This window comes from Streptomyces sp. DSM 116793 (genome assembly GCF_057320905.1).
The window spans coordinates 6442924-6558266 of record NZ_CM170494.1 but is presented as its reverse complement, the minus strand read 5'-3'; the positions used below and the strand labels follow the sequence as shown (position 1 = coordinate 6558266).

Genomic DNA, 115343 nt, shown 5'->3' with positions numbered 1-115343 from the left:
CCACGGTCCACCGCGATGCCGTACACGAGGTCACGGAAGCCGGCCGGCCGCATGCCGGTGTAACCGCCGTACTGGTCGACCTGGTTGGAGGTCGCCTCCACCAGTACGTGACCACCGGTCTCCCGTGCCTGCACGACGGCCGCCTCGATGACCAGCGGATGGGCCGAACACACGGAGGTGATGCCCTGCGGTCGTCGGGCCTTCTGGCGGCGGACCACCTCGTCCAACGGGCTCTGCATCATCCAACCCCTCAAGACTTCCACTCCGGCCCCATGTGCCGTAGTGGCAAGGAGCTGACGGGAACGGTACTGGTACTAAAGGTGGACGTCAACGGTCACAAATCTGGTATTACTCTGGTATCTCTCCTTCCCCGGAACACCCCTCCCCGTCCCTCAGTGCCTGCTCGCCGACGACGCGCTGGCGCTGTACGCCCCAGGTCGCAGCGCGCCTGTGGGCGGACGTCCCGGTCGGCGGCGCGAGGCCCGGAGACCGGCTGCCGTCGGAGAGGACCCTGGCCACGCGGTACGGTGTGTCGCGCGTCACCATGCGGGCGGCGCTCACGGATCTGGCGGCCCGGGGCTGGTCGGGGGCTGGTCGAGCCAGTCACGGCCCGCCGCCGGTCCGTCGCACAGCCGACCGCGTTCCCGGTGCAGGGCGACCCGGGCGCCCCGGACGTCGCCGGGGCGGGCGCACGCACGGTCGAGGGCTTCGCCGACTACGCGGCCCAGCACGGGCTGCCACCCACTGCCACGTGCTGCGGTCCGCGGTGCGGCCCGCGAGCGTCACGGAAGCCGGGACACCGCGCGTCGGACCCGGCGCCGCCCTGTTCGAGATGCGGCGCGCTGCGTTTCCTCGACGAACTGGTGCCGGTGCGACTTCCCCGGGTCGCGGACTACTCGGTGGAGGCCCGGCAGCCGCATCCTGATCGCGCGAGAGCCCCACCTCCGCCTCGTCGTCGGCGAGTACGCGGAGCACTGCAACAAGCACCGTCCGCACCGATCCCCCGGACAACGGGCGCCCGACCGACTCACCGACCTCGATCGGCCCGTCGCCAGGCGCCCGCATCACCCTGTGCCCGCCCCCTGAACGGCCGCTTGAACGTCCTTACCTGCCGGCGCGTGCCCGGTCGCTGCCGTTCTCGGGAACCCGGTCAGCCGATGGGCTCGGCCACGATGAGCTGGAACCGCTCGAAGCTCAGCTTCACGGTGTTGTGCTGGGCATCGGCGGTTCCGAGGGAGGTGCCGGTGAACGGGTCGGTCACGCGGTACCTGCCCCGGTCCAGGCCGCGCAGCTCGACCGTCCCGTCCCATCGGGGGGCGTAGAAGGCGTAGTGCAGGGTCGCTTCCTTGGCCACGACATGCGTCTCGGGCTTGTCGAAGCCGATGTCGTACAGCTCGCCCCGGTACTCACCGGTGGACAGCATGTTCTCCTCGTACAGGTTGACCCACTTGCGCCAGAGCACTTCCTTCTCCGGGGTGAGCACGATCGAGTCGTCCGGGCCGCCCGGGTTGGTGAACTTGGTCGACAGGACGGCTCCGACGCCGTAGCTGGAGGCGAAGTCGTCGCCGTTGTCGCTCAGTTCGACATGGTCGCCGGCGTAGCTGCTGCCCTGGCCCATCAGCGCCTTCATGGTCTTGCCCTTGCTGCGGACCTGGTAGGACGACTCCGGGTCGGAGCCCGGGTACTGGTCGACGTAGGGCAGGTTGTGGAAGGCGAAGGCGGTGCCGCACGGGCAGAGCTCGACGAGCGCGTTCGGCTTCGCCTCGTTCGCGGCCTCGTGGACCGCCTTCCAGAACCGTGCCAGGCCCTCGGTCGACTCCTCGGGGCGGGCGTGCCCGTGCGCCGGGTTGTAGCAGGGCGCGACGGCGTTGAGGTGCTGGCCGTCGGTCTTGAGCCCTTCATAGCCCCAGTCGCCGATGAACTTCTTCACCAGGGCGACGAAGTAGTCCACCGTCGGCTGGTAGGCCGGGCACAGGGTCCAGGCGTCCCACCAGGTCACCTTCTGCTTGTTGCCGTCCCGGTCCAGCAGGAGCATGTCGGGGTGGTCCCTGAACAGGTTGCTGTCGGGGTCCGCCGCCAGCGGGGCCCACCACAGACGCGGCAGCATGCCTGCGTCCCGGACCTGCTGGGTGAAGGCGCGCATGTCCGCGTCGCCGTGCGGGAACTTCTGCGGGTTGAGGTCCCAGTCGCCCTCGTTGGTCTGCCAGCCGTCGTCGAGCCCGGCCCATGTGAGGCCGACCGAACGTGCCTTGGGAAGCGTTGCGACGACCTGGTCGAGGGTGAAGTCGCGCTCGTAACCCCAGGCGCACCAGATGGGGTCGAGGGCCGTCTTCGGGGCCTTGGGGGCGCCAAGGCCGATGTCGCCCATGTAGTCGCGGTAGCGCTGGAGCGGCACGAAGTGGTCGCCTGGGAGGGCCGTCAGGAACGTGGTCTGCGTGGTCAGCTTCTGGCCCGGCTTGAGGGTGAGGGGCGTGTCGCCCTGGACGGCGAGGCTCGCCCCGCCGGCCGTCCTGCGCACCGGCAGGCTCAGTATCTTCGCCACGGGTTCGACGTGCCCGACGGAAAGGCCCGCGCCCGGACGCCACACGGACGCCATCGGGGTGCCACCGCCGTAGTCGGAGGAGTCCATCCCCAGCGAGTTCTCCTGGTGGAAGCCGTCCGTCATCGGCCGCACCCAGTCACGACGGTCCGTGTAGGTGGTACCCGAGAACGTGTAGAAGCCGCCCGGGGCCTCCAGGAGTTCATGGGCTCCGTTGCGCCACCCGGTGACCTCCAGCTCGCCACCGGAGACGTTGGTGTAGGTCACCTTCATCACGATCATCCCGCTCAGGCGCCGGAAGGAGGTGAGCTCCACCGTCTTGCGCACACCGGTCGCACAGTCGCCCCAGACGGTCACCTGGACACCCGCGCCGTGCCGGGAACCCGCGATGCCGCGGGTCTCGTGTCCGCGGTAGGTGAACTCGTCGATGGTCGTACCGTCCAGCAGCAGGACCTCGCTGGCGTCGAACCGCGTCACGTTGACGCCCTTCAAGGCCACCCGGCTCCGCAGTCCCTCGTCGAACTCCAAGGTTATGGAGGTGTCACCGACCCCGACGATGTCGGGACCACGGTTCGGTGCGGCGGCTACCGGCGTGGCGCCCATGACCACGGCAGGGAAGGAGGCCAGGCCGGCGCCCCCCAGCGCCACCTTCAGTACGGTCCGCCGGTTCATCTCGGTCATGCCAACTCCTTTTCGGTCACGTCACACTGTCTTCGGGTTCGCCGTGCGTGCCTGACGACGAGGTCTCGCCTTTCCGTCCGTCGCTGTAGATCACCGGAGCCGAGCCGCCGATTGCCGGAACGATGCCGATCACGGCGCACATGGACGAATGACGCCTTGCGTAACTGCGATCGGCGTCCTGCGTGGGACGGGTTGTCAGGCAGGTGTGCTGGATGGCAGGAGGCGTGCACCGGGCTCGTCCGCTCGACGAGGTCGCAAGAGACCGCCATCTGCGCGTCACGAATCCGTCGAGCCTCGGAAGACCCCCACGTTCCGCCGCCGGCCCGCCGCCGTGGGCAGACACCCTGACGACGCTCATCGACGTGACCGACCGGCGCAGTTCCTTCACCGGATCGAGGTCATAGCGCCGGGTGTACGCGTCGTCGGAGAGGTGGACGGCCCCATGGATCGCTCCTTAAGCACCCGCGCGAAGCACCCGCGCGGTCTGCGTCGAGAACGTAAGTGGTATGTGAGTGGCATGTCAACGGCCCTCACACGGCATCATTGATCTTCAATTCCTGATGCGAGTTCCCGCCGTGACGGCCAGGCCGGGCTCGGGGCCGCAATCCGGTTGGGGGAGCTGGTGGAGGCCGGCCCGGCCAGGTCGCCGGGACTCCACGTTCGAGCGTCGGCCCCTCCTCCGGGGGACTCACTCGGCACTCGGCAGAACCGGTATGCTTCTGGTATGACCGATGCGAGGACGCCGATGCCCAGAGGCCTGTTCGCCGAGGACACCCTCCCGCTCTACGAGCGCACCGCCGCCCAACTGCTCAACGACCTGCGCGCCGCCGCTGCCCGCGCCGGCGACCGGCTGCCCTCCGAGCGGGCTCTGGTCACGCGGTACGGTGTTTCACGCGTGACACTGCGAGCCGCCCTCACTCAACTGGAGTCGCGTGGCATCGTGCGGCCGTCGTCGTCGCGCGGCTGGTTTGTCGCCGACCTGGGCGAGCTCCCGGATCCGGCGATGGCGTCCACGACGGCGGGCCCCCAGGTGCAGGGGTTCGCCGACTACGCCCACGCCAACGGCTTGACGGCGACCAGCAAGGTTCTCTCCGCCAGCGTTCGCCCGTCCACGGTGTCCGAGGCCGAACAGCTCCGTATCGCCCCGGGCGCTGACCTGTTCGACCTCCACCGACTGCGCTTCCTAGACGACCTGCTGGTCGTGCTCGAACACAACCGGCTCCCGTTGGCGGCCTGCCCGGCCCTGGCCGAGACCGACTTCAACACCGCCTCGCTGTACGCCACCCTGCGCGCGGCCGACCCGCCGCAACTACCCCGCGTTGCCGATTACTCGGTCGAAGCCCGCCACCCCACACGACGGGAGATCGAGCTGTTCGACATCGGCGGCACCATGCCGATGCTCGTCGCGACCCAGCTGACCTCCAACCAGACAGACCGCCCCATCGAACTGACCGTCCAGGTCTACCGAGGAGACCGCTACCGCTTCCGAGCCTCCATCACCAATCAGGCCTGAATGAGGGCCTTTCACGCGGCAGCAGGGAAGCGCAATGGCCGGGTCTCCTCGTCATGCCCGCCCCGGGTTCGCAGAGATCTCAGATTATGGTGCTGACCTGCGGTTCCGTGACTTCCAGGTAGCGGTTGGCCTCGTACTCGACGGGCTGGAGATGGCCTGTCCCACCGTGCAGCCGTCGGTGGTTGTACGAGTCGATGAGGACGCTCGTGGCCTCGTGCCAGCGGACCGGGCGCGCGACCGAGCGGATGAGGTCCTGCCGCACGGCGTCGGCGGTGCGCAGGGTGCGGCCCGTGCAGTTCCCGGCGAAGGGGATCCCTGGGCGGGCCATCGTCACGCCTGACAGGACGGCGGTCAGCTCGCGTTCGGGTCCCGCCATCAAAACGCAGTGCGCGGGAACGTCGACCGCGAGGTGCCGGGCCCTGGTGGCACCGTGGGCGCGGGCCAGGGCCAGGACGCGGTCGACGGCCGCGGCGAACGCGCCGATGGAGTGCCCGGCGAGATAGTCGGCGTGCGCGCGCAGGGCGTCGAGTGCGCGCCAGGAGGCGACGGCGGCGGCGAACAGGGCGAGTCGCACGGACGCGTTGGAGCGCGACCAGGTCCTGGCCACCGTGCTCCACCTGCGCGTCAACCCGGCCGCAGAACCTCTTGCCGTGCTGTTCAACAGCAGCCGCACCGCAATGCACCGCACTGCACCGCACTGCACCGCACCCTGCAGAAGATCAGGCACCTCCTCGAAGTACAAGGCATCACCATCACGCCGGCCACCCCCACCGGGCCGCCCTGGCAGCCCTTCGAGCCGGAGCGGCCGCCCAGAGCAGCAGTCCCAAAAGCAAGACCAAGACAACAGGTCAATGATCGGCAGACCCTAAGGCGCGTCTAGGACCTGTCCGACAGCAGGTCGTGCTCCTGTGCCGTCTGCGCCAGTGCCGCGCACCCCGCCACGTCGTGGACGTCGTCGGCGATCAGGACGTCGTAGCGGAGTTCGAGGGTCTCCCCCGCGGCGACCGGGTGCTCCTCGTCGTAGAACGGTGCGGGGCAGACCACCGCGTACATGCCGGAGCGCACGAACCACTTGGTGGGGAAGTTGAAGTTCGACTCGTGGTCCCGGAAGACCAGCGTCGAGCCGACCCCGGCGCCGTCGTGCCGGCCGACGAAGCCCAGCCAGGGGCCGGTGCGGCCCATCTGCTCGTCGCCGCCGAGGCCCTCCGGGGTCACCACCACGCCGGAAGAGAACGAGCGCGGGCCGCGCCAGAACAGGCCGCTGTACCCGGCGGCCTCCCGGCCCTTGGTGGTCGGGCTGCCGAAGTCCACCGTCCCGCCGCTGGTGTTGAGCATCCGTGAGGAGTACGCCAGCTGCCAGGCGCCCTGCTCGGGGTGCGGCCGGACCGCGAAGCTGCGGTGCTCGGTGAACATGGTCCGCCCGGACTGGGTGATCCAGTCCAGCGTCTCGTCCACCCGCACGCCCAGGCCGTCGTCGGCCACCTCCAGGCGCTCGAAGCCGGTGTGCCGCTGCTCGCCGTCGTTGTCGAGCTGTCGGTACGCCTGGGCCTCACGGGTGTAGGTCGGGCCGCCCCAGAAGTTCTCCGTGCCGACGTTGCACAGCGACCACGAGATGCCCTTGTGCCAGACGTGGTCGTGCGGGCGGTAGAGGCTGACGAGGTCGCCGCCGAGGGTGCGCAGCGGGTGGAAGTACGGCTTGGGGGCCTCCAGCTGCGGTTCCCAGGGCCGGTAGACGTAACGGAAGAGGTCGCTGCCGCGCCAGCGGACGATGAGCGACCTGCCCTGCTCGTGCACCAGGCCGAGACCGGTCTCGGCGGGCTCCTGACCGCCGGGCCCCGCCACCCGGCCCAGCTCCATCGATGCTGACATGGTGATGTCTTTCCTTACTGCGAAGGCCGCAAATCGCGGGCGTGCCGCGCGAGAAGCGGGTATGTGGGAGAGGGAGGGGATAGAAAGCGCTTGCTCACTGCTTGCTCAACTGCCAGGTGGAGATCGGGTGTCTCCCGGATGGGCACCCGGGATGACCCCGGGATGGCCCGGGATGACGCCCCCGGCTGGTCCCGGACGGACCTCCGGCGGTGTCGCCGCGACGGCGGGCGGCGGATCCGGTGCCCGGCGGGCCCGGTGCCCGGATCCGCCGGCCGGCCCGTCACCAGACGGGCCCGTCCCCCTGCATCAGCGCGTAGTGCGGCGACTTGGGGCCGAGGTCGCCGGCCGCCACCCGGGTGCCGCCGAACGCGGACGCGTAGATGCCGGCGACGAGGTGGAGGGTGCGGCGGGCGTCGGCCGTGGTCACCGGCGGGGCCACGCCCTCGCGCAGGGCCGCCACGATGGCCCGGAACTGCGCCAGGTGCTCGCTGCGTATGTCCGTGGGGCCGGCCGCCCAGGCCGCCTTGACCTGCTCCTCGTAGCCGGGCGCCGCGGTGACGGTCCAGTCGGTGTCGGTGTAGCCGTACAGGTGGCGCACCTCGACCGTGGCGAACTCGAAGTCGAAGCGGAGGTAGCTCTCCTCGCGGGGCGAGACGACGCTGTTGACGACGGAGGCGACCGCGCCGTTCTCGAAGGTGACGTGGGCGAGCGAGACGTCCTCGGTGTCCACCGTGCGGGCCTGCCGGCGCGCCACCGCGCTGACGGAGGTCCAGGGGCCGAGCACGGAGAGCATGGTGTCGATCTGGTGGATGCCGTGGCCCATCGTGGGACCGCCGCCCTCGGTGTCCCAGCGGCCCCGCCACTCGACGTCGAAGTAGGCCTGGTCGCGGTACCAGGTGGTGTCGCACAGGGCGAGCAGCGGGCGCCCCGCGGCGCCCGACTCCAGCAGGCCGCGCAACCGCTGCACGCCGGAGCCGAACCGGTGCTGGGAGACGGTGGCCACATACCGTCCCGTGGCGCGTTCGGCCTCGACGAGTCTGTCGAACTCGGCCAGGGTCAGCGTCGCGGGCTTCTCCAGGACCACGTGCCCGCCGGCCTCCAGCACGGCGAGCGCCACGGGCGTGTGGGCGCCGGGCGGGGTGCAGATGTGCACCAGGTCGACCTGCTCGGCGGCGAGCAGGTCCGGTGTGGCGGAGTAGCCGGCGATGGAGAACTCGGAGGCGAAGGCGGAGAGCCGGCCCGGGTCGGTGTCGGCCGCCGCGACCAACTCCACCTCGCCCGTCTCCTCGGCGATCTGCTGCAGCGATTGGGCGTGGCGGCGCGCGATGTTCCCGGTGCCGACGATGGCGGTGCGCAACGGCTTGGCGGACGTGACGGACAACGAGCACTCCCGGTCGAAAGGGGGCCGGTGCGGGTGGCGACCCGCACCGGATGGAAAACGCTTTCCACGGCAGCCTAGGGTGGTGGATTCGGGTGGGCAATACCCACGAAGTCTGGGTTGCGCCAGCGAAGGGTCCCCGGCAGGGGCGCGGGGCACTGGGCGCTCGGGCTCCACCGGCCGGTGGCCCGGCACGACAACCCCACGGGGCTCGCCGCCAACCGAATGGGGGGCGGGGAACCGCGCGACCACCCCCCACCGACCGGAGGCCCGGCAGGAGACCGCAGGGGGCTGGGCCCGGTGGCCCGCCGCAGGCGCGTCGGGGCCGGTCGCACCCACGCGGCGGAGCCGCACGATGTCACAGCCCCGCGCCCCTACCGGGGCGCACCCCACAGGGGGACCCGCCGCCCGGCGCTCAGCCGGCCCCCGGGCCACCGGGCGTGCCCCCACCCCTGGGCACCTCCGCCCCGTCGCGCGGATAGACCGCGAGGAACCCGCACATGCCGAGCGTGTCCTGCTCGGGCGCCGCGATCCGGGCCACCCGGGCCTGCCCGAGGTGGCCGACATCGCCGCGGCGCAGCGCGGCGATCTGCTCGCCGGTCGCCTCCGCCGCCGCCAGCGCCTTGGCGCGCCACGAGGCCTCCCAGGCGTCCAGACGGTCGGCGACCAGGCCCGCGGCGGCCCGGTAGAACTCCCGCAGCGCCTCGCCCGAGCCGTGCTCCACGTCCGCCACGAGCCGTTCGAAGCCGCTGACGGCGAGGTCCCGGCGGGCCCGTGCGCGGTCCTGCCGTTCGGCGGGCAGGCCGTCGCCGAGCGACGCGGCCGCGGCGTACGCGGCCGGGTCGGTGAGGTGCTCGGGCGGGAAGGTCAGCACGGCGTCCCCGGCCTCGGGCAGGCCGTCGTTCTGCATGATGACCTGGACGTCGAGCTGGTCGATGTTGACGGCGCGGTGGATGGTGCCGGGGGTGAACCAGACGGCGTCGCCGGCGGTCAGCGGCACCCGGCGCAGGCCGTCGGCGGTGAGGGTGTGCAGCTCGCCCCGGCCGCTGAGCACCGTGTAGCACTCGGTGCAGGTCAGGTGCATATGGGGGGAGCCGCCGTGCAGCTGGTCCTGGGTCTCCCAGGGGTACACGCGCAGCCGGGAGATGCCCACACCCGCGGGCAGAAGTGGTGTTTCCGACATGGACTCTGCTCTGCCTCCTCGGGCCGGCGGCGCCGGCCTGGACTCTGTGCGAGGACGGCCGCCCGGTGCCGGCCCTGCCGGCACCGGGGCCCGCCCGGTTTCCGCCCCCCGTCCCCCCGTCCCGCCGTCCCCCCGTCACCCGGCCCCGGGTGCCTGTGCGCCCGTACGCACCCGCGGCCGTGCGGTCGTCGTGGTCCCGCTCACCGCCGGGACACGATCTGCGTCGGGTTGACGAAGGCCAGTGCGAGGGCGAACACCACAAGGGACGTGCCCATGTAGCAGACCGCCATCGCGGCGACCAGCGGCGGCGCGGAGCCCGCCGGGTTGGACGCGGCGCCGAACAGCGCCACGATCAGGGACTCGCTGCCTGGCCCGGAGACGAAGAACGTCAGCTCGAAGGCGCCGAAGACCCGCACCAGCGTCAGGATGGACGCGGCGAGCACGCCCGGCAGCAGCAGCGGGCCGACGACCCGCAGGAAGATCTGGAGGGTGCCGGCGCCGAGCACCCGCGCGGCCTGCTCGACGTCCGGCCGCACCTGCTCCACGAACGGCATCATCACCAGGATGACGAACGGCAGCGCGGGTACCAGGTTGGACAGGATCACACCGGTGAGCGTGCCGCCGAGGCCGATGGTGTAGATGAGCGAGGACAGCTGCGTGGCGTAGGTCAGCGGCGGCAGCATGATCGGCAGCAGCAGGAGGAGCAGGATCAGCGACTTGCCGGGGAAGCTCCGCCGGGTCAGCGCGTAGGCCGCGGGGACGCCCGCGACCAGCGAGATGGCGACGACGGCGAGGCCGATCTCGAAGGTGGTCGCCAGGTGGCTGCGCACGCCGTAGGCCGGGTCGGCCCAGGCCTGCGAGAACCACGAGCCGGTGAGGCCGTCGGGCCACCAGCCGCCGTGCCAGGAGGTGGCGAAGGACTGCACCACCACGGAGACGAGCAGGCCGAGCAGGATCAGCACGAAGCAGAGCGCGGCGGCGTAGGTGATGACGCCGGTGGCGGTGGTGCGGCCGCGGAAGCGGGTGCGGCGGCCGGTGCCGCCGCCCTGTCCGGCGGCGTCCCGGCGGGTGGGGACGGTGGTCGTTGCCATGGCCGATCAGCCCTTTCCGCCGGCCGCCGCACCGCGGTAGAGCCGCGAGCGGACGAGGGTGAGCACGCCCAGGACGACGATCTCGACCAGCACCATGACGGTGGCGTCCGCCGAGGCCGCCGAGTAGTCGAAGCGCTGCTGGGCCGCCTGGTAGATGGGGATGGAGAGCACATGGGTGGCGCCGTTGGGCTCGCCCACCAGCACCGCCGAGGGGAAGATGGCGAACGCCTCGACGAGGCCGAGGCTGAGCGCCGTGATCAGGCCGGGCAGCACCAGCGGGAAGAGCACCCGCCAGAACCGCACCGCCCGCCCCGCGCCCAGCGTGGCGGCGGCGTCCTCCAGCACCGGGTCGATGCCGCCGAAGAACCCGATGAGCAGCAGGAGCATCAGCGGGACGACGCCGAGCACCGCGGCGACGAACGTGCCCCAGTAGCCGTACAGCACGCTCGCCGGGCCGAGCCCGACCGAGCCGAGCACCAGGTTGAACCAGCCGCCCGGCGCGAAGATCGTCGTCATGCCCTCGGAGAGCACCACGCTGCCGAGGGTGACCGGCAGCAGGAAGATCAGGGTGATGGCGCGCTTGCCGCGGAAGTCGCGCCGCAGCCGGTAGGCGAGCGGCACCGCGAGCAGCAGGCTCACCACGGCCACCGGGATGGCGAGGCGGACCGTGTACCAGATGGTCTGACGCAGGAACGGGTCGGCGAAGAAGTCGTGGTAGTTGGCGAACGCGCCGCCCTTGAGCGGGCTGAACGAGATCAGCAGCCCGTACACGAACGGGTAGACGAAGAGCAGCGCGATGATCGCGACGGCCGGCACGAGGAGCAGCAGCATCCGGTCGACACCGTGCTCGGCGAGCCGGGCCCGCCGGGTGGCGGCGCGCCCGGGTGCCCCGCCGGGCGCCGCGGCGGGGCGGGGCGCGGTGGGTGCGGCGGCGCTCATGCGACCTGCTCCGCGAGCACGTCGAGCTCGTCCGCGGTGCCGTCGTCGGTGTAGACGAGCGCGCGGTCGGCCCGGATGCGCAGGTGGACCGGTTCGCCGCGGTGCAGGGGCCGGTCGGTCTGGACGCGGAGCGCGGTGCCGTCGGCGGTGCGGGCGACGGCCTCCACGGTGCGGCCGTGGTACTCGATGACCTCCACCGACGCGGCGACGCTGCTCGCCGGGGCGCCGTCGGCCGTCTCCCCGTCCGCCTGGGGGCCGGGCACCAGGTCGTCCGGGTGGAGCGCGACGAGCACCTGCTGTCCGGGGGCCGGGGCCCCCTCGGACATGAACGTGCCGAGCACCGACTGGCCCCCGAAGTCCACCAGCACGCCGTCCGCGGCCACGCTCCGTACGGTGCCGGGGAACGTGTTGCGGTAGCCCATGAAGCGGGCCACGTACGCGGAGGCCGGTGCCCGGTACAACTCCTCGGGCGGGCCGACCTGTTCGGCGCAGCCGTCCTTCATCACGACGATCTTCGTGGCGAGCGACAGGGCCTCGCTCTGGTCGTGGGTGACGTAGACGGTGGTGAGCCCGAGTGACTCGTGCAACCGCTTGATCTCGGCGCGCAGGTCGACCCGCAGTCCCGCGTCCAGGTTGGACAGCGGCTCGTCCATCAGCACGATCTCCGGCTCGAAGGCCAGCGCGCGGGCGATGGCGACGCGCTGCTGCTGGCCGCCGGAGAGCTGTCCGGGCCGCTTGCCGCTGTGGTCCTCCAGGCGGACGGTGCGCAGCGCCTCGCGCGCCTTGGCCTGCCGCTCGGCGCGCCCCGCCTTGCGCATGGCGAGCCCGAACTCGACGTTGCGCTGCACGGTCAGGTGCGGGAAGAGCGCGTAGTTCTGGAACACCATGCCGAAGCCGCGGCGCTCCGCGGGCAGGGTGTCGATCCGCCGCTCGTCGCGCCAGATGGCCCCGGAGGTAAGCGGCTGGAGGCCGGCCAGGCAGGCCAGCGTGGTGGACTTGCCGCAGCCCGAGGGGCCGAGCAGTGCGACGAACTCGCCCCGTGCCACCTCGATGGTCAGCTCGCGCAGTGCGGGCACCCTGCCGAACCAGCGCGAGATGCCGTCCAGGCGCAGGGTGGCGAAGGACGGCGGCGCATGGGGGTCTTCGCGGAGATTCACGTGACTGCCTTTCTCTGGCGTCCTTGGCATCGGTGGGCGGTCAGTGCCCCTGGCTGCCGATCTTGCGCTGCCAGAGGTCGAAGGCCTGGGTGAGGACGAGGGGTTCCAGCGGGGTGTTGAGGCTGCCCACCGTGAACGCGTGGTCGAGATAGTCGACGCGGCCGTACTTGCGGACGGTGGCCTGCGCGGCCGGGGTCGCCTGGGAGAGCTTGACCGTGGCGTTGGCCGGGGTGACGGTGCCGGAGGCGAAGGTGCGCACCTGCTGGGCGGGCCGGAGCACCCAGCTGATGAAGGCCAGGTCCACGTACAGGGTCTCGGGGCTCACGCCGCGCGGCACGATGTGGAAGTGGCCGTCCATGATCCAGGCCTGGTCGTCGAAGATGGCGAAGCCCTGGTCCGGGCCCCAGACGTTGGTCCGGTGGTTGTTGAAGTCGGAGGCCGTGGAGGTGGGCACGAGCCAGACGCTGCCGTCGGCGAGCTGCTTGTTCATCAGGGTGGAGCTGGCCGGGTACGAGGCGGTGTACCTGCCCAGCTCCGCGAGGTAGGCCCAGGTCCTGTCCCAGCCCTTGGCCGGGTCGGAGGGGTCCTTGTCGCCCAGCTCACGACTGAGGGACATCATGAACTGCCTGCCGGGGCCGGAGTTGGGCGGCTGGGCGTAGGTCATCCTGCCCGGGTGCGCCTTGGCCCAGGCCAGCAGTTGCTGCGGATTACGGGGCAGCTCGCCGGGAGCGATGCGGTTCTTGTCGTAGGCCCAGGCCGGGCCGCTGGGGCCCCACAGGTTCATGATCCCGTAGCCGTGCGCGATGGCCTGGAGTGCGCGGCGGGGCTTGTCCTGGATGGTGGTCAGGTCGGGCAGCCAGCGCTGGTAGCGGGGCAGCAGCCGGGTCAGCAGGCGCTGTTGCTGGAGCGCGCCGACGATGTCGCTGCCGCCGAGGATGAGCGAGATGCCGACGTGGTCGCTGAGCGCCTGGGCGCGGAGCTTGCCCAGCACGTCCGGCGAGGCCGCCGTCTGGAAGTGGATGGTGCGCACCAGGTGGGGGTACGTCTTGGCGAAGTCCGAGTAGACGGCCTGGTAGACGGCGAGGTCGCCGGAGCCGTCCAGGATCGTCATGTCGATCGGCCGCTTGGGGGCGCGCGGGGTGATGTTCTCCGGGGCGGAGCTGAGCGTGGGCGGCGCGCAGGCCGCGGCGCCCGCCGCTGCCAGGGCGTACGCGCCGAGCGAGGCGAAGCGCCGCCGCGGGAGCCTGCCGCGCCCGGGGCCTCTGGTGGCACCGGCTCCGCCCCCGGCGCCGCCCCCTTCCGGGGGACCGCTGAGTCGCTGCATGCGTGACCTTCCTGCCGCGTCCTCACCGCACGAAGCGGCCGAAAACAAAGGGTGGGTAACCGCTTTCGGTGGAGGTTACGACAGGGTTTCGCAGGGTGCAATGAGTCACATTCAACTGGTTGAACTCTGCGAGGACATAGGGAACATACGACACCGAAGAAAGGGATGTAACGCACAGAAGGGACGGAAGACCGGGGAGACGGTGGGCGATTGACAGCGCGGAGAGTCGCACCCGGGCCGCCGATGCGCGCCCATCCGGTTGCTCCCTGTGTGAGCAAGCGCTTTCTAGTGGCGATCGTGGAGTTTGGAATTCCGGCTCTCGGTGGCGCGTTCACGCCGTCGCTGGCGGCGGTACGCCCCGGTGTCGGCGAGTCCGATGAGGAGCGCGGCGACGACGAAGACCACGGCCATGAGGAGACCCCGGTCGTAGGCGGCGGCCCAGCCCGCCCTGCGCAGCTCGGCGAAGAAGGCGGCGCCCACGGCGGCGATGCCGATGGCGGAGCCGACCCGCTGGCCGGTCTGGAGGGTGCCGCCCGCGCTGCCCGCGGCGGACACCGGGACCTGGGAGAGCGTCAGGGTCTGGTTGGGCGCGATGACCAGGCCGCTGCCGAGCCCCGCGACCAGCAGCGGGGGCGCCATCGCCAGGCCCGTTCCGCCGTCCGGCACCAGGTGGACGGCGAGCGCGGTGCCGCCGAGGCCCACCGCGACCACCGTCAGGCCCACCGCCACCAGGGCCCGCCCGAACCGCGCCACCAGCCGCCCCCCGACCACCGCCGTGGCCCCGGAGCCCAGCGCGAAGGGGGTGATGGAGAGCCCGGCCGCGAGCGCCGAGTAGTGCAGGCCGCTCTGCAGGAAGAGCGTGGTGATGAAGAAGATCGAGGTGAAGCCCGCGAAGTAGAGCAGGATCAGCACCGATCCGGCCGAGTAGCTGCGGATCCGGAACAGCGACAGGTACAGCACCGGGTCCCCGCCCCGGGCGCTCCAGCGGTGCTCCCAGCCGGCGAACGCCGCGATCAGCACCGCGGCGCCCACCACCAGCAGCCATTTTCCGTCGCCGGGCCACTGCTGGGACTGCACGAAGGGCAGCAGCAGGAGGAGCACGGCGAGGCCGAGCAGCAGGACGCCCACCGGGTCGAGTCGCCGCACCGTCAGCCGCCCGGCCGTGGGGGTGTCCGGGATGAGCCGGCGGGCGAGCAGCAGGCAGACGGCGCCCAGCGGCAGGTTGACGTAGAAGACCCACCGCCAGCCCTCGTCGGGGCCCGCGGCGTGGATGATCAGGCCGCCCAGGACCGGGCCCACGGCGGTGGAGATGCCGACCACCGTGCCGAACATCCCGAACGCGCGCCCTCGTTCCGCCCCCGAGAACATCTGCTGGATCAGCGCGGAGATCTGCGGCGAGATCAGCCCGCCCGCGAGTCCCTGCGCCACCCGGGCCACCACCAGCCACATGCTGGACTGGGCCGCTCCGCAGGCCGCGGAGGCGAGCGTGAAGAGCACGAGGCCGGTCATGAGGACCGCCCGCCGGCCGCGCGCGTCCCCCATCCGGCCCGCCGGGATCAGCAGGAGACCGAAGGAGAGGGCGTAGCCCGACACCACCCACTGAAGCTCGGCGACGCCGGCGTGCAGCCCCTCGCGGATGGACGGCAGCGCGACGTTGACGATGGAGATGTCGAGCAGCGTCATGAAGCCGGCCACAAGGCAGACGGTGAGCGCCTTCCAGCGGCGCGGATCCGGCGCGGCGCCGGATCCGCCGCCGTCCGGCGGGGGCGCCCCGGGCCCGGGGCGTCCGGGGTTCTCGGACGACGGTGCCACCCTGCCTCCTCGTTCGCTGCCTACGTCTGCGCACGGTGCCGCGTGCGGGTACCCGTCGGCCACGGGCGCATACGTCAAGGTCATGCTGGCCCAATCCCGCGGGGGCCACGCGCAACGGCACACCATTGCCGCCCCGCGCCTTGGCGCTCACCCGACCGGCCTCTGCGCCGTCGCCGCGGGCCGGCCCGCAACTCCCGTGCGGGCACGCCGGCTTGCGGGGCGCCGCCCGGCTCGGCGCCCCGCGGCCGTCGCCGCCGGACTCCACCCCGCGCTGCCCTACGCCTTTCAGGCGTACGACGCCGGCGACCCGTCCGGCGTCCAGACGGTCGCCGTCAGGCCGGAGGTCCGTGCAAGGTGGCGGTCTCGTTCGATGAGGATGTTCAGGTCGCCGCATCCGAGGCGGTTGCAGGCATGTTCCACGAGAGTGCTGCCCGTGCTCCCGCCTTCGATCAGAGCGCCGAGGTGGGTGGCGTCCCATTCCACCTCGTTCAGCACCCACGCGGCTTTGCCCTCCACCACCGTGCGCAGCACCGGCGCGAACTTCTCCGCGCAGGTGCGCCCGCTGCGGCCATCCGCCAGCTGAGCAATGTGATTGCCCGTCTCGATGACCGCCGTCACGGGGAGGACCAAGTCGCGGTCCCGCTCCTCACGTTCACGCCGCAGGTCATCGATCACCATTGCGGGCGACGTCCGGTGCCTGACGCCGCTGGTGCTCGCCGGTGCCCCGCGGCGGGCCGGGACACGGGCGCACGCGCCCGTCCACCGCTTCCGGCTCGGCATCCCCGCGGACGTGCTGGACGCGCTGCTGCCGGTGCTCGCACGGATGCGGGCGCTGCCCGACGAGTCCGTGCGCGACGGGTCCGGGTACCTGCTCCGGGGCCATGTGCCGGCGGCCCGCGTGCACGGCCTCCAGCAACCGCTGCCGGCCCTGACCCGGGGCGAGGGCGTCCTGGAGTACGAGTTCGCCCCTTACCGCCCGGTCCGCGACGGGACCCCGGCCCGGCCGCGCACGGACCACCATCCGCTCAACCGGAAGGAGTACCTGCTGCACGTGGTGCGGCGGGTCTGAGGGGGCCGGCGGGACGGTGCGCGGGGCGCGGGTCCGGGCGCGGTGTGGGCCCGGACGCCGTGTGGCCGGACGCCGCGTGGCCCGCGCCCGGTACCGGTGAGGGTTCCGTGAGGCGGCGCACCGGATGTGGACCGGCGCCCCTCGGATCGCGCGAATGTGTGCGCGATCCGTTGACGGGCATGCCGTTCGACCCTACGTTCCCGTTCGCAGTTACGAGCGTCATTCGGTATGTCGAACGGCATCTCTCACGGTCGGGGTGGATGTATGGGACCGCCAGCTGCGCACCGCCAGGAACCGCACCGCCGGGAACCGCACCGCCCAGGCGGTGGCGCCGAACCGCACCGCCGGCATCCGGTCCCGCGCGGCCCCAGCCGCCGGCGCGCGCTCGGCGGCCTGGGTGGGGTGGCCGTGGCCGGGCTCACGTCCCTGGCCGCGGGCGGCTGTGCCGCGCCCTCGTCCGTCGCGGCCGGCAAGGTACGGCTGCGGTACTGGCACCTCTTCGGTGGCGGCGACGGCGTCAACATGACGGAGATGACGCGGGCGTTCGCCCGGCGGCACCCGGACATCGCCCTCCAGGCGACGCAGTTGCAGTGGGGCACCCCGTACTACACCAAGCTCGCGATGGCCGGGGCGGGCGGCCGGGCGCCGGAGGTCGCCGTGCTGCACCTGGCGCGGCTGGCGGGGTTCGCGCCGGGGCGGCTCCTCGACGCGTTCGACATGGACCTGCTGGCGGCCGGCGGCATCACCCCCGGCCAGTTCCCGCACGACATCTGGCGCCGCGGGCGGATGAAGGGCAGGCAGTACGCGATCCCGCTCGACACCCACCCCATGGTGCTCTACTACCACACCGGCATCTGCCGGAAGGCCGGGCTGCTGGACGCCGCGGGAAAGCTCCGCCCCATCCACGGCGCCGACGACTTCGTGTCCGTGCTGCGCCGCATCAGGCGCACCACCGGCGCCCCGGCGGTGACCGCGGAGACGCTGGGCCCCAATGCCGTCACGCCCTGGCGGCTGTTCGCCACCTTCTACTCGCAGACGGGCGGCGCCGTCCTGACACCCGACGGCAGGCGGCTCGCGCTCGACGGCGCCAAGGCGCTGCGGGTCCTGGAGTTCATGGCCATGCTGACCCGGGAGGGGCTGATGGTGCGGCGCGCGGACTACCCGGGGGCCGTGGGCATCTTCAACGGCGGCAGGACGGGGTTCTTCCTCAACGGCGAGTGGGAGGTGACCACGTTCGAGAACAGCGGGCTGCCGTTCTCCATGACCCGGATCCCCGCGCTCTTCGGCCGCCCCACCGCCCAGGCCGACTGCCACGCGTTCGTGCTGCCGCACCAGGCGGGCCGCTCGGGACCCGGCCGCGCCGGCAACGAGGCCGCCCACACCTTCGTCGCCTGGATGCTGCGGCACTCCGTGGACTGGGCCAGGGGCGGCCACATCCCCGCGTACGGGCCGGCCCGCAGGGACCCCGCCTACCTCCGTCTGGAGCCGCAGTCGGAGTACCGCTCGGTGATAGACGACGTGGCGCTGGACGACCCCGCGTGGTTCGCCGGGTCCGCCTCCGAGGGGCAGATCGCGCTGGCGAACGTGCTCTCCGGTGTGCTCACCGGCTCCCGCACCCCCAGGGATGCCCTCACCGAGATGACGGCCCGGCTGCGGAAGCTGCTGGCGACGCCCGATCCGCTCGGCGAGGCGGGTGGTGCGGCATGACACGGCCGCTGCCGGGTGCCCTTCCCGCCGCCACGGCGACCGCCGCCGGGGCCGCCGGGGCCGGGGCCGACGGGGAGACCGGTGCCGCCGGTGCCGCCGGAGCCGCCGGTGCCGCCGGCGGCGTCCGGGCCGCAGGCCGGCCGCGCTCCGTGCACCGCGGGTGGACCGAGCACGGGCTGATGTTCGTCGGCCCCTTCCTGCTCGTCTACGCGCTCTTCCTGCTCTGGCCGCTGGTCTCCGGGGTCGTGCTCAGCCTGCGCAGCGACAACATCACCGGCTCCGGCGGCCGTTTCGTGGGCTTCGCGAACTACGCCGAGGCGCTGCGGGACCCGGCGGTCTGGTCGTCGATGTGGCACACGGTGTGGTTCACCGTGCTCTCCACCGTGCCGCTGGTGGTGCTCGGCCTGGTCCTCGCGCTGCTCGCACACCACCTGCGGGTGGTGCAGTGGCTGTGGCGGCTCTCCTGGTTCGCGCCGTTCCTGCTGCCGTCCGGGGTGGTGGGGCTGCTCTTCCTGTGGGTGATCTACCCGTCGGGCTTCGGGTTCGCGGACCAGTTGCTGGCGGAGCTCGGCCTGCACCCCGGCATCGGGTGGCTGACCGACGAGCGGTACGCGATGCTCTCCATCGTGGCGGCCACCGTCTGGTGGACGGTCGGCTTCAACTTCCTGCTGTACCTGGCCGCACTCCAGGCCATCCCGCCGCACCTGTACGAGGCGGCCGAGCTGGACGGCGCGGGGGCCCGGCACCGGCTGTGGCACGTCACGCTGCCGATGCTGCGGCGCACCACCGGCGTGGTGCTGGTGCTCCAGGTGCTGGCCTCGCTGAAGATCTTCGACCAGGTGTACATCATGACCAGCGGCGGACCCGACGGCTCGACGCGCCCGATCCTCCAGTACGTCTACGAGACCGGCTTCACCGGCTACCGGCTCGGCTACGCCTCGGCCGTCTCGTATCTCTTCTTCGCACTGATCGTGATCGTCTCCCTGGTGCAGCTGCGGCTGTCCCGGCGGAGCGGTGAGGAGGCCGGGTGAGTGCCGCCACCCCGACGGGCGCCACACCGACCGGTGCCGTCGTCCCGCCGGACGCCGCTCCGCCGTCCAGCGGGGCCGCGCCCCGCCGGGGGCCCGCGGCCGTTCGCCGCCCGCGGTCGGGCGCGCCCGGCGCCGACGGCGGACGGCGGCCCCGCTGGACGCCGGGCCGGATCGCGCTGTTGCTGCCGGCCCTGCTGCTCGCCGTCGTGTGGGTGCTGCCGCTGGCCTGGGCCGTCGCCACCTCCCTCAAGCCGGAGGGCGAGACGACGAGGACCCCGCTCGAGTGGATCGGCTCCCGGATCACCTTCCACGCGTACGCGCAGGTGTGGGAGTCGGGCGACCTGGTGCGGTGGATGCTCAACACGGCGTACGTCTCTGTGCTGACGACCCTGCTGACCGTGCTGCTCTGCGCCCTGGCCGCGTACGGCTTCGCGCGCACCGAGTTCCGCGGCCGCAGGGCGCTGTACGGGATCGTGCTGGCGGGGATCATGGTGCCGCCGCAGGTGCTGATGGCACCGCTGTTCGCGGAGATGGTGCGGTTGCGTCTGGTCGACACCTACTGGGGCGTGATCCTGCCGCAGGTCGCGGTGCCCGCGATGGTGTTCATCCTGGTGAAGTTCTTCGAGGGGGTGCCGCGGGAGCTGGAGGAGGCCGCCTTCGTCGACGGCGCGGGGCGGTGGCGGGTCTTCTTCACGGTCGTGGTGCCGCTGTCCCGGCCGGTGCTAGCCGCGGTGGCGATCTTCACGTTCATCTCGACGTGGAACAACTTCCTCTGGCCGTTCCTGGTCACCACCGACCCGGCCGGCATGACGCTGCCGGTCGGCCTGGTGAACGTCCAGTCCTCCTACGGGCTGCGCTATGCGCAGATGATGGCCTCCGTGGTGATCGCGGGGCTCCCGCTGCTGGTGGTCTTCGTGCTCTTCCAGCGGCAGATCGTGCGGGGGGTCGCCCACACGGGGCTGGCCGGCCAGTGAGGACCCGGCGCCCGGGGGCGCTCTCCCGGAGCTGACGGTGCGCCCTTCGCCACGTCCGTCCCTTCACGGGTCGCACCCTTCGCTACGCGCGTCAATTCATGGGCCGCGGCGCGAGTCACGCACGTCGCAGCGGGGTAAATCCCTTCCGCCCCACCGGATTTGGCCATGCGGACGGTCGTCATCTCTGCGCCGGTGACACGTCGCCGGGCGTCCACACGCCGTACCGACCTGCGACAGCGCGGCGCCGAACGCTGTGACCGCCCGTGCGGCCACCGCCGGGCAACGAGCCTCCCTCACAAAGGAGTCAGCCTCATATGCGTCGCAGATTCGCGGGTTCGCTGGCCACCGCCGGCGTCGCCCTGACCGCCGTCCTGCTGCCCGCCTCCACCGCCTCCGCCGCGGTCCCCGCCGACAAGCTCCAGGTCCTCAGCAGCTGGACCCAGACGAGCGTCACCAGCTACAACGCCTTCATCGCCGCCCGCAACAACCAGGCCGCCTGGGCCGCCTACGAGTTCGACTGGTCCACCGACTACTGCAGCAGCTCCCCCGACAACCCCTTCGGCTTCCCCTTCAAGGACGCCTGTTCCCGCCACGACTTCGGGTACCGCAACTACAAGGCGGTCGGGCAGTTCCCCGCCAACAAGGACCGGATCGACAGCGCCTTCTACGAGGATCTCAAGCGGGTGTGCGCCAGGTACAGCGGAGCCACCAAGTCGTCGTGTGACGGCACGGCCTGGGTCTACTACCAGGCGGCGCACAACCTCGGCTCCGTGGCGCCCACCGAGGACGCCGCCTGACCTGCCGGTTCCAGGGCCGGGTCCCGGCCACCCGGGGAGCGCGGCGGCGCTCCCCGGACGGTCCGGGCCCGGCGCGGAGTTGTCCAATACGGCGACACGGCCCCCGGGTTCATGTGATATTTGGCACCTCACACGCTGAGCGGTGTGCGGCCCCCGCACGGTGAACTGTGCCGTACTCCGTGAGAAAAGGGGCCTTGTGAACCAGCCTGGCCGCGTCCGGCGCGAACGACCACACGACCGGGCGCTGGAGGACGCCGTCGCCCGCGCTCAGGAAGGGGACGAAGCGGCGTTCGCCACCGTCTACCGCATGGTGCACCCGGGCGTGCTCGGCTATGTGCGCGGCCTCGTCGGCGACGACGCCGAGGACGTCGCCGCGGAGGCCTGGCTGGAGATCACCCGTGACCTGTGGCGGTTCCGCGGCGACGCGGGCGGCTTCCGGGGCTGGACGGCCACCATCGCCCGGCACCGCGCGCTGGACCATCTGCGCCGTCAGAGGGTCCGCCCGCGCTCGGCGTTCCTCGATCCCGCGCTGCTGGAGCTGCCCGGCCGGCAGAACACCCACGAGCAGGCCATCGAGTCCATCACCACCCGCGAGGCGCTGGACCTGATCGCGGGCCTGCCGCAGGACCAGGCCGAGGCGGTGCTGCTGCGCGTGGTGGTCGGGCTGACCGGGCCCGCCGCGGCGCGGGTGCTGGGCAAACGGCCCGGCGCGGTGCGCTCGGCGGCGCACCGCGGTCTGCGGCGCCTGGCCCGGCAACTGGCCGAGCACGGCGTGCCGGACAGCGGACCCCATACGCTGGGGAAGTCGATATGAACACCTTCAGACCACCCTCCGACGACCCCCGGGAGCAGCGGATCATCGAGTCGCTGCTCGATGCGGTGCGGCGCCCCGAGGCGATCGACCCGGAGGCCGAGGGGCGGGCGCTCGCCGCTTTCCGGCTGGCCAGGCTCGACGCCGACCGCCCGACCCGCACCCGGCGCCGGGACGACTGGCGCCCCACCCGCCTGCCGCGGCTCCGGGGCGCCTGGCGCGCGCTGCTGGCGGCGGTGGTGGCGAGCTGTGCGCTGGGGGGTGCGGCCTACGCCACGTTCGTCACCCTGCCCACGCACGGCGGCGACGGCGGCCCCGGCCCCGCGCCGCACCCCGCGCCCTCCGCGTCGGCCGGCCTGAACCACCCGTCGCCCGACCCCGCCGGGCACACCCCGCAGTCGTCGCACGGTGCCGCACCCGGGCGTCCCCCGTCCGACCCCGGCCCCGCACAGGACCGCGCCCGCTGCCGCACCCACCCGGTGCACGGCGCCGCGCACTGCGCGGGGACGGTGGACGGGGGTGGGCCGGGTAGGGCCGGGAAGATCAAGCCGGGGAAACAGAAGGAAAAGGGGAAGGCGAAGAACGCGCTCCCCCCGCCCCCCGCCGGGACCGCTCCCCGCCACGACACGTCCCCACCCCCTGGCAAACCCAAGAAGCCCCACAAGCCGAAGCCCCGGAAGCCGACGGCCCACGGAGCCCCGTAGGGGCGCGGGGAACCGCGCGCTCAGGTACCACCGACCGGTGGCCGGACACGAGACCACAAGGCGCAGCCCCACCAGGGGCGCGAGGAACTGCGCGACCAACCCCCACCGACCGGTGGCCGGACACGAGACCACAAGAGGCAGCCCCCCAGGGGCGCGAGGAACTGCGCGACCAACCCCCACCGACCGGTGGCCGGACACGAGACCGCAAGGGGCTCGACCCGCTGGCCCGCCGCAGGCGCGTTGCGGCGGTCACGCCGACTTGCGCCCCCGGGGCGCGGACTTCTTCTTGGGCGCCGCCTTCTTCGGCGCCGCCTTCTTCTTCGCGGCCGGCGCCTTCTCCGCACTCCTGGCCCGCGCAGGCGCCCCCTCCCCACGGGACTCCTGGGCGGCCCGCACAGAGCTCTCCAGCGCGGCCATCAGGTCGATGACCTTGCCGCCGGGCTCCGCCTCGGGGCGTTCCAGCGGCCGGCCCGTCACCTTGGAGGCGATCAGGTCCTCCAGGGCCTCACGGTAGTCGTCGTGCAGCGACTCCAGCTCGACCTCGCCGAGCGTGTCCATGAGGGTGTCCGCGAGGTCCAGCTCCGCGTCCCGGACCGTGGCCTCCGTCTCGGGCGCGGCCAGCTCCGGAGCCCTGATCTCGTCCGGCCAGAGCAGCCCGTGCATGGCGATCGTGTCCTCCACCACCCGCAGCATGCCGAGCCGCTCCCGGCCGCGCAGCGCGAACTTGGCGATCGCCACCCGCCCACTGCGCTTCAGCGCCTCCCTGAGCAGGGTGTACGGCTTGGCCGCCTGCACCCCGCTCGCCACCAGGTAGTACGCGGTGCCGAGCTGGAGGGGATCGATGCGCTCGGCCGGCACGAAGGCGACGATGTCGATCGTCTTGGCGGTGGGGATGGGCAGCGACGCCAGGTCGTCGTCGGTGATCGGCACGATCGAGCCGTCCGGGATCTGGTACCCGCGGCCTATCTCGTCCTGGGCCACCTCCCGGTTGTCCAGCTCGCACACCTTGCGGTAGCGGATCCGGCCGCCGTCCTCCGTGTGGATCTGCCGGAAGGACACGGAGTGGCTCTCGGTGGCGTTCACCAGCTTGATGGGGATGCTGACCAGGCCGAAGGAGATGGCGCCGTTCCAGATGGATCGCATGCCGCACCTTTGCTGTGGTTCGGGGGTCGCTCGGGGCGCCCGTCCTGCCCGTGCTGCCCGTGCTGCCCGGGGCTTCAGGGGCTCGTGTGCCGGACGCGGCGCCCGTGCCGGCGAGGCACCCGTGTCGGCGGGACGCCCGTGCCGCGCGGGCGTGGGACACTTATGGGCGTATTATTTGCATTCATGGTATTTCAGGTGCTCCCGGGAGCGCTCGTCGTATGACGCCGATCACCGAGGTGGAGGGGCGGCGCATCGCGCTGTCCAACCTGGAGAAGGTGCTCTATCCCCGCAGCGGCTTCACCAAGGCCGAGGTGCTGCACTACTACGCCACGGTGTCGGACCCCCTGCTGGCCCAGCTCAGGGACCGTCCGGTGTCGTTCCTGCGGTTCCCCGACGGCCCCGAGGGCCAGCGCTTCTTCACCAAGAACCTCCCCCCGGGCACACCCGAGTGGGTGAGCACGGCCGAGGTCCCCCATTCGGACGGCCCCACCCGCCAGGTCCTGGTGCAGGACCTGGCCACGCTGATGTGGGCGGCGAACCTGGTCACCGAGTTCCACACCCCCCAGTGGCGGGCGGAGGCGCCCGGCATCGCCGACCGGCTGGTGATCGATCTCGATCCGGGTGCGCCCGCCACCGTCGTCGACTGCTGCGAGGTGGCCCTCTGGCTGCGCGAGCGGATGGGCGAGGACGGCCTTGAGGCGTTCGCGAAGACCTCGGGCGCGAAGGGCCTGCACCTGCTCGTCCCGCTGGAGCCCGTCCCGTCGAAACAGGTCACGGCCTACGCCCGGGGCCTCGCGGTGCAGGCCGGGCGTGCGCTGTCCGGGCGCGCCACACACCTGATGAAACGCAGCCTGCGGCCGGGTAAGGTCTTCGTCGACTTCAGCCAGAACGCCGCGGCCAAGACCACCGCCACCCCCTACACGCTGCGGGCCGTCGCCGAACCCACCGTGTCCGCGCCGGTGACCTGGGACGAGGTGGCCGCGTGCCGGGATCCGGCGGAGCTGGTGGTGACGGCCGGGGAGTTGCCGGACCGGCTGGAGACGCACGGAGACCTGCTGGCGCCGCTGCTGGACCCGGAACGGGCCCGTCCGCTCCCCTGAGCGTCCCGGCACGGCATGGCCGGGGGCGCCGTACCCTGGCGCCGGATGCCGGATGCCGGATGCCGGACGTGGGACGCCTGGCGCGGGACGCCGGATGCCAGGCGGCGGACGCGGGACGTCTGGCTCCGGACGACGAGGGAACCGCCGCACCCCGGCACGGGCCGCCGACCTCGCCGCGCCCCAGGCACGGTACCGGTGGCCGCGCCCCGGGAACGGCGCCGGTGCGGGCCCGCACCCACGCACGGGGCGACACCGCGCTCAGCGGCCATGGCGCGCCCCCGTGCGCGGGTCAGAGCCGCAGCCAGGTGTGCCGGTCGCGGGCCGTCGCGTAGAGGGACTCCACGTCCGCGGGCTTCAGGACGACGCCGTGGCCGCCGAGGGCGGGCAGCTCGCTGTCCCGCACCACCCGGACGGCGGCCGCGGGCGCCGTCGTCCGCACGGACTGCGGCTCGACCAGGACGAGGACGGGCCGCACCTCGACCGCCAGGACGTGCGCGGCGCGGTCGGCGCACGAGCGGATCCGGTCCAGCAGCGGCTCGGGCCTGCCCCGCCCGGTGTCCACCAGGGGCGCCGCGATGCGTACGCGGCGGCGGTGCGCCGGCAGGGTGTGCAGCGCGAAGAGGCCGCTGGGGCCGATCAGCAGATGGTGGATGCGGTCGCCGCCGGGCAGCGGGAGGGAGTGCAGGGTGTGACAGCCCGCGCCCTCCATGCTCTCCAGCGCCTCGCCCACCGCCTCCTCCGCCGCCAGCGCCCGGCGCCGCGGGTCGGGGCGCAACCGCCTGACCGGGCCCGGCTCGCGGTCGAGGGCGACGCGCAGGGCCTCCCCGGGGCGGTTGGGGGCGAGGTCGTCGTCGGGGTGCAGGGCGAGCCTGGCCAGCTCGGAGGCGGTGGGCACCGGCGGCGGGCCGACCGTCACATCACCGCTGAGAAAGGGGTGCAGCGCCTGGAGCACCTGCTCGGTGAGGTCCTGGCGCAGCACGCTGACCCGGGCGGCCTCGCGGTCGTACCAGGCGACGTGCGCACCGTCGGGCAGGCAGACGTACACCCACTCCCGGCCGTTCCGGCGGGACGGCACCACCCGCAGGCCGCTCACGCCGCACCGCCCGGCACCGCGGCACCGCGCTCCGCGCCACCCCGCACCGCGGCACCCCCTACCGCGCCGCCCCGGGCCGCCGCCGCGAGGACCGCGCCGCCCGAGGCCGCCGTCCCCGGTACCGCCGCACGCGGGACCGCACCACCCGAAGCCACCGCACCGGGGGCCGACCTGCGCCACCGCCAAGACCGCACCGCTCGCCTCCTTGGAAGACCGCCGCCACATCCGCACCGTAACCCGGGCACGGCCGCCTCTCAGCCGCACCGCCCGGCCACACGCGGACCCTGACGACCATGGGACCAGCGTGCCGCCGCACGGACAACAACACCCGGACGCCCCGATCATGCCCGGCGGGTCCACGCCGGGGGCGCCGGCACCGGTCACGGCGGCGCGCGCGGCGTTGACGGCGGCCGGCGGCCACCGCCGGGTGGGGCCCCGCCGATGGCAGCCGTCGCACGCTTGACGGCGGCCGACCGGAAGCACGTCCGGGACCCGGGGGAGCACTCGCACCGGGGCCCCTTCCCCGATGTCCGTCCGATGACGGTCCGGCGCCGGGTGCCGCACACGTCGCACCGCCTGGCCCGCACCCCGATGGCTCAGCGCGACCTGCGGCCCCTGCAGGCACGACTCTACGGTGAGTTCAGGCAGATGAGGCAGTTGAGACAGACAAGGCACTTGAGACAGTCACGGCAGTTGAGACAGTGCAAGGCGGTTGAGGCAGTACAAGGCAGTTGAGGCAGTTGAGGCAGTTGGGGCAGACGAGCCGGACACGGCATTCAGCCCTGCGCCCCCGTTCCTCCGAGGAGGTCCCATGGTCCTGCGGTCCCCCGCACTCCGGCTCGCCACGGCCCTGGCCGGCGGCACGCTCGTCGCCCTCGCGGCCGCCGGCCCGGCCACCGCGACGGCCGTCGGCTCCGACCCCGGTGCCGAGCAGACGTACTGGGGGCGGGTCACGGCCCGCACCGGGCTGCTGCTGCGCGACGCGCCCCACCGCGGCGGCACGGTGGTGCGCAGCGAGCCGTACAACGCGGTCGTCCCCATCTACTGCAAGACGCGGGGCGAGACCGTCGACGGGAACGACCGCTGGTACCTCCTGACGGGCGGCACCTGGGCCTGGGGCGCGGCACGGTACATCGTCAACATCGGCGCCCCGCCGCCCTGGTGCTGACGTCCGTGCGCCGGCGGGGCCGTACGCCAACGGGTCCTTACGCCGACGGCGCGGGCGGCCTCGCGCGAGCCCGCTTCCCGCCTCCCCGATCTGCCCGGCACGCTCCGGCGGCCCACCGGACCGCCGGTCGGCACACCGGGCCGCCGAGCCCCGCGCCGACCGGCATTCCGGCAAAACGGGAAACAAGCGGCACCGCTTGCTAGGTTCCCCGCATGACGGGAACGACCCGGCCGGCGCGCCCGGCTGACCCCGTGGAGCCGGCCGGCCCGGCGGGACCGACCGCGCCGACCACACCACCCGGGCCGACCACAGCACCCGGGCCGACCGCGCCGACCTGGCCCCCCACACAGGCCGCGCAGGCCGCGCCGCACGCCGATCCCCTGTCGGCAACCGCCCCCGAACGCTCCTCCGGCGGCACACCCCTCCGCGGCACCCGCACCTCCACCCGCATCGGCACCCGCATCAGCACCCGCATCGGCACCCGCACCCGCACCCGCACCCCCACCCGCGGCACCGAACTGGCCCTCCTCCTGCTCGCCCTGCTGCTCTGCGGGTACGGCTACTGCGCGGTGGAGCTGGCCACCGAGGGCGCGGTGCCGGACGGCGTCGCACCGTACGGCGCCGGCCTGGCCGCGCTGGCGCTGCTGGCGCACCTCGCCGTCCGGCTCCGCGCCCCGGACGCCGACCCGCTGCTGCTGCCGATCGCCGTGCTGCTCAACGGCGTCGGCCTGGTCCTGATCCACCGGCTCGACCCGGTGGCCCCCGGACGTCCTGCGGCGCCCGCCCAGCTCGTGTGGTCGGCGCTCGGCGTGGCGCTGTTCATCGCGGTCGTGGCCGGGCTGCGCGACCACCGGACGCTGCGGCGCTCCACCTATCTGTCGGGGGCCGCCGCCCTGCTGCTGATGACCGTGCCGGTCTGCTTCCCGGCCGTCAACGGCGCCCGGATCTGGGTGCGATTCGGCGGGCTGTCGTGGCAGCCCGGGGAGTTCGCCAAGGTCCTGCTCGCGGTGTTCTTCGCCGGGCACCTCGCCACGCACGGCGCCGCGCTCGCCCACACCGGCCGCCGGGTGCGGTGCCGCCGGCCGCCCACCGGGCGCGCCCTCGGCCCGGTGCTCGCGGCCTGGCTGCTGAGCGTGCTCGTGCTGGTGCTGGAGCGGGACCTCGGCACCTCGCTGCTCTTCCTCGGCCTCTTCGTGGTCATGCTGTACGTGGCCACGGGCCGTACCGGGTGGATCGCGGTGGGCCTGCTGCTCGCCGCGCTCGGGGCGTGGGCGGTGGGCAGGTTCGAGCCGCACGTGCATGCGCGCATCCAGGTCTGGCTGCATCCGTTCGCCTCGGTCGACGCCGGTCAGGGGCCCGGCCAGCTCGCGCAGTCGCTCTTCGCGTTCGCCGCGGGCGGCCTGCTCGGCACGGGCCTGGGGCTCGGCCACTCGGCACTCATCGGCTTCGCCGTGACGTCGGACTTCATCCTCGCCACCGCCGGCGAGGAGCTGGGCTTCGCCGGCCTGGCCGCGCTCCTCCTGCTCTACGGCCTGCTGGTGGAGCGCGGCTACCGCACCGCGCTCGCGCTGCGCGACCCGTTCGGGCGGCTGCTGTCGGTCGGCCTCGCGTCGATCGTGGCGCTCCAGGTCTTCGTCATCGCGGGCGGCGTCACCGGGCTGATCCCGCTCACCGGCATGGCCCTGCCGTTCCTCGCCCAGGGCGGCTCGTCGGTCGTCACCAACTGGATCATCGTGGCCCTGCTGGTCCGCACCGGCGACGCGGCACGCCACCATGACACCGCGGACGCGGCACACGGACAGTGGCGGTCAGACGGCCGCGGAGGCGGAGGCGGGCGCGGGGTGGCGCGGCGCAAAGAGGGCGTCATGAGCCCGCGCATCCGGCGACGCGGCCGAACGGGGAGACCGTGACCCGCACATCCGACCCCGCGGCCGAACGGAGGCGCCGTGACCCCGCGCACCCGGCCCGCCGGCCGAACGGGGTCGCCATGACCCAGCACATCCGCCGGTCCGCCGCGCTCTGCGTGCTCCTGCTGCTCGCCCTGCTGGTCAACGCGGCGCGCGTCCAGCTCGTCGGCACGGGGGCGAAGGCGCACGGGGCGGCGGACCGGCGCCCCGCGATCGCCCGGCACGCCCAGCCGCGCGGCGCCATCGTCGTCGGCGGCCGCCCGGTAACCGGCTCACGGGACACCCACGAGCAGCTCCGCCACGAACGCACCTACACCGACGGGCCGCTGTACGCGCCGGTCACCGGCTTCGCCTCGCAGCTGTACGGCACCAGCCTCCTGGAGGACGCCGGGGACCCCGTGCTCTCCGGCACCGATCCGCGGCTCGCGCCGCTCCCCCTGTGGCACGACCTCACCCGCTCGCGCAGCCCCGGTGGCCGGGTCGTCACCACGGTGGTCCCGGCGGCGCAGCGCGCGGCGTACCAGGGGCTCGCGGGGCGCAGGGGCGCGGTGGCCGCCGTCGACCCCGGTACCGGCGCGATCCTGGCACTGGTGTCGTCCCCGTCGTACGACCCGGGCGAGCTGTCCGGCAACGGCCCGCGCGCCGAGCGCGCCTGGCGGCGGCTGAACCGCGATCCGGACCGGCCGATGCTCAACCGTGCGGTCAGCCGCACGTACCCGCCTGGCTCGACCTTCAAGGTGGTGACGGCCGCCGCGGCGCTCGACGCGGGCGTGGTCACCGGCCTCGACGCACCGACCCGCTCCCCCGATCCGTACCGCCTGCCGGGCACCGCGACCACGCTCTCGAACGAGGTGCCCGGCTGCGCGAACGCCTCGCTGCGGTACGCCTTCACCTGGTCCTGCAACACGGTCTTCGCCCGGCTCGGCACCCGGGTGGGGCGCTCCGGGATGGCCGCGGCGGCGCGCGGTTTCGGCTTCGGCGCACCCGGGCCCCGGGTCCCGTTCGCGACCGCCCCGAGCGCCTTCGGCACACCGGGGGACGACGCGCAGCTCGCGCTCTCGTCGATCGGGCAGCTCGACGCCCGGGCGACCCCGCTGCAGATGGCGGCGGTGGCCGCGGCGGTCGCCGACGGGGGCACCCTCCGCGCGCCGTACCTGGTGGACCGCACCACCACCGCCCGCGGGATCCTGGTGCGAATGGGCACCGGCAGCCGGCCGCCGAGGCGCGCCATGAGCCCGCTGACGGCGCTCAGGCTGCGGGAGCTGATGACCGACGTGGTGGCCCATGGCACCGGTACCCGCGCCGCGATCCACGGCGCCGTCGTCGGCGGCAAGACCGGCACCGCCGAGCACGGCTCGGGACCGCCGTACGCCTGGTGCATCGCCTGGGCGCAGGCGGCGCGCACGGCACGCCCGGCGGTCGCGGTGGCCGTACTCGTGGAAGGGGCGGCAGAGGGGTCGGCAGAAGGAGCACCCGGAGTGAGGGGTGCGGGAGGGGCAGGGGAGAAAGAAGGCACGGACGCGGCGTCCGCGAGGACCCGTCCGGAGGTCAGCGGCGGCGCCCTCGCCGCGCCGATCGCGAGGCGCGTGATGGAGGCGGTGCTGCCCGGGAGGTGAGACGGGACTGGGCTGCGCGCCACCAACCGACCTATCGTTCGGTACATGACCTCATCCGACGCGCCCACCCCCGAACTTCCCACCCCCGGCCAGGAGTTCGCGACCCGCACACCGGAATCCGCCGCGCCCGCCGCGGGGTTCCAGCTCGCCCAGGTCAACATCGCCCGGCTGCGCGCCCCGCTGGACTCGCCCCTGCTCGCCGACTTCGTCGCCGCCCTGGACCCCGTGAACGCGGTGGCCGACGACTCGGACGGCTTCGTCTGGCGGCTCCAGAGCGATTCGGGCAACGCCACCGACGTGCCCGTGTTCGGCGACTCCTGGCTGATCGTCAATCTCAGTGTCTGGCGGGACAAGCCCTCCTTGGAGGCCTTCATGTACGCGGGGCGGCACCGGGAGATGCTGCGGCGCCGCCGGGAGTGGTTCGAGCACCTGGCGGAGGCGGTGACGGCCCTGTGGTGGGTGCCCGCGGGACACCGCCCCACGGTCGCCGAGGCCGAACAGCGTCTCGTCCACCTCCGCACCCACGGTCCCACGGCGCACGCCTTCACCCTGCGCGCCGGCTTCCCGCCCGGTCACGCACCGGCGCTCCCCCTCCCGGAGGCGCCGTCGGCGGCGGTGCACGAGGCGGCGCTCGACAACTGAGGCGCAGGGGATTGACGACCTACGCCCCGAGCGATCTCATGGGGGGTGTGACCGGCGGTAACACCCCGGCGGAATGGTGCCGGCAGCCGGACGAGGAAGTGGGGAAGGCGATGGCGGTCGTGACGGACGGTGCGGTGCTGCGGGATGCGCTCGGGCTGCTGAAGGACCGGGAGGAGGTGGCCGAGCGGCTGCTGGACGCCTCGGCGAAGCACTCCTTCGACCCGGACACCGAGCTGGACTGGGACGCCCCGCCGGTTACGGGCAAGTGGTTCTGGCCGCCGGAACTGGTCTCGCTGTACGGCACCCCGCTGTGGCGCCGGATGCCGGAGGAGCAGCGGATGGACCTCGCCCGGCACGAGGCCGCCTCGCTCGCCTCGCTCGGCATCTGGTTCGAGATCATTCTGATGCAGCTGCTGGTACGGCACATCTACGACATGTCCGTGACCAGCGCGCACGTGCGCTACGCCCTCACGGAGATCGGCGACGAGACGCGGCACTCGAAGATGTTCGCGCGGCTGATACAGAAGAGCGGCACGCCCACGTATCCGGTCACCCGGCTGCACCACAACCTGGCCCGGGTGATGAAGACGGTCTCGACGACCCCGGGCTCCTTCGCGGGCACGCTGCTGGGCGAGGAGATCCTGGACTGGATGCAGCGCCTGACCTTCCCGGACGAGCGGGTGCAGCCGCTGGTGCGGGGCGTGACCCGGATCCATGTGATCGAGGAGGCGCGCCATGTGCGTTACGCCCGCGAGGAGTTGCGCCGCCAGATGGTGACCGCGCCGCGCTGGGAGCGCAGGCTCACCCGGCTCAGCTCCGGCCAGGCGGCCCGGGTCTTCTCGCTGGCCTTCGTCAACCCGCAGGTCTACACGGACGTCGGCCTCGACCGCCACGAGGCCGTGGCCCAGGTGCGGGCCAGCGGGCACCGCAGGGAGGTCATGCAGGCCGGCGCGAAGCGCCTGACGGACTTCCTGGACGACGTCGGCGTGCTGCGCGGCGTGGGCCGCAGGCTGTGGCGGTCCTCGGGGCTGCTCGCCTGAACCGGGGCGGCCCCGGCTCGCCCTGCCCGCCGCGGTGCCGGGTGACACTGGTGCCGTGCGGAGCGAAGAGACCCCCTTCGTCGGGGGACCCCTGGACGGCCGGGTGCTGCCGGTACTGCTCGGCCCCACCGGGCACCCCCCGAAGACGTACCGCGTCCCGGTGCCCGACGCCGGGGGCGGGCCCCCGGCTGTGCTCGTCTACCGCCGGGTGAGCGCCGCTCGCAGCAGGCGGCTCGGGCTGCACCTGGGGTGGCGTTACGAGTACGACGAGGTGGCCACCCGCGAGGGCGCGTCCGGCCCGAAGTGGCCTTGGTCCAGGCCACGTCGCCACACGTGACTCGGGGCTGCGCCCCGGTGCGTACACCTGCCGGTGCGACCGAGCCACGGAAGGGGCGCGGGGCTGTACTCATATGCGGCTCCGCCGCGTGGGCGCGACCGGCCTCCACCGGCCGCTGGCCGGGCACGAGACCGCAAGGGGCTCGGCCCGGCGGCCCCCCGCAGGCGCGTCGTGGCCGAGCGCGCAGTTCCCCGCGCCCCTTCAGGGCACCGGGGCACAGCCCCACCGGCGGGTGGACGTATCCGTCAGGTGCCGCCGCGGGCGGGGCGCTCCCCCACGGATGCCGCATCGTGCGCCCCCTGGACGGGTGAGATTCTTGGGCCGATCCGCCCAGCACAGGTGAGCGTCCGGCCCGCACCCCGGGACATGTACGAGCGGTGCGGACGGATCTGCCGTCCGCCGCTGCGGAGGTGACCGAAGATGACGGGCAGGCTGGCACGGGGGTTCTGTACGGCCGCGGTCGCGGCCGGCACACTCGTCGCGGCCGGAACGGCATGCGCGCTGCCCGCGCAGCCGCCCCTGTCGCCCGGTCCCGCACCCGGCCCCGCGGCCGGGAGCCAGGACCCCGCCGCGCCGGACCGCCGCCCCGCCGCCCCGCCCCGCGCCCAGGGGTCCGGCAGGGACCGGACCACGGACGTGGACGCCCTGCTGAGTGACCTTCAGCGGCTGTACCGGCAGGCCGAGCGGACCACCGACGCCTACCACGCGGCCCAGCGCAGCCTGGACAGGCAGCGCGCCACCGTCAGGGGCCTCGACAGGCGGCTGGCGCACGCCCGGCGCGCCCTGCACCACAGCAGGGTCGCCGCCGGCCGGCTGGCCCGTCTGCAGTACCAGGGCAGCTCCGACATCTCCCCCTACGTACGGCTGCTGCTCGCCCGCGACCCGCAGCACGCCCTGGACCAGGGCCACATGCTCCAGCGGATGTCTGCGGCCCACACGTCCGCGCTACGCCGGGTCGCCGGCGACGAGCGGCGCAGCCGGGGGCTCGCGCTCAGCGCGCGCCGCGCCCTGGACCGGCAGGAGCGGCTCGCCAGGCAGCAGCGCAGGGAGCGGGACACCGTGCAGGGCCGGCTCCGTGAGGTGCAGCGGCTGCTCGCCTCGCTGGGCGGCGGGCAGGGCGCCGCGGACCGGCGCCCCGAGCGGCCCGGCGGCACGGACACGGACGGCGTGGATTCGCTGATCTCGTCGGCGCTGGGCGCCGGCCGCCTGCCCTCGCGCGGCGGCAGCGTGGCGGTGCGGTACGCGATGAACCAGGTCGGCAAGCCCTATGTGTGGGGGGCGACGGGCCCCGGCGCGTTCGACTGCTCGGGCCTCACCTCGCAGGCGTGGGCGCATGCGGGCCGCACCATCCCGCGCACCAGCCAGCAGCAGTGGCGCGGGCTCGCCCGGGTGCCGATGGACCGGCTGCGCCCCGGCGACCTGGTCGTCTACTACCCGACCGCCACGCACGTGGCCCTCTACCTCGGCAACGACATGGTGGTGCAGGCCCCGCGGCCCGGCGACCACGTCAAGGTCTCACCTGTGGACGTGAACCCGGTCCTGGGAGCCGTACGACCGGACCCGGAGGCCCCGCCTCTGGGTGGCTGAGCGCCCAAGCCGCACTCGCGGGGCGAAGCCGCACCGGGCCGAGGGAGCCGCGCCGGGCCGAGGAAGCCCCCGGCCCAGCCGGCGAGACCGCACCCGCCCGCCCGGCCGGCGGGCCGCGCCCGCCGAGCCCACCAAGCAGCACCCAGCCGGCGAGACCGCGCCCCCGGCACGACCGCCGAAGCCGCAAGCACGACCGCCGAAGCCGGAAGCCCGGCCGCCGTCAGCCCGTCACCTCCGCGAGGTACTCCGCCGCCTTCTGCGGCTCGTAGAAGAAGTGCTCGAAGTCGGCGGGGTTGTCGAAGCCGTTGGCGACGCGGTCGGCGACGGCGGGGACCTGGCCGGCCGCGCCGATCAGGTTCAGGACGTGCTCCGGCGGCGGCGCGAGCATCGCGTTGGTCCACTTGGTGACGTGCCGCGCGGTGTCCCAGTAACGGTCGAAGGTCTGCTGCATCCAGACCTCGTCGAACGGCCCCTCGCCCCGCGCCACGATCGCGTCCAGGTAGGACGCCGCGCACTTGGCGGCCGAGTTGGAACCCTGCCCGGTGATGGGGTCGTTGGCCACCACGACGTCGGCCACGCCGAGCACCACGCCACCGCCCGGCAGCCGCCCGATGGGGTGGCGGACCGTGGGGGCGTACCGGCCCGCGAGGGTGCCGCCCGCGTCGGTCAGCTCCACCTTGGTGGCCCGCGCGTACTCCCAGGGCACGTACGTCTCCATCAGCTCCAGGGTCAGCGCCAGGTGCTCCGAGGGGTCCCTGACGCCCTGGAAGACGTCCAGCGGGCCGCCGGGGACACCCTCCCAGAAGAGGATGTCGGCCCGCCCGGAGGTGGTGAGCGCCGGCATGACGAACAGCTCGCCCACGCCCGGCACCAGATTGCAGCGCACCGCCTCCGTCTCCGGGTGCTCCGGGCGCGGCCCGAGGCCGTGCACGTAGGAGACCGCCAGCGCGCGCTGCGGCTCGGCGTACGGGGAGCGTGCCGCGTCCCGGCCGAACATGGACACCAGCTCGCCCTTGCCCGCGGCGACCAGCACCAGGTCGTAGGTGCGCGCGAAGTAGTCCAGGTCGGAGACGGACGCGCCATGGATGACGAGCTGCCCGCCGCGCTCCGCGAAGGTCTCCATCCAGCCGGCCATCTTCACCCGCTGGTCCACGGACTGGGCGTGGCCGTCGAGCCGGCCCAGCCAGTCGATGACGCGCGTCGGGACGCCCTCGGGGTCCGGGGGACCCGCGACCGAGACGCCGAGACCCCCGATCCGCGGCGCCTGCGGCTCCCAGAAGTTCAGCCCCAGGTCCCGCTCGTGCTGGAGCGCCGTGTGGAACATGCACTGCGTCGACATGACCCGCCCGGCGCGGATCTCGTCCGCGGTGCGGTTGGACATCACCGTGACGTCGTAGCCGTGCGCCTGGAGTCCGAGGGCGAGCTGGAGCCCGGACTGGCCGGCTCCCACGACGAGTACCTTCCGCATACGGCTCTGCTCCTGACTGCTGCTCGGGGTGCCGACGCCACGGGACGGGGCGGCGTGGCGGGGGGAAGAGTACGACAGGTCTAGACGGGGGTGACGTCCAGGGCGTGGCCGACCAGGGCCACCAGGGTGTCGATCACGGGGATCCGCAGCCGGGCGTCCATGACCAGGACGGGGATGTGATCCGGCACCGTCAGCGCCTCGCGGACGTCCTCGGCGGCGAACTTCTCCGTGCCCTCGAAGTGGTTCACGGCGACCACGTACGGCAGGCCGCAGCCGTCGAAGTAGTCCAGCACGGGGAAGCAGTCGGGCAGCCTGCGGGTGTCCGCGAGGACGACGGCGCCGATCGCGCCCCTGATCAGGTCGTCCCACATGAACCAGAACCGCTGCTGGCCCGGGGTGCCGAAGAGGTACAGCACGAGGTCGTCGTCGAGGGTGATCCGGCCGAAGTCCATGGCGACGGTCGTGGTCATCTTGCCCGGGGTCGCCGAGAGGTCGTCGGTCTCCTCACTGGCCTCGGTCATCACCGCCTCGGTGAGCAGCGGCTCGATCTCCGAGACGGTGGTGACCAGCGTGGTCTTGCCGACGCCGAAGCCGCCCGCCACCACGATCTTGGTGGCGATGGGCGCGCGGCCCCGGTCCAGCTGCCAGGGTTGCAGGGCCTCCTCGCGCCCGGCCTCCGGGCCGGCGCCGGCCGCCGCGCCCCAGAAGCCGCCGGTGCCCCCGGGACCGTTGCCGGGCGGCCGTGCGAAGTCCTCGGTCACGGCGGAGTCAGAGACGGCGGAGTCCACTCAGCACCCTTTCCAGCAGTGCCCGGTCCGGCTGTCCCGGGCCGTGACCGGTTCCGTACACGCGGATCTTTCCCTGGTCCGCCAGATCGCTCAGCAGCACGCGGACCACGCCGAGCGGCATCTTCAGCAGCGCGGCGATCTCGGCCACCGTGCGCATCCTGCGGCACAGTTCGACGATGGCCCGCATCTCGGGCAGCACCCGGGCCGCGGACCCCTGGGTCAGCTCGCGGCGCTCCTCGGGGGCCTCTATGGCGGCCACGAAGGTCTCGACGAGCAGCACGTGCCCGAAGCGGGTGCGCCCGCCGGTGAGGGAGTAGGGGCGGACGCGCGCGGGCCTGGCGTCGGCGTCGCGCCGGGGCAGCTTCGGATGGCTCACTGTGCCCTTCCCATCGGCTCGCCGGCCGTTGACGTCGGCGCGGGCGCCGGCTGCCCGTGGGCCGCCGCGCCGCCCCGCACGGACAGCCGCGGCCGCTCGCCGCCGGCGCCCTCCTGCGTCCGGTGCTCCATCGACTGCCGTAGCTCACTGCGGAGTTCGGGGGTGAGGACGTGTCCCGCGCGGCCGACGAAGAACGCCATGTGGTACGCGACGATGCTCATGTCGGTCTCGGGGGCGGCGTGCACACCGAGCAGCGAGCCGTCGCTGATCGCCATCACGCAGAGGTTGCCCTCACGCATGGTGACCACGGTCTGCTTGACCTTGCCGCCGTCCATCAGCCGGGCCGCGCCGGTGGTGAGGCTGCCGAGCCCGGAGACGATCGCGGCCAGGTCCGCCGAGGAGCCCTTGGGCCCGCCGGCCGTGCCGTCGTCGCCGTCATCCGCGCCGCCGTCGACGCCCTCGCCGTCTCTCGCCGGGTCGGAGGAGAGCAGCAGCAGACCGTCGGAGGAGACCACGGCCACCGACAGCAGTCCGGGCACCTCCTCCACGAGGTTCGCCAGCAGCCAGTGCAGATTGCGGGCCTCGGTGCTCAGTCCATGGGTGCTGGGCGCAGTCAACTGCTTGCCTCCTCGACCGTGTCCCCCTTGACTTCCGCGGGTGGTTGGGCCGCGCGTGCCGCTGTCCGGTGTCCGGTGCCTCGCTGCCCCGTGCGCGGGGCGTCCGGGCCGGCCGACATCTCCGCCTCGGCGTCCCGCAGTCCGTTCCTCGCGCCCTGCTGGAACGCGCCGAGTCGGCGCCGCAGCTCCTGGGCGTCCACCGCACCGCTGCGCGCCGCGGGCGTCCCACGCACCGGGGAGGCCTTCGGGGTCCGCTTCGGCAGGCCCTTGTCGGTCACCCGCTCCCAGCCGCCCGAGGAGCGCGACGGGCCGCCGGGGAGGGTCGCCGGCCGGGCGGCCACGGCGTCGTCGGCGCGCTCGTGCGCATCGGGGCCGATGGCGTACGGGTTCGGGGCGGGCTCCGGGGCGTGGGCGGGCTCCGATGCCTGGGGCGGCTCCAGCGCCTGGGAGGACTCCGGGACCCGGGAGGACTCCGGGACCCGGGAGGACTCCGGGACCCGGGAGGGCCGCTGGGCGGGGAGGGGGCCGGCCGCCATGGGCCGGCTGTCCGGGACGGGCTGTCCGGGCTGACCGGAGCCGCCGCCCGGGGCGGGGGCGGCGCGCAGGGCCGCCTCGGCCGCCGCTATCAGCGGGTCGGTGCCGGGGGCGGCCCCGGTGCCCCTGCCGGGCAGCACATTGGAGTTGGCCTCGGCGGCGGCCCCGGGCAGCCGGACGGCCGGCCCGCCGGTCACCACGCGGACCTCGCGCGGGGCCGCGACCACGCCGGTGCCGGCCTCCGCGAGCACCTGCACGGGCAGCACGACGACCGCCGCGATCCCACCGTGCTTCTGGTCCCGCAGCCGTACCTGCACACCGTGCCGGGCGGCGAGCCTGGCCACCACGTACAGGCCGAGACCGGTACCGTCCTCCGCGCCCTCGGGGGTGGCGTCGTCCGCGGCGGCGTCGTCCGCGGCGGCGGATGCCGGGGGCGTGCCGAAGGCCTCGGGGACGGACTCCTCGCCGGCCGCGACGCGGGCCAGCCGGGCGTTGGCCTCCTCCAGCCGCTCGGGCGACATCCCCACGCCCTCGTCCACGACGGAGAGCATCAGGTCCCCGCTCTCCAGCAGCCACCCGGAGACCTCCACGGGGGCGTCCGGCGGCGAGCAGGCCGTGGCGTTCTCCATCAGCTCGGCGAGCAGATGGCTGAGGTCGTCCGCGGCGGAGCCGACGACGTGCGCGTGCGCGGGGAGCGAGGCGATCCGAACCCGCTCGTACCGCTCCGTCTCGCTGACCGCGGCGCGCACGACGTCGATCAGCGGCACGGGACCCGGGTGCTGGTGCCCGTGGTCGGCGCCGGCGAGCACCAGGAGGTTCTCGCTGTGCCGCCGCATCACGGTGGCGAAGTGGTCCAGCTTGAAGAGGGTGGCGAGCCGGTCCGGGTCGTGCTCCTGCTCCTCCAGCTTCTCGATGACGGCGAGCTGCCGCTCGACCAGGCCGAGGGTGCGCAGGGCGAGGTGGACGGAGGTGGTCCGGCCGGCCCGGCCTGCCCGGCCTGCCTGGTCGAGACCGGCCGCGGCGGCGGCCAGTGCGTCGCGAACGGCGGCGCGCTCGGCGGCGGCGTCCGAAGCGGCGCCGCCCGCCGGGGTGCCCGCGCCGTGGGTGCCGTCCGCCCGGCTGCCGTCCGCCGGTGCGCCCCGGCCCGGCTGCCCGCTGAGGCCCGGCGCGCCGGATATGTCCTGCGCGGCGGCCGGTTCCGCGCCCGCACCGACCCGGTCGCGCAGCCGGCGGTGCAGGCCGAGCGCATGCGCGTGCAGGGCGTTGACGGACCGGACGACCTGGGCGAACTCGTCGTTGCGGCCGGTGAAGCGGATCGGCTCCTCGGCGGTGGGGTCCGAGGCGAGCCGGGCCGAGCCGAGGCGCAGCACGGCGAGCGGCCGGGTCAGGCTGCGGGCCATCGCCATCGTGACGCCGACGGCGGCCAGCAGGCAGGCACCGGCCAGCGCCGCCCGGATCTCCAGCGCGGTGACGTCGTCGTCGCGGAGCCCGGCGAGTTCCTTGGCACGGGTGGCGTTCAGGGCGGCCTCGGCGCCGCGCATCATGTCGATGCGCGAGGTCAGTACGTTCTGGAGCTTCCCGGCGTCGGTGTCGCGGTCGTCGGCGGACAGCGTGGGCTGGTCCGTGAGCACGGCGAGGTCGTGTTCCGCGGTGGTGACGTCGGGTCCGGTGACGGTGGAGTCGTAGGCGGTGCGGTAGGCGGCGGGCGCCCGGTCGTGGAAGTCGGCAAGCGAGGACTGCTCCCGCAGCCGGGCCTGCTGCGCGGCACCGCTCAGCTCGGCGCGGTGCGCGGTGTCGGCGGCCGACTCGGTGGAGACGGTCCGGGGCAGGCCGGTGACCGGGTCGGTGACGGTGGTGGTGCCGGTGCCGCCGGGCACGGCGAGCGCGGCGAGCAGCAGGCCCCGGGTGTCCTCGGCGTGCTCCACCGCACGGTCGAGGTCGGCGAGTGCCCGCGCGCCGGTACCCGCCCGGGGCGGGGTGCGGTCCGCGAGGTCCTCGGCGAGCCGATGCAGGCTGAGGATCACGGCGGCGTAGGCCTCGTGCGTGTGCAGAGCGGTGCTCTTGCCGGTGAGCGCCGATCTGCGCACCGCGGCGATCCGGTCGAGGTCGTGGCGGAGGCCGGTGGGCGCGTCGGCGCGCAGCTCGGCGACCTGCCGGTCCACGGGGGCGCGGTCCGCCGCGCCCGGCGCCTTGCCCTCGGGCCGCCCCGCGGCGACGTACGCGGTGACATCGTCGCGCTCGTCGGCCAGCGCGTGGGCCAGGCTGAGCGCCTGCCGGGTCTGCTCGGCGTCGGTGACCAGCGCCTGCGAGTCGCTCACGTCTCCGGACGCGGCGATGAGCGCGGGCGCACTGGCCCCGGCGGTCGCGGCGGCCACGACGGCCACGGCCAGGACGAGACGGCTCCGCACCCGGGCCCTGCGGCCCTTGCCGGCCGCGGGAGCCGGCTTGTCGGCGTCCGGGGCGGACTTGCCCGGCGCGGCGGCCGGCTGCGCACCCGCGGGAGCGGGCGCGGCGGGGGCGGGGGCGGGGGCGGGCTTGTCCGTGGCGGAAGTCGGTGCCCCGGCGGTGGTCATCGGCTCTCCGGAGGCGGGGGTGACGGCGGTCGGCCCGCCGGCGGCGCGACTCGGCTCGGCGGCGGCGCGGGTCGGCCCGCCGGCGGCGCGACTCGGCTCGGCGGCGGAGTGCTGCGTGCCGGGGGCGGTCCGGGGTGCCGCGGTGGCGTGTGCGGCCGTGGGCTGCGGCCGCGCGGCGGCGGACCCCTGCGGCACGGTGGGCTGGGCCGTCGCGGCGGGCCCCGCCATGTCGTCGGCGGAGTACTGCGTCCCGGGGGTGGTCCGGGGTGCCGCGGTGGTGCGTGTGGCCGCGGCCGCCACGGTGCCCTGCGCGCGTACCGCCTGGCGCGCGCCGCGCACGGCCGGGCTCGGTGTCCGGGTCGCGGTGCCGTCGGCGCCCTCCGCCGGGCGCGCGCCCGGAGCGCCCGGCGCACCGGTGCCCTCGCCGGCCCCGGCCGCGGGGCCCGCGTACGGCGCGTACCCGCCCTGCGGCCGCGGGATCATCCCGGCGGGAACGCCCGCGCCGGACGGACCCCCGGCCCCGTGAGCGGCAGCCCCGGAGCGGTCACCCGCCACGGCGGAGCCATCCCGCCCGCCGTCGAACCCGCCATCGCCGCCGGGCACACCGGACGCACCCGTCGCCACACCGCCACCGTCCGAGCCGGGCCCACCGTCCGAGCCGGGCCCACCGTCCGAGCCGGGCCCACCGGACCCCCAGGGCCGGCCGGCCGAACCGTCCGCACTGGAGAGACCCGCATCCGCAGGGCCACCGGCCCCGCCGGAGACCGCCGTGTCCGGGACGACCCGGCCGGAGGCCGCCACGCCGCGTGCCGGCCCGTCGGAGGCCCCGTCGGAGGCCGGCAGGCCGGGCGCCGGTATGCCGGAGGCCGGCACACCGGGTGCCGACAGGCCTGGCGCCGCCGCGCCGGAGGAGCCGCCGTGGGCGTCCACGCCCCGCGCCCCGTCGGCGCCGGTGCCACCCGCGGCGCGCACGCCGCCGGCACCCGCGCCGTCCACCACACCCGCGCCGCCCATGGCGTCCCTGTCCCCGCCGGCCGTGCCGGAGGGGCTGCTCGGTGCCCGGCCGCCCCTGGTCTCCTCCGAGACCGACTGCTGCCTGCCCTCGCGCCGCGGCCGCTTCTTCTGCACCGGTGCTCGCAATCTTGATCCGTCTGCCCATGGACCCGGGTGACGATCCGTCAACACGAGCGTCTCCGGGTTCGGCTCCCGACCATCCCAGTGCCCGTGAGAAGTGGACGCGCATCGCCCCACCCGCCACTCAAAGGAGTGAACATCGGCGCGGGGTCGGCGGCAAGTTCCAACGTCATAGCCGAAGGGCGTGCTCCGGGTGCCGGTTGGACGTCGCCCACGCCCTTTGGCAGGATGCCCCGCCACGCCTGACCCCCCCTTGATCAATCCATCCCAAATCCGGCGCCTGACCTGCAGGTACAGACCTCTCGCCGGCACCCCGCCCGGTGCCGCGCGGACACCTGTGGGCGTCTCGTGCAGACTGGCCGAATGCGCATCGAACTCGCCACCGCACCGGGAGACCCCGCACGCCCCAACGAGGACTACGCATCGGTTGCGCTTCCTGCCTGCGGACAGGGTGGAGCCCTCGTGCTGCTGGATGGTGTGACCCCGCCGCAGGGCGACGACGGTTGTCTGCATTCCGTCCCCTGGTTCACCGCCCGGCTCGGCGGCGCACTGGGTGAACTGTCCGTTTCACGGCGGGATATGCCCTTGCGTGATGTGCTCTCGGCGGCAATCGGGCGCACTGCGGACGCCCACCGTGCAACCTGTGACCTTTCTCACCCACGCACACCCCAGGCAACCGTCGTCCTGGTCCGCTGGGACGACGACAGCGTCGAGCATCTCGTGCTGTCCGACTCGGTGTTGCTGATGGCGGAGGCGGACGGCCGGGTGGTCCCGGTCCTGGACGACCGGCTGTCCCGGCTGCCGCGCGGCGCGCTCGCCACGGAGGCCGTCACGGACGCGACGCTGCGCAACAAGGAGGGCGGTTTCTTCACCGCCGCCGCCGACCCCGGGGTGGCCGCCCGCGCGGTGGCGGGCGTCCGGGCGCGTGCGGAGGTGCGGGCGCTGGCGGCGCTCACGGACGGGGCCGCGCGCTGGGTGGAGAAGTTCCGTGAGGGCGACTGGTCCGACTGCCTCGCACTGCTCCGCAAGGAGGGGCCGCAGGCCCTGGTCGACCGGGTGCGGGCGCTTGAACGCGCGGACACGGAGCGGGCGTTTCTGCGCCGCGGCAAGACACACGACGACGCGTCGGCGGTCTACGTCGAGCCGTGACCGCCCGGTCTCGTCGGGGCGCCCCCGCGGGGCCCGGCCACGACGCGCCTGCGGCGGGCCGCCGGACCGGACCCCGTACGGTCCCGTCCCCGACCTCCGGCCGGTGGGACCTGGGCGCGCGGCTTCCCGCGCCCCCGGCGGGATCGGGGCTCGGCCGACAGGGAGCTGGGACGGGTGTCAGTCCTCCGCGCCCGCCGCCTCGTTGAGCTGGTGCAGCAGCCGCGCCAGCTCGGCGACCTCCGAGCGGTCCCAGCCCGCGAGCTTGTCCACATAGCGGGCGCGGCGCGCGTCGCGGACAGTGCGCAGGCGGTCGCGGCCCCGTTCGGTGAGGTGGATCAGCCAGGCGCGGCCGTCCGCCGGGTCGGGCTCCCGGTCGACGAAGCCGAGCGCCTCCAGGGCCCGCAGTTGGCGGCTCATCGTGGCCTTGCCGACGCCGATGTACCCGGCGAGGTCCGTGGCCCGCTGCCCGCCCTCCTCCAGGCAGACCAGCAGGCCGTACGCCGCCGGCTCCAGGTCCGGGTGGACGGCGCGGGCCATCTCGCCCGACGAGGCCCGGGCGCGCCGCAGGAATACCGTCAGCTCCCTTTCCAGGGCGAGGAATTCCCGATCGACTCCGTTTTCCGGCACCCCGGCTGCCACGGCGCGCCCCTCGTCGTTTCCGTTCCTGTGCACGTCAGCACCCATGCCCTGCATTTTCGCGTTCTCGCTGTTCCCGCTGTCGTTCCCGGCGTCCGGCGTTTCCCGGCTGTTGAAAGTTTCTGCGGGACACGGTCTTCGCCGCAGCTCGGCCAGTATTCCGCAGGAGTAGACCAACGACAGCCTCACACCCCCCTTCCCCCTTGGGTTCTACGTGCGTAGAGTCTGCGGCGTGGCATGCCACCGACAAGACAGTCGGTGCGGCCCCGTACGCCGCGCTCCTCCCCCCACGACTCCCACCCGGCCCAGCCGGCAGTCACCGGAAGACGTCTGCGATCTTCCCGCGCACCGGGGCTCCTCGGCACGTACCGGTCGCTCACCGGAAGGGACGCGGTGATCTACACCGAGGCGGACTGGTGGACCGAGCGCACCGGCAACTCCGGTGCGTCCGGGGCCGCCAACCCGCCGGCGACCGCCCGCTACGCGAGCGACGTGGGCCGGCTCCCGGCCGGCTGGGGCTTCTGCACCATCTGGCGGTACACCTCGCCGGGCCCCACGGTCGGCGACCACGACCACTTCAACGGCGCACTGGATCGCGTCCAGGCGCTCGCCAACGGCTGAGCGGCGCACCCCTCCCCCGAACGCCCCGGTGGCCGGCTCCTGCGAGGAACCGGCCACCGGGTGCACCACACCGGGCGCAGCCTGCGCGGGCGCACCCGCGGAGGCGGCACCGGCGCCGCGACACAGGCGCCGCGGCGGGTGCCACCGCGCCGGGTGCCACCGCGCCGGGTGCCGTCAGGCCGCCAGCGGCAGCTGCTCCACGTGGTCGCTCGTCGCGGGCGACAGCGCGAGCTCCAGCACCTGGCGGACGTCCGTGACGGTGTGCACGTCGAGCTTCTCCAGCACCTCGGCGGGGACGTCGTCCAGGTCGGGCTCGTTCCGCTTCGGGATCACGACCGTCGTGATGCCCGCCCGGTGCGCCGCGAGCAGCTTCTGCTTCACGCCGCCGATGGGCAGCACCCGGCCGGTCAGCGACACCTCACCGGTCATCGCCACGTCCGTACGGACCAGGCGCCCGCTGAGGAGCGAGGCGAGGGCGGTCGTCATGGTGATGCCCGCGCTCGGGCCGTCCTTCGGCACCGCACCCGCCGGGAAGTGGATGTGCACGCCGCGCTCCTTCAGGTCGGCCACGGGCAGCTCCAGCTCCGCGCCGCGCGAGCGCAGGAACGAGAGCGCGATCTGCGCGGACTCCTTCATCACGTCGCCCAGCTGGCCGGTCAGCGTCAGCCCCGCCGCGCCCGTCTCCGGGTCGGCGAGCGACGCCTCCACGTAGAGCACGTCGCCGCCCGCGCCGGTGACCGCGAGCCCGGTGGCCACGCCCGGCACCGCGGTGCGGCGCTCGGCCGGGTCCTGGGCGGACTCGGGCACGTGGTGCGGCCGGCCGATCAGGCCGCGCAGGTCGGCGTCGGTCACGGTGAGCGGCAGCTCCTGCTCGCCCAGCTCGTGCCGGGCCGCGACCTTGCGCAGCAGCCGGCCTATGGAGCGCTCCAGGTTCCGCACGCCGGCCTCACGGGTGTACTCGCCGGCGAGCTTGCGCAGCGCGCCCTCCTCCAGCACCACCTCGTCCGCCTTCAGGCCCGCCCGCTCCAGCTGGCGCGGGAGCAGGTGGTCACGGGCGATGACGACCTTCTCGTCCTCCGTGTAGCCGTCGAGCGTGACCAGCTCCATGCGGTCGAGCAGCGCCTCGGGAATCGCCTCCAGGACGTTCGCCGTGGCGAGGAAGACCACGTCGCTGAGGTCCAGCTCGACCTCCAGGTAGTGGTCCCTGAAGGTGTGGTTCTGCGCCGGGTCCAGGACCTCCAGGAGGGCGGCCGCGGGGTCGCCCCGGAAGTCGGAGCCGACCTTGTCGACCTCGTCCAGCAGGACCACCGGGTTCATCGACCCGGCCTCCTTGATGGCACGGACGATACGGCCCGGCAGCGCGCCCACGTAGGTGCGCCGGTGGCCGCGGATCTCCGCCTCGTCCCGGACGCCGCCGAGCGCGACGCGGACGAACTTGCGGCCCATGGCGTGCGCCACGGACTCGCCCAGCGAGGTCTTGCCGACGCCGGGCGGGCCGACCAGGGCCAGCACCGCGCCCCCGCGGCGCCCGCCGACCACGCCGAGGCCCCGGTCGGCGCGCCGCTTGCGGACCGCCAGGTACTCGGTGATGCGCTCCTTCACGTCCTCAAGGCCGGCGTGCTCGGCGTCGAGCACGGCCTGGGCGCCCTGGATGTCGTAGGCGTCCTCGGTGCGCTCGTTCCACGGCAGCTCCAGGACGGTGTCGAGCCAGGTGCGGATCCAGGAGCCCTCCGGGCTCTGGTCGCTGGACCGCTCCAGCTTCTCGACCTCCTTGAGCGCGGCCTCACGGACCTTCTCGGGAAGGTCGGCGGCCTCCACGCGCGTGCGGTAGTCGTCGGACTCGTCCTCGCCGCCGTCGCCGTTCAGCTCGCGCAGCTCCTTGCGGACGGCCTCCAGCTGCCGGCGCAGCAGGAACTCCCGCTGCTGCTTGTCGACGCCCTCCTGGACGTCCTTGGCGATGGACTCGGCGACGTCCTGCTCGGCGAGGTGCTCACGGAGCTGCTCCGTGGCGAGCTTCAGCCGGGCGACCGGGTCGCCGGTCTCCAGCAGCTGCACCTTCTGCTGCGTGGACAGGAACGGTGAGTAACCGGAGTTGTCGGCGAGCTGGGACACGTCGTCGATCTGCTGGACGCGGTCCACGATCTGCCACGCGCCGCGCTTGCGCAGCCACGCGGTGGCGAGGGCCTTGTACTCCTTGATCAGTTCGGTGACGGCACCGGGCAGCGGGTCGGGGACGGTCTCCTCGACCCGGGTGCCCTCCACCCAGAGGGCCGCGCCGGGGCCGGTGGTGCCCGCGCCGATCTTCACCCGCGACCGACCGCGGATCAGCGCCCCGGGGTCGCCGTCGGCCAGCCGGCCGACCTGCTCGACGGTGCCGAGCACACCGGTGCCCGCGTACGTCCCGTCGATCCGCGGCACCAGCAGCACCTTCGGCTTGCCGGGCTGCGATCGGGCGGCGGCCTGTGCGGCTTCCACGGCGGCGCGCACGTCGTTGTCGTTGAGGTCCAGCGGGACCACCATTCCGGGCAGCACGACCTCGTCGTCGAGCGGCAGCACGGGCAGGGCCAGCAGTGTGGCAGCGCCGGTGGACTCAGCAGCCATGATCTCCCCTTCGGCAGTCAAGTTGAGCTATGTGGGCTCAATGCACATGAGCCCCCAGTTGTTCCCGAGCCTTAGGCGCGTTCGCTGTGAGCGATCAGGTGGGTCCTGTACGTATGCGTAAGGGGTGTCTTGCGCGGTACGGGTGGTTCATCTAGGCCGGCCCGGGATGGACGCATTGCGTGGCGTCGCGGCGGTCGCCCCGCACGGCGGCGCGATGGTCACCCGCGTGGCGGCGCGGTGGACGCCTTGCGTTGCGGCCGGGCGATAAGTAAGTATTTACTTATCGCCACCCTCCCTCGTCCTCTCGCCCGTCTGGAGACGTGCCATGCCGAAGACCCTGCTGATCACCGGGAGCTCGCGCGGGCTCGGCCGGGCCCTGGCGGAGGCGGCACTGGCCGCCGGCCACCGGGTGCTGGCCACCGCCCGGGATCCGGAAGCCGTGCGCGACCTCGCCGAGCGCCATCCCGGGACGGCCCGCACGGCCGCCCTGGACGTCACGGACCCGGACGCCGCCGAGCGTGCCGTCACCGCGGCCGTCGAGGCCTTCGGCCGGCTGGACGTGGTGGTGAACAACGCCGGCCAGTCCCGCCTCGGCGCCATCGAGGACGTCTCGCAGGCCGACTTCCGGGAGCAGTTGGAGACCAACCTGTGGGGCGCCGTCCACGTGTCGAAGGCGGCCCTGCCGGTGCTGCGCGCCCAGGGCGGCGGCCACCTGGTGCAGATCTCGTCCGTCAGCGGCCGGCTCGCGCCCGCCGCGGGCCTCGGCGCCTACGTCACGGCGAAGTTCGCCCTGGAGGGCTACTCGGAGGCACTCGCCCTGGAGGGCCGGCCGTTCGGCGTGAAGGTCACGATCGTGGAGCCCGGCTCCATGGCCACCACGCTCGCGTCCGCGATGACCCGGACGCCGCCCAGCGCCCCGTACGCCCGGCTCATGGCCCCCATGCTGGAGCGGTTCGCAGACCCGGAGACGGCGTACGGCGCCACGCCGGAGCAGGCGGTCGGCGTCCTGCTGAACGTCATCGACCTGCCCGAGCCGCCCCTCTGGCTGCCGCTCGGCACCGACGCGCTCGACCGCATCCGGACCGCCGAGCAGCACAGGCTGGCGGAACTGGACCGGTGGGCCGGACTCAGCCGCGAGCCGGACACGGCGGCCGCGGAGGCCGCGGAGGCCGCGGAGGCCGCGGAGACCGGCGCGGGGGGCGGCACGGCGGCGGGGCGGGGCGTGTCCGCCCCGTGAGACCCGCCCCGTGGAAGCGCACGGTGGACCGTCCCGGAAGACCGTCCCGGAAGACCGCACCGCGAGACAGCACCGCGAGACAGCACCGCGAGACAGCACCGCGAGAAAAGCGCTTGCGCCGCGCCCGCGCGTGCCGTTGCGTACCGCAGGTGACGGAAACCGATGTTCTCCTTGCGGCCTACGACGAGCAGATGCGCGGCGTCGGGCCGAACCTCCCCGTGGGCGTGCAAGCCGAGGCCGACGGGCCGCTGACCCGTGTCGTCGGGCAGTACCGCGGCTTTGTCAGCGGGCCCGCCGAGCTGGGCGTCGAGGGTGCCGTCCTCGACCGCCTGATCGCCCGGCAGCGGGACTTCTTCGCCGCGCGGGGCGAGGCGGTCGAGTGGAAGGTCCGGGGCCACGACCGACCTGCCGACCTCACCGAACGGCTGCGCGCGGCGGGCTTCGCACCCGAGGACCGGGAGACGGTGCTCATCGGCACCACCGACACGTTGGCCGCCGGCTCGATGCCGCCGGAGGGCGTCACCCTGCGGCGGGTCACGGCCGACGCCGACATGCGCCGCATCGCCGCCATGGAGAGCGCCGTCTGGGACCAGGACATGACCTGGCTCGGCGAGGACCTGATCGGCCGGGTCGCCGCGGCGCCCGACGAGATCGCCGTGCTGGTGGCCGAGGCGGGCGGGGAGGTCGTCTCGGCGGCCTGGCTGGTCTTCCGGGCGGGCACCGAGTTCGCGTGCCTGTGGGGCGGTTCGACGCTCGCCGCGTGGCGCGGCCGCGGGGTGTACCGGGCGCTGGTCGCTGCGCGGGCGGGGCTCGCCGCGGAGCGCGGGGTGCGGTACCTCCAGGTGGACGCGTCCGACGACAGTGCGCCCATTCTGCGGCGCCTCGGGTTTCACGCGGTGACCACCACCACGCCGTGGGTGTGGTCGCCGGCGGCGGGCTGAGGGGCCGCCCCGCGGCCCGCACCGCCCTGCCGTGCGGTCCCTGCCACCTGCCGGTGGCCCCGGGGGCCCACGTGCCGGTGGGGTGCCGTCTGCCGATGGATCCGGAAGTCGCCTGCCGGTGGCTCCGGAAGTCGCCTGCCGGTGGGTGCGGCGGCAGGGGCTGCCGCCCCTCTCGGGGCGCCGTTGGCCGCATGGCCTTGCCACGGAGTTCGTGGTGGCGTTGGCCGCACGCGTTCCCCCACACCGTTCGTGGTGACCGTCGGTCGGGTGGCAATGGCAAGATGGGGGCATGCACGCCCCGTACGACATGCGTGAGACGGTCTCCCAGAGAGCACGGTCCGGCGGTGACGGCGGTGCCGTGGTGGTGGATCGGCGTGACGGGCCGTACGGCGAAGTGGTGTTGCGGCGGCAGGGCGACCTGTTGCAGATCATCGCCAACGGCTGCTTCCTGATGGACACGTCGGACGGCCGCTCGGAGCGGCTGCTCGTCGACGCCGCCCTGGAAGCGCTCGACGGGCGTCCCGAACCCGCCGTGCTCATCGGCGGACTCGGCGTCGGATTCTCGCTCGCACACGCCGCGGCCGACCCCCGCTGGGGCCGGATCACGGTCGTGGAACGCGAGGAGGCCATCATCAACTGGCACGGCCTGCATGCCTCCGGAGAGACCGCCGGGACGGTCCCGTCCCCCGCGGACGGCGGCCCGCACACCGCCGGCGCCCCGCTCGCCGCGCTCTCCGGTGCGGCCCTCGCCGACCCCCGTACCGAGGTGCTGCACGCCGATCTCGTCGCCCACGTCCACGAGTCGGACGCCCGCTACGACGCGCTGTGCCTGGACATCGACAACGGCCCCGGCTGGACCGTCACCGAGAACAACGAGAGCCTCTACACCCCTGCGGGACTGGCCGCCTGCCGGGCCCGGCTCACGCCCGGCGGCGTCCTTGCTGTATGGTCCGCGCAACCCTCGCCCGACTTCGAAGCGGCCCTGCGACGTGCCGACTTCCGGCGGGTGCACACCAAAGAGGTCCCCGTTGCCCGGGGCGTTCCCGACGTGGTGCACCTCGCGGTCGGGCCTGGATAGCCGCGGCACGGTTCATTCCGTACGCTGCTGACCGGCGCATGGATCATTCAAGCGTCAACCGCACGGTTGGGATCACCCCCACGATTCCGAATAGCAACAGTCAGGGGCGGGGCGATGGAGCAGACACACACCTCCCACAACGGCACCACGGCGGCCACCGGCGCACAGCGCCGCGTCCTCGTCGTAGAGGACGACCCGACGATCGTCGAGGCCATCTCCGCCCGGCTGCGCGCCGAGGGGTTCCTGGTGCAGACGGCGGCCGACGGGCCGGCCGCCGTGGACACGGCCGAGGCATGGCAGCCCGACCTGCTGATCCTGGACATCATGCTGCCCGGGTTCGACGGCCTGGAGGTCTGCCGCCGCGTGCAGGCCCAGCGGCCGGTGCCGGTGCTGATGCTCACCGCCCGCGACGACGAGACGGACATGCTCGTCGGGCTGGGCGTCGGCGCCGACGACTACATGACCAAGCCGTTCTCGATGCGCGAGCTGGCCGCCCGGGTGCATGTGCTGCTGCGCCGCGTGGAGCGCGCCGCGCTGGCCGCCACCACCCCCCGCAGCGGCATCCTCCGGCTCGGCGAACTGGAGATCGACCACGCCCAGCGGCGGGTGCGGGTGCGCAGCGAGGACGTCCACCTCACGCCCACGGAGTTCGACCTCCTGGTGTGCCTGGCGAACACCCCGCGCGCGGTGCTCTCCCGCGAGCAGCTCCTCGCCGAGGTGTGGGACTGGGCCGACGCCTCCGGCACCCGGACCGTCGACAGCCACATCAAGGCGCTGCGCCGCAAGATCGGCGCCGAGCGCATCCGCACCGTGCACGGCGTGGGCTACGCCCTGGAGACACCCACCCCATGAGAGGTCCCGGCGGGACGGCGCGATGAGCGGGATCAGCAGGACCAGCGGCACGGACGACAGCACGGGCCCCGGCCGCGACACCCCGGGCACCGCCCGGGGCGGTGCGGCCGGCCGGGCGCGCGCGCGTATGCGGGCACTGAGCCGCGCACGCGCGCGTATGCGGGCACTGAACCGGGCACGCGCGCGCGTGCAGGCCCGTGGACGGGACCTCAGGGCCGCGGCCGCCCGGCAGGCCGGGCGGCGGCAGGCCGCGCGGGAGCGCCGCGCCGCCGAGCGGGCGCGCGAGGCGGACGAGGCGCGGGCACGCGCGCTGCGCGCGGCAGGCCTCGACGTGGCGCGCGACACCCGCAAGGTGATCCTCTGGGCGTCGGGGGTGCGCCCGTTCTCCGTGAAGACCAAGCTCGGCATGCTCGTCGTCGTCTCGGTGTTCATCACCACGGGTCTGCTGATGATCGCCGTGCGCACCGAGACCGAGTTGCGCTTCATCACGGTCTTCTCGGTGATAGCGACCCTGCTGATCACCCAGTTCGTGGCGCACTCCCTGACGTCGCCGCTCGACGAGATGAACACCGTGGCCCGCGCGATCTCGCACGGCGACTACACCCGCAGGGTGCGCGGTGACAGCCGGCGCGACGAACTGGGCGACCTGGCCTCCACGATCAACCGGATGGCCGACGACCTGGAGGCGCAGGACCAGCAGCGCAAAGAGCTGGTGGCGAATGTCTCACACGAGCTGCGCACCCCCATCGCCGCGCTCCGCGCCGTCCTGGAGAACGTCGTGGACGGCGTCTCCGCGGCCGACCCGGAGACCATGCGGACCGCCCTGAAGCAGACCGAGCGGCTGGGCCGGCTGGTCGAGACCCTGCTCGACCTGTCGCGGCTCGACAACGGTGTCGTCCCGTTGAAGGCGCGCCGCTTCGAGGTGTGGCCCTACCTGTCCGGGGTGCTGAAGGAGGCGAACATGATCGCCTCGGCCCGCGCCGGGATCGCCTCGGGGTCCGGCAGCCACACCCGTACGGACGTCCATCTGCACCTGGACGTCTCACCGCCCGAGCTGACCGCGCACGCCGACCCCGAGCGGATCCACCAGGTGGTGGCCAACCTGATCGACAACGCCGTCAAGCACAGCCCCCCGCACGGCCGGGTGACAGTCAGGGCGCGGCGCGGGGCGGGCCCCCAGTCGCTGAACCTGGAGGTGCTCGACGAGGGTCCCGGCATCCCGCGCTCCGAGTGGCACCGGGTCTTCGAGCGCTTCAACCGCGGCAGCCACCGGGGTCCCAGCGGCTCACACGGCCCCGGCAGCGACGGCGGGACAGGCCTGGGCCTGGCCATCGCGCGCTGGGCGGTGGATCTGCACGGCGGCCAGATCGGGGTGGCCGAATCGTCCCGCGGCTGCCGCATCCAGGTCACCCTTCCGGGTGAGTCGCCTACGCAAAGTTGACGTAAGGGACGAGCAAAGCCGACGTAAGGTAGGAGTGCGGGGCGCCTGCGGCGGAGAGCCCCTCGGGGCCCGATATCCAGGCGGAGCGGAACCGCAGTTTTTTCCCGGCATTATCTCCGCCGAAACACCGGCCTCGGTGTGACTTACACGACGATGACCGGCCCGGACTGCATGCCGCCCCCCAAGAGGCGTAGCCTTTATTCCCGCTGTCCATCACCTTGTGAAGCGGAAGAGGGCGGTTGCCGCCGTGTCGCCACAGTCCAGTAATTCGAGTCCCAGCCTTCGGCCGGGCGGTGCCACCAGGACCGACCAAGAGGGGCAGGGCAAGGACCCTGCGGCCGCCTTCGGTCCCAATGAGTGGCTCGTCGACGAGATCTACCAGCAGTACCTCCAGGACCCGAACTCGGTAGACCGCGCCTGGTGGGACTTCTTCGCCGACTACAAGCCCGGTGCCGCCGCCACGTCGCCGGACGGTACCGCAGCCGCGGGGGCTGCGGGCACCACCACTGCCCCGGCACCGACAGCCCCGAGCGCTCCCCGGACGACACCCCCCACGGCCCCCGAGGCCGCCGCTGCCGCCCCCGCGGCGCCCGCCGAGCCCAAGAAGGCGCCGGCCGAGCCCGCGGCCCCCGCGGCGCGGCCGGCCGCCAAGGCGCCGCGCACCGCCCCCGCGCCCGCCGCGGACGCCGCCGCGCCCGAGGGCCCCGAGCTCGTGACGCTGCGCGGCCCCGCCGCCGCCGTCGCGAAGAACATGAACGCCTCCCTGGAGCTGCCGACGGCCACCTCGGTCCGCGCGGTCCCGGTGAAGCTGCTGTTCGACAACCGCATCGTCATCAACAACCACCTCAAGCGCGCCCGCGGCGGCAAGATCTCCTTCACCCACCTGATCGGCTACGCGATGGTGCAGGCGATCAAGGCCATGCCGTCGATGAACTGGTCCTTCGCGGAGAAGGACGGCAAGCCGACCCTGGTCAAGCCGGACCACATCAACCTCGGCCTCGCCATCGACCTCACCAAGCCGAACGGCGACCGTCAGCTCGTCGTCGCCGGCATCAAGAAGGCCGAGACGCTGAACTTCTTCGAGTTCTGGCAGGCCTACGAGGACATCGTCCGCCGCGCCCGGGACAACAAGCTGACGATGGAGGACTTCTCCGGCGTCACCGTCTCGCTGACCAACCCCGGCGGCATCGGCACCGTCCACTCGGTGCCGCGGCTGATGCCCGGCCAGTCGGTGATCATGGGCGTCGGCGCGATGGAGTACCCCGCCGAGTTCCAGGGCACCTCCCAGGACACCCTCAACCGCCTGGGCATCTCCAAGGTCATGACGCTGACGTCGACCTACGACCACCGCGTCATCCAGGGCGCCCTGTCCGGCGAGTTCCTGCGCCACGTGGCCAACCTGCTGCTGGGCGAGCAGGGTTTCTACGACGAGATCTTCGAGGCGCTGCGGATCCCCTACGAGCCGGTCCGCTGGCTGAAGGACATCGACGCCTCCCACGACGACGACGTCACCAAGGCCGCACGCGTCTTCGAGCTGATCCACTCCTACCGGGTGCGCGGCCACGTCATGGCCGACACCGACCCCCTGGAGTACCGCCAGCGCAAGCACCCCGACCTGGACATCACCGAGCACGGGCTCACCCTGTGGGACCTGGAGCGCGAGTTCGCGGTCGGCGGCTTCGCCGGCAAGTCGATGATGAAGCTGCGTGACATCCTCGGCGTGCTGCGCGACTCGTACTGCCGCACCACCGGCATCGAGTTCATGCACATCCAGGACCCCAAGCAGCGCAAGTGGATCCAGGACCGGGTGGAGCGCCCGCACGCCAAGCCGGAGCGCGAGGAGCAGCTGCGCATCCTGCGCAGGCTGAATGCGGCGGAAGCGTTCGAAACGTTCCTGCAGACCAAGTACGTCGGCCAGAAGCGCTTCTCGCTGGAGGGCGGGGAGTCCGTCATCCCGTTGCTGGACGCGGTCCTCGACTCCGCGGCCGAGTCCCGGCTCGACGAGGTCGTCATCGGCATGGCGCACCGCGGCCGCCTCAACGTCCTGGCGAACATCGTCGGCAAGTCCTATGCGCAGATCTTCCGGGAGTTCGAGGGCAACCTCGACCCGAAGTCGATGCATGGCTCCGGCGACGTGAAGTACCACCTGGGCGCCGAGGGCACCTTCACCGGCCTGGACGGCGAGCAGATCAAGGTCTCGCTGGCCGCCAACCCGTCCCACCTGGAGACGGTCGACCCGGTCATCGAGGGCATCACCCGCGCCAAGCAGGACATCATCAACAAGGGCGGCACGGACTTCACCGTCCTGCCGGTCGCCCTGCACGGTGACGCGGCCTTCGCCGGCCAGGGCGTGGTCGCCGAGACGCTCAACATGTCCCAGCTCCGCGGCTACCGCACCGGCGGCACCGTGCACATCGTCATCAACAACCAGGTCGGCTTCACCGCCGCCCCGGAGTCGGCCCGCTCCTCGATGTACGCCACGGATGTCGCGCGGATGATCGAGGCGCCGATCTTCCACGTGAACGGCGACGACCCGGAGGCCGTGGTCCGTGTCGCACGGCTCGCCTTCGAGTTCCGGCAGGCGTTCAACAAGGACGTCGTCATCGACCTGATCTGCTACCGCCGCCGCGGCCACAACGAGTCCGACAACCCGGGCTTCACCCAGCCGCTGATGTACGACCTGATCGACAAGAAGCGCTCGGTGCGCAAGCTCTACACCGAATCGCTGATCGGCCGGGGCGACATCACCCTGGAGGAGGCCGAGCAGGCGCTGCAGGACTACCAGGGCCAGCTGGAGAAGGTCTTCACGGAGGTCCGCGAGGCCACCCAGCAGCCGGCGGGAGCCGAGGTCCCCGACGCGCAGCCGGAGTTCCCCGTCGCGGTGCAGACGGCGATCTCCCAGGAGGTCGTGAAGCGGATCGCCGAGTCCCAGGTGAACATCCCCGACCGGGTGACCGTCCACCCGCGCCTGCTGCCGCAGTTGCAGCGCAGGGCCGCCATGGTCGAGGACGGCACCATCGACTGGGGCATGGGCGAGACCCTGGCCATCGGCTCGCTGCTGCTGGAGGGAACCCCGGTCCGGCTCTCCGGGCAGGACTCGCGGCGCGGCACCTTCGGCCAGCGGCACGCCGTCCTCGTCGACCGCGTCACGGGTGAGGACTACACGCCGCTGCAGTACCTCTCCGAGGACCAGGCGCGGTACAACGTCTACGACTCACTGCTCTCCGAGTACGCGGCGATGGGCTTCGAGTACGGCTACTCGCTCGCCCGCCCGGACGCGCTGGTGATGTGGGAGGCGCAGTTCGGCGACTTCGCCAACGGCGCGCAGACGGTCGTCGACGAGTACATCTCGGCGGCCGAGCAGAAGTGGGGCCAGACCTCCGGCGTCACCCTGCTGCTGCCGCACGGCTACGAGGGCCAGGGCCCGGACCACTCCTCGGCGCGTCCCGAGCGGTTCCTCCAGCTCTGCGCGCAGAACAACATGACCGTGGCAATGCCCACGCTGCCGTCGAACTACTTCCACCTGCTGCGCTGGCAGGTGCACAACCCGCACCACAAGCCGCTGGTCGTCTTCACGCCGAAGTCGATGCTGCGCCTGAAGGCGGCGGCGTCGAAGACGGAGGAGTTCACCACGGGCGGCTTCCGTCCGGTCATCGGCGACGACTCGGTGGACGCGGGCGCGGTGCGCAGGGTGGTCTTCTGCACCGGCAAGTTCTACTACGACCTGGCCGCCGAGCGGCAGAAGCGCGGGGTCACGGACCTGGCGATCATCCGTCTTGAGCGGCTGTACCCGCTGCCGGGGACGGAGCTGCAGGCGGAAATCGCCAAGTACCCGAACGCCGAGAAGTACCTGTGGGCGCAGGAGGAGCCGGCGAACCAGGGAGCGTGGCCGTTCATCGCGCTCAACCTGATCGATCACCTCGACCTGGCGGTCGGCGCGGACGTTCCGCACGGGGAGCGGCTGCGGCGGATCTCGCGGCCGCACAGCTCGTCCCCCGCGGTGGGCTCCGCGAAGCGCCACCAGGCCGAGCAGGAGCAGCTGGTCCGCGAGGTCTTCGAGGCATAGGCCTCACCCTCCTTGTAAGGGCCCGGCCCCTCCGGTTCTGCTCCGGGGGGCCGGGCCCTTGGCCCTTCGGGCCAGATTGCCCCTTGGGGACGGTGGCGGTACGCGGCCTTCGTCGTGGCTTGGCGCGCGGTTCCCCGCTCCCCCTCGGTGGGCCGGGCCAGCCCCGACGTGCGGGTTCACCCCCGGAAGCCGGCGGAACGCGCCCCCACAAGCGGCTAGATGGGCTGGGGCTCGAAGTCCCAGGAGGGGCGGTGGCGTTCGGCGACGAAGCGGGTGGTGGGGTGCGTCGCGCCCAGGAGGTGGGTGAGGCGGGCCACCGCCTCCCCGTACAAGCGGTCCGCCTCGTCGCGCCGCCCCAGAGCCGCCAGGTCCAGCGCCAGGCCGGCCCGGAGGGAGAGGGTCAGGACGTGGGACTCCCCCACCACCCGAGCCGCCCGCTCCGCCGCATCCGCCCCGAGCGCCGCCGCGGCCTCCGCGTCGCCCGCCGCCGCCAGCAACGCGGCACGGTTGAGAGCGCAGCCGACGGCCCACGGGTGCTCGCGCCCCACCGCCTGTTCCATGCCCCGCAGGGTGTGCTCCGAGAGCTGCAGCGCGCCGTCCCTCTCCCCCATGTCCGCCATCAGCACCGCGACGTTGTCCCGGGCGCCGACGCTGTACGGGTGGCGGGGGCCGAGGAGCGCGGCGTAGCGGTCGGCGGAGGACTCGGCCAGCTCGCGCGCGTCCTGGACGCGGCCGAGATCGCGCTGGAGCATGGCGAAGTCGCAGGAGACCATCAGCGTCTGGGGATCGGAGGCACCGCGCCGGGTCAGCAGCTTCTCGCGCACCGACCGCATCAGGGCGTGCGCGAACTGCAGGTCCCCCATACGGCGTGCGCACTGCGCGAGATTGTGCTCGGCGGCGAGCGTCTCCCCGTGCTGGCGGTCCAGGACCTGCCCGAACAGCCGGGAATTGTGCTCCTGCTCGGCCAGCGCCTCCCGGTACCGGCCGAGCAGCCGCAGCATCCTGGCCGTGCACAGGGCGGAGTTCAGGGTGAGGGCGTTCTTGCCGCCCAGCAGGTCGACGCGGGCTTCCAGGATCCGCCGGTGCAGGGCGAGCGACTCGGCGTACCGGCCCTGGAGGCCGATGGCGGTGGCGAGGTTGCTCCGGATCGACAGCGTGCGGGGGACGTTCTCACCGCCGAGGGTCTCGGTGGCGCGGGCGGCGGCGCGCTCGAAGAGGGCGCGCGCCTCGTCGAAGCGGCCGAGCGCCATCAGCGTGCCGGCGAGACTGTCCTCCGCCCGGATGAGCTCGATGGGGCGCACTCCGTGCGTGTCCACGGTGCCGTGCGCCCCGCCGACCGTGCCGGGCACGGGGGTGCCGTGCGGCGGGGTGCCGTCGGTGAGGACCAGGCGTGTGCCGTCCGGCTGGGGCCTGCCCGGCCGCTCGTCCCCGGGGCCGGCCTGGGCGGCCTCCTGGAGGCGGCCCAGGGTGTCCCGGCCCAGCTCCTCGGCCTCCGTGTAGCGGCCGACCCTGCGCAGCATCCCGGCGAGCTGGTGGACGGCGACCAGGACGGCGCGGTCGGTGTGCCCGGAGGCCGCACGCCAGTTGTCGACGGCCTGGCGGCTGAGCCAGAGGCCGTCCTCGTGCTCGCCCCGCATCCGCTGGTACTCGATGCAGGTCAGCACGAGGTCGCGGACGGCGGGTTCGTCGGAGGTGAGCGCGCCGGAGGGCTCCAGGTGCGGGATCAGCTCGGCGTACCTGGCCCAGTTGGCGGGCGAGGCGGGGTCGCGGGGGTCCGCGGAGACCAGCACCTTGCGGGCTATCACGGAGTAGGTCCGGGCGTCCGCCGGCGACTGCACGGAGCGCACGTACTCGTGGAAGAGCCGGTGCATACGGAGCGTGCCCACGGTCTGGATGTCCATCCGCGGGCCCTGCTCGTACTCCACGCGCATGGAGGTGACCTGGGAGAGCCGGCGCAGGGCGGTGTTCCAGCTGCTGGGCTCGGAGACCAGCTCCTGGAGGTCGGGCGGCAGGTCGCCGGGGCGCGCGGTGGCCAGCAGCCGGACGGGGACCAGGTCGGGCGAGAAGTGGGCGAGGAGATTGAGCAGCCGCCAGGCCGTGACCGAGTTCTCCCGCAGGGTGTTGAGCAGCTTCGCCCACGCCACCTGGAAGCTCTGCGGGTAGTTGGGCGACGCCACCACCTCGAACTGCCCCGGGTCGCCGTACCGGATGTCGCCGATGTAGGCGTTCACGGACGCGGTGGGGTTGAGGTCGAGCCAGGCGGAGGTCTGGTCCAGCAGCAGTGGCATGTCCTCGACGGCCGCGGCGAGCCGGTCGGCCTGGTCGTCCGTCAGCCGCCGGGTACGGCGGGAGACGAACGCCACGGACTCCTCGCGGCGGAACGCCGGCACGGCGATGGGCTCCGCGTGCGTCGCCCACTCGGTGTTCTGGGTGGTGACCAGGACGTGGCCCCGGTCGCCGGGGATGAGGTCCTGCAGGCGCTCGGGACTGCCGGCGCCGTCGAAGACCAGCAGCCAGGGTCTCGCGGTCCGGTTCAGCTCCTGCTTGACGGCCTTGATGGTGGTCTCCAGGCGGCCGTGCTCGTCCAGGCCGAGGGCCGGGGCCATGCGCGCGAAGTGCTCGCGCGCGGCGGCCACCCGGCCGGCCGCCGCCACCCACCAGACGATGTCGTACTCGCCCGCGAACCGGTGCACGTACTCCAGGGCGAGCTGGGTCTTGCCCATGCCTCCCGGCCCGTACAGGGCGACGGCGTCGCCGGGCGCCGACAGCTTGCCGTAGACCTCCTCCAGGATCTCGGTGCGGCCGACGAAGTGGCGGTTGCGGCGGGGCGCCTGCCACACGTCGAGCGGGTCGTCGGGGAAGCGGGGGCCGCGGGCGAGGGAGACCAGGGTGTCGGGTGCCGGGATGCCCGCGCACTCCAGGACGCGGGCCCGGGCGGCGTCCGGGCCGAGCCCGCGCAGGCCGACCGGGGCGAGGGCGATCACCTCGTCGGGCATGGGGCGGGTGGTGACGCTGACCGCGGCGATGCGGTCGCGGTACCGCGGCAGCACCTCGCGCAGGATCCGCGCCCACGCCTGGAACCTGGGGCTGGACAGCTGGTCGTACCAGTCGTCGATCACCAGCAGGAGGCGGCCGGGCGCGGTGAGCAGGTCGGTCAGGCCGTCCGGGGCGGCCGGCCGGCGCAGCGGGTTCCAGCGCACCAGGGTGCTGGGGCGGCCGGCGCGGCGCACCTGGTGGTCGATCCACTTGGCCCAGGACTCGCTCTGGCCGGCGAAGACCACCGTGACGTGCGCGGAGTCAGCCAGTTCTGACGTCATGTCACCAGTCTCCTTGCCCGGCGGGCCACCGCCGGTCACCCGGGGATGCCGGGTGGGTGTGCGTGCCGTGAGCGGCAGCGGGTCCGTGCGCCGGCGCGCCGCCGTCCGTTGGACGTGCTTCGTCGAGCGTGTTCCTCGAGTGTGCCAATTGTGCGTCAGATTTCCCTCAAGAGGGGGGTGTTGGGACGGATGTGGGGGGCTTCACGGCGCGTTGCGGGGGCGTGCCGGTGCGGCTCAGGCGGTGCGCCACATGCCGTATCAGCCGCTCCAGGTCCGCGCAGTAGACGCTGGGGTGCAGGAAGCCGGTGCCGGATGCGTACCGGTGGACGTAGTTCCCGCCGCCGCACACCCGGTGCACGGGGCAGCCGCGGCAGGCAGCCGCGAGCGCGCGCTCACCGAGTTGCCTGGCCGCTATGCCGGGGTGGCGCAGGGCGTCGTCGAAGGGGTGCCGGAAGACGTCGAGCCCGGTGGCGGGGGCGCCAGGGTAGGCGGACTTGAGCGAGTCGACCTGCTCGATGGCGCCGTCGGTGTCGACGACGACGGCCGCCAGCGGGGAGAGCCCCACCGCCTCGGCGGTGCTGGGGGCGCCCAGCAGCAGCGCGGCGATCTCGTGGAAGAGCCGTATCCGGGTGGGCGTCCGCGGGCTGTGCCACCAGGTGTCGAAGAGCGCGACGAGCCAGTCGCCGTACGGGGTGGTCCTGGGCCGGTGCCGGCCCGGGCCGCCCGCGGCGCTCAGCCCGGGCGGCGGCGCGGCCCAGTTGCCGTGCGGCAGCAGGAAGTCGATGCCGGGCGGGCGCAGGGCGGCCAGCGACTCGTACGCCTCCCCCGGGTCGGTGCGCAGGTCGATGGTGCACAGGATGCCCGCGTACGTTCCCGGGCGGTCGGCGAGCAGCCGTGCCGCGCGGTGGGCGGCGGGCCAGGCGGGGCGGTGTGCGTGGTCCCTGCGGCGGGCGTTGTGGGCGGCGAGGCCGCCGTCCAGGCTCAGGCCGACCCGCACCCCGGCTGCGGCGAGCTCGTCCAGGGCGCGCTCGGTGAGCAGCGTGCCGTTGGTCTGCACGGTGGCGGTGATCCGGCAGTCGGCGGGGACGGCGGCGCGTACCGCGCGCGCGTACGCGACGACGGGGCCCGTGCCGGACAGCAGCGGCTCGCCGCCGTGCAGTTCGATGCGGATCCGGCGCAGTCGGTGCGTGGCCACGTGCTCGCCGATCCGGGCGGCGGCGGCCCGCATGGTCTCCTCGGCGACCCGTGCCGGCCGGCTCCGCCAGCTGCTGTCGGCGCCCTCGTAGACGTAGCAGTACTCGCAGGCGAGGTTGCACCGGCTGTGCACCTTGAGCACGAACTGCCGCAGCGGCACGGGCCGGTGCCCCCGGGTGTCCAGCGTGGCGTGCGGCCAGCGGGGGTGCGGGGACGGCGCCTCGGCGAAGGCGCCCGGAGCTCCCCGGCCCCTGGGGGCCGGCGCGGGGGCGGGGGCCGGGGAGGACGGCGGGGCCGCGGCTCCCGAGGACGTCGGCGGGGATAAGGGTGCCAGGGCGGACGATGGCGGGGAGGCGGGGTCCGGGGGCGACGGCGGGAGCCGGGGGCGGTCGTTCGGTGCGGGGGTCACGGGGCGTCTTCGTACTGCGCGACGACGGGCTCGCCCCCGTGCGGCTCCGCCGGGGCCGCGCGCTCGCGGAGGTCCGCGAGGATCGCCGCGAGCACGGGGTGGTCGGTCCGCGCCGGGAGGTCTATCCCGGGCAGGGGCATGTCGCTGTCCTCCACGGGAGCGGTCACGCCCGGCCCACCTCGGACTCCAGCCGCGCCACGGCCTCACGGAGCTCCCCGGTGAGGCCCGCCTCGGCGGTGGCGGCCAGGGCCTCGCCGTACTGGCGCAGGGCGCGGTCGGGTGCGCCCTGCCGCTCCAGGAGCATGCCGCGGAGCTGGAGGGCGCGCGCGACCCATGTGCCGTTCCCGGCCTCCCGGGCGATCTCCACGGCGTGCCGCACATGGTCGTCGGCCCGCTGGAGCAGCCCCGGGTTGCCCGCCCGGTCGGCGAGCTCCATGACGACGGCGCCGCGCTGCAGCCAGCAGTCGTGGGCGAGTTCCGGGTTGTCCTTGGCGCCGCGGGCGGCCTCGCCGAGTATCCAGTCGGCCTCGAAGAGGTCGGCGAGGACTTCCTGCGACCGGAACCTCAGATAGTGGGCGATGCCCAGGGTGCGCCTGCGGTCGGGCAGCTCGGGGTTGTCGTCGGAGGTCCAGTCGACGGCCGCGCGCAGCAGGCGGACGGCCTGGTCGATGTCGTCGGCGGAGTCCCGCTGCTCGCCGCGGCGCACCAGGGTGGCGCCGTACTCGCCGAGGATGCCGGGCCGTCTCGGGTCGTCCATGGCGAGCAGTGCCGTGCTCTCCTCCCAGGCGGCGACGGCCTGGTCCAGGTCGGCGACGCGGCCGGTGGTGTCGTAGCGGTCGCGGTGCAGCCTGGCCGCCAGGACGTGGCAGTCGAAGCGGAGGTCCTCGTCGTCGCCGGCGGCGGCCAGGGCCTGCGCCACGGCGTCCATGATCCGCGGCTGCTCCTCGTCCCGGTCGCCGGCGCCCTCGCCGGTGGTGCGGAACGTCTCGATGGCGGAGGCCATGTCCAGCCAGGCGCGGCAGCGCTCGGGAGCCGGCAGGGCGTCGGGCGTGCTCAGGGCGGCCATCAGGTGCTCGCCCGCGCTGCGTCCCGCGTCCGCGGCGGCCGCCTCGTCGAGGTCCGCGTCCCGCTCGATCGGGCCGCGGCCGAGGTACTGGCGGGCCAGGTCGAGCATGATGCGCCCGCGGACCAGGTGACCGCGCTCCGGCTCGGGGTACTCCAGGCGGACCGCGGCGGCCTCCGCGGCCCGCGTCAGGTGGGTGAGGTACCAGTCCTCGGGGCCCGCGGCGCGCAGCGGCCCCTCGGGCCGGGCGAGCGGAGCGCCTGCGTCGGCCAGGGCGCTGCGCACGGTGGGGAGGGTCTCGGCGGCGAGCCTGCGCCGGTCGGCGTCCTCGGGGGACAGACCGGCGGGAGCGAGTAAGGCGCGCGGGCCGGAGGAGTACGGGGGCAGGCTGAGGGTCGGGGAGCTCTGTGACGTCCCCTGGTCGCCCGCCGCGGGCGCCTCGGGCCGCTGCGGCTCGGTCTCGGCCGGGCCGTGCGGGAGCTGGGGCGGCGTCTGCGGACGCGGCGCGGAGCGCCCTGGACGCAAGCCGGAGCGCGCTCGCGCCGCCGCGCCGGTGCGGGTCGCGTCGGGCGCCCCTTCGCCGAACACCACCCGGGTCAGCTCGTCGTCCGCCCTGCGCAGCAGTGCGCAGAACGCCCACACGGTGGCCGGATGCTCCGCCCCCGCGTGGTCCCGGGCCCAGCGGCGCACGTCGTCGGGCAGGTCGTCGACGCCGAGCCAGGAGCTGTGCAGCTCGCCGGCGAGCATCCAGTGGATGGTGCCCCTGAGGAGGCTGCCGCGCACCGAGGTGACGTGCTCGGCCGCGAGCACGTCCAGCGCCTCGCGCAGGTCGTCGCCGACCCGGCGGACCCGCCAGCGGGCCAGCAGGGCGTTCGCCAGTTCCTCGGCGGCCGAGCCGCGTTCGGCGGGCGGGCCCGCGACGGCGCCCGCCTGTTTGAAGAGGGCGACCGCCTCGTCGAGCTCCCTGACCAGGCCCTCGGCCTCGTAGCGGCGCAGGGCGACGCGGCCGCGGGCCAGCAGTTCGTCGGCGCCGAGTCGCGGGTCGGGCGGCCGGGGCAGCGGCCAGGGGGTGCGGCGGCCCAGGTCGCGCAGGAGGTCGGAGGAGACCTCGGCGAAGGCGCGCAGCCCGGCGTGCTCCTCGGGCCCGGGCGGCGGCTGGTCGATGGGCTCGGCGCGCGCCGCCTGAGGGTCGACGGCGCCGCGCAGGAAGGCCGCCGCCAGCGCCGGGAAGTTCCTGGCGGTGCGCCCGAAGCTCCGCTCGATGTACTCCGAGCAGTGCTTGAGCAGCAGCTTCGCCTCGTCGGCCGTGAGCCTCTTGCGCAGCTCCGCGGCCACGCCGGGCAGGAAGTCGTAGCGCACCGCGCGCGGGTCCGCGGCGTCCTCCAGGCGCTTGAGGAGCCCGCCGAGCAGCACCTCGGACAGCACGTCGGGTCCGGTGCCGGCGAGCATCGCACGCTGCACGAGCTGCATCACCGGCAGGAACAGCGGCACCGCGGACAGGTAGCAGGCCAGGCGGCGGGCCTCAGGCGAGGCCTGCCGCACGAAGGCCCGCACGCGGTCCTCGCCGGACAGCTCCTCGGCGGCCCGCACCGGCGAGGTGGCCGGGGCGTGCGCCGCGTGCACCCAGCCGGCGGCGGCCGTCAGGCTCTGCCCGGTGGCGCCCGCCACGAGCCGCGCCCAGCCCTCCACCGAGGACCGGCGCAGCGCGAGCACCGGCACCGGCAGCGCGCCCGGCTCGACGCGCCCGCGCTCAGGAGTGAAGACCAGGCGTCCGGCGGGCCCTTCGCGCCGGTGGAGGTGCCCGCGCCGGGCCGGCAGGTGGGTGCGCAGCCACAGCCGCTGCGGCAGGGGCTGCACGACGGCGACGGGCGCGGTGGTGGCCCAGCGGTACAGCAGCCGGTGGATGCGGCCGCTGCGCCACATGGGCCCGGCGCAGTCGCTGAGGACGAGCGTGAGGCGGCGCCCGGTGGGGTCGCTGAGCTGCTCGGGGGCGTGCAGCGGGCCGGTCCGCTCGGGGGTGGCCGCATAGCCCGGCAGGCCGTCGTCGGTGGCGTGCAGGTACTGCACCTGCACCTCGCGGAACGCGCCGGCGCGCTCGCAGACCTGGCGCAGCTCGTCGAGCGCCTGCTGCCAGACCACGGTCGAGGTGGAGACGTCCATGACGAGCAGCAGCCGGGCCTCGCGGCGCCGCTCGGCGCGCAGCACGGGCTGGACGAGCCCGGACTCGGCGGCCCGGTCGGCGGTGCGGTCCTCGTCCAGGGTGTGGCCCGACGCGGGGCGCACGGGAGCGCGGTAGCGCTGGAGCACGCGCAGGCCACGCTGGAGCGCGAGGGGTTCCGGCAGGGCGGGCGCCGCGGGCACCTGCACCTGCCGCAGTTCGGCGGCGGCCTCGGGGCCCGGTCCGCGGACGAACAGTTCGGCCCTGTCGACCTGGGAGCGGTCCTCCTGGGAGGAGGTCGAGGACTTCTGCAGGTGGCGGTAGCCGCGGCCGTTGGTGTCGGTGGGCCTCGGCGGCGGGGTGCGCTCCTCGGACGGCTGGTCGTCCGCGGCGGACTGGCCGGGTGCCGGCAGCCAGCGGGCGAGCCAGAGCGCGTCGGCCATCTCCTCGACGCTCGGCGGGATCTCCGCCTCGCGCATCCGCGCGATCAGCGCCGTGAGCGCCTGGCCCGCGAGCGCCTGGCCCGCCGCGTCGGCGCGCGCGCTGTCCGGGCCCTCGGGCGTGCCCGGGGCGGGGGTCGGCTCGGCGCTGCTCATGGGGTCACCTGGGTCCGGGGTCCAGGGGCTGCATCAGCAACTGGGCGATGTCCGCGCGCTGCGCGGCGACGTCGCGGGAGGCGTCCCGCGCCGCGTGCTGGGCGAGGAAGATCGCGTTCAGCAGCTGGTCGGTGGGGCGCAGCGCACCGTCGGACTCGGCCTGTCGGAACTGGTCGACGATGTCGTGGTTGTCGTCGTACGAGCCCGTGCCGAAGTGCGCCTGCACGAGCGCGGCGAGGCGCTGGTCGCGGGGCGCTTCCAGGGTCAGCGGGATACAGCGGCGCATCAGCGGCGCGGGGAACTCCCGCTCGCGGTTGCTGGTCATCACCACGAACGGGAACGCACGGCACCGCACCTGGCCGTTGGTGACCGGCACCCGCCGCCCGTCGTCGGTGAGGATCTCGACCGTCTCCATGCCGGGCCGGTCGGCGATCCGCTCCAGCTCGGGAATGCCGAATCTGCCCTCCTCGAGCACGTTCAGCAGGTCGTTGGGGAGGTCTATGTCGCTCTTGTCCAGCTCGTCGATGAGCAGCACGCGGGGCCGCTCGGCGGCCACCAGGGCGGTGCCGAGCGGGCCGAGCTTCAGATAGCGGCCGATGTCGGAGGAACGGCTGCCGCCTCCCGCTGCCTCTGCCTCGCCGGCCACGTGGGCGCGGTCCAGCTGCGCGTCCTGGAGGCGTCCTATGGCGTCGTAGGTGTAGAGGCCGTCCTTGAGCTCGCTGCGGCTGACGATCGGCCACTCCAGGACGCGTCCGAGGCCGAGTTCGTACGCGATGGAGTGCGCGAGCGTGGATTTCCCGGCGCCCGGCGGTCCCGTGACGAGGAGCGGGCGACGCAAGTAGAGGGCGGCATTGATCAGTTCGAGGGTGTCGTCGTCCTGGACGGGCAGCGGGACGCTCCGCGCGCCGAGCCTGCGCGCCGTCGACGAGTCGAGCGGCGGCACCTCGTAGGGCACCACCGGGGCGTCGAAGCGCCGCCAGGGCGGGGGCTCGGGCAGCTCCCTGATCTTGTCCGGATCCGGCCCCCCGGTACCCCGGTAGATGAACCAATCGCTCATGGGGTGCTCCTCGTCAACGGTCGGTGGTAGACCACGTCCTGGCCGACCGGGGCGATGGGCGCCCACAACGGGCCCCTGAAAATGTACCCAGGCCAGGCATTCCATACGGGCGATTCAGGCCAGTCCTCTCCCGGGACCAGGGCGCGACCGCCGAGGCGCCCTCCCGCGCGCGGGAGGGCGGTTGGCCGGGCGGCCTCGCGGACGCCGTCTCGGAAGCCCTCCGCGCGCGGGAGGGCGGCCGGTGCGCACCGCGGGCGGGGCCGGCCGGGCGCGCCGGCCGGCCCGCGAGGCGCGGCGGGGCGGGGCGGGGCGGTGGCCGCAGAGGTCCGGCTCGGGTTCACAGCGGCGCGTCCAGGGGTGTGGTGTCCTCGGCCGGCAGCGGGCGCCGGGGGTCGTCGTACAGCAGTGCCAGGGGCTCGGCCCAGCGCCGGTCGGCGTGCCGCTCGCTGATCTCCTGCCTCAGCTGGCGCAGCCGGTCGGGCAGTTCGGTGATGGACTCCAACGGCTCGAAGAGCCACTTGGTCCTGGTGTGCAGGTCCTCGCAGGAGTCCGAGCAGCCGCCCCCTCCGTGCCCGTCGACGCGCCACAGCGCCACACCGTGACCGCTCTCCAGGGCGAGCCTGAGGGCCGTGCGCCCCAGGCCCTGTCCCACGGAGCGGCAGATGACGGGGACGGCGCTGCCCGGGGCGTCGCGGAACTGGGCGACACTGGGGCTCACCCCGGGCTCCGGCACACGCCAGCCGCTGAGCTGCCGCTGAGCGCAGATGGCTCCCCAGCGGGCGAGCCATTTTTTGTCCGGTTCTCCCCGGCGCTCAAGGGCGCGCAGGACGACACGGCGTTGCGCCCCCAGGTGGTAGTTGTCGTCCAGGGCCGCGATGTCGTTGAGGCGCCAGCGGTGCACGGCGGTGTCGAAGTACTCCGCCGGCAGGGCGACTTCGAGCGGAACCGGCCGCCCCGCGCGGTCCCGGCGCTGGAACACGTCGGTCAGCGGCCGGCGCAGGGCCTGGACCAGGTCACCGGGCCGGTGGCCGTGCGTCGAGCGGTCCTCCGCCTGCAGCTCGGGCTCGCCCACGCCGTCGTCGACCCAGACCTGCCAGAAGAAGTGCGCCGGGTCGGAGCCGATCACCGGGTCGAGCAGGACGGCGACGGTGGGGCCCTCGCCCGGGCCCGGGTACGGGATGACGATCCGGTCGGAGTCCTCCTGGGCCGGCTCCAGCGACTCGGGCAGCCGGGCGTCGGTCACGAAGGCGGCCATGTGCGGCCAGGTGTGCCGGTGCAGACGCTCCTGGATCCAGTCGGTGAGGGAGTCCACGTCACCGCCGCGGCGGTGCACGTAGAGGGCGACGAGCTGGAGGTAGCGCAGCAGGATCATGGAGTCCATCGGCCGGCCGCCCTCGTAGAGGAGGCCGTGCCCGTCCCGCCAGGTGTGCAGCTCGGGGCCCTCGTGGGGCCAGCGGTTCCCGCTGATGGCCTGGCGGGCGAGGATCGCCACGGTGGGGCCGTCCGGCGGCGCGGGCAGCGCGGCGAGCCTGCGCAGCGCGGCCCGGCGGTCGTGCGGCGTCCACTCCTCGCCGCCGGTGGGGCGGTTGCCGGTGACGACGGCCTGCTGGGCGTCGACCCAGGTGGTGCCGCCGAACCCGGCGGACCGGCCGTGCCAGGTGTCGTGCGCCCGCATCACCTCGCCGTAGAGGGCGCCGAAGCGGCGCAGCGCGGCGATCGAGACGGCGAGGCCGCCGTCCCGCTGCCTGCGGCGCGACTTGATCAGGGCCACCACTGCGCCGGTGTCCGGGTCGAGCAGCGGCCCGCCGGAGACGCCGGCGGGGAAGTCGACGTCGGGCTTGAAGCGCAGTCCGTACGAGCCGTCGCGGACGTTGATCTCGGCGTCGCCGCTCCAGGACACCGCCCGGGCGTGCTCGCCCTCCCCCGGCCGGTAGCCGTACGCCACCACGCTGCCGACGTGCTGGACGGCCCGGTCGGCGAGCCAGACGCACTCGTGCTCCACGGCGTCGTCGACCAGCCGCACCAGGGCGAGGTCGTCGCCGGGCGGCACCTCGGTGGCCCGCGGGTCGCCGATCAGCCACTGCGCCAGCCGGGCGCGGACGGGGATGGCGTCGTTGGCCTGCGTCTCGCCGCGCACCGCGAACGTGAGGTTCCGGTCGCGGGCCAGGTGGGGGCGGAGCACATGGGCGGCGGTGACCACCCACCCGGGTGCCACGAAGAAGCCGCTGCCCCACATCGTGGCGTCCTGCCCGTCGGCCGGCAGCAGGTGGACGGTGGCGGCGCGGGCATGCGCATCGAGCCAGAGGTTCAGCTCAGGCATGGGCGCTCGCGCTCCCTGGAGTGCGGTCGTCGGGCGTTGCGGACAGCGCGCCGTCGGCCGGGGCGCGAGGGGTGGGGGTCACCAAGGGCGCGTCGTCGGCCGCGGCGGCACCAGAAGCATTGTCAGCCCGGTCCGGGCTCCTTCGCGACCGGGCGTCCATGTGCCAGGTGAGGGTCACCTGGACGGCTGCCTTGGCCTCACCCTCGGCGAGTACGGCGAGGGCCTTGCCCGACTTCGCGGTGAGCTCCACGCCGAAGGTGACGGCGGCCTCGTCGGGCCGGGCCGAGCGGGCCGCGGCCAGCACGCTGGAGCCGACCGCGGTGATCAGCTCGCCCAGTTGCTCCACCTTGGCCACGGCCGTGTCGAACACACCGACGTCCTGGTCGTCGGACCCGTAGACGTCGGGGGTGGTGAGCCTGGCCAGGACGACGGTGCCGTCCGGCAGCTCGATCTCCTGAATGTGACTCATCCCGATCACCCGCTCCCCCGTCGATGACGCCCCGGATCAACTGTTCCGCTCCGGAGCCCACTTGAACCGCGACGAGGCTAGTGGCCCCGCCGGTTGCAGACGAGACGGCGTCGTCGGGAAACCGGTACATCCGCGACCGCCTACCCTGAAGGCATAGGCACCGGGGCGTGCCCCATCCGCATCAGGAGCAACTGTTGTACTTCACCGACCGCGGCATCGAGGAACTGGAGAAACGGCGCGGCGAGGAGGAGATCACTTTCGAGTGGCTCGCCGAACAACTGCGTACGTTCGTGGACCTCAACCCCGACTTCGAGATCCCCGTCGAACGGCTGGCCACGTGGCTGGCCCGCCTGGACGACGAGGACGAGGACGAGGAGTAGGCGGCTCCCGGTCATCAGGAGTGGAGGGCTCCCGGTCCTCTCCGGTACCGGGCCCCCGGGCCCGGCGCCGGGGCGCGCGGCCACCTCGGCGGCGGGCGCGGCGACGGTCACCTCGGCGGCGGGCGCGGCACCCCGCCAGGGCGCCGAAGGCGCACCAGGGGGGCGCGGGGAACTGCGCGACCAGCCCCCCCCACCGGGCGACAGCCACAGACGGAACCGCAGGCGGCCAGGCCCAAGGACGCGCCACGCGCGCGTATGGCGGCCGCTCTCGCCCTCGCCGTACCCGGCACCGGAGAAGCACCACGCCTCTGAGCTCCGCGACCGGGGGCGCCCGGACCAGCCGGTCGCCCGGGACCGACCGGGGACACCTGCGACCGACCGGGGGTCACCCGGGACCAGCCGGGATCGCCCGGGACCGACCGGAGTCACCCGGGACCAGCCGGAGCCACCCGGGACCGACCGGGGTCACCCGGTACCAGCCGGAGCCGTCCGGGACCGGCCGGACGCCGGAGGCGGAGGTTCACGCTCCGGCCGCGTACCGCCAGAACTCCCGCATCACCGCAGGTGAAGCGGGCCCCCTCAGCTCCACCTGGGTGAGCAGCACGGCAACCGTACCGCTGGCCGGAATGATGTGCGCGGACGTCCCCGTCCCGCCGATCCAGCCGTACCGGCCGGGCACACTCCACGGATGCACGCGCGCGACATCCACCGCTCCGCCGTACCCCCACCCCTGTCCCTCCAGGAACAGCGCACTCGCCTCACGCTGGGCCGCCGGAAGCCGGTTGGTGATCATCTGCTGCACCGATCCGGGCGACAGCACCCTGCGGTCACCGGCCGCGCCACCGGCGAGCAGCATCCGCCCGAAGGCCAGCAGGTCGTCCGCGGTGGACACCAGGCCGCCGGCCCCGGACGGGAAGGGGGGAAGGCTGCTCCACTGCCCGTCCGGCGCGTCGACCAGCTCAAGTCCGCCCTCTTCGGCGGCCCGGTACAGACTGGTGAACCGGTCGCGTTTCCCGGCCGGCACCGCGAACCCGGTGTCGGCCATGCCCAGCGGCTCGAAGATCCGCTCCTGGAGGAACTCGGGCAGTTCTTGACCCGAGGCCCTGGCGATCAGCACGCCCTGGATGTCCGAGCAGGTGTTGTACAGCCAGGCCTCGCCCGGCTGGTGGATCATCGGCACCCTCGCCAGTTCCCGGATCCAGGTGTCCGGCTCGGGCGGGAGCTGCGGCCGCGGCGGCGCCTGCCGGAGGACGTTGAAGAGGGGCGCGAGCGCGGGCAGCGAGAAGTCGGACGGAAATCCGTACCCGGCGCGGAACTCCAGCAGGTCCCGCACGGTGATCGGCCGCTCGGCCGGGACGGTGTCGTCGAGCGGGCTGCCCGGGGTGCGGACGACGGACGGGGCGGCCAGCTCCGGCAGCCAGGTGTCGATCGGGTCGTCCAGGGCGATCCGTCCCTCCTCGACGAGGATCATGACCGCGGCGGCGACGACGGGCTTGGTGACCGAGGCGAGACGGAAGATCGACTCTCTGGTCACGGACGAGCGGCCGGCGGTGTCGGCGGAGCCGGCCGCCCGCACGTCGACCCGGTCGCCGCGGGCGACCAGCAGCACCGCGCCCGGCACGGTGCCGCCGCCGTCATGCCCGCCGCCGTCATGCCCGCCGCCCTCACGCCCGCCGCCGTTGCGCCCGCCGCCGTCATGCCCGCCGCCGTTGCGCCCGCCGCCGACGTGCGCCGCAAGGATGTCGTCCAGCTCTGCCATCGGTTCCGCCTTCGTCCGTGCCGAGCCCCGCCGGGCCCGGACCTCGAAGGCAGTCTGCCGCCCCGCTCTGACATGGGCACGGAGCTGTGCCCCGGGACCCACGTCCTTAAGGCATGGGGGAGGCTCCGCCGCGTGGGCACGCCCCCCGCAAGGCACCCGCATCGAGCCTTCGACCGCGCCCCGGACGCGGCGTGCGGGCCACTGCGAGCCGCGACTCCCGAAGCAACCGCAGCGCGACCCGGCCCTCCGCCCGGCCGGGGGCGCACACGTGCGGAACGGCGCACACGCGCGTCTTGTGCGCCGGGCGCACATCCCACCCCCGCACCCACTCCCCCATACACCCGAAGGCGTGTCTTGACTTTCCGTCACCGCGATATATCGTGTTTCCCAGAGACGCGATATGGCGCGTCGGCCCGGCCGAGGGAGGTCAGCAACCATGCCCGTGTGGTCCGTCGCAGAGCCGAAGAAGCTCACGTTCGACACCCCGGTGACGACGCTGCACGTACGCATCGCCAACGGCACGGTCAACGTCGTGGGCACGGACGATGGTTCCCCCCGCCTCCAGGTCTCGGAGATAGACGGCCCGCCCCTGATCGTCAGCCAGCACGGCGGTACTCTCACGGTCGCCTACGAGGACCTCCCCTGGAAGGGCTTCCTCAAGTGGCTGGACCCCAAGGGCTGGCAGCGCTCCGCCGTGGTCTCCCTCGCCGTGCCGACCAGTACCCGGGTCGAGGTGGGCGTCGTGGGCGCGGGCGCCGTGATCTCGGGCATCGAGGGGCGGACGGAGGTCAAGGGCGTCTCCGGCGACACCACCCTGGTGGGCCTGGCCGGCCCGGTGCGCACGAGCACGGTCTCGGGCAGTGTCGAGGCCCAGTGCGTGACCGGCGACCTCCGCTTCCACTCCGTCTCGGGCGACCTGACGGTCGTGGACGGCGCGGGCTCGTCCGTGCGGGCCGAGTCGGTGAGCGGCTCCGTGATCGTGGACCTCACCTCGGCCAGCACCAGCCCCGACGGCCGGGCCACCAATGTGCAGGTCTCCAATGTCTCGGGTGAGATCGCCATCCGGCTCCCCCACCCGGCCGATGCCCGCGTGGAGGCCAACACGGCCAGCGGCACCGTCTCCAGCGCCTTCGAGGATTTGCGCGTGAGCGGCCAGTGGGGCGCGAAGAAGATCACCGGCCGGCTCGGCGCGGGCAACGGCACCCTGAAGGCCACCACGGTCTCCGGTTCCATCGCCCTGCTCCGCAGGCCACCCACCGAGGAGCCGCTCGACGGTCCCACGCCCGAGCCGCCCGCCGCCGGTGCCCCGCAGCCCGGCCCCGAGGATGCCGGCCCCGGCGGTTCCGGCCCGCAGGACAGTGGACCCGGGCCACGGAGCCCCGGCCCACAGGACCCCGCCCGGGGAGCCACGTCCCCGCGCGAGGCTCCGCAGGACGAGCCTCCGCGGGAGCCCGCCCCACCCGCGCCGGCCGGGCACCCCGAGGACACTCCCGTGGCCCAGGCCTCGGAGGACACCCCCCGCCCGGCTCCCGCGGACGCCCCCGACACCCCCGACACCCCAGCCACCCCGGACGCCGCCCCGACCGACAAGAAGGTGCTGTGACATGGCCCCCGTCTTCGCGCACGGCCGGCTGCGCCTCTACCTGCTCAAGCTCCTGGACGAGGCACCGCGCCACGGCTACGAGGTGATCCGCCTCCTGGAGGAGCGCTTCCAGGGCCTCTACGCCCCGTCGGCGGGCACGGTCTACCCCCGCCTGGCCAAGCTGGAGGCCGAGGGCCTGGTCACGCACACCACAGAGGGCGGGCGCAAGGTCTACTCGATCACGGACGCGGGCCGTGCCGAGCTGGCCGACCGCAGCGGCGAGCTTGCGGACCTGGAGCTGGAGATCCGCGAGTCCGTGGCCGAGCTGGCCGCGGAGATCCGCGACGACGTCCGGGGCGCGGCGGGCGACCTGCGCCGCGAGATGCGCGCCGCGGCCTCGGAGGCGCGGCGCACCTCGGACCACAGGGGCGAGCGCGAGGGTTCCTTCTGGGACTACGGCGACCCCGGCACCCTGCTCGGCGACAAGGAGGCCTGGCGCGCCGCGAAGGAGGAGATGCGGCGGGCCAGGCAGGAGTGGAAGGAGCAGGCGCGCCGCGCCAAGGACGAGAGCCGGCGCGCGCGTGACGAGGCCCAGCGCGCCCGCCGCCAGGCCAAGGAGGCCCAGGAGCGGGCCCGCGCGCAGGCCCAGCAGGAGTTGCAGCGCATCGCCCGGCAGGTCCAGGACCAGGTACAGGACCACTTCGCGCGCGGCGACTGGCCCACGGGCGTACGGGAGGGAATCGCCGAACTCACCAAGAACTTCAGCGACTTCAACTTCGGCGACCTCGGCCTGGGGTTCGGCAAGGAGAGCGGCAGCAAGGATCCGGGCCGTACCAAGGGCCCCGGCCGCCCGGACGCCAGGACCGCCCCGGAGCCGGACATCCTCCCCGAGGACGAGTCGCTCCCCATCGTCTATGTCCCGGAGTGGGCTCACGAGGACTCCACAGGCAACCCCGCCCGCGACCTGGACCGCCTCCTGGACCGCTTCCGCGACGACATCCGCGACGCCGCCCGCGACCACGGTGTCACGGAGGACCAACTCCGTGAGGCGCGCCGCCATCTGTCCACGGCGGCGGCCCACATAGGAGCAACCCTCCGCACGCCCCGCCCCAAGTGACCCACGCCCAGGCGGGCGGCACGGAGCCGTAGGGGGCGACACGTTAAGCGGCGCGGGAGCCACGCGGCAGGCCCCCACCGGCCGGTGAGGAAAACGAAACCGCAGGGGGTGGGGGCCCACAAAGGGGCGCGGGGAACTGCGCACCAATCCCTTGCGGGCCCATCCCCCACCGGCAGGTGACCGAAAGGAGACCACGAGGGACACAACCCGGTGGCCCACCGCAGGCCTGTCGTAGGGGGCGAGCCCACGACACATGACCCGTAGACGGGCGTCCATCACTCGGGGTAGGGAAGAGGGCCCGTCCACCAGCTTCACACAGGGCCGGTGTACGGGGCGTGTCGGCCGGGGCGGCCGGAGCGCGGGATCCATCCGAGGCGGCGGATCGCGACCAACGACGGCCCCGGGCCGGGCTGGACCGAACCGGACCGAGCCGAACCGGACCGGGCCGGGCCGGGCCGGGCCGGGCCGGCTCGGGCCGAGAGCCGGGGCGTGCCCGGAAGACTCAGACGGTCAGCACGATCTTGCCGAAGTGCCCACCCGTCTCCATCCGCTCGAACCCCTCACGGGCCCGGTCGAGCGGCAGGGTGGTGTCGATGATCGGGCGCACACCGGTCGTGGCACAGAAGGAGAGCAGGTCCTCCAGCTCGTCCTTGGTGCCCATCGTGGTGCCGGCGACCTTGAGTTCCAGGAAGAAGATGCGGGCGAGTTCGGCGTGCGAGGGGCGGTCGCCGCTGGTCGCACCGGAGATCACCAGGGTGCCGCCGGGGCGCAGCGACTTCACCGAGTGCGACCAGGTGGCCGCGCCCACGGTCTCGATGACGGCGTCCACCCGCTGCGGCAGCCGCGCACCGGTCTCCAGGGCCTCCACCGCGCCGAGTTCCACTGCCCGTTTCCGCTTGGCCTCGTCGCGGCTGGTCGCGAAGACCCGGAGCCCGGCCGCCTTGCCGAGCACGATCGCGGCCGTGGCGACGCCGCCCCCGGCGCCCTGCACCAGGATGGAGTCCCCCGGGCGCACCCCGGCGTTGGTGAAGAGCATCCGGTACGCGGTGAGCCAGGCGGTCGGCAGGCAGGCGGCCTCCTCGAAGGAGAGCTCCTTCGGTTTCGGCAGCAGGTTCCACGTCGGCACCGTGACCTGCTCGGCGAAGGTTCCCTGGTACCGCTCGGTGAGGATGGAGCGGGGCTCGTCGGGGCCGACCCCGTGTCCGGACAGGCCGATGACGGAGTACAGGACGACCTCGTTGCCGTCCTCGTCGACACCGGCGGCGTCGCAGCCGAGGATCATCGGCAGCTTGTCCTCGCTCAGGCCGACGCCCCGCAGCGACCACAGGTCGTGGTGGTTGAGGGAGGCGGCCTTGACGGTGACGGTGGACCAGCCGGGCCGCGCTTCCGGGGCGGGCCGTTCCCCCAACTCCAGGCCGGAAAGCGGCTGGTCACGGTCGATACGGGCAGCGTAGGCAGCGAACATGACCTTGACGATAGGCCCGCCGGGTCCGGCACGGAACCACCCGCGCCTGTGACACGCACCGCGGATGAGGAACCCACCACGCACGGGCGGAAAGGCCGCGCACGAGTGGACGTGCCGCGGCAGGCGAACGGACCGGGCGGGCCGCACACGTCCCACGGACCCACACGGCCGCACCGGCCGCACACAGACGTCAAGGTCACGCACGCGGACCGGCCCGCCACGCACCCGGACGAAGAGACCCGCCCACAGACGGCGAAGGGCCGCACCGGGAGGCGAACCCCTCCCGACGCGGCCCCAGGGCGCACCACCGGGCCACCGGGCCACCGGGCCACCGGGCCACCGGGCCACCGGGCCACCGACACAGCCGGATCAGCCGCACCACCGGGCCCACGGCCCCGCCGAACCAGCCGTACCGCCAAGCCAGCGACCCCTGCACCCGCCGGCCCACCGACGCGACCAGGTGGAAGCAGCCGGGCGCCCCGGCGACCGCCGCCTCCGCGTCCTCCACCGGCCGCACCCCGGCCAGCCGCCCGCTCAGCTCGCGGCGGAGAGGGGGCAGAACCCGATCACCGCCACCCGTGCCGTACCGGCCGCGGCACCACCGAACCAGCCGCACCACCGAACCAGCCGCACCACGACCACAGCCGCACCACCGAACCAGCCACCCCCGTCCCGGCCCGCCCGGTGGCTCCGGGCTACCGCCGGGCGACCCCCTCCGCTCGGGCCGCCGCGGCCACCGCGGCGGTCACCGCGGGGGCCACCCGCTCGTCGAACGGCGACGGGATCACATAGTCGGCCGTGAGGTCGCCCCCGACGACCCCCGCCAGCGCCTCCGCCGCCGCGATCTTCATCGTCTCGGTGATCCGGGACGCGCGGACCTGGAGGGCGCCCGCGAAGATGCCGGGGAAGGCGAGCACGTTGTTGATCTGGTTCGGGTAGTCGGAGCGGCCGGTGGCGACCACCGCCGCGTACCGGTGCGCGATGTCCGGGTGGATCTCCGGATTGGGGTTGGCCATCGCGAAGACGAAGGAGTCCTTCGCCATCGACGCGACCGCCGGCTCCGGCACGGTGCCGCCCGAGACGCCGATGAACACGTCCGCGCCGTCCAGCGCCGACTCCAGGGAGCCGGAGAGCCCGGCCTTGTTGGTGATCTCCGCAAGCTCCTGCTTGACGGGCGTGAGGCCGTCCCGGTCCTTGCTCACCACGCCCTTGCGGTCGGCCACGGTGACATCGCCGATGCCCGCCTCCAGCAGCATCTTGGCGATGGCGACCCCGGCCGCGCCCGCGCCGGAGATGACCGCACGCAGCTCGCCGAGCGTCCGACCGGTCAGCCGGGTGGCGTTGCGCAGCGCGGCGAGGGTGACGACGGCGGTGCCGTGCTGGTCGTCGTGGAAGACCGGGATGTCGAGGCGCTCCTGGAGCTTCCGCTCGATCTCGAAGCAGCGCGGCGCCGCGATGTCCTCCAGGTTCACCCCTCCGAAGGACGGCGAGAGCCGCACGACGGTCTCCACGATCTCGTCGGTGTCCGTGGTCGCCAGCGCCAGCGGCACCGCGTCCACCCCGCCGAACTGCTTGAAGAGGATCGCCTTGCCCTCCATCACGGGGAGCGAGGCCTCCGGGCCGATGTCACCGAGCCCCAGCACCGCGGTCCCGTCCGTCACCACGGCCACGACCTGGGACTTCCAGGTGTAGTCGTGGACCAGCTCGGGCCGCTCCGCGATCGCGCTGCACACACTCGCCACACCGGGCGTGTAGGCGAGGGACAGGTCGTCCTTGTCACGGACGGGGACGGTGGACTGCACCGCCAGTTTCCCGCCGCGGTGCAGGGCGAAAGCGGGGTGGGAGGTCTCCTGGCCATCCCCGTCCGCTTCGGCGTGCGCGTCCTTCCCGGCGTCGTTGCGAGGATTGACGATCTCCGCTGCCACTTGTTGTACCCCTTAGGTGTTCATGGTTGAGGGTTGCCACTCCTGGTTGAGGGGTGGGCGGGCACCGCGTATGCCCCTGGTGGGTCCGGTACGAACGGCACATACGCGACGGGCGCGCCGCACGCGCGCCCCTGAGCCCCGGATGAGGGGTGTGAGTCACCTTCTTACCGGACGGCGCCCGTCGGCGACGAGTTCCCACCGGACGGGGTCCATCGGTGACGGCCCCTTCTGGAGCGGGTGAGATGACTCATAGCCGTTTATACAGAAAGCCGCGCCCGGTACCCCGGAGCGTCCGTCCACAGCCGTGGTACGGCGGAGATTCTTCGGGTCGAAGGTCTCGGCCCCGTAAAAGGCCGGGCCCTGCCGGGCCCCCCGCCGGGGGTTGTGGGGATCACCCGTTATCCGATTTTGACATGGGGGGCACACAGAACGCGCCAGTCCGAATGGCAAGATGCGGTAATCACACGTGGTCGCGACACCCGATGGTATGTGCACAACGACGACCATCGGCAGCACCCCATCACGCCGGAGGACATCACCATGACCGCCAGCCCCATCCGTCGTACGACCGCTACGGGCGCCAAGACGTCCGGTATGTCCCTGGGCCGCGCGAAGTCACGGACGGCTGCGGTCGGCGCGCTCGTGGTCGCCGGCGCCCTGCTGGTCGCCGGGTGCGGCGACCAGACGAAGGACAAGGGCACGGGGGCCGCCTCCGGCGGAGGCAAGGGGGCGTCCAGCGCACCACTGGCCGACAAGCTACCCAAGGACATCCGGGACAAAGGCGTCATCAAGGTAGGATCCGATATCGCCTACGCGCCGGTCGAGTTCAAGGACGACAAGGGCAACACCGCGGGGATCGACCCGGACCTGGCGGCCGCCCTCGGTAACGTCCTCGGGGTGAAGTTCGAGTTCGAGAACGGCACGTTCGACTCGCTCCTCACCGGCCTGCGCTCCAAGCGGTACGACGTCGCCATGTCGGCCATGACGGACACCAAGGACCGGCAGAACGGCATCGACGCCGACACCGGCAAGAAGGTCGGCGAGGGCGTCGACTTCGTCGACTACTTCAACGCCGGTGTCTCGATCTTCACCCCCAAGGGCAAGACGCAGGGCATCAAGACCTGGGACGACCTGTGCGGCAAGAAGGTCACGGTGGAACGCGGCACGGTCTCGGACGACCTCGCCAAGGAGCAGGCGAAGAAGTGCCCGGCCGGCAAGAAGCTCACCATCGAGGCCTTCGACAACGACCAGCAGGCCCAGACCCGGCTGCGCTCCGGCGGCGCGGACGCCGCCTCCTCGGACTACCCGGTGGCCGCGTACGCGGTCCAGACCTCCGGGGGCGGCAAGGACTTCGAAATGGTCGGCGACCAGGTGAAGGCGGCGCCGTACGGTATCGCCGTGGCCAAGTCGAACCCGCAGCTCCGGGACGCCCTGAAGGCCGCCATGGACCAGCTCATCAAGGACGGCACCTACGGCAAGATCATCGCTCGCTGGAAGGTGCAGGAAGGCGCCGTGAAGCAGGCCACCATCAACGGCGGCAAGTGACCATCCGGCGCCCAGCGTCGCGCAGACTCCGGCAGGAGTGAAAGGCAACCCCCGTGTCAGATGACATCGACAGGACGGGCGGCGCCCCCGAGGAAGCGCCGACCGCCAAGGAGTCCGCGGCCAAGGAGCCGACCGCCAAGGAGTCCGCGGCCAAGGAGCCGGCGGCCACGGAGCCCGCGGCCGAGGAACCGCGCGCCGGTGAGCCGGTGACCGGGCAACCCGTCGACAAGGAGCCCGCGGCACCCGCGCCGGCGGCGGAGCGAACGGCACATCCGCAGGCCATCAGGGCCATCCCGGTCCGCCACTACGGGCGCTACGTCGCCGCTCTCGTCGCCATCGCCGTCCTGGTGGCGATCGTCTACGCCTTCGCCCAGGGGAAGATCAACTGGGGCGCGGTGCCCGACTACTTCTTCGACCACCGCATCCTCAAGGGCGCCGGGCAGACCCTCCTGCTGACCCTGCTGTCCATGCTGATCGGTGTCGTCGGCGGCATCGTGCTCGCGATCATGCGGCTGTCGCGGAACCCTGTGACGTCGTCCATCGCATGGTTCTACATCTGGTTCTTCCGCGGCACGCCGGTCCTCGTCCAGCTCTTCGTCTGGTTCAACCTGGGCCTGGTCTTCGAGTACATCAACCTCGGACCCGTCTACAAGAACTACTGGTCCGACTTCATGACGCCGTTCCTGACGGCGCTGCTGGGCCTCGGCCTCAACGAGGCCGCGTACATGGCCGAAATCTGCCGTGCGGGCCTGCTCTCCGTCGACGAGGGCCAGACGGAGGCCGCACACGCGCTGGGCATGAGCCACGGCAAGACCCTGCGCCGCATCGTGATCCCGCAGGCGATGCGGGTGATCGTGCCGCCCACGGGCAACGAGGTCATCAACATGCTCAAGACGACCTCGCTGGTCTCCGCGGTGCAGTACTACGAGTTGCTGCGGTACGCCCAGGACATCGGCCAGACCTCCGGCGCCCCGGTCGAGATGCTCTTCCTGGCCGCCGCCTGGTACCTGGTGATGACCTCGGTCCTCAGCATCGGCCAGTACTACATAGAGCGCTACTACGCCCGCGGCTCCAGCCGCAGCCTGCCGGCCACACCCTGGCAGCGGATACGCGCCAACATGCTGTCACTCGGCCGTCCGAAGGGGGCCCTGGGATGAAGACCGCGATGGAGAAGGGCGGGGCGAAGGCCGCGGCGGCCCCCGCGATGGTCAAGGCCGAGGGCGTGCACAAGTCGTTCGGCAGCCTGGAGGTGCTCAAGGGCATCGACCTGGAGGTGGCCGCCGGCGAGGTGTTCTGCCTGATCGGCCCCTCCGGCTCGGGCAAGTCGACCTTCCTGCGCTGCATCAACCACCTGGAGAAGATCAACGCCGGGCGGCTGTACGTGGACGGGGAGCTGGTCGGCTACCGGCAGCAGGGCGACCGGCTCTACGAGCTGCGGGACCACGAGGTGGCCCGCAAGCGCCGGGACATCGGCATGGTCTTCCAGCGCTTCAACCTCTTCCCGCACATGACCGCCGTCGAGAACGTCATGGAGGCGCCGGTCCAGGTCAAGGGCGTGAGCAAGGCGGAGGCGCGGGAGCGTGCGGGCCGGCTGCTGGAACGGGTGGGGCTCGCCGACAAGGCGGCCAGCTACCCCTCCCAGCTCTCCGGCGGCCAGCAGCAGCGGGTCGCCATCGCCCGGGCGCTGGCCATGGACCCGAAGCTGATGCTCTTCGACGAGCCGACCTCGGCACTCGACCCCGAGCTGGTCGGCGACGTGCTCGACGTGATGCGGGACCTCGCCGAGAGCGGCATGACGATGATCGTCGTCACCCATGAGATGGGGTTCGCGCGCGAGGTCGGCGACTCACTGGTGTTCATGGACGGCGGCGTGGTCGTCGAGTCCGGGCATCCCCGCGATGTGCTGACCAATCCGCGGCATGAGCGGACCCAGTCGTTCCTGTCGAAGGTGCTGTAGCCGGACGGCGGGTCGGCCGTCCGGCCCCGGCTGCCACCACCGTCCCGATGGGGGTGTTCTGTGGTGGCCGGATCACCGGCAGCGAGTGGTTGCGCGCGCGGTTGCCCGCGCGCCCTGACCGGGGCGCGGCCCCGCTCGAAGGGGCGCGGGGGCGGGAGTCCTCCCGCGTCTTCACGGCGGTGGGGGAGCGGCGAGCCACGCGGTGGGGGCGGCCAGCCACGCGGTGGGGGGCGGCCAGCCACGACGAAACCGCCGTGTCGCGACCTCCGGAAGGGGCGGCCTCTGCCGCCCCGGCCGCGAGCCGGAAGCCGGGCCGGCCGCCGGCCCTCACCGCAGCGCGAGCACCAGCGCGTCGGAGGGGGAACTCCACACCGTGCGCGCCTCCGCGAAGCCGCTCTCCCGCAGCACGCGGGCGTGCCACTCCGCCGGCAACGTCTCGCCCTCCGCGTGTTCGCCGTAGATCTCGAAGCGCCGGGCGGTCGGCGCCGCCAGCACCGGGTCCTCGGCGGCGAGGGCCCACCAGTCGGCCCAGTCCAGCGCGCCGGCCTCCTTGGCGCGGTCCATCGCGGCGTGCCGGTGGGCGCGCTCGGCGGCGTTGATCCGGGGCGTGGCCGGGTCGGGCATGTGGTCGGCGTTCATGAAGACGCCGCCCTCCCGGACCAGCCCGGCGAGCCGGCCGTAGAGCGCGGCGAGCGGTCCGCTGTCCATCCAGTGCAGGGCGGTGGCGGTGAGCACGGCGTCGTACGAGGAGTGCGGCAGCCGGTCCGCCCAGGCGGGGTCCTTGAGGTCGGCGGTGAGGAAGGAGACCCGTTCGTCCCCGGCGAAGGTGCCCTCGGCGATGGTCAGCAGCGCCGGGTCGAGGTCGACGCCGACACTGGTCGCCGCCGGGAACCTGCGGAGCAGCCGGGCCGTGATGCTGCCCGTGCCGCACGCCAGGTCCAGCACCCGGGGCGCGGGGCCGACCAGGGCCTCCACCATGTCGAGCATCACCCGGAACCGCTCCTCGCGGTCCGGCATGTACCACTCCTGCTGCCTGTCCCAGCTCTGCTGCCAGGCGTGCCAGTCGGGCTCGGTCGTCGTTTCCGTCATGGGGATGCCTCCACCTACTGCGTAATACCCTCGAAGGGTCGGCAGCCGTTACTTGCTTCGACGCTGACACTAGACGGCACTCGGTAAGGATTACAAGTGGAACTGGCCTATTACTCGGACTACGCCGTACGGCTGGTCAACAGCGAGCAGCCGGACCGCGGCAAGGACGCGCTGACCTCCGTGGACGCGGTGCGGGAGCTGTTCGGCGAGAACCAGTCCGCGGCACGCCGGGCCACGGACGCCGACGTGACCCGCTTCCGCTCGGTACGGGCCCGGCTGCGCGGGGTCTTCGAGGCGGCGGACGGCGGGGATGCCACGCTCGCCGTCGACCTGCTGAACTCGCTGCTGATGGAGTTCCCGGTCAGCCCGCAGATCTCCGGGCACGACTTCCTCGACGAGGAGGGCCATCCGCGCTGGCACATGCACCTGGCCGACCATCCGTCGAACGCGACCGCGGGCTATGCGGCGATCGCCGCCATGGGGCTCGCCTTCCACCTCACCGAGCACGGCGCGGACCGACTGGGCATCTGCCAGGCCGTACCGTGCCGCAACGCCTACCTCGACACGTCCACCAACCGGTCGCGGCGGTACTGCTCCGACCGCTGCGCGACCCGTGCGAACGTCGCGGCCTACCGCGCCCGCAAACGCCAGGAGGCGAGCCGGGCGGGCCACGCGGAGAACACCGGGCGCACGGCGGAGAGCGCCCACACGACCGCACCGGCCAGCGGCCGCTGACCACGGTCCCTGGCGCGCGGCCGGTAGCGCCCGAGCACCCGGCCGAGGATCAGCTCGTCGGGCACCACCCCGTAGACGGTGCTGTCCGCGCCGGCGCCCGGATTGTCCGCGAGCACCCACCACCCGCCGTCGCGACGCTGCACCGCCCGCTTGACGATCAGCAGGTTCTGCTGGAGCGGGTGGCGCAGCACCACCACATGGCCGGGCCTCACCCGAGCGCCGTACCGGACGAGCACCTGGTCCCCCTGGTACAGGGTCGGCACCATGGAGGGCCCCTCCACCTCGGCGACCCCGAACAGCGCCCGGACCTCCCGCCCCTCCGCTGTCTCCGGCATCAGCAAACCTCCCGGTCCGATCCTCGGCCATCCTCCACGTGCCCCAGTTTCACCCCGGACTTTTGTCCTAAGCCCCTGGGGGCACTCGAGAAAACACGTCTCCTACGGAGTAATGTCCCACCTGAGAAGACGATCACGAGGAAGGACAGCTATATGCTCTCCCGCCTGTTTGCGCCCAAGGTCAGGGTCAGCGCCCACTGTGACCTGCCCTGCGGCGTCTACGACCCGGCCCAGGCCCGCATCGAGGCGGAGTCGGTGAAGGCCATCCAGGAGAAGATGGCCGCGAACGACGACCCGCACTACCAGACCCGCGCAACCGTCATCAAGGAACAGCGCGCGGAGCTGGCCAAGCACCACGTCTCGGTGCTCTGGAGCGACTACTTCAAGCCGCCGCACTTCGAGAAGTACCCGGAGCTGCACCAGCTCGTCAACGACACCCTCAAGGCCCTCTCCACGGCCAAGGGCTCCACCGACCCGGCGACGGGTCAGAAGGCCCTGGACTACATCGCCCAGATCGACAAGATCTTCTGGGAGACGAAGAAGGCCTGACGCCGGTGGACACCTGCCGGGTCATGCTCGTCTGACGCGAATGCCGGGGCGTGCGCACACGCGCAGACCCCGGCATTCTGCTGTCCGGCGGCTGTCCAGCGGCTGTCAGTCGCCCTGCGGATCCGGGCTCGGCGGCCACGGCTCCAGTGCCACCACCGCATCCACCGGCAACGGCCCGTAGATGTGCGGGTAGGCCTCGCCGCCGGGCTCGGCCGGCTCGTGGCGGAGCGGGGCCGTGAGCCTGTCGGCGTCGATGACCAGGACCACGAGGTCGCTCCGGTCCGGCGGATCGCCGTACAGGGCCCGGGCCACGGGTGTCAGTTGGTGCCGCAGGGAACAGTGGATGAAGCCCTGGTCACGCAGGGTGCGGCCGCGTGTGGACATCTCGTACACCCCGCGCTCCCGCGCGGCCTCCCACAGGGCCCGTTCGGTGATGTGCAGCAGCTCGGTCATGCGAGCACGCTAGGGGGTTTCTGATGGATCTCCGTGGCGTCGCGACGCCCGGCACATGCTCTCGCCGCACCGGGCACAAGCCCACGTACGCCCAGTACGAGGACTTGCACCCGGCACTCCCCCAAGCTCTTCGAGCAGGGGGCACCCCCAGAGCACGCACTGGGGGCACCTCCCACGCCCTTGAGGCAGTGGGGGAGCCGCTCCTTCTCCCACGGAGATCCATCAGAAACCCCCTAGACGTTCCGGCTCCGGAGGGCCCCGGAGGGCCTGCTCGCCGGGCGGTCGCCGGGGCGACCCCGGTGACCCCGCGGGACGGCATGGGTCACCGAAAGTACCTCCGCCCGGCGGGGATGCGGCCAAGGCCCCCTCACGCGGTGCGACGGGTGACGAACTCCGCGAGGGCCAGGAGCCCGCCCGCCGCCGCGGGGTCCGGGACCGCTCGGGAGAGGTGCTGTACGGCGCGTGCCATCCGGTCGGCGGCGTGTGCCTGCGCCCAGTCGCGGCCGCCGGCCCGCTCGACGGCCTGCACGGTGCGCTCCAGGTCCGTGGTGGCATGGGTGGCCGGGGCGGCGTACAGCTCGGCGAGTTCCGCGGCGGCGGGTGTGCCCGAAGTGAGGGCGGCGACCACGGGCAGGGACTTCTTACGGGATATCAGATCGGCGCCGGCCGGCTTGCCGGTGCGCCTCGGGTCGCCCCAGATGCCGATCACGTCGTCGATCAGCTGGAAGGCGAGGCCGGCCTGCCGCCCGAAGGCATCCAGCGCCGCCACGTCCTCCGCGTCCGCCCCGGCGTAGAGCGCGCCCAGGGCGCAGGCGCAGCCGAGCAGGGCGCCCGTCTTGGCCTCGGCCATCGTCAGGCTCTCCTCGAGGGTGACCTCCTCGGGGCCCCGCCGCTCCAGGGCGGTGTCCGCCTGCTGCCCCTCGCACAGCTCCACGACACACGAGGCGAGCCGGGCGGCCGCGATCGGCGCCGCCGGGTGCGGGTCCTCGGCGAGCAGTCGCTGGGCGAGGGCCTGGAGGGCGTCGCCGGCGAGGATGGCGTCGGGGACGCCGAAGACGGTCCAGGCGGTGGGGCGGTGCCTGCGGGTGGTGTCACGGTCCATGACGTCGTCGTGCAGCAGTGTGAAGTTGTGCACCAGTTCCACGGCCGCGGCGGCGCGTGCGGCCACGGACGGGTGTCCGCCGAGCGCGCTCGTCGCCGCGAACACGAGCGCGGGCCTCATGGCCTTGCCGGCGGGACTGCTCTTCGCCGCGGCGACGGCGGCCTGCCCCGTCTGGCGCCCGTCCTGCCCCGCCTGCCGCCGGTCCTGCCCGGCCTGACGCCCGTCCTGCCCGGCGTGGTGCCCGCCCTGCCCCGGTGTGCCCGGCGCGGTCGGGGCGCCCGGGGCACCCCCCGTACCCGGCGTGCCGTTCGCCGTGGGCCGCTCGGGTGCCGGGGACGGCGCGCTCTCCCAGCCGAAGTGGTGGAGGGCGATCCTGCGCATGGCCGGCGGGAGCGAGCCGATGGCGCGGTGCAGCTCGGGGTCGACCGCCGCTCGGGCGGCCGCCAGCAGCTCCTCGGCGTCCTGGGCGTCCCGGTCGAGAGCGGTCCCGGGAGCGTCCTGGGCGCCGGTCGGGGCCCCCGCCCGGGTGGGCGGGGGCATGGCGCCGGGTGTGCGGGCCTTCACTGCCAGCGGCCGATCTCGACGTTCTCCAGGACTCCCAGGGCGTCCGGGACCAGCACGGCCGCCGAGTAGTACGTCGTCACCAGATAGGAGATGATCGCCTGCTCGTCGATGCCCATGAAGCGCACGGACAGGCTCGGCTCGACCTCGTCCTGAAGGCCGGTCGCGTGCAGGCCGATCACGCCCTGGTCGCTCTCGCCGGTACGCATGCAGATGATGGAGGTGGTCCTGGCCTCGCTGATCGGGATCTTGTTACAGGGGAAGAGCGGGACGCCGCGCCAGGTGGGGATGCGGTGGCCGCCCATGTCGATGGTCTCGGGGACGAGGCCGCGCCTGTTGCACTCGCGGCCGAAGGCGGCGATGGCGCGGGGGTGGGCGAGGAAGAGCTTCGAGCCGCGCCTGCGGCTGAGGAGCTCGTCCATGTCGTCGGGGGTGGGGGCGCCGTCGTGCGGCTGGATGCGCTGGTCGTACTCGCAGTTGTTCAGCAGGCCGAAGTCCTTGTTGTTGATGAGTTCGTGCTCCTGGCGCTCCTTCAGCGCCTCGATGGTCAGGCGCAACTGCTGCTCGGTCTGGTTCATCGGCTGGTTGTAGAGATCGGCCACCCGCGTGTGCACACGCAGCACGGTCTGGGCGACGCTCAGCTCGTACTCACGGGGGGCCGCTTCGTAGTCGACAAAGGTGGTGGGCAGGTCGGCCTCGCCGACATGGCCCGCGGAGAGGTCGATGGCCCGCTCACCGTATTTGTTGGCCGCCTGCGCGGGTGTCGTGCGGACCTGCTCCAGATGCGCCGCGAGGGAGGACGAACGCTCGGCGACCTGTTCCAATTCGGTGCGCGGCAGTTCCAGGACGGTGCAGGCGGTGACCGCGCGGGCCGTGTACTCCCAGATGGCGTCCGCGTCGACCAGGGCCTGGTCACCGAGGTAGGCGCCGTCGGCGAGGACGCCGAGGACCGCGTCGGACCCGTAGGGACCCGGGCCGACCTTCTCGATCCTGCCGTGCGCGAGCAGGAGCACCGTGTCGGCGCGGTTGCCGAAGGAGGCCAGCACCTCTCCCGCGGCCACCTCGCGCTGACGGCAGCGCTGGGCCAGCTCGCCGAGCACGTCCTGGTCCGCGAAGCTCCGGAGCGCGGGCAGCTCGCCCAGCTCGGCCGGGACGACCTGGACCTGGTCCCCCGTCTTCACAAAGGTGATCCGGCCGTCTCCCACGGCGTAGGTGAGCCGGCGGTTCACCCGGTACGTGCCGCCCTGCACATTCACCCACGGCAGCATGTGCAGCAGCCAGCGCGAGCTGATCTCCTGCATCTGGGGCGCCGACTTGGTGGTGGTGGCCAGATTGCGCGCGGCCGAGGTGCCGAGGCTCTGCTGCGGCTTCGGCCCCTGCGTGGGGGTGTCTTCGCCTACTGACATAAAAATGCCCTCCCGATGAACTGATCTGCACGGGCCAGCCTTGCAGCGCGGGGGACGCCTAGCCATTACACAAACGAGCGGGATTGGATCACCGAGAACCGGGCAATGGGACCGGGTTTCCGGCGGTTACCCGGCGCGTGAAGGCATCCCGTGCGCCGCCCAGGGCACCCGTTGCACCGGTGCACACCACCGGCCTGCACCACCTGAGCTGCAACGATCCGTCGGGCGACCGCGCGAGCACATCACGGCGTCACCCGGGCGGGTGCGCCGGAGGAACCAAGGAATACGTTCGATCGTTCTCCTTGTGGAAAGTCGTACGATCCTTCGATAAGCGACTCCAGGAAATGTCCGGCTTTTCCGTCATCCCACCGGCACGGCGCCCGGTCCGGTCCACCAAGACGGGAGTCCGCAGGTCAGGCTCTCGCAGGCTTGCTGATTTTCTGCATGCTCCGCACCCACCGACACAGGAGAATCCCATGGCAGGCTTCCTGGACCGCGCGAGGGAACAGGCCCAGCGCGGCATCAATCAGGGCAAGCAGCGGCTCGACGAGGTGCAGGCCCAGCGCACCGGAAACGACCTGCTGAGGAGGCTCGGCGCCGCCTACTACGCGGAACACCGCGGCGACGGCTCGCACGCGGCCACCCAGCAGGCCCTGCAGGCCCTCGAAGGACACATCGCGGCGAACGGCGACGCCTTCCTGCGCCGATGACACCACCCCGCCCGAGGCTGCCGTCGCCGCTCGACCCGGTCGACGACGAGCGCTTCGCGCGCCACGGCGTCCGCCTCCTGCTCAAGCGGGACGACCTGATCCACCCCGACCTGGTCGGCAACAAATGGCGGAAGCTGGCGCCGAACCTGGCGGCGGCCGGGGGCCGCACCCTGGCCACGTTCGGCGGCGCCTACTCGAACCACCTGCGTGCCACCGCCGCGGCCGGGCGGCTCCTCGGCGTGCCGACCCTCGGGTTCGTGCGCGGCCAGGAGCTGGCCGACCGCCCGCTCAACCCCTCGCTGGCGCGGTGCGCGGCCGACGGCATGCGGCTGCGCTTCGTCGACAGGACGACATATCGCCGCAAGAGACAGCCCGAGGTGGTGGCCGCGCTCCTCTCCGAGGCCGGCGCCGAGGACGCCTGCGTCCTGCCCGAGGGCGGCAGCAATGCCCGCGCCGTACGGGGCTGCGCCGCGCTCGGCGCGGAGCTGCGCGGCCGCGCCGACGTGGCGGCGGTCGCCTGCGGCACCGGCGGCACCCTCGCCGGCCTGGTGGCCGGCCTGGACGCCCGGCAGCGCGCGCTGGGGGTGCCGATACTCAAGGGCGGCTTCCTCGGCGACGAGATACGCGCCCTGCAACAGGCGGCCTTCGGCGGCCCCCGCGGCTCCTGGTGGCTCGACGAGCGCTTCCACTTCGGCGGCTACGCCCGCACCGCCCCGGAACTCGACGCGTTCGCCGAGGACTTCGAGGCCCGGCACGCCCGGCACGGGCTGCGGATAGAGCGTCTCTATGTCGCCAAGATGCTCTACGGACTTCTCACCCTCACCGAGGAAGGCGCGTTCACCCCGGGCACCACGGTCGCCGCCGTCATCACCGGCACGCCGTTCCCCGCGTCCGCGCCGGGCGTGGGCGGGGCGGCGGCTCAGTCGGCCTCGCGGTAGGCCGCCGCCTCCTCCAGGTCGAGCCTGCGCAGCAGGGTGCGCAGCATCTCGTCGTCGATGTAGCGGGCGTCCCGCAGCCGTACGAAGACCTGCCGCTCGGTCTCGATCATCTTCCTGGCCAGCCGCCGGTAGGTGTCGTCCGCGTTCTCGCCGGTGACCGGATTGACGGCGCCGAGCCGCTCCCACACGGCGTTGCGACGGCGCTCCAGCACCGCGCGCAGCCGGTCGGCCAGCGGCCCGGGCAGGGCGTTGCGCTCGTCGGCGAGGAGTTCGCCCAGCCGCTGCTCGGCCGCCTGGGAGGCCTGGGCCTGGGCCTGCGCCTCCGCGAGGGTCTGCTCGTGCTCGTCACGGCCCGGCAGCCGGAGGAGCCGGATGAGCTTGGGCAGCGTCAGCCCCTGGATGACGAGGGTGCCGATGACCGTGATGAAGGTCAGGAAGAGCACCAGGTTGCGGGCCGGGAAGGGCCGTCCGTCGTGCAGGGTCTCGGGGATGGAGAAGGCGATCGCCATGGACACCACTCCGCGCATGCCCGCCCAGCCGATCACCACCGGAGCGCGCCAGGTGGGGTTCGGCTCCCGCTCCCTGATGCGCCGGAAGAGCAGCCGCGGCACGAAGGTGGCGGGGAACAGCCAGACGAAGCGGGCCGCGACCACCACCAGGAACACCCCGAGCGCGTACCACGCGGCACGCGCGCCGGAGTACGGGCCGAGCCCGCGGACCACCACGGCGAGCTGGAGCCCGATGAGCGCGAAGACGGCCGTCTCCAGGATGAACGCGACCATCCGCCAGACGGCCTCCTCCTGGAGCCTGGTCGCGAAGTCGACCTGCCAGGCGCGGTGGCCCAGGTAGAGCGCGACGACCACCACCGCGAGCACCCCGGAGGCACCCGCCTGCTCGGCCACGCCGTAGGCGACGAACGGGATCAGCAGTGAAAGGGTGTTCTGGAGCAGGGCCTCCCGCAGGTGGGTGCGCAGCCAGTGCAGCGGCACCATCAGCAGCAGGCCGATGCCGACGCCGCCCACCGCGGCCAGGGCGAACTCGCGCAGTCCGCCGGCCCAGCTCGCGCCCTCGCCGACGGCGGCGGCGACGGCCACCTTGTAGGCGGTGATCGCGGTCGCGTCGTTCACCAGGGACTCGCCCTGGAGGATGGTGACGATCCTGGACGGCAGCCCGACGCGGCGGGCGATCGTGGTCGCGGCCACCGCGTCCGGCGGCGCGACCACGGCACCCAGCACCAGGGCCGAGGTCAGCGGCAGGTCCGGCACTATCTGGTAGGCGATCCAGCCGACCGCGAGCGTCGCGAACAGCACGTACCCCACCGACAGGAGCGCGATGGGCCTCAGCTGGGCGCGCAGGTCCAGGTACGAACTGTCGGTCGCCGCCGTGTAGAGCAGCGGCGGCAGCAGCAGCGGGAGGACGATGTGCGGATCGAGCGTGTAGCCGGGCACGCCGGGCACATAGGAGACCGCGAGCCCCGCCGCTACGAGCAGCAGCGGCGCGGGGACGGGCAGCCGGCGTGCCGCGCCGGCGACGGCCGCACCGCCCGCGACCAGCAACAGCAGAGGCAGTGCGTCCATCGGCTCCGCCCGTCTCCTTCCGCGGCGCGCATCGTGGTTCCTCGCGTCCCTACGAACCGTGACGACCCGTGCGCCACCCGGTGCGCCTGCGGCCCGGGTTTCCGATCTAGGCGGCAGGCCCAGGTCAGGCATCGTAACCTGGCTATTCTGAGGACCAATGGGCGCAACGGAGAGATAACCGATGAAAGAGTGCTCGCACCTCGCGGCGCTGCCGGAGACCGAGCCGGCGCCGCAGAGCGAAACCTGCCTGGAGTGCCTGGCCGCCGGCACCCACCCGGTGCAATTGCGGCTCTGTCTGGAGTGCGGTCACGTCGGATGCTGCGACTCCTCACCCCTGCAGCACGGCACCGAGCACTACAAGCAGACCGGACACCCTGTGATGCGGAGCTACGAGCCGGGCGAGGCCTGGCGCTGGTGCTTCGTGGACAACGTCCTTGTATGACCAGGTCTCCGCGGGGGCGCGCCGTCACGATTCGACCGCCCGGCGCATGGGTACGTCAACCCGGCGCGCGCTCTTCCCAATTGGGCCCCGCACACCCCTAGCCACGGAGTGTACCCGTAGGTTTACTATGAGTGACAGGAAGGGGCTGGGGTCCCGAGACGTGCCACCCAGGCGCGCGATAGCGTCACCGCTGAACCACGTATCGCGATGCCCGGGACACGTCTCCCGGGCCGAAAGAGCTTGTACCACCTTGGAGGTGAGGGTGTCCGAGATCGCAGGCGAGCCCGGGACCCAGGACTTCGTGGAAGTCCGGCTCCCCGCTGCGGGTGCCTACCTGTCGGTGCTGCGGACGGCCACGGCCGGCCTCGCGGCGCGTTTGGACTTCACCCTCGACGAGATCGAGGATCTGCGCATCGCCGTGGACGAGGCCTGCGCGATCCTGCTTCAGCAGGCCGTGTCCGGTTCCGTGCTGAGCTGCGTCTTCCGGCTTATCGACGACTCCTTGGAGGTGACGGTGTCCGCCCCGACCACCGACGGCCGCGCCCCGGAGCGCGACACCTTCGCCTGGACGGTGCTCTCGGCCCTGGCCGGAAAGGTGGACTCCTCGGTCGCCAAGGACAACACCGTCTCGATCAGCCTCTACAAACAGCGCGGCGCGGGACCCGGGCCGGCGTGAGGAACGGGGAAGGGCCGGTGCGGGACGAAGGGCGCGGCAAGAACATCACACAGCACTCCCCCGCCGGGAGCGCGGACGCCACCGGGGCCACCGGGCGGACCTCTCCAGGACGCCACGGCCGCACCGGCACGGGCGGCGACGGAGCCACCGGCGGCCACGGGACGCAGGGCGCGCCGAGCGGCATCCCGGAGCAGCAGGCACGGCCGCACCCCCAGGACGTCCCCCCGGCCGCCGCCCCGGGGCGGCCCGGGCAGACAGAGCCGAGCGACAAGGACGAGCGCGATGCACCGGCCGGACGAGGCGGCGACCTCGGGGCAGCTCTGGGGGCACCCCCAGCGGCAGCCGGGGGAGGCAGCCGGGGGAGGGCGGGACACATGAGCGAGCACGGGCGAGGCGCCCGGCAGGGCGCGGGCACCGAGCGGGACACGGAACGGACCCACCAGGTGCAGGAAGCAGAAGAGCAGCAGGCTGCCCGGCAGCCGGCCCAGGCGCAGTCGGCGCCCGGGGCGGCCGAGCCGCGGCGCGCCCAGGAGACCCCTCCGGCGCACAGCCGTCCCGCGTCGCACGACCCGCAGGACCGGAGCGGTGCCCGGGCGCTCTTCGTCGAGCTGCGCTCGCTGCCCGCCGGCACACCCGAGTACGCGGAGCTGCGCAACCAGCTGGTGCGGATGCACCTGCCGCTCGTCGAGCACCTGGCGCGCCGCTTCCGCAACCGCGGCGAGCCGCTGGACGACCTTACGCAGGTCGCCACCATCGGCCTGATCAAGTCCGTCGACCGCTTCGACCCGGACCGCGGCGTGGAGTTCTCCACCTACGCCACCCCCACGGTCGTCGGCGAGATCAAGCGGCACTTCCGCGACAAGGGCTGGGCGGTGCGGGTGCCGCGCCGGCTCCAGGAGCTGCGGCTGGCGCTGACGACGGCCACCGCGGAGCTCTCCCAGCTGCACGGCCGCTCCCCCACGGTGCACGAGCTGGCCGAGAAGCTGAGCATCTCGGAGGAGGAGGTCCTGGAGGGCCTGGAGTCGGCGAACGCCTACTCCACGCTCTCGCTGGACGTGCCCGACACCGACGACGAGTCGCCGGCGGTCGCCGACACCCTGGGCGCGGAGGACGAGGCCCTGGAGGGCGTCGAGTACCGCGAGTCGCTGAAGCCGCTGCTGGAGGATCTGCCGCCGCGCGAGAAGCGGATTCTTCTGCTGCGCTTCTTCGGCAACATGACCCAGTCGCAGATCGCGCAGGAAGTCGGCATCTCACAGATGCATGTGTCCCGGCTGCTCGCCAGGACGTTGGCGCAGCTGCGCGAGAAGCTGCTGGTGGAGGAGTAGCACTTGGGGGGTTCCCCTGTGCCGGTCCCCCAAGGGGCGCGGGGAGCTGCCGGGGCACCTCTGGGGGTACCTCCCCGGCTTTGAGGCAGTGGGAAAGCCCTCCAGACAGTGGTGGACGGCCACCACGCGCCTGGCGGCGGGCCACCGGCCCCAGCCGCTTCCGGTCTCTTTCCTGGCCACCGGTCGGTCCTCTTACCTGACCACCGGTCGGTGGCGGCTTGCCGCGCGGTTCCCCGCGCCCCTGGGAAACCCGGGGGAAGCCCCGAGTTCAGGAAAGGTCGCCCGGGCCGCGGATGCCCAGGGCCTTCGTGGTGGCCGGATTCACCAGCAGGACGAGTGCCGTCACCGCGACCACCGCGAGCACGATCCCGCCCGGGATCAGCAGGCTGTCGGCCTGCAGGAGGTTCCACGCCACCGGCAGCGCCAGAACCTGCGTGATGACCGCGGGCCCCCGGCTCCACCGGCGGCGCAGCAGCAGTCCGCGGGCGGCGAGGAGCGGCAGCAGCGCGAGCACCAGCAGCGTGATCCCGGCCGTCACCGCCTGCCGGCGGTCGTCCGGGTCCCCCGCGACGCCCATCACCAGCAGATAGGCACCGGCGACCACCAGCGCGACGCCCTCCAGGCCGGCCAGCGCGGCGGCCAGCGTCAGCCGCCCCGGGCGGGGCTCGTCCTGGCGTGTCTGCGGTGCGGGGGTCTGCTCAGAGGTCACCCCAGCAGAGTAGCCCCGGCGGGCGCCCGGACCGTCCGCGGGCGGCGCACCGGGCCGGGGCCCGGGCCGGCCGGCCCCGTACCGCGTCGCGGTGCGTCGGCGCCGTCCGCCGCCCCGGCGCGGACTGGGCGCGGCCCTCGGACTGGGCCGGTTACCGCCCGGTGGGTACCCTGCTGCGCATGCGTGCTCTTCTCGTGGTCAATCCGGCGGCAACCACCACGAGTGCGCGCACACGGGACGTCCTCACCCATGCACTGGCGAGCGAGATGAAGCTCGACGCCGTCACCACCGAGTACCGCGGGCACGCCCGGGACCTGGGGCGGCAGGCCGCCGAACGCGATGACGTCGACCTGGTGGTCGCCCTGGGCGGCGACGGCACCGTCAACGAGGTCGTCAACGGTCTGCTGCACCACGGCCCCGACCCGGACCGGCTGCCCCGCCTCGCCGTGGTGCCCGGCGGCTCCACCAATGTGTTCGCGCGCGCGCTCGGGCTGCCCAACCACGTCGTGGAGGCGACCGGCGCGCTGCTGGACGCGCTGCGCCGGGGCAGCGAGCGGACCGTGGGGCTCGGTCTCGCGGCAGGCACGGCGCGCACCGCCGACGAGGCCGCGCCACCCCGATGGTTCACCTTCTGCGCGGGCCTCGGCTTCGACGCAGGAGTGGTCGGCCGAGTCGAACAGCAGCGGGAGCGCGGCAAGCGCTCGACCCACGCGCTCTATATCCGCCAGCTCCTGCGGCACTTCCTGGAGGACCCCAACCGCAGGCACGGCACCATCACCCTGGAGCGGCCCGGCTCCGACCCCGTGCACGACCTCGTGCTGTCCATAGTCTGCAACACCGCACCCTGGACCTACCTGGGCAATCGCCCGGTGTACGCCTCCCCGCGGGCGTCCTTCGACACCGGCCTCGACGTGCTCGGACTGAAGCGTCTGACGCCCGCCGCGGTGACCCGGTACGGCACCCAACTGCTCACTTCGTCGCCCGAGCGGGGGCCGCGGGGCAAGCATGCGGTGTCGCTGCACGACCTCACGGACTTCACCTTGCATTCGAAGGTGCCACTCCCCCTTCAGATGGACGGAGACCACCTGGGACTGCGTACGAGCGTGACGTTCACAGGCGTACGCCGTGCACTGCGTGTGATTGTGTGAGTCGAAGGGCTCAAAGTCCTTTCACTCGAACGTTTAGCCCATCTTCCACCCCATGGAAGTACGGCTGTGACCGAGTCGACACCGAGGAATCAAAAAAAACTTTCCGGAAGGGGTTGTATCCGCCGCCGAGGTTTGCGAATCTCTACGTGGCGCTCGGGAGGCCCGCACCAGCGGCCCCAGGGAGCGCCGGATCCCCTCCTCACATCTCAGGACCAATACCGGGGAACCGGTAGCTGGCCCTTCCCTTGGCGGGGGATTCGTGAAAGCGTTCACATTCACAAGCCCCGCACGTTATGAAGACGCAAGAGAGGTAGCAGCCATGGACTGGCGTCACAACGCCGTTTGCCGCGAGGAAGACCCCGAGCTGTTCTTCCCCATCGGCAACACCGGTCCTGCGCTGCTGCAGATCGAGGAAGCCAAGGCCGTCTGCCGTCGCTGCCCCGTTGTCGAGCAGTGTCTGCAGTGGGCGCTTGAGTCCGGCCAGGACTCCGGCGTCTGGGGTGGCCTCAGCGAGGACGAGCGCCGCGCAATGAAGCGCCGCGCCGCCCGCAACCGGGCACGTCAGGCCAGCGCCTGACGCCCACGCCCCCGCACGAGCCTGAGCCCGGCGGCGCATGTGCCCCCTACGGCACAACTCGTCACGAGCGAGTATGCATCCCCCGCCCCCGAGCAGCAGCGCGCAGTACCACCGAAGACATGATCAGGAAGGCCCCGGACCCACCGGTCCGGGGCCTTCCTGTTTCCGGTCGCCCTGTGCCCGGCCACCTGCCGGTTGGGGGGGCGCCCTGCGCCCTGAAGGGGCGCGGGGAACTGTACGCCCAGCCAGGACGCGCCTGCGGCGGGCCACCGGGCCCAGCCCCTTGCGGTCCAGTCCTCACCCACCGGCCGGTGGGACCCGTTCGCGCCCACGCGGCGGAGCCGCACGATGCAACAGCCCCACGCCCCTGGGTGGCCCGGGGTGGCTCAGCGGGAAGGCGTGGAGGGTTTCTCTGCTCGGACGGGGATGTCCAGGAGGACCTGGGTGCCGCGGTCCGGGGCGGGGAGCATGTCGAACGAGCCGTTCAGCTCGCCCTCGACCAGGGTGCGGACGATCTGCAGGCCCAGGTTCCCCCCTTGCTTGGGGTCGAAGCCGTCCGGGAGACCGACACCGTCGTCCTGCACGGTGACCAGCAGGCGAGCCTCCTTCGGCGAGCCGCCGCGCACCGCGGAGACCTCGACGGTGCCGTGCTCGCCGGTGCGGAAGCCGTGCTCCAGGGCGTTCTGCAGCAGCTCGGTGAGCACCATGGAGAGCGGGGTGGCGACCTCCGCCTCCAGGATGCCGAAGCGCCCGGCGCGCCGTCCGGTGACCTTGCCCGGGGCGATCTCGGCGACCATGGCGAGCACCCGGTCGGCGATCTCGTCGAACTCCACGCGCTCGTCCAGGGTCTGGGACAGCGTCTCGTGCACGATGGCGATCGAGCCGACCCGCCGCACCGCCTCCTCCAGGGCCTCCCGGCCGGCGTCCGAGCCGATCCGGCGGGCCTGCAACCGCAGCAGGGCCGCCACCGTCTGGAGGTTGTTCTTCACCCGGTGGTGGATCTCCCGGATGGTGGCGTCCTTGGTGATCAGCTCCCGCTCCCGGCGGCGCAGTTCCGTCACGTCGCGCAGCAGCACCAGGGAACCGATCCGGGGCCCCTTGGGCTTCAGCGGGATGGCGCGGCCCTGGATCACGCACTCCTCGCCCTCCACCTCGAACTCCCGCGGCGCCCAGCCGCTGGCGACCTTGGCCAACGCCTCGTCGACGGGGCCGTGCGAGGGGGCGAGTTCCGCGGTGGTCCTGCCGAGGTGGTGACCGACGAGGTCGGCGGCGAGGCCGAGGCGGTGGTACGCGGAGAGTGCGTTGGGCGAGGCGTACTGCACGAAGCCCTCGGCGTCCAGCCGGATGAGGCCGTCGCCGACCCGCGGTGAGGCGTCCATGTCGACCTGCTGGTCGGGGAACGGGAACGCGCCGGCGGCGATCATCTGGGCCAGGTCGGACGCACTCTGCAGGTAGGTGAGTTCGAGGCGGGAGGGGGTGCGGACGGTGAGCAGGTTGGTGTTGCGGGCGATCACGCCGAGCACCCGACCGTCCCGGCTGACCGGGATCGACTCGACCCTGACGGGCACCTCCTCGCGCCACTCGGGGTCCCCCTCGCGCACGATCCTCGCCTCGTCGTGGGCGATGTCCAGCATGGGACGGCGGCCGCGCGGCACGAGGTGGCCGACCATGTCGTCCTGGTACGAGGTGGGTCCGGTGTTGGGGCGCATCTGCGCGACGGAGACATAGCGCGTGCCGTCCCGGGTGGGGACCCACAGGACGAGGTCGGCGAAGGACAGGTCGGAGAGGAGCTGCCACTCCGAGACCAGCAGGTGCAGCCACTCCAGGTCCTTCTCGGACAGGGCGGTGTGCTGGCGTACGAGATCGTTCATGGAGGGCACCCTGCCGAGCGTACCCGGCGGCCTGCGGACCGCCGCGGGCCAGGCACTCGCGGGCCGCGGCGCCTGGGAGGGACCCTCAACCCTCCCCCAAGCTCTCGACGAGCAGGGGATACCAAGGCACCGCAGCCCCGAGCAGAATCGGCCGCCGGGTGTGCGGTCCCGGCCGCCGAGGGAGGAGCCGGCGCAGTCAGGGCAGAGAGCGCCGGTTCCTCGGTCCGTCCTTCTGTGCGGGAAGGACGGAGGACTCTGCCGATTGTGGACTAGACCATTCTCCCGTGTCTATGCGTTCGGAGATGTTTGTTGTTGTTGAGTACTTGTGGGGCGGTCGTGGGGCGCCGACCAGTGGACGGGGCGGGTGAGGGCGGCCGGGATGCGGGTGGTGCGGTCGCCTCTGGCGGCGTTCAGGGCGGCCTGGGTGAGGAAGACGGCTCCGGAGAGGTCGGCGCCGGTCAGGTCCGCGTCCCGGAGGTCGGCGCCGGTGAGGTCGGCCCCGGTCAGATCGGCGCCGGTGAGGTCCGCGGCGACGAGGACGGCGCCGCGGAGGCCGGCGCCGCGCAGGTCCGCGCCGCGCAGCCGGGCACCCATGAGGTCGGCGCCCCGGTGGTTCCGCCTGGGGCCGGGCACTCCCGCCCGTACCCGCTCACCGGCGCGCAGCAGCAGTTCGGCCGCTTCGGCCCGGTGCGCGGCGACGTCCAGCCGGGTGAGTTCGTCCGGGCCGCTCAGGGTGAGGTGTTCCGTACGGCCGAGCATCCGGCGCAGTTCGGCGTGGAGGGGGCGGGCGCGGGGCAGGGTCAGGGCCTCGGTGAGGTACCAGAGGAGTTCGTGGAGCTGCCGCATGACGGGGAAGACCTCGAACATGCGGGGTGCGGTGTCCGGGTCCTGCCGCCAGTCGCGGCCCCCGAAGGTCACCTGTGAGACCTTCTGGCCGGCCCCGAAGCAGTCGAAGACGGTGCATCCGGTGAAGCCGCTGGGGCGGAGCCGGGCGTGGATGCCGCAGCGGAAGTCGTCCCGGAGGTGGTGGCAGGGGCGGCCGGCGGGCTTGTCGACGGCGAAGTCGGCGGAGGCGCCGAAGGGGAGGGCCACGCAGCAGAGGGCGAAGCAGCGGGAGCAGTCGGCGCGCAGGGCGCACCGGTCGGGGGCGGATGTCTGCGGTGTGTTCGTGTGCGGGCTGTCGGCGTGCGCGCTGTGGGTGTGCCGTGCGGTGCGTCTGTCGTGCGTGGCCAATGTGCGTTGTCCTCCTGCGCCGGACGGGCGCGGGCCGGTGCCCGCGCTCCGGCATCCTCGCACGCATCCGGCCGGCGGCCGGTGGGGCTGCGGTCCGGAAGCGTGGCGGGGGGCCGCGGGCCGCCGGGACGAGCCCCTTGCGGTCTGCTGCCTGGCCACCTGCCGGTGGCGGGTTCTCGCGCAGTTCCCCGCGCCCCCGATCCGGGTCCGCCCAGCCCCCCGCGGTCTCGTGCCCGGCCAACGGCCGGTGGGGCCTGCTCGCGCAGTTCCCCGCACCCCCGATCCGGGTCCGCCCAGCCCCCCGCGGTCTCGTGCCCGGCCAACGGCCGGTGGGGCCTGCTCGCGCAGTTCCCCGCACCCCCGATCCGGGTCCGCCCAGCCCCCCGCGGTCTGCTGCCCGGCCAACGGCCGGTGGGGCCTGCTCGCGCAGTTCCCCGCGCCCCATAGGGGTGCCGGGGTACTGGTGCTCAGTAGGTTTCTGTGATCTTTGCCAGGGCGCGGGGTGCGTCCGGATCCCGGCCGCGGGCGAGGGTCGCCTCGTGGGCGAGCCGCTGGAGCGGAACGATCTCCAGGATCGGCTGGACCTCCTCCGCCACTCCCTCCATCGGCAGCACGAATTCCGGTTCCGGCTCCGGCCATGTTCCGGCTCGGTGCGGCCCCGGCCCCGGCCCGGGGCGGTCCCCGGGTGACCCCGGACCCGAGCGGTTCGCACGGCGTCCGGCGGCGGTGCGGGACGGGGGCGCCTTCCCTTCCGTCTCGCACCCCCTGGCTCCGTCTCGTTCCCCGGGCTCCGTCCGCACCCCGGAGCCCGTTGCGCTCCCCCCGGGACCGTTTCACTACCCGGGACGGGGCGGCGCAGCGCCAGACCCCTCTGCTAGATTGGTCTAGTCCACTATGCGTGTCCATGCGCATACGCCCTGAGTCGGGAACTCTTCAGATCGGCAGGACCAGCGTGGAAGTTGTCATCGTCCCGGACGCCAAGGTGGGCGGCGAGCTGATCGCCGAGGCCATGGCACAGCTGCTCCGACGCAAGCCCGACGCCGTGCTCGGCGTCGCCACAGGATCCACACCGCTGCCCGTCTACGAGGCGCTGGCGGCCAAGGTCGGCTCCGGTGCCGTGGACGCCTCCCGGGCGCGCATAGCGCAGCTCGACGAGTACGTGGGGCTGCCCGCGGACCATCCCGAGTCCTACCGCTCGGTGCTCGGGCGCCAGGTGCTGGAGCCGCTGGGGCTCGGGCCCGAGTCGTTCATGGGTCCGGACGGCCGGGCCGCCGACATCCCCGCGGCGTGCGCCGCGTACGAGGAGACGCTGGAGAAGGCCGGCGGGGTCGACCTCCAGCTCCTGGGCATCGGCACGGACGGCCACATCGGCTTCAACGAGCCCTGCTCGTCCTTGGCGTCCCGCACCCGCATCAAGACGCTGACCGAGCAGACCCGGCTCGACAACGCGCGCTTCTTCGACGGCGACGTCGAACAGGTGCCGCGGCATGTGATCACCCAGGGCATCGGCACGATCCTCAAGGCCCGGCATGTGGTGCTGCTCGCCACGGGCGCGGGGAAGGCGGCGGCCGTGGCGGCGAGCGTGGAGGGGCCGGTGGCGGCGGTCTGTCCGGCGTCCGCGCTTCAGCTGCATCCGCACGCCACGGTGGTGGTGGACGAGGCCGCGGCGGCGGAGTTGAAGCTCGCGGACTACTTCCGTCAGACGTTTGCCGCCAAGCCCGACTGGCAGGGGTTGTGATCGGCGCGCTCTTCGGCGGACCGGCTCGCCCGCGGCGGGCCACCAGGCCCGACCCCTCGCGGTCCTCCGCCTGACCACCGGCCGGTGGGAGTGCCCGCGCAGTTCCCCGCGCCCCCTTCAGCACGGCTCCGCCGCGATCACGCACGCGTGCGCCCACGGGGGCGCGGCCGGGCGCTCAAGTCGCCGTCGTCAGGTGTTCGCGTATCGCGGGAAGCAGCGTGCGACGGCACTCCGCGGTGTCGTCCGCGGCCCAGCAGACGTAGCCGTCGGGCCTGAGGAGGAGCGCTGCGGCAGCGGGGGGCTCGGGGCTGGTGGCGCGGACCATGTCGATGCCGGCCGGCAGGCTCAGGGTGGGCGGGACGACGCCGGCCAGGTCGAGCAGGACCGGGCGCCCGGTGCGGAGGAGTGCCGACAGCCGGGTGTCTCCGGCCCCGGTGGCGAGGTCGAGGTCCGGCACCCGGTGCCCGGTGAGGGGGTGCTCGCCGGGCAGTTCATAGCGGAGTGACAGCCCGGACATCAGGCCCGCGACGTGGCGGTTGGCGTCCGGCAGCCGCAGCAGGTCCGTGACGATGTCGCGGAGCGCGGCGACGTCCTCGGTCGGCGCCGGGTCCGCGAGGACGCGCTGCGCCGAGGTGTGGTGCAGCACCTGGGCCGCCACCGGGTGCCGCTCCGCGTGGTAGCTGTCCAGCAGGCCGTCCGGCGCCCGGCCCCGGAGGGCCGCGGCCAGCTTCCAGCCGAGGTTGAACGCGTCCTGCACGCCCAGGTTGAGGCCCTGGCCGCCGAGCGGCGGGTGGATGTGCGCCGCGTCCCCCGCGAACAGCACCCGCCCCTCGCGGTACCGGACCAGCTGGCGGGTGGCGTCGGTGAACCGCCCGGCGTTGTCCACGCCGTCGAGCACGGTCTCCTCGCCGTACACCGCCCGCAGCGCCGCCGCGATCTCGTCGTGCGTGACCGGGACGTCCCGGGTGAGGGGGTTCCGGGTGGCGGCGTCCCGGGTCGAGTCGTGCCTCGTCGAGCCCTCCCGGGTGGCGGCCGCGCCGTCGGCAGCGCCCGCGCCGCCAGTGGCTCCCGCGCCACCAGTGACTCCCGCACCCCCCGCACCGTCTACGCCCCCCGCGCCGTCCGCACCACCCGCGCGCCCGAAGGTGAACCGGTACCGTCCGCCGCCGACCGGCACCAGCATCGCCCAGTACCCGCCCGCCTCGCGTCTGAGGCTGCTGATGTGCCCGTTGCGCTGGGGTACCAGGGGCGACACGGCGGACAGCCGGACGTCGGCCAGCGTCGCCACATAGGTGCCGTCCCGGCCGGGGAACGGCAGGCCGAGCAGCTTGCGCACCGTGCTCCTGCCGCCGTCGCACGCGACCAGGTAGCGCGCCCGTACCCGCAGGCCGTCCGCGGTGACCGTCACACCGTCGCCCGGACCGGACGCGTCCACTGCGGTGACCTCGGTGCCGCGCCGGATGCGGGCGCCGAGCGCGACGGCGCGCTCCGCCAGCACCTCCTCGACCTCGCACTGCGGGACCGCCACCGGGTACGGGTGCCGGGTCCGGTAGGACGTGCAGTCCAGCGGCACCGGCAGCATCGCGAAGTGGCCGCCCACCGGCTCCCGCGGCAGGGACCTGCGCAGCACCGGCGTCAGCAGCCCCCGGAACTCCAGCAGTTCGGCGGTGCGCGGCTGGATCCCGCCGCCCTTCACCTGCTCGACGGGGCGCCGGAGACGCTCCAGGACGAGGGTCCGTACACCGGCCAGGGCCAGTTCATGGGCGAGCGTGAGGCCGGTCGGGCCGGCGCCCACCACGACCACCTCGGCCTCTGCCTCCGCCGCGCCCTCCGTCTCCACCGCGCTCTCTGCCCGCGGCTCGGGCTCCGTCCGGGGTCCCGTCTCGTGCACCGTCGCCATGATCAGCTCCCACTTCCGCGCTCCTGCGCCCGACCGACCTTCAGTCGCCTCGGTGCGAATATATACCAGGTGCAGAATTATCCCGAGGCTACCTCCTGCTATCCTGCGGGGGTGAACGGCGAGCCAGGGCTGCGGGAACGCAAGAAGCGGCGGACGCATGCGGCGATCTCGGAGGCGGCGATCGCGCTCTTCCTCGAGCACGGCTTCACGCAGGTGTCCGTGGCGCAGGTCGCCGAGGCGGCGGAGGTCTCGAAGCGCACGCTCTTCGCGTACTTCCCCAGCAAGGAAGACCTGGTCGTGCACCGCTTCGCCGACCACGAGGACGAGCCGGCCCGGGTGGTGCGGGGCCGGCCCGAGGGCAGCGCCCCGCTCGCGGCGCTGCGCGCGCACTTCCTCACGGGGCTGCGCGAGCGCGACCCGATCACGGGTCTGAACGACCGGCCCGAGGTGCGGGCGCTGTACCGGATGATCCTCGACAATCCCCCGCTGGTCGCCCGCCTGGAGCGCTTCAGGGCCGGTGCGGAGCGGGCACTCGCCGAGGCGCTGTGCGACACGGCGGGCACGTCACCGCTGACGGCGCGGCTGGCGGCCGTGCAGATCGTCGCGGTGCAGTGGGCGCTGGCGCGGGACAACGCTCAGCGCCTGGCGTACGGGGAGTCGGCCGACGAGCGTCATGCCGGGGCGGTGCGGGACGCCGAGCATGCGTTCACACTGCTGGCTGAGGGGCTTGCGGAGTTGCCGCGGCGTCGCTGAGCCGGCTGTGGGGGCAGCTCCGCTGCGTGGGCCGCGCCCCATGACGCGCCTGCGGCGGGGCGTCGGGCCGAGCGCCTTGCGGTCTGCTGCCCGGCCACCTGCCGGAGGGGGTTGCCGCGCAGTTCCCCGCGCCCCTCATCCGGGCCCACCCAGCCCCTGAGGCCTCACACCCGACCACCCACCCGTGGAGGTTCCCGCGCAGCCCCCCATCAACGCCCCGCCCAACCCCGACCGGTCCCACACCCGTCCACCCACCCGACGGGCCGGGCGGGCGTGTTCGTGTGGGGGAGGTGTACGGGTGACTCGGGTCTCAGTGGCGCGTGAGTGCTTCTGCCGCTGCCGCGCCGCATACCCGTGCCGCGCCGTGGGTGGCGATGTGCAGGGCGGAGCGGGGGGTGGCCTGGGGGACGCCCATCTCGACGACGACCGTGTCGGGGCGGGCGGCGAGCAGGGTGTCCAGGGCGGCCGCCATCCACGGGTGGCGGTGCGCGTCGCGGACCACCGCGACGATGCGGTCGCCGCCGGCGGCGGCGAGCGCCCGCGCGCCCGCGTCCCCGTCCGCGCCGCCGAAGCTGCCCGTCCTGGTGCCCGGGAGCAGCCGTTGGAGCTCCGCCGCGACGCCCCAGGGCGTCTCGTCGCCGACCGCGATGTTCGCGACCGGGGTGAAGGCGGCGACGAACGGCGGCTCGGTGACCGGGCGGGCGGCGTCCGGCGCCGACGCGTCCCGGGTCACCCGCAGCGCCCGCCGGGCCGCCTCCAGGCCCACCTCGACCGCCCGGCCCCCGTCGTAGGAGACGCCGCGGGGCGTGGTCGCGGCCGTCCAGCCGGCCAGGTCGCGGACCCGGGCCGCGGCGTCCGCGAGACGTTCCTCCGGCAGGTCGCCTGAGCGCACCGCGGACACCAGCGCGTCCCGCAGCCGGCGCACCGTGTCGTCGTCCGCGAGCCCGCCGCCCACGCAGATCGCGTCCGCGCCCGCGGCGATGGCCAGCACGCTGCCGCGTTCGATGCCGTAGGCGGCGGTGATCGCCTGCATCTCCATGCCGTCGGTGACGATCAGCCCGTCGTGGCCCAGCTCCTCGCGGAGCAGGCCGGTGAGGATCCGCCGGGAGAGGGTGGCGGGCCGCTCAGGGTCGAGCGCGGGGACGAGGATGTGCGCGGTCATCACCGCGCGCGACCCGGCCGCGATGGCCGCGCGGAACGGCTCCAGCTCACGGGCGTACAGCGTCTCCAGGTCCGCGTCGATGCGCGGCAGGGCGTGGTGCGAGTCGACGGCCGTGTCGCCGTGCCCCGGGAAGTGCTTGGTGCAGGCGGCGACCCCGGCGGCCTGGAGCCCCTCCACGTAGGCGGCGGTGTGCCGCGCGGTCAGGGCGGTGTCGGCGCCGAAGGACCGTACGCCGATCACGGGGTTGCCGGGGTTGGAGTTGATGTCGGCGGACGGCGCCCAGTTGAGGTTGACGCCGCAGGCCGCGAGGCGGCGGCCCAGCTCGAAGGCCACCTCGCGGGTGAGTGCGGTGTCGTCGACGGCGCCGAGCGCGTGGTTGCCGGGGAACGTGGAGCCGGTGCGTGCCTCCAGACGGGTGACGTCGCCGCCCTCCTCGTCGATGGTGACCAGGACGTCGTCCCGCTCCGCGCGCAGCTGCGCGGTGAGCGCGGCGACCTGCTCGTGCGAGTCGACGTTGCGGCCGAAGAGGGCGACGGAGGCCAGGCCCTCCCCCAGCCTGCGCAGCAGCCAGTCGGGGGCGCGGGTGCCGGTGAAACCGGGCTGCAGGACGGTGAGGGCGTCGCGGGTCAGGGTGTCCGTGTGGCCGGCGAGTGTGGTCATCGAAAGCTCCTTGGACGGGTGACCGCGGCGGACGGCGGCAGCCCGCGGGGGACCGGTGCGGTGACGGCGAGGCCGATGGCATGGGCAGCCGCCGGCAGCGACGGTGGTGCCGGCGGCGCGGGCGACGACGACGGGCGCGCGGGCAGCGGCCGCGGTGCGGAGGAAGCCATCAGCCCTTCACCGCGCCCGCCGTCAGGCCCGCCGCCATCTTGCGCTGGACGAGCAGGAAGAGGACCACCATCGGCACCGCCATCATCGTGGCGCCCGCCATCATCGGCGCGTACTCGGTGCCGTGCTTGGTGGTGAAGTTGCCGAGCCAGACCGTGGCCGTCTGGTGCTGCTGGCTCATCAGCATCAGGGCGTACAGGTACTCGTTCCAGGCCTGGATGAAGCCGTACACGGAGGTGGCCACCATGCCCGGGGCGAGCAGCGGGAAGACCACCCGCAGGAAGGCGCCGGTGCGGGTGCAGCCGTCGACCATGGCGGCCTCCTCCAGCTCCCTGGGGATGTTGACGATGAAGCCCCGCAGCGTCCAGACGGTGAACGGCAGCACGAAGGTCAGATACGTGACGATCAGGCCGCTGAGCTTGTCGTACTGACCGAGGTCGTTCAGCAGCAGGAAGACCGGGATGATCATCGCGACCAGCGGCACCATCTGCACCGCGAGGATCCCGACGATCACGATCTTCCGCCCCCGGAACGCGAACCGCGAGATGGCGAGCGCCGCCAGCAGGCCGATCGCCATGCCGATGACCACCACCGTCAGCGACACGGTCAGGCTGCGCCCCACCGGACCCCAGAAATCAGCGATCTGCAGCGCCCGGCGGAAGTTGTCCAGGGTGAGGCTGGTGGGCAGCAGGTGAGGGGTGGGGTCGATGGCGTCGCGCGCCGGTTTGAAGGCGGTGTCGAGCATCCAGTAGACGGGGAATCCCGCGCCGACGAAGATGCAGAGCCCGAGGAGGTTCCAGCCCACCCGGCCGCGGTGGGCCGGGCCGCGCCGGCGGGGGGCCGGCGCCGATCCTGCGGCGCCCACGCCGCTCGTGGGGGCCGCACCGCTCACAGTGGTCGCGCTGCTCACACCGCTCATACCGCTCATTCGACGTCCCCGATCTTCAGCATCTGACGCATGTACACCGCCACCACGCCCAGCAGCAGGACGACGGTGAGCAGGGCGATGGCGGAGCCGCCGCCGTAGTCGTTGACCTGGAAGGCCTTGTCGTACGAGTAGGTCGTCAGGAGCTGGAACTCGGCCTCGGGGTGGCCGCCGCGCATCACGAAGACCTGGGGGAAGACGCCCATGTCCCAGATGACGGAGAGGGTCGTGAGCATCACCAGGATGGGCTTGAGGACGGGGACGGTGACATGCCGGAAGACGCCCCAGGAGCCGGCTCCGTCCAGCCGCGCCGCCTCCTGAAGCTCCATGGGCACCTGGGTGAGGCCGGCGGTGAGCGTGATCACGACGAACGGCACGGCGCCCCACACCACCAGCAGCATGATCACGGCGAGGCCCTGGGGACCGCTCGCGAACCAGTTGTGGCCGATCACGTCGACCCCGGGCAGCTTGCTGAGCAGGTAGTTGAGGACGCCGTAGTCGGAGTCGAACATCCACTTGTAGATGGTGGTGGCGACGATGACGGGCATGCCCCAGCTCGCCACCAGCGCGATGTTGACCAGCGTCTTCACCCAGGGCGAGACCCGCTGGAGCACCAGAGCGATCAGCATGCCCAGCACCATGGTGACGACGACCGAGCCCGCCGCGAAGATCACGGTGCGCAGCACCACGGCCCAGAACTCGCCGTCGCCGAGGACTGTGGAGAAGTTGTCGAAGCCGGCCGACTCCGCCGGCTTGAAGCCCCACAGCTGGGACTGCCCGAACTCCTGGAACGAGAGCGTGACCAGCCGGACCAGCGGATAGCCCAGCACCAGGACCAGGACCAGCAGACAGGGCGCGAGCAGTGCCCAGGGCGCGGCGGCGGCGCCGCGGGCCCGGCCGGGTCTGCCGCCGTCCGGCCGGGGGCGGCGGTCCTGCGGCCGGCCCGCCGGTGCCCCGGATCCGGGCGGTGGTGAGGGCCGCGCCGGCGGCACCTCGGCGGTGGTTGTCTCTGCGGCACTCATGGCGCGCTCCTCAGCGGTCCCTCTCCTGGTGGCACCCGCGTACGGGCTCCCTGTGGCACCCACGTACGGGCTCCCTGCCGACCCGCGTACGGGCTCCCTGCGGCACCCGGGCGCGGCTCCTCCCGGTCGCACCCCGTGCACGGGCCCCTGCGGCAGGCGCGTTCGGGCCCCCGGCCACAGCCGTCAGCGGGGTGCGTGCCGTGCCGGCTCCGCGGATGCGGGCGGCGGCCCCGCCGGCCCGGCACCCGGAGGCGGGCGGCGCGCCCGCCGGCCCACGCCCGGTCCGCGCCCGCCCGCGCCCGCCCGCACCCGTCCGCGCCCGGCACGGAACCGGCCCCTGCCGGCGGCGGAACTCCGGCCCCCGTACGGGGCCCCGCCGCCCGGCACGGTCCGGGTCACTTCTTGTTGATGACCTTGTCGATCGCGGCGTCGGCCGTCTTCGCGGCGGCCTCCACGGACTGCTTGCCGGTGCCGATGTTCTGCAGCATCGTCTGGAGGACCTGGGCCTTCTCGACCTGGCCCCAGCCGGGCGCCATCGGCACGAACCAGTTGCTCTCGGCCGCGATGGCGGGCACCGCAGTCGCCGGGTCCTTCTTCTGGGTCTCCAGGTCGGTCTTGTTGTTGGGCAGGTTGCCCTTGGCCATCAGGCCCTTCTGGCCCTTGGCGCCGGCGAAGTCGTTGATCCACTCGGCGGCCAGGTCCTGCGCGCCGGACTTCACCGGGATGGCGAGGTCGCTGCCGCCGAGGAAGACGGGCATGTTCTTGCCGGAGGGGCCGGGCATCACGAAGTTGACGGCGTTGTCCTTGAGCTTGCCGGTCTTGTCGTTCTTCGGGTCGGCCGAGGTGGCGCCCTCCCAGGCGGCGGCGAAGATCATGGCCGACTTGCCCTGGCCGTAGACGATGTAGCGGTCCGACTCGTCCTTGGTCTTGTCACCGTGCATGTACGCGTCGATGACGTGCTTGAACTCCTTGAGGCCCTTGATGGAGTCGGGCGAGGAGAGCGTGCCCTTCCAGGTGCCGCCCAGCTCCTTGGCGATGGCGCCGCCCGCGTCGTAGACGAAGGACATGCCCGCGTACCAGTCGCGGGTGGGCTGATACCAGGCGTTGAACCCGGGCCCCTGCTTCTTCTGGATCTTGTCCAGGTCGGAGAGCAGTTCGTCGTAGCTCTTCGGGGTGGTCTTGATGCCCGAGGCGGCGGCGATGTCCTTGCGCCAGTTGGCGACCCGCCCGCCCGCGTAGTACGGCACCCCGTAGGTCTTGCCCTCGTAGGTGACGGACGCCTTGAGGCCGTCCAGCCAGCCGTCCGAGTGGTCGAACTTCGACGGGTCCACCTCCGCGAAGGCGCCCTTGACCATGTAGCCGAGCATCTCCGTGTTGCCCATCTCGACAACGTCCGGCACCTTGTCGGTGGCGAGCACGGCGTCCAGCTTGGTGTTCTTGTCCGGCCAGCCGTAGTACTCGTGGGTGATCTTCACACCCGGGTGCTTCTTCTCGAGGGCGGCGTCCGCGTCCTTCACCAGCTGGGGCCAGTTGTTCTGGGCGTCGACGGTGAGCCACACCGTGAGCCTGTTCGCCTCGCTCCCGGCCTTGTCGCTGCTGCCCCCGCAGGCCGCAATGGAGACCATCAGTCCCGCGATGCCGATCGCCGCTGTCAGCGTGCGCTTCACGTCACCCTCCTCAAGGGTTGCCGCACCCCCCATCCACGGCGAGGAATCAGGCGTGAGCTGACCGCGCGGCTGGGTCCTGGGCATTGGTGTAGACCAGTACGTGGGGAGCTTGGCCTAGACCTATACGAGTGTCAAGCATGGCGGGAACGCCCGTCTCGTCCTTTACCGGACCGACACTTGTGAGAACGTGCGGGCCTCGGGAGGGACGGCGCGCCGGAGGGACGGCGCAAGCAGGACGGGGACGGCGGGGTGGTGCCGGAGGGACGGGGCCCGAGGGGGCGCGGCGCAGAGAACGCGTCAGAACGGCTGCCGCGGACGCCACATGCGGGGTGGACTAGACCAGGCGGGGTGCCGACGGTGTATAAGGAAGGGCACGGCTCCCGCGGGGCGCGGAAGAAGGCCGTGCCACGATGTGAGCCGCGGCCGGCACGGCGCCGGACCTGTGCGGGGAGCCCGGAAGGCGGAGCATGAGCACCGACGCCACCAGCGCGGAGACCGAGGGCGGGGCCGCCGTCCGCACGGCGCGCGTGCCCAAGTACTACCGCCTCAAGAGGCACTTGCTCGACATGACGGAGACGCTCGCGCCCGGCTCCGCGGTGCCGCCCGAGCGGACCCTCGCCGCCGAGTTCGACACCTCGCGCACCACCGTGCGGCAGGCCCTCCAGGAACTGGTGGTGGAGGGCCGACTCGAACGCATCCAGGGCAAGGGCACGTTCGTTGCCAAGCCGAAGGTCTCCCAGGCGCTGCAACTCACCTCGTACACCGAGGACATGCGCGCCCAGGGCCTCGAACCCACCTCCCAACTGCTGGACATCGGCTACGTCACCGCCGACGACACCCTCGCGGGGCTGCTCGACATCGGCGCGGGCGGGCGGGTGCTGCGCATCGAACGGCTGCGGCTGGCGAGCGGCGAGCCGATGGCCATCGAGACCACGCACCTGTCCGCCAAGCGCTTTCCCGCGCTCCGCCGCAGCCTCGTCAAGTACACGTCGCTGTACACCGCGCTCGACGAGGTCTACGGCGTCCACCTCGCCCAGGCCGAGGAGACCATCGAGACGTCCCTGGCCACGCCGCGCGAGGCGGGCCTGCTCGGCACCGACGTGGGGCTGCCGATGCTGATGCTCTCCCGCCATTCGCTGGACGGGGAGGGCCGCCCGGTGGAGTGGGTGCGCTCGGTGTACCGCGGCGACCGCTACAAGTTCGTGGCCCGCCTCCAGCGCCCGGCGGACTGACGTGGCCCGCCGCGGGCGAAGGACCTCGCGGCGGGTCGATGACGTGCGCAGACCGCAATACGCCCGTTATCGGGACGGGGTTCCCTCATGCGGATGGGTCGCCTAGATTTCCAGCGCATCACGATGTGATCAGTGATGTGACGGTGACCGACGAACCGACGGAGCCCCCAATGTCTGATGCAGAGGTACCCCAAGTGAGCAGACCGGTGGTGACGCCGGTCCGTGTGGTCATCGCGCTGTGCCTGCTCGCCCCTGTCGTGGCGATGCTCTGGGTGAGCTCCTACGCGAAGGTCGACCCGGCGTTCATCGGCATCCCGTTCTTCTACTGGTACCAGATCCTGTGGGTGGTCATCTCGACCGCGCTGACCATGACCGCGTACAAGCTGTGGCAGTACGACCAGCGCGGCCGCCGGGCCACCGCGGCGGGCGGCACCGGTGCGGCGAACGGCACGGACGCGGGCCGCGACGGGGGTGAGGCACGGTGAAGGACGGTGTGAACGGCGTCGCGCTCGGCGTCTTCGTCTTCTTCTTCCTGGCCGTGACGGTGATGGGCTTCTGGGCCGCGCGCTGGCGCCGCGCCGAGAACGCCCTCTCGCTGGACGAGTGGGGCCTCGGCGGCCGGTCGTTCGGCACCTGGATCACGTGGTTCCTGCTCGGCGGCGACCTGTACACCGCGTACACCTTCGTGGCCGTGCCGGCCGCGATCTACGCGTCCGGGGCCGCGGGGTTCTTCGCGGTGCCGTACACGATCATCGTCTACCCGATGATCTTCACCTTCCTGCCCCGGCTCTGGTCGGTGTCGCACAAGCACGGCTATGTGACCACCTCCGACTTCGTGCGCGGGCGGTTCGGCTCCAAGGGGCTCTCGCTGGCGGTGGCGCTCACCGGCATCCTGGCCACGATGCCGTACATCGCGCTCCAACTGGTCGGCATCCAGGCGCTGCTGGACGTGCTCGGCATCGGCGGCAGCGACGGCACCAACTGGTTCCTCAAGGACCTGCCGCTGTTCATCGCCTTCGCCGTGCTGGCGGCCTACACCTACTCGTCCGGGCTGCGCGCTCCCGCGCTGATCGCCTTCGTCAAGGACGCGCTGATCTACCTGGTCATCGTGGTGGCGATCATCTACATCCCGATCAAGCTGGGCGGATTCGACGACATCTTCGCCAAGTCGGCGGACGCGTTCGCGCAGAAGAACCCGGCCACCGGGGCGCCCCGTGGGGCGCTGGCGCCGAACTCCGCGGGGATGTGGGGCTATGCCACGCTCGCCCTCGGCTCGGCGATGGCGCTCTTCATGTACCCGCACTCGATCACGGCGACGCTCTCCTCGCGCAGCCGTAACGTGATCCGCCGCAACACCGCGATCCTGCCGCTGTACTCGCTGATGCTGGGCCTGCTCGCGCTGCTCGGCTTCATGGCGATCGCGGCCGGCATCAAGGTCACCAACGGCCAGCTCGCGATCCCGCAGCTCTTCGAGAACGTCTTCCCCGACTGGTTCGCGGGCGTCGCGTTCGCGGCCATCGGCATCGGTGCGCTGGTGCCCGCGGCGATCATGTCCATCGCGGCGGCGAACCTGTTCACCCGCAACATCTACAAGGACTTCCTCAAGCCGGACGCGACGCCCGCCCAGGAGGCCACGGTCTCCAAGGTGGTCTCGCTGCTGGTGAAGGTGGGCGCGCTGGTCTTCGTGCTGGCCATGGACAAGACCGTCGCGATCAACTTCCAGCTGCTGGGCGGCATCTGGATCCTGCAGACGTTCCCGGCGCTGGTCGGCGGGCTGTTCACCCGGTGGTTCCACCGCTGGGCACTGCTGGCCGGCTGGGCGGTCGGGATGGTCTACGGGACGGTGGCGGCGTACGGCGTCGCGAGCCCCACCCAGGCGCACTTCGGCGGCAGCAGCGACAAGATCCCGGGGATCGGCGAGGTCGGCTACATCGGCCTGACGGCCTTCGTCCTCAACCTTCTGGTGACCGTGGTCCTGACGGTTGTCCTGAACGCGCTGAAGGCGCCCAGGGGAATCGACGAGACCTCCCCCGCGGACTACACCGCGGACGCCGGCGAGCCGGGCGTCCGGACGGAACTCCCGCCGGCCACGGCGGCACCGTCCAGCACCTGAGCCTTCCGGCCACCGGCCGGTGAGGAGCACCCCGCGCCCCCTTGGGATACCGGGGCCGCCCCCCACCGGCCGGTGCACGCGGCGAGAGGCACGTCAACGCCGTTCCGCGCGCAGCAACAGCCGTTTGGGGTGCAGGGTGATCCCGATCCTGGACGACGTGTCCGTGCCGGCGACGGGGCTGAACCGCCATCGCGGAACAACCGTCCCGAGGACAATGGCGAATTCGGCCATACTGAAATGATCACCGGGGCATTTCCGGTTCCCGGTACCGAACGGAATCATCGCGGCCGGCTCCACATCCCCGGCCCGTTCCGGCAGCCAGCGATCCGGATCGAACTCCAGATGCCGTGTGAACGACCGCGGATCACGCTGCATCGCATACGTGGAGTACACGATGTCGGCCTGGGCCGGAATGGTGTATCCGCCGAGTACGGTCTCGGTCACGGCGCGCCGGGTGAGAATCCACGGAGCGGGGCGCACGCGCATCGCCTCCGTGATGACATTGCGCATGAACGGCAGCTTCCCGATGTCCCCGAAGGCGACGGGCCGGCGGCCGCCCGTCACGGCGTTCACCTCCTCCGCGAGCCGGGTCTCGTGTCCGGGGTGCTCGGTGAGCAGGCAGAGGGTCCAGGCCAGCGTCGAGGAGACGTTCTCGGCGCCCGCCACCACCAGCGAGACCAGGTGGTCGTGGATCTCCTGGTCGCCGAGCGGCGCCCCGGACTCGTCCGTGGCCTCCAGCAGGACCGTGATCAGGTCCCGGGGCCGCGCGCCGGAGGCGTGCCGCTCCGCGAGGATCTCGTCGACGAGGCCGTGCAGATCGGCCAGGGCGCGCGAAAAGCGCCGGTTGGCCGGGGTCGGCAGCCGGTGCAGGGGCCCGGCGGAGAGCACCATACGGCGATAGAGGCCCTCGAAGACGGTGCCCAGCGCCTCGCTGATGTGCTCCGCCTTCTGCGCGATGGAGTCGACCTCCAGCAGGGACCGGGACACGATGCGCACGGAGGTGCGGAACATCTCGGCGCCGACGTCCACCGTGCCGCCGGGCTGCCAGCGCGCCACCATGGCGCGGGCCTCCGCCTCCATCACGGCCGCGTAGTCGGCGATGCGCTCGGGCCGGAAGGCCGGCTGCATCATCCGGCGCTGGCGGCGGTGCAGGGCGCCGTTGCTGGTGGCCACGCCCTTGCCGAGCAGCACCTCCATGGTGTCCCAGAGCGGCCCCCCGACCTCGTACTCGGGGCTTCTGAGCAGCTGCCCGACCAGCTCCGGGGCGCACACCGCGTAGGCCGTCCTGGGGCCGAGCCGGAGCCTGACCAGGTCGCCGTGGTCGCGCAGTGCGGCGAGGAACGCGAGCGGGTCGCGCACCAGCGGCCAGGCGTGCCCCAGCAGGGGGACGGCACCCCCGGCCAGCGGCGGCTCCCGGCGCTCGGCGGCGGCGGGGTCGCGCAGGGTGGATTCGGTGCTCATGCCTCACCTGCCGGGTCGCTGACGTACGGAGGGGTGGACCGGTCGTCCCAGGTGTCCACGCGGTAGCGGCCCGACTCGTGGTGGAACCAGTAGACCGAGGAGAACCAGTTGCGCATATTGAAAAGGCACATCCTTAATCCGGCGGCAAGTGCGTCGCCCGCTCTTGTCCCGTCCTCCGCCTCCGCGGCCATCAGCAACAGCTCGCGCTCCGCGTCCAGGAATTCGGTGATACGGCTCGCGGCCCGGCTGCGTACTTCCGCGATCGCTTCTTCGAGGGAAATTCCCTCGTGCCGCATGAGGCAGATACCAAGATTGTGGACCTCGTCCCCCGCTATTTCCTTGGGCAGGGAGCAGAGGTCGTTGTACCAGGCGGAGAAATCCTGTGAGGCGAGGCCGGCCCGGCGGTATTCCGGGTGGGTCCGCACGCTTTCCGGGAGTTCGTGGTCCGCGGCGAGTTCCAGGAGGTCCAGCCAGACGTGGTGGGCGAAGGTGTGGCGGCGCAGGGCTATGTAGGCGTCGACCGTGGGCACCGTTCCGGTGCGGCGGTTGGCGAACTCCTGGTCGTAGGCGTCGATCACCGCGTGAAAGTGCCGGGCGAACCGGGCGTTCCAGGCGGGGCCGAGATGCGAGCAGAGCCGGATCACGCACTCGGCGAACGCCGCGACCAGCGGTTCCTCGTGCGCCAGGTGCGGCTCCGGGTCGTCGAGGGCGGTGTGCAGGAGGTCGGCGAGCGCCCGCCAGGAGTCCGCCCTGCCGTGCACGGCGTCACGGTCGTGCCGGTCGTCCCAGACGAAGAACCAGGTGCTGAAGTCCGCTATCGCCGCAACCACGTCGTCCGGGGCGTCGACGTAGTAGCCCGCCACGAGATCGGTGTAGCAGAGGGCGTCGGCGTACCTTTTGACCTTGTCCGCGGGCATCAGCCGCTTTTCCAGCAGCCAGGTCCTTGCACTGCGTTGAAGCTTTGGCCAGAACGTATGGCGATAGCGCGGGAAAAGCGACTCCACCTTCGGCATGCGGAGCGCCGCGGGCACCGAAACCCCCGTCGGCGGGGCAGCCGACGCCGGTGTTGTCCGTGAAGTGCTGTATGAGAAAGCAGGCATGAAACCCCTCTCGGCCGTCCATCGTGCGCGAGCCCTCCCATGCGGCCGGGCGTGCGCCGGTGCGATCCCCCTGCGCGTTACATTCAGCACCACCGGGGACGGTCAGGGAATAGATTCAGCGCACCTGCCGAGAAAAGATGCCGCGAACATGTGTACGGTGACGCGTTCACTGTGACCAGTACATCTGGCATATGCCAAAAAGAAGCCCGGCCGGGATTTCCGGCCGGGAGGACGCGGTGAACTATGTGCGGGTGCGGTGAATGGTGTGCGGGTGCGGTGCCGGCGCGGGTGCGGGTGCGGTGCCGGCGCGGGTGCCCGCGGCGCGGTCCGGGTCAGTCGTTGGGCACGGTCGGGTAGCGCGGCGTGCCCTCCTCCATCTGCCGCAGCGCGTCCTTGCGTTCACGCTTGGAGAGTCGGTCGATGTAGAGGCGGCCGTACAGATGGTCCGTCTCGTGCTGGAGGCAGCGCGCGAAGTAGCCGGTGCCGCGCACCTTGATGGGGTTGCCGCGCTCGTCCTGGCCGGTCACCACGGCGTAGTCGGGCCGGGCCAGCGGGGCGTAGGCGGTGGGCACGGACAGGCAGCCCTCGTTCGAGTCGTCGAGGCGGCGCAGCTCGGCCGGCAGCTCCTGCAGGACGGGGTTGCAGACGACGCCGACGTGCCGGGCGTTGTTGTCGTCCGGGCAGTCGTAGACGAACACCTTCAGGTCGACGCCGATCTGGTTGGCGGCCAGGCCCACGCCCTCGGCGGTGCGCTGGCTGGCGAACATGTCGTCGACGAGCCGGGCCAGGTCGTCGCCGAACTCGGTGACGTCCTTGCACTCGCGGTGCAGCACCGGGTTGCCGACGACGGTGATCGGCCGGGACGTGCCGCGCGCGCGATAGGCCGCCTCGCGCTCCTCGCAGTCCTCGGTGTCGATGACGAAGCCCTCGTCGTCGACGGGGAGCACCGCCGCCCCCGCCGAGCCCCGCTCCTGCTCAGTGTCCTGCTGCGCCATCTCTTCGCCGTACGCCTTCCTGGAAACCGTCGTGGTGTGCTGCCGGTACAGCCTACGGGGCGGCCCGGCGCGCCCGGAGGGGTGTGCGCGCCCCGAAGGGGGCGCGGGACGTGCCCTTGTCCGCTCTGCCCCGGATAAGGGGCGCGGGGAACTGCGCGACAACCCCCCACCAGCCGGAGGCAGAACGACAGACCGCAAGGGCCCCGGATAAGGGGCGCGGGGAACTGCGCGACAAGCCCCCACCGGCCGGAGGCAGAACGACAGACCGCGAGGGGCTCGGCCCGGTGGCCCGCCGCAGGCGCGTGGTGGCTGGGCGCGCCCACACCGCCGCGCCCCCGAAGGGGCGCCGGGGCGAGCCCCGGCGAGAAGAGGCG

The 115343-nt window shown here is 73.1% G+C and carries 92 protein-coding genes and 3 pseudogenes (1 of these 95 running past the window's edge); 46 read left to right on the top strand and 49 right to left on the bottom strand.

Features of this window, described 5'->3' with window-relative positions:
* A protein-coding gene (locus tag ACSMXW_RS25795) for a D-tagatose-bisphosphate aldolase, class II, non-catalytic subunit (RefSeq protein WP_485799767.1) crosses the window boundary here: on the bottom strand, nt 1-242 show its 5' end (the start). The gene continues 1057 nt to the left of window position 1, outside the view; the window shows 242 of its 1299 coding nt (coding positions 1-242); it begins with the start codon at nt 240-242; the stop codon falls past the left edge of the window.
* A 98-nt stretch (nt 243-340) separates the two neighbouring features.
* Between ACSMXW_RS25795 and ACSMXW_RS25790 the strand changes: the two genes are divergently transcribed.
* Entirely contained in the window at nt 341-925 is a 585-nt protein-coding gene (locus ACSMXW_RS25790) for a winged helix-turn-helix domain-containing protein (protein WP_485808317.1), read from the top strand.
* A 225-nt stretch (nt 926-1150) separates the two neighbouring features.
* Here the strand turns inward: ACSMXW_RS25790 and ACSMXW_RS25785 are convergent, their stop codons facing one another.
* Complete coding sequence (locus ACSMXW_RS25785; protein ID WP_485799765.1) at nt 1151-3220, bottom strand: glycoside hydrolase family 36 protein; 2070 nt, start codon at nt 3218-3220, stop codon at nt 1151-1153.
* Between the two features lie 724 nt (nt 3221-3944).
* Between ACSMXW_RS25785 and ACSMXW_RS25780 the strand changes: the two genes are divergently transcribed.
* Nucleotides 3945-4733: a GntR family transcriptional regulator gene (locus tag ACSMXW_RS25780; RefSeq protein WP_485799763.1), complete on the top strand. Its 789-nt coding sequence runs from the start codon at nt 3945-3947 to the stop codon at nt 4731-4733.
* 79 nt (nt 4734-4812) lie between these two features.
* On the opposite strand, the gene ACSMXW_RS25775 is transcribed toward ACSMXW_RS25780, so the two are convergent.
* Nucleotides 4813-5340: a hypothetical protein gene (locus ACSMXW_RS25775; protein ID WP_485808582.1), complete on the bottom strand. Its 528-nt coding sequence runs from the start codon at nt 5338-5340 to the stop codon at nt 4813-4815.
* On the opposite strand from ACSMXW_RS25775, the pseudogene ACSMXW_RS25770 reads away from it, so the two are divergent.
* Nucleotides 5324-5588 (top strand): annotated as a pseudogene (locus tag ACSMXW_RS25770) (helix-turn-helix domain-containing protein); the annotation flags it as partial. The gene ACSMXW_RS25775 and the pseudogene ACSMXW_RS25770 sit on opposite strands and share 17 nt — an antisense overlap.
* Before the next feature lie 21 nt (nt 5589-5609).
* Here the strand turns inward: ACSMXW_RS25770 and ACSMXW_RS25765 are convergent.
* The 9 genes from ACSMXW_RS25765 to ACSMXW_RS25725 form a co-directional block, all read right to left on the bottom strand.
* A complete protein-coding gene (locus ACSMXW_RS25765; protein ID WP_485799761.1) occupies nt 5610-6602 on the bottom strand; it encodes a DUF6807 domain-containing protein in 993 nt (330 codons plus the stop codon).
* Between the two features lie 280 nt (nt 6603-6882).
* Nucleotides 6883-7983 (bottom strand): Gfo/Idh/MocA family protein, encoded by a 1101-nt coding sequence (locus ACSMXW_RS25760; protein ID WP_485799759.1) that lies wholly within the window; start codon nt 7981-7983, stop codon nt 6883-6885.
* Nucleotides 7984-8395: 412 nt separating this feature from the next.
* Nucleotides 8396-9163 carry a cupin domain-containing protein gene (locus tag ACSMXW_RS25755; RefSeq protein WP_485799757.1) on the bottom strand — a complete coding sequence of 256 codons (768 nt, stop codon included), beginning with the start codon at nt 9161-9163 and terminating at the stop codon, nt 8396-8398.
* Nucleotides 9164-9363: 200 nt separating this feature from the next.
* Nucleotides 9364-10254 carry an ABC transporter permease gene (locus ACSMXW_RS25750; protein WP_485799755.1) on the bottom strand — a complete coding sequence of 297 codons (891 nt, stop codon included), beginning with the start codon at nt 10252-10254 and terminating at the stop codon, nt 9364-9366.
* Nucleotides 10255-10260: 6 nt separating this feature from the next.
* Nucleotides 10261-11193, bottom strand: coding sequence for an ABC transporter permease (locus ACSMXW_RS25745; RefSeq protein ID WP_485799753.1), 933 nt, complete (start codon nt 11191-11193; stop codon nt 10261-10263).
* Nucleotides 11190-12350, bottom strand: coding sequence for an ABC transporter ATP-binding protein (locus ACSMXW_RS25740; RefSeq protein WP_485799751.1), 1161 nt, complete (start codon nt 12348-12350; stop codon nt 11190-11192). The genes ACSMXW_RS25745 and ACSMXW_RS25740 overlap by 4 nt, the downstream gene beginning before the upstream one ends.
* 40 nt (nt 12351-12390) lie before the next feature.
* Nucleotides 12391-13674, bottom strand: coding sequence for an extracellular solute-binding protein (locus ACSMXW_RS25735; RefSeq protein ID WP_485799749.1), 1284 nt, complete (start codon nt 13672-13674; stop codon nt 12391-12393).
* Between the two features lie 285 nt (nt 13675-13959).
* Entirely contained in the window at nt 13960-15486 is a 1527-nt protein-coding gene (locus ACSMXW_RS25730; protein WP_485799748.1) for an MFS transporter, read from the bottom strand.
* Between the two features lie 285 nt (nt 15487-15771).
* Nucleotides 15772-16164 (bottom strand): hypothetical protein, encoded by a 393-nt coding sequence (locus ACSMXW_RS25725; RefSeq protein WP_485799746.1) that lies wholly within the window; start codon nt 16162-16164, stop codon nt 15772-15774.
* 31 nt (nt 16165-16195) lie between these two features.
* On the opposite strand from ACSMXW_RS25725, the gene ACSMXW_RS25720 reads away from it, so the two are divergent.
* The 7 genes from ACSMXW_RS25720 to ACSMXW_RS25690 all read left to right on the top strand — a co-directional run bounded on the left by ACSMXW_RS25720 (nt 16196) and on the right by ACSMXW_RS25690 (nt 22579).
* On the top strand, nt 16196-16555 hold the full coding sequence (locus ACSMXW_RS25720; RefSeq protein ID WP_485799744.1) for a hypothetical protein: 360 nt from the start codon (nt 16196-16198) through the stop codon (nt 16553-16555).
* Between the two features lie 408 nt (nt 16556-16963).
* Nucleotides 16964-18262, top strand: a complete 1299-nt coding sequence (locus ACSMXW_RS25715) for an extracellular solute-binding protein (protein WP_485799742.1) — start codon at nt 16964-16966, stop codon at nt 18260-18262.
* Nucleotides 18259-19293, top strand: a complete 1035-nt coding sequence (locus ACSMXW_RS25710; protein WP_485799740.1) for a carbohydrate ABC transporter permease — start codon at nt 18259-18261, stop codon at nt 19291-19293. The genes ACSMXW_RS25715 and ACSMXW_RS25710 overlap by 4 nt, the downstream gene beginning before the upstream one ends.
* Nucleotides 19294-19463: 170 nt before the next feature.
* Entirely contained in the window at nt 19464-20267 is an 804-nt protein-coding gene (locus ACSMXW_RS25705) for a carbohydrate ABC transporter permease (RefSeq protein ID WP_485808316.1), read from the top strand.
* Nucleotides 20268-20581: 314 nt separating this feature from the next.
* Entirely contained in the window at nt 20582-21064 is a 483-nt protein-coding gene (locus ACSMXW_RS25700; protein WP_485799738.1) for a phospholipase, read from the top strand.
* A gap of 196 nt (nt 21065-21260) precedes the next feature.
* On the top strand, nt 21261-21878 hold the full coding sequence (locus ACSMXW_RS25695; RefSeq protein ID WP_485799737.1) for an RNA polymerase sigma factor: 618 nt from the start codon (nt 21261-21263) through the stop codon (nt 21876-21878).
* Nucleotides 21875-22579 (top strand): hypothetical protein, encoded by a 705-nt coding sequence (locus ACSMXW_RS25690; RefSeq protein ID WP_485799735.1) that lies wholly within the window; start codon nt 21875-21877, stop codon nt 22577-22579. The genes ACSMXW_RS25695 and ACSMXW_RS25690 overlap by 4 nt, the downstream gene beginning before the upstream one ends.
* A 249-nt stretch (nt 22580-22828) precedes the next feature.
* On the opposite strand, the gene ku is transcribed toward ACSMXW_RS25690, so the two are convergent.
* Entirely contained in the window at nt 22829-23722 is an 894-nt protein-coding gene (gene ku / locus ACSMXW_RS25685) for a non-homologous end joining protein Ku (protein ID WP_485799734.1), read from the bottom strand.
* 218 nt (nt 23723-23940) lie between these two features.
* Between ku and ligD the strand changes: the two genes are divergently transcribed.
* Nucleotides 23941-24822: a non-homologous end-joining DNA ligase gene (gene ligD / locus ACSMXW_RS25680; protein ID WP_485799733.1), complete on the top strand. Its 882-nt coding sequence runs from the start codon at nt 23941-23943 to the stop codon at nt 24820-24822.
* 289 nt (nt 24823-25111) lie between these two features.
* Here the strand turns inward: ligD and ACSMXW_RS25675 are convergent, their stop codons facing one another.
* Nucleotides 25112-25915, bottom strand: coding sequence for a nuclease-related domain-containing protein (locus tag ACSMXW_RS25675; protein WP_485799732.1), 804 nt, complete (start codon nt 25913-25915; stop codon nt 25112-25114).
* Nucleotides 25916-26726: 811 nt separating this feature from the next.
* Here ACSMXW_RS25675 and ACSMXW_RS25670 point away from each other — a divergent pair.
* The 7 genes from ACSMXW_RS25670 (at nt 26727) to ACSMXW_RS25640 (ending at nt 34212) form a co-directional block, all read left to right on the top strand.
* Nucleotides 26727-27083 (top strand): SH3 domain-containing protein, encoded by a 357-nt coding sequence (locus ACSMXW_RS25670; protein WP_485799731.1) that lies wholly within the window; start codon nt 26727-26729, stop codon nt 27081-27083.
* A gap of 212 nt (nt 27084-27295) precedes the next feature.
* Nucleotides 27296-28993 carry an FtsW/RodA/SpoVE family cell cycle protein gene (locus ACSMXW_RS25665; RefSeq protein ID WP_485799729.1) on the top strand — a complete coding sequence of 566 codons (1698 nt, stop codon included), beginning with the start codon at nt 27296-27298 and terminating at the stop codon, nt 28991-28993.
* Between the two features lie 77 nt (nt 28994-29070).
* Nucleotides 29071-30606 (top strand): penicillin-binding transpeptidase domain-containing protein, encoded by a 1536-nt coding sequence (locus tag ACSMXW_RS25660; RefSeq protein WP_485799728.1) that lies wholly within the window; start codon nt 29071-29073, stop codon nt 30604-30606.
* Nucleotides 30607-30651: 45 nt separating this feature from the next.
* Complete coding sequence (locus tag ACSMXW_RS25655) at nt 30652-31248, top strand: DUF3291 domain-containing protein (RefSeq protein WP_485799726.1); 597 nt, start codon at nt 30652-30654, stop codon at nt 31246-31248.
* A gap of 110 nt (nt 31249-31358) precedes the next feature.
* Nucleotides 31359-32288, top strand: a complete 930-nt coding sequence (locus tag ACSMXW_RS25650; RefSeq protein WP_485808314.1) for an AurF N-oxygenase family protein — start codon at nt 31359-31361, stop codon at nt 32286-32288.
* Between the two features lie 55 nt (nt 32289-32343).
* A complete protein-coding gene (locus ACSMXW_RS25645; RefSeq protein WP_485799725.1) occupies nt 32344-32625 on the top strand; it encodes a hypothetical protein in 282 nt (93 codons plus the stop codon).
* 420 nt (nt 32626-33045) lie between these two features.
* A complete protein-coding gene (locus ACSMXW_RS25640; RefSeq protein ID WP_485799723.1) occupies nt 33046-34212 on the top strand; it encodes a C40 family peptidase in 1167 nt (388 codons plus the stop codon).
* A gap of 220 nt (nt 34213-34432) precedes the next feature.
* On the opposite strand, the gene ACSMXW_RS25635 is transcribed toward ACSMXW_RS25640, so the two are convergent.
* From ACSMXW_RS25635 to ACSMXW_RS25615, 5 genes are all read right to left on the bottom strand, one after another.
* Nucleotides 34433-35680: a styrene monooxygenase/indole monooxygenase family protein gene (locus tag ACSMXW_RS25635; RefSeq protein ID WP_485799721.1), complete on the bottom strand. Its 1248-nt coding sequence runs from the start codon at nt 35678-35680 to the stop codon at nt 34433-34435.
* Nucleotides 35681-35760: 80 nt separating this feature from the next.
* The gene (locus ACSMXW_RS25630) at nt 35761-36336 is read right to left on the bottom strand and encodes a GTP-binding protein (RefSeq protein WP_485808312.1); all 576 of its coding nucleotides are present in this window, start codon (nt 36334-36336) and stop codon (nt 35761-35763) included.
* A 112-nt stretch (nt 36337-36448) separates the two neighbouring features.
* Entirely contained in the window at nt 36449-36844 is a 396-nt protein-coding gene (locus tag ACSMXW_RS25625) for a DUF742 domain-containing protein (protein WP_485799720.1), read from the bottom strand.
* Nucleotides 36841-37461, bottom strand: a complete 621-nt coding sequence (locus ACSMXW_RS25620) for a roadblock/LC7 domain-containing protein (RefSeq protein ID WP_485799719.1) — start codon at nt 37459-37461, stop codon at nt 36841-36843. Before ACSMXW_RS25620 ends, ACSMXW_RS25625 begins: the two co-directional genes overlap by 4 nt.
* Entirely contained in the window at nt 37458-40568 is a 3111-nt protein-coding gene (locus ACSMXW_RS25615) for a sensor histidine kinase (protein WP_485808310.1), read from the bottom strand. Before ACSMXW_RS25615 ends, ACSMXW_RS25620 begins: the two co-directional genes overlap by 4 nt.
* A 1497-nt stretch (nt 40569-42065) precedes the next feature.
* Here ACSMXW_RS25615 and ACSMXW_RS25610 point away from each other — a divergent pair.
* Nucleotides 42066-42851: a hypothetical protein gene (locus ACSMXW_RS25610; RefSeq protein ID WP_485799718.1), complete on the top strand. Its 786-nt coding sequence runs from the start codon at nt 42066-42068 to the stop codon at nt 42849-42851.
* Between the two features lie 177 nt (nt 42852-43028).
* On the opposite strand, the gene ACSMXW_RS25605 is transcribed toward ACSMXW_RS25610, so the two are convergent.
* A complete protein-coding gene (locus tag ACSMXW_RS25605) occupies nt 43029-43535 on the bottom strand; it encodes a MarR family winged helix-turn-helix transcriptional regulator (RefSeq protein WP_485799717.1) in 507 nt (168 codons plus the stop codon).
* A 309-nt stretch (nt 43536-43844) separates the two neighbouring features.
* Here ACSMXW_RS25605 and ACSMXW_RS25600 point away from each other — a divergent pair.
* Nucleotides 43845-44108, top strand: a pseudogene (locus tag ACSMXW_RS25600) (GH25 family lysozyme); the annotation flags it as partial.
* 174 nt (nt 44109-44282) lie between these two features.
* Here the strand turns inward: ACSMXW_RS25600 and lon are convergent.
* Nucleotides 44283-46709: an endopeptidase La gene (gene lon, locus ACSMXW_RS25595; RefSeq protein ID WP_485799716.1), complete on the bottom strand. Its 2427-nt coding sequence runs from the start codon at nt 46707-46709 to the stop codon at nt 44283-44285.
* A 325-nt stretch (nt 46710-47034) separates the two neighbouring features.
* Here lon and ACSMXW_RS25590 point away from each other — a divergent pair, with 325 nt between their 5' ends.
* The 6 genes from ACSMXW_RS25590 (at nt 47035) to ACSMXW_RS25565 (ending at nt 56324) form a co-directional block, all read left to right on the top strand.
* The gene (locus tag ACSMXW_RS25590; RefSeq protein ID WP_485799715.1) at nt 47035-47946 is read left to right on the top strand and encodes an SDR family NAD(P)-dependent oxidoreductase; all 912 of its coding nucleotides are present in this window, start codon (nt 47035-47037) and stop codon (nt 47944-47946) included.
* A gap of 149 nt (nt 47947-48095) precedes the next feature.
* Nucleotides 48096-48887, top strand: coding sequence for a GNAT family N-acetyltransferase (locus ACSMXW_RS25585; RefSeq protein ID WP_485799713.1), 792 nt, complete (start codon nt 48096-48098; stop codon nt 48885-48887).
* 307 nt (nt 48888-49194) lie between these two features.
* Nucleotides 49195-49965 carry a spermidine synthase family protein gene (locus ACSMXW_RS25580; RefSeq protein WP_485808309.1) on the top strand — a complete coding sequence of 257 codons (771 nt, stop codon included), beginning with the start codon at nt 49195-49197 and terminating at the stop codon, nt 49963-49965.
* 114 nt (nt 49966-50079) lie between these two features.
* Nucleotides 50080-50817, top strand: coding sequence for a response regulator transcription factor (locus ACSMXW_RS25575; protein ID WP_485799712.1), 738 nt, complete (start codon nt 50080-50082; stop codon nt 50815-50817).
* 331 nt (nt 50818-51148) lie between these two features.
* Entirely contained in the window at nt 51149-52258 is a 1110-nt protein-coding gene (locus ACSMXW_RS25570; RefSeq protein ID WP_485808308.1) for a HAMP domain-containing sensor histidine kinase, read from the top strand.
* Nucleotides 52259-52505: 247 nt separating this feature from the next.
* Nucleotides 52506-56324 (top strand): multifunctional oxoglutarate decarboxylase/oxoglutarate dehydrogenase thiamine pyrophosphate-binding subunit/dihydrolipoyllysine-residue succinyltransferase subunit, encoded by a 3819-nt coding sequence (locus ACSMXW_RS25565; RefSeq protein WP_485799711.1) that lies wholly within the window; start codon nt 52506-52508, stop codon nt 56322-56324.
* Nucleotides 56325-56539: 215 nt separating this feature from the next.
* Here the strand turns inward: ACSMXW_RS25565 and fxsT are convergent, their stop codons facing one another.
* The 7 genes from fxsT to ACSMXW_RS25530 all read right to left on the bottom strand — a co-directional run bounded on the left by fxsT (nt 56540) and on the right by ACSMXW_RS25530 (nt 68907).
* A complete protein-coding gene (gene fxsT / locus ACSMXW_RS25560; RefSeq protein WP_485799710.1) occupies nt 56540-59641 on the bottom strand; it encodes an FxSxx-COOH system tetratricopeptide repeat protein in 3102 nt (1033 codons plus the stop codon).
* Between the two features lie 166 nt (nt 59642-59807).
* Entirely contained in the window at nt 59808-60995 is a 1188-nt protein-coding gene (locus tag ACSMXW_RS25555; protein ID WP_485799708.1) for an FxsB family cyclophane-forming radical SAM/SPASM peptide maturase, read from the bottom strand.
* Between the two features lie 245 nt (nt 60996-61240).
* On the bottom strand, nt 61241-61411 hold the full coding sequence (locus ACSMXW_RS25550) for a hypothetical protein (protein ID WP_485799707.1): 171 nt from the start codon (nt 61409-61411) through the stop codon (nt 61241-61243).
* Nucleotides 61408-65061 carry an SAV_2336 N-terminal domain-related protein gene (locus ACSMXW_RS25545; RefSeq protein ID WP_485799705.1) on the bottom strand — a complete coding sequence of 1218 codons (3654 nt, stop codon included), beginning with the start codon at nt 65059-65061 and terminating at the stop codon, nt 61408-61410. The genes ACSMXW_RS25550 and ACSMXW_RS25545 overlap by 4 nt, the downstream gene beginning before the upstream one ends.
* 4 nt (nt 65062-65065) lie before the next feature.
* A complete protein-coding gene (locus ACSMXW_RS25540) occupies nt 65066-66118 on the bottom strand; it encodes an AAA family ATPase (RefSeq protein WP_485799704.1) in 1053 nt (350 codons plus the stop codon).
* A gap of 337 nt (nt 66119-66455) precedes the next feature.
* Entirely contained in the window at nt 66456-68438 is a 1983-nt protein-coding gene (locus ACSMXW_RS25535) for a VMAP-C domain-containing protein (RefSeq protein ID WP_485799702.1), read from the bottom strand.
* On the bottom strand, nt 68431-68907 hold the full coding sequence (locus ACSMXW_RS25530) for a CU044_2847 family protein (RefSeq protein WP_485799700.1): 477 nt from the start codon (nt 68905-68907) through the stop codon (nt 68431-68433). Before ACSMXW_RS25530 ends, ACSMXW_RS25535 begins: the two co-directional genes overlap by 8 nt.
* 194 nt (nt 68908-69101) lie before the next feature.
* On the opposite strand from ACSMXW_RS25530, the gene ACSMXW_RS25525 reads away from it, so the two are divergent.
* A complete protein-coding gene (locus ACSMXW_RS25525) occupies nt 69102-69287 on the top strand; it encodes a DUF6104 family protein (protein WP_485808306.1) in 186 nt (61 codons plus the stop codon).
* 520 nt (nt 69288-69807) lie between these two features.
* On the opposite strand, the gene ACSMXW_RS25520 is transcribed toward ACSMXW_RS25525, so the two are convergent.
* Nucleotides 69808-71046, bottom strand: coding sequence for a serine hydrolase domain-containing protein (locus ACSMXW_RS25520; protein ID WP_485799699.1), 1239 nt, complete (start codon nt 71044-71046; stop codon nt 69808-69810).
* A 436-nt stretch (nt 71047-71482) separates the two neighbouring features.
* On the opposite strand from ACSMXW_RS25520, the gene ACSMXW_RS25515 reads away from it, so the two are divergent.
* Together ACSMXW_RS25515 and ACSMXW_RS25510 are read left to right on the top strand one after the other, a co-directional pair.
* A complete protein-coding gene (locus ACSMXW_RS25515) occupies nt 71483-72649 on the top strand; it encodes a DUF4097 family beta strand repeat-containing protein (protein WP_485799697.1) in 1167 nt (388 codons plus the stop codon).
* A 1-nt stretch (nt 72650) separates the two neighbouring features.
* Nucleotides 72651-73745 (top strand): PadR family transcriptional regulator, encoded by a 1095-nt coding sequence (locus ACSMXW_RS25510; RefSeq protein WP_485799695.1) that lies wholly within the window; start codon nt 72651-72653, stop codon nt 73743-73745.
* Nucleotides 73746-74247: 502 nt separating this feature from the next.
* On the opposite strand, the gene ACSMXW_RS25505 is transcribed toward ACSMXW_RS25510, so the two are convergent.
* Complete coding sequence (locus ACSMXW_RS25505) at nt 74248-75210, bottom strand: zinc-binding dehydrogenase (RefSeq protein WP_485799693.1); 963 nt, start codon at nt 75208-75210, stop codon at nt 74248-74250.
* 695 nt (nt 75211-75905) lie between these two features.
* Complete coding sequence (locus ACSMXW_RS25500; RefSeq protein WP_485799692.1) at nt 75906-77135, bottom strand: NAD(P)-dependent malic enzyme; 1230 nt, start codon at nt 77133-77135, stop codon at nt 75906-75908.
* 540 nt (nt 77136-77675) lie between these two features.
* Here ACSMXW_RS25500 and ACSMXW_RS25495 point away from each other — a divergent pair.
* The 3 genes from ACSMXW_RS25495 (at nt 77676) to ACSMXW_RS25485 (ending at nt 80637) form a co-directional block, all read left to right on the top strand.
* Nucleotides 77676-78680 (top strand): ABC transporter substrate-binding protein, encoded by a 1005-nt coding sequence (locus ACSMXW_RS25495; RefSeq protein WP_485799690.1) that lies wholly within the window; start codon nt 77676-77678, stop codon nt 78678-78680.
* Between the two features lie 206 nt (nt 78681-78886).
* Nucleotides 78887-79837, top strand: coding sequence for an amino acid ABC transporter permease (locus ACSMXW_RS25490; protein WP_485808304.1), 951 nt, complete (start codon nt 78887-78889; stop codon nt 79835-79837).
* A 47-nt stretch (nt 79838-79884) separates the two neighbouring features.
* On the top strand, nt 79885-80637 hold the full coding sequence (locus ACSMXW_RS25485) for an amino acid ABC transporter ATP-binding protein (protein WP_485808302.1): 753 nt from the start codon (nt 79885-79887) through the stop codon (nt 80635-80637).
* Between the two features lie 327 nt (nt 80638-80964).
* On the opposite strand, the gene ACSMXW_RS25480 is transcribed toward ACSMXW_RS25485, so the two are convergent.
* Nucleotides 80965-81726 (bottom strand): class I SAM-dependent methyltransferase, encoded by a 762-nt coding sequence (locus tag ACSMXW_RS25480; RefSeq protein WP_485799688.1) that lies wholly within the window; start codon nt 81724-81726, stop codon nt 80965-80967.
* Nucleotides 81727-81822: 96 nt separating this feature from the next.
* On the opposite strand from ACSMXW_RS25480, the gene ACSMXW_RS25475 reads away from it, so the two are divergent.
* Nucleotides 81823-82461, top strand: coding sequence for a CGNR zinc finger domain-containing protein (locus tag ACSMXW_RS25475; RefSeq protein WP_485799686.1), 639 nt, complete (start codon nt 81823-81825; stop codon nt 82459-82461).
* Here ACSMXW_RS25475 and sodX read toward each other — a convergent pair.
* Nucleotides 82356-82796, bottom strand: a complete 441-nt coding sequence (gene sodX / locus ACSMXW_RS25470; protein ID WP_485799685.1) for a nickel-type superoxide dismutase maturation protease — start codon at nt 82794-82796, stop codon at nt 82356-82358. The two genes, ACSMXW_RS25475 and sodX, sit on opposite strands and share 106 nt — an antisense overlap.
* A gap of 153 nt (nt 82797-82949) precedes the next feature.
* Here sodX and sodN point away from each other — a divergent pair, with 153 nt between their 5' ends.
* A complete protein-coding gene (gene sodN / locus ACSMXW_RS25465; RefSeq protein ID WP_485799683.1) occupies nt 82950-83345 on the top strand; it encodes a superoxide dismutase, Ni in 396 nt (131 codons plus the stop codon).
* A gap of 105 nt (nt 83346-83450) precedes the next feature.
* Here sodN and ACSMXW_RS25460 read toward each other — a convergent pair whose 3' ends face one another.
* The 3 genes from ACSMXW_RS25460 to ACSMXW_RS25450 form a co-directional block, all read right to left on the bottom strand.
* A complete protein-coding gene (locus ACSMXW_RS25460) occupies nt 83451-83798 on the bottom strand; it encodes a DUF952 domain-containing protein (RefSeq protein ID WP_485799681.1) in 348 nt (115 codons plus the stop codon).
* Nucleotides 83799-84165: 367 nt separating this feature from the next.
* Nucleotides 84166-85440: a polyprenyl synthetase family protein gene (locus ACSMXW_RS25455; protein WP_485799679.1), complete on the bottom strand. Its 1275-nt coding sequence runs from the start codon at nt 85438-85440 to the stop codon at nt 84166-84168.
* A gap of 20 nt (nt 85441-85460) precedes the next feature.
* On the bottom strand, nt 85461-86867 hold the full coding sequence (locus tag ACSMXW_RS25450; RefSeq protein ID WP_485799678.1) for a family 2B encapsulin nanocompartment shell protein: 1407 nt from the start codon (nt 86865-86867) through the stop codon (nt 85461-85463).
* Nucleotides 86868-87343: 476 nt separating this feature from the next.
* On the opposite strand from ACSMXW_RS25450, the gene ACSMXW_RS25445 reads away from it, so the two are divergent.
* Both ACSMXW_RS25445 and ACSMXW_RS25440 read left to right on the top strand, forming a co-directional pair.
* Nucleotides 87344-87577, top strand: a complete 234-nt coding sequence (locus ACSMXW_RS25445; protein ID WP_485799676.1) for a hypothetical protein — start codon at nt 87344-87346, stop codon at nt 87575-87577.
* Complete coding sequence (locus ACSMXW_RS25440; RefSeq protein ID WP_485799674.1) at nt 87574-88515, top strand: 1-aminocyclopropane-1-carboxylate deaminase/D-cysteine desulfhydrase; 942 nt, start codon at nt 87574-87576, stop codon at nt 88513-88515. Before ACSMXW_RS25445 ends, ACSMXW_RS25440 begins: the two co-directional genes overlap by 4 nt.
* Here the strand turns inward: ACSMXW_RS25440 and ACSMXW_RS25435 are convergent.
* Nucleotides 88497-90092, bottom strand: a complete 1596-nt coding sequence (locus ACSMXW_RS25435; protein WP_485799672.1) for a Na+/H+ antiporter — start codon at nt 90090-90092, stop codon at nt 88497-88499. The genes ACSMXW_RS25440 and ACSMXW_RS25435 overlap by 19 nt on opposite strands.
* 181 nt (nt 90093-90273) lie before the next feature.
* On the opposite strand from ACSMXW_RS25435, the gene ACSMXW_RS25430 reads away from it, so the two are divergent.
* The 3 genes from ACSMXW_RS25430 (at nt 90274) to ACSMXW_RS25420 (ending at nt 92535) form a co-directional block, all read left to right on the top strand.
* Entirely contained in the window at nt 90274-90534 is a 261-nt protein-coding gene (locus ACSMXW_RS25430) for a UBP-type zinc finger domain-containing protein (RefSeq protein ID WP_485799670.1), read from the top strand.
* 262 nt (nt 90535-90796) lie between these two features.
* Complete coding sequence (locus ACSMXW_RS25425; RefSeq protein WP_485799668.1) at nt 90797-91210, top strand: ATP-binding protein; 414 nt, start codon at nt 90797-90799, stop codon at nt 91208-91210.
* Between the two features lie 44 nt (nt 91211-91254).
* The gene (locus ACSMXW_RS25420; RefSeq protein WP_485808301.1) at nt 91255-92535 is read left to right on the top strand and encodes an RNA polymerase sigma factor SigF; all 1281 of its coding nucleotides are present in this window, start codon (nt 91255-91257) and stop codon (nt 92533-92535) included.
* Between the two features lie 268 nt (nt 92536-92803).
* Here ACSMXW_RS25420 and ACSMXW_RS25415 read toward each other — a convergent pair whose 3' ends face one another.
* Complete coding sequence (locus ACSMXW_RS25415) at nt 92804-93244, bottom strand: hypothetical protein (RefSeq protein ID WP_485799667.1); 441 nt, start codon at nt 93242-93244, stop codon at nt 92804-92806.
* A 179-nt stretch (nt 93245-93423) separates the two neighbouring features.
* Here ACSMXW_RS25415 and ACSMXW_RS25410 point away from each other — a divergent pair, with 179 nt between their 5' ends.
* Together ACSMXW_RS25410 and ACSMXW_RS25405 are read left to right on the top strand one after the other, a co-directional pair.
* Entirely contained in the window at nt 93424-94392 is a 969-nt protein-coding gene (locus ACSMXW_RS25410) for a diacylglycerol/lipid kinase family protein (protein ID WP_485799665.1), read from the top strand.
* A 319-nt stretch (nt 94393-94711) separates the two neighbouring features.
* Entirely contained in the window at nt 94712-94969 is a 258-nt protein-coding gene (locus tag ACSMXW_RS25405) for a WhiB family transcriptional regulator (protein WP_040248489.1), read from the top strand.
* A 386-nt stretch (nt 94970-95355) separates the two neighbouring features.
* Here the strand turns inward: ACSMXW_RS25405 and ACSMXW_RS25400 are convergent, their stop codons facing one another.
* The 3 genes and pseudogenes from ACSMXW_RS25400 to ACSMXW_RS25390 form a co-directional block, all read right to left on the bottom strand.
* Complete coding sequence (locus ACSMXW_RS25400; RefSeq protein ID WP_485799662.1) at nt 95356-96849, bottom strand: sensor histidine kinase; 1494 nt, start codon at nt 96847-96849, stop codon at nt 95356-95358.
* 279 nt (nt 96850-97128) lie between these two features.
* Complete coding sequence (locus tag ACSMXW_RS25395) at nt 97129-97971, bottom strand: pentapeptide repeat-containing protein (protein WP_485808299.1); 843 nt, start codon at nt 97969-97971, stop codon at nt 97129-97131.
* 569 nt (nt 97972-98540) lie between these two features.
* Nucleotides 98541-98690: pseudogene (locus tag ACSMXW_RS25390) on the bottom strand (SIS domain-containing protein); the annotation flags it as partial.
* Between the two features lie 335 nt (nt 98691-99025).
* Between ACSMXW_RS25390 and nagB the strand changes: the two are divergent.
* Nucleotides 99026-99811 (top strand): glucosamine-6-phosphate deaminase, encoded by a 786-nt coding sequence (gene nagB / locus ACSMXW_RS25385; protein WP_485808297.1) that lies wholly within the window; start codon nt 99026-99028, stop codon nt 99809-99811.
* A gap of 175 nt (nt 99812-99986) precedes the next feature.
* Here the strand turns inward: nagB and ACSMXW_RS25380 are convergent, their stop codons facing one another.
* Nucleotides 99987-101711: an FAD-dependent monooxygenase gene (locus ACSMXW_RS25380; RefSeq protein WP_485799661.1), complete on the bottom strand. Its 1725-nt coding sequence runs from the start codon at nt 101709-101711 to the stop codon at nt 99987-99989.
* A 111-nt stretch (nt 101712-101822) separates the two neighbouring features.
* Here ACSMXW_RS25380 and ACSMXW_RS25375 point away from each other — a divergent pair, with 111 nt between their 5' ends.
* A complete protein-coding gene (locus ACSMXW_RS25375) occupies nt 101823-102464 on the top strand; it encodes a TetR/AcrR family transcriptional regulator (RefSeq protein ID WP_485799659.1) in 642 nt (213 codons plus the stop codon).
* Nucleotides 102465-102774: 310 nt separating this feature from the next.
* Here ACSMXW_RS25375 and ACSMXW_RS25370 read toward each other — a convergent pair whose 3' ends face one another.
* The 4 genes from ACSMXW_RS25370 to ACSMXW_RS25355 all read right to left on the bottom strand — a co-directional run bounded on the left by ACSMXW_RS25370 (nt 102775) and on the right by ACSMXW_RS25355 (nt 108068).
* Nucleotides 102775-104286, bottom strand: coding sequence for a glycoside hydrolase family 3 protein (locus tag ACSMXW_RS25370; protein WP_485799657.1), 1512 nt, complete (start codon nt 104284-104286; stop codon nt 102775-102777).
* Between the two features lie 169 nt (nt 104287-104455).
* On the bottom strand, nt 104456-105382 hold the full coding sequence (locus ACSMXW_RS25365) for a carbohydrate ABC transporter permease (RefSeq protein WP_485799654.1): 927 nt from the start codon (nt 105380-105382) through the stop codon (nt 104456-104458).
* Nucleotides 105379-106401 (bottom strand): carbohydrate ABC transporter permease, encoded by a 1023-nt coding sequence (locus ACSMXW_RS25360; protein WP_485799652.1) that lies wholly within the window; start codon nt 106399-106401, stop codon nt 105379-105381. The genes ACSMXW_RS25365 and ACSMXW_RS25360 overlap by 4 nt, the downstream gene beginning before the upstream one ends.
* A gap of 395 nt (nt 106402-106796) precedes the next feature.
* Nucleotides 106797-108068: an extracellular solute-binding protein gene (locus tag ACSMXW_RS25355; RefSeq protein ID WP_485799651.1), complete on the bottom strand. Its 1272-nt coding sequence runs from the start codon at nt 108066-108068 to the stop codon at nt 106797-106799.
* 467 nt (nt 108069-108535) lie between these two features.
* On the opposite strand from ACSMXW_RS25355, the gene ACSMXW_RS25350 reads away from it, so the two are divergent.
* The 3 genes from ACSMXW_RS25350 to mctP all read left to right on the top strand — a co-directional run bounded on the left by ACSMXW_RS25350 (nt 108536) and on the right by mctP (nt 111413).
* Nucleotides 108536-109300 (top strand): GntR family transcriptional regulator, encoded by a 765-nt coding sequence (locus ACSMXW_RS25350; protein ID WP_485799650.1) that lies wholly within the window; start codon nt 108536-108538, stop codon nt 109298-109300.
* 170 nt (nt 109301-109470) lie between these two features.
* Nucleotides 109471-109785, top strand: coding sequence for a DUF3311 domain-containing protein (locus ACSMXW_RS25345; RefSeq protein ID WP_485799648.1), 315 nt, complete (start codon nt 109471-109473; stop codon nt 109783-109785).
* Nucleotides 109782-111413, top strand: coding sequence for a monocarboxylate uptake permease MctP (gene mctP, locus ACSMXW_RS25340; RefSeq protein ID WP_485799646.1), 1632 nt, complete (start codon nt 109782-109784; stop codon nt 111411-111413). Before ACSMXW_RS25345 ends, mctP begins: the two co-directional genes overlap by 4 nt.
* Nucleotides 111414-111506: 93 nt before the next feature.
* Here mctP and ACSMXW_RS25335 read toward each other — a convergent pair whose 3' ends face one another.
* From ACSMXW_RS25335 to def, 3 genes are all read right to left on the bottom strand, one after another.
* Nucleotides 111507-112874, bottom strand: a complete 1368-nt coding sequence (locus ACSMXW_RS25335) for a bifunctional albaflavenone monooxygenase/terpene synthase (RefSeq protein ID WP_485799644.1) — start codon at nt 112872-112874, stop codon at nt 111507-111509.
* A complete protein-coding gene (locus ACSMXW_RS25330; protein WP_485799642.1) occupies nt 112871-113974 on the bottom strand; it encodes a terpene synthase family protein in 1104 nt (367 codons plus the stop codon). Before ACSMXW_RS25330 ends, ACSMXW_RS25335 begins: the two co-directional genes overlap by 4 nt.
* 332 nt (nt 113975-114306) lie before the next feature.
* Entirely contained in the window at nt 114307-114969 is a 663-nt protein-coding gene (gene def / locus ACSMXW_RS25325) for a peptide deformylase (protein ID WP_485799640.1), read from the bottom strand.
* Nucleotides 114970-115343 lie beyond the last annotated feature (374 nt).

Bases quoted from the DNA above. Each gene is read 5' to 3' on its own strand.
- ACSMXW_RS25640 (WP_485799723.1), top strand. From the start codon at position 33,046: ATGACGGGCAGGCTGGCACGGGGGTTCTGTACGGCCGCGGTCGCGGCC.
- ACSMXW_RS25410 (WP_485799665.1), top strand. From the start codon at position 93,424: ATGCGTGCTCTTCTCGTGGTCAATCCGGCGGCAACCACCACGAGTGCG.
- ACSMXW_RS25360 (WP_485799652.1), bottom strand. From the start codon at position 106,401: ATGAGTGCCGCAGAGACAACCACCGCCGAGGTGCCGCCGGCGCGGCCC.
- fxsT (WP_485799710.1), bottom strand. From the start codon at position 59,641: ATGACGTCAGAACTGGCTGACTCCGCGCACGTCACGGTGGTCTTCGCC.
- ACSMXW_RS25665 (WP_485799729.1), top strand. From the start codon at position 27,296: ATGACGGGAACGACCCGGCCGGCGCGCCCGGCTGACCCCGTGGAGCCG.
- ACSMXW_RS25650 (WP_485808314.1), top strand. From the start codon at position 31,359: ATGGCGGTCGTGACGGACGGTGCGGTGCTGCGGGATGCGCTCGGGCTG.
- ACSMXW_RS25575 (WP_485799712.1), top strand. From the start codon at position 50,080: ATGGAGCAGACACACACCTCCCACAACGGCACCACGGCGGCCACCGGC.
- ACSMXW_RS25335 (WP_485799644.1), bottom strand. From the start codon at position 112,874: ATGAGCACCGAATCCACCCTGCGCGACCCCGCCGCCGCCGAGCGCCGG.
- ACSMXW_RS25540 (WP_485799704.1), bottom strand. From the start codon at position 66,118: ATGAGCGATTGGTTCATCTACCGGGGTACCGGGGGGCCGGATCCGGAC.
- ACSMXW_RS25725 (WP_485799746.1), bottom strand. From the start codon at position 16,164: ATGGTGATCGATGACCTGCGGCGTGAACGTGAGGAGCGGGACCGCGAC.
- lon (WP_485799716.1), bottom strand. From the start codon at position 46,709: ATGGCTGCTGAGTCCACCGGCGCTGCCACACTGCTGGCCCTGCCCGTG.
- ACSMXW_RS25545 (WP_485799705.1), bottom strand. From the start codon at position 65,061: ATGAGCAGCGCCGAGCCGACCCCCGCCCCGGGCACGCCCGAGGGCCCG.
- ACSMXW_RS25580 (WP_485808309.1), top strand. From the start codon at position 49,195: ATGCGTGAGACGGTCTCCCAGAGAGCACGGTCCGGCGGTGACGGCGGT.
- ACSMXW_RS25505 (WP_485799693.1), bottom strand. From the start codon at position 75,210: ATGTTCGCTGCCTACGCTGCCCGTATCGACCGTGACCAGCCGCTTTCC.
- sodN (WP_485799683.1), top strand. From the start codon at position 82,950: ATGCTCTCCCGCCTGTTTGCGCCCAAGGTCAGGGTCAGCGCCCACTGT.
- ACSMXW_RS25735 (WP_485799749.1), bottom strand. From the start codon at position 13,674: ATGCAGCGACTCAGCGGTCCCCCGGAAGGGGGCGGCGCCGGGGGCGGA.
- ACSMXW_RS25435 (WP_485799672.1), bottom strand. From the start codon at position 90,092: ATGGACGCACTGCCTCTGCTGTTGCTGGTCGCGGGCGGTGCGGCCGTC.
- ACSMXW_RS25515 (WP_485799697.1), top strand. From the start codon at position 71,483: ATGCCCGTGTGGTCCGTCGCAGAGCCGAAGAAGCTCACGTTCGACACC.
- ACSMXW_RS25655 (WP_485799726.1), top strand. From the start codon at position 30,652: ATGACCTCATCCGACGCGCCCACCCCCGAACTTCCCACCCCCGGCCAG.
- ACSMXW_RS25755 (WP_485799757.1), bottom strand. From the start codon at position 9,163: ATGTCGGAAACACCACTTCTGCCCGCGGGTGTGGGCATCTCCCGGCTG.
- def (WP_485799640.1), bottom strand. From the start codon at position 114,969: ATGGCGCAGCAGGACACTGAGCAGGAGCGGGGCTCGGCGGGGGCGGCG.
- ACSMXW_RS25520 (WP_485799699.1), bottom strand. From the start codon at position 71,046: ATGGCAGAGCTGGACGACATCCTTGCGGCGCACGTCGGCGGCGGGCGC.
- ACSMXW_RS25700 (WP_485799738.1), top strand. From the start codon at position 20,582: ATGCGTCGCAGATTCGCGGGTTCGCTGGCCACCGCCGGCGTCGCCCTG.
- ACSMXW_RS25445 (WP_485799676.1), top strand. From the start codon at position 87,344: ATGGCAGGCTTCCTGGACCGCGCGAGGGAACAGGCCCAGCGCGGCATC.
- ACSMXW_RS25785 (WP_485799765.1), bottom strand. From the start codon at position 3,220: ATGACCGAGATGAACCGGCGGACCGTACTGAAGGTGGCGCTGGGGGGC.
- ACSMXW_RS25590 (WP_485799715.1), top strand. From the start codon at position 47,035: ATGCCGAAGACCCTGCTGATCACCGGGAGCTCGCGCGGGCTCGGCCGG.
- ACSMXW_RS25330 (WP_485799642.1), bottom strand. From the start codon at position 113,974: ATGCCTGCTTTCTCATACAGCACTTCACGGACAACACCGGCGTCGGCT.
- ACSMXW_RS25750 (WP_485799755.1), bottom strand. From the start codon at position 10,254: ATGGCAACGACCACCGTCCCCACCCGCCGGGACGCCGCCGGACAGGGC.
- ligD (WP_485799733.1), top strand. From the start codon at position 23,941: ATGACGCCGATCACCGAGGTGGAGGGGCGGCGCATCGCGCTGTCCAAC.
- ACSMXW_RS25480 (WP_485799688.1), bottom strand. From the start codon at position 81,726: ATGACGGAAACGACGACCGAGCCCGACTGGCACGCCTGGCAGCAGAGC.
- ACSMXW_RS25690 (WP_485799735.1), top strand. From the start codon at position 21,875: ATGAACACCTTCAGACCACCCTCCGACGACCCCCGGGAGCAGCGGATC.
- ACSMXW_RS25605 (WP_485799717.1), bottom strand. From the start codon at position 43,535: ATGGGTGCTGACGTGCACAGGAACGGAAACGACGAGGGGCGCGCCGTG.
- ACSMXW_RS25485 (WP_485808302.1), top strand. From the start codon at position 79,885: ATGGTCAAGGCCGAGGGCGTGCACAAGTCGTTCGGCAGCCTGGAGGTG.
- ACSMXW_RS25450 (WP_485799678.1), bottom strand. From the start codon at position 86,867: ATGTCAGTAGGCGAAGACACCCCCACGCAGGGGCCGAAGCCGCAGCAG.
- ACSMXW_RS25510 (WP_485799695.1), top strand. From the start codon at position 72,651: ATGGCCCCCGTCTTCGCGCACGGCCGGCTGCGCCTCTACCTGCTCAAG.
- ACSMXW_RS25350 (WP_485799650.1), top strand. From the start codon at position 108,536: ATGAGCACCGACGCCACCAGCGCGGAGACCGAGGGCGGGGCCGCCGTC.
- ACSMXW_RS25430 (WP_485799670.1), top strand. From the start codon at position 90,274: ATGAAAGAGTGCTCGCACCTCGCGGCGCTGCCGGAGACCGAGCCGGCG.
- ACSMXW_RS25345 (WP_485799648.1), top strand. From the start codon at position 109,471: ATGTCTGATGCAGAGGTACCCCAAGTGAGCAGACCGGTGGTGACGCCG.
- ACSMXW_RS25530 (WP_485799700.1), bottom strand. From the start codon at position 68,907: ATGAGTCACATTCAGGAGATCGAGCTGCCGGACGGCACCGTCGTCCTG.
- ACSMXW_RS25780 (WP_485799763.1), top strand. From the start codon at position 3,945: ATGACCGATGCGAGGACGCCGATGCCCAGAGGCCTGTTCGCCGAGGAC.
- ACSMXW_RS25405 (WP_040248489.1), top strand. From the start codon at position 94,712: ATGGACTGGCGTCACAACGCCGTTTGCCGCGAGGAAGACCCCGAGCTG.
- ACSMXW_RS25365 (WP_485799654.1), bottom strand. From the start codon at position 105,382: ATGAGCGGTATGAGCGGTGTGAGCAGCGCGACCACTGTGAGCGGTGCG.
- ACSMXW_RS25635 (WP_485799721.1), bottom strand. From the start codon at position 35,680: ATGCGGAAGGTACTCGTCGTGGGAGCCGGCCAGTCCGGGCTCCAGCTC.
- ACSMXW_RS25440 (WP_485799674.1), top strand. From the start codon at position 87,574: ATGACACCACCCCGCCCGAGGCTGCCGTCGCCGCTCGACCCGGTCGAC.
- ACSMXW_RS25370 (WP_485799657.1), bottom strand. From the start codon at position 104,286: ATGACCACACTCGCCGGCCACACGGACACCCTGACCCGCGACGCCCTC.
- ACSMXW_RS25460 (WP_485799681.1), bottom strand. From the start codon at position 83,798: ATGACCGAGCTGCTGCACATCACCGAACGGGCCCTGTGGGAGGCCGCG.
- ACSMXW_RS25660 (WP_485799728.1), top strand. From the start codon at position 29,071: ATGACCCAGCACATCCGCCGGTCCGCCGCGCTCTGCGTGCTCCTGCTG.
- ACSMXW_RS25455 (WP_485799679.1), bottom strand. From the start codon at position 85,440: ATGCCCCCGCCCACCCGGGCGGGGGCCCCGACCGGCGCCCAGGACGCT.
- ACSMXW_RS25710 (WP_485799740.1), top strand. From the start codon at position 18,259: ATGACACGGCCGCTGCCGGGTGCCCTTCCCGCCGCCACGGCGACCGCC.
- ACSMXW_RS25495 (WP_485799690.1), top strand. From the start codon at position 77,676: ATGACCGCCAGCCCCATCCGTCGTACGACCGCTACGGGCGCCAAGACG.
- ku (WP_485799734.1), bottom strand. From the start codon at position 23,722: ATGCGATCCATCTGGAACGGCGCCATCTCCTTCGGCCTGGTCAGCATC.
- ACSMXW_RS25535 (WP_485799702.1), bottom strand. From the start codon at position 68,438: ATGCCTGAGCTGAACCTCTGGCTCGATGCGCATGCCCGCGCCGCCACC.
- ACSMXW_RS25380 (WP_485799661.1), bottom strand. From the start codon at position 101,711: ATGGCGACGGTGCACGAGACGGGACCCCGGACGGAGCCCGAGCCGCGG.
- ACSMXW_RS25670 (WP_485799731.1), top strand. From the start codon at position 26,727: ATGGTCCTGCGGTCCCCCGCACTCCGGCTCGCCACGGCCCTGGCCGGC.
- ACSMXW_RS25765 (WP_485799761.1), bottom strand. From the start codon at position 6,602: ATGTCAGCATCGATGGAGCTGGGCCGGGTGGCGGGGCCCGGCGGTCAG.
- ACSMXW_RS25745 (WP_485799753.1), bottom strand. From the start codon at position 11,193: ATGAGCGCCGCCGCACCCACCGCGCCCCGCCCCGCCGCGGCGCCCGGC.
- ACSMXW_RS25615 (WP_485808310.1), bottom strand. From the start codon at position 40,568: ATGACCACCGCCGGGGCACCGACTTCCGCCACGGACAAGCCCGCCCCC.
- ACSMXW_RS25610 (WP_485799718.1), top strand. From the start codon at position 42,066: ATGCGCATCGAACTCGCCACCGCACCGGGAGACCCCGCACGCCCCAAC.
- sodX (WP_485799685.1), bottom strand. From the start codon at position 82,796: ATGCCGGAGACAGCGGAGGGGCGGGAGGTCCGGGCGCTGTTCGGGGTC.